The organism is Pelagibius marinus (genome assembly GCF_014925385.1).
GTDB classification, from domain to species: Bacteria; Pseudomonadota; Alphaproteobacteria; order Kiloniellales; family Kiloniellaceae; genus Pelagibius; species Pelagibius marinus.
In genome coordinates, this window is record NZ_JACSDK010000019.1 from 1 (window position 1) to 114765 (window position 114765).

At 64.8% G+C, this 114765-nt stretch carries 99 protein-coding genes, 2 tRNA genes and 1 pseudogene; 70 read left to right on the plus strand and 32 right to left on the minus strand.

Annotation, left to right across the window (positions count from 1 at the left end; genetic code table 11):
• Positions 1-1137: 1137 nt before the first annotated feature.
• The 3 genes and pseudogenes from H7X47_RS23205 to H7X47_RS26630 all read left to right on the plus strand — a co-directional run.
• Positions 1138-1674: a toxin-activating lysine-acyltransferase gene (locus tag H7X47_RS23205; RefSeq protein ID WP_193371163.1), complete on the plus strand. Its 537-nt coding sequence runs from the start codon at positions 1138-1140 to the stop codon at positions 1672-1674.
• 104 nt (positions 1675-1778) lie between these two features.
• The gene (locus H7X47_RS23210; RefSeq protein WP_193371164.1) at positions 1779-2921 is read left to right on the plus strand and encodes a hypothetical protein; all 1143 of its coding nucleotides are present in this window, start codon (positions 1779-1781) and stop codon (positions 2919-2921) included.
• Positions 2922-2947: 26 nt separating this feature from the next.
• A pseudogene (locus tag H7X47_RS26630) lies at positions 2948-4597 on the plus strand (Tle-like phospholipase domain-containing protein); the annotation flags it as partial.
• A gap of 186 nt (positions 4598-4783) precedes the next feature.
• Here H7X47_RS26630 and H7X47_RS25955 read toward each other — a convergent pair.
• Positions 4784-5428, minus strand: coding sequence for a hypothetical protein (locus H7X47_RS25955; RefSeq protein WP_227010770.1), 645 nt, complete (start codon positions 5426-5428; stop codon positions 4784-4786).
• 48 nt (positions 5429-5476) lie between these two features.
• On the opposite strand from H7X47_RS25955, the gene H7X47_RS26225 reads away from it, so the two are divergent.
• Positions 5477-16285 (plus strand): calcium-binding protein, encoded by a 10809-nt coding sequence (locus H7X47_RS26225; protein WP_264373117.1) that lies wholly within the window; start codon positions 5477-5479, stop codon positions 16283-16285.
• A gap of 253 nt (positions 16286-16538) precedes the next feature.
• On the opposite strand, the gene H7X47_RS23225 is transcribed toward H7X47_RS26225, so the two are convergent.
• The gene (locus H7X47_RS23225; RefSeq protein WP_193371167.1) at positions 16539-17174 is read right to left on the minus strand and encodes a TetR/AcrR family transcriptional regulator; all 636 of its coding nucleotides are present in this window, start codon (positions 17172-17174) and stop codon (positions 16539-16541) included.
• 310 nt (positions 17175-17484) lie between these two features.
• On the opposite strand from H7X47_RS23225, the gene H7X47_RS23230 reads away from it, so the two are divergent.
• From H7X47_RS23230 to H7X47_RS23265, 8 genes are all read left to right on the plus strand, one after another.
• Entirely contained in the window at positions 17485-18348 is an 864-nt protein-coding gene (locus H7X47_RS23230; RefSeq protein WP_193371168.1) for an FAD binding domain-containing protein, read from the plus strand.
• A gap of 3 nt (positions 18349-18351) precedes the next feature.
• Positions 18352-18849 carry a (2Fe-2S)-binding protein gene (locus H7X47_RS23235; RefSeq protein ID WP_193371169.1) on the plus strand — a complete coding sequence of 166 codons (498 nt, stop codon included), beginning with the start codon at positions 18352-18354 and terminating at the stop codon, positions 18847-18849.
• The gene (locus H7X47_RS23240) at positions 18846-21227 is read left to right on the plus strand and encodes a xanthine dehydrogenase family protein molybdopterin-binding subunit (protein WP_227010737.1); all 2382 of its coding nucleotides are present in this window, start codon (positions 18846-18848) and stop codon (positions 21225-21227) included. The genes H7X47_RS23235 and H7X47_RS23240 overlap by 4 nt, the downstream gene beginning before the upstream one ends.
• A 102-nt stretch (positions 21228-21329) precedes the next feature.
• Entirely contained in the window at positions 21330-22604 is a 1275-nt protein-coding gene (locus H7X47_RS23245; RefSeq protein ID WP_193371170.1) for an ABC transporter substrate-binding protein, read from the plus strand.
• 94 nt (positions 22605-22698) lie between these two features.
• Positions 22699-23586: a branched-chain amino acid ABC transporter permease gene (locus tag H7X47_RS23250; protein ID WP_319633669.1), complete on the plus strand. Its 888-nt coding sequence runs from the start codon at positions 22699-22701 to the stop codon at positions 23584-23586.
• Positions 23583-24575: a branched-chain amino acid ABC transporter permease gene (locus tag H7X47_RS23255; RefSeq protein WP_193371171.1), complete on the plus strand. Its 993-nt coding sequence runs from the start codon at positions 23583-23585 to the stop codon at positions 24573-24575. Before H7X47_RS23250 ends, H7X47_RS23255 begins: the two co-directional genes overlap by 4 nt.
• A gap of 9 nt (positions 24576-24584) precedes the next feature.
• Positions 24585-25352, plus strand: coding sequence for an ABC transporter ATP-binding protein (locus H7X47_RS23260; protein ID WP_193371172.1), 768 nt, complete (start codon positions 24585-24587; stop codon positions 25350-25352).
• Entirely contained in the window at positions 25352-26071 is a 720-nt protein-coding gene (locus H7X47_RS23265; RefSeq protein ID WP_322096532.1) for an ABC transporter ATP-binding protein, read from the plus strand. The genes H7X47_RS23260 and H7X47_RS23265 overlap by 1 nt, the downstream gene beginning before the upstream one ends.
• Before the next feature lie 800 nt (positions 26072-26871).
• Here H7X47_RS23265 and H7X47_RS23270 read toward each other — a convergent pair.
• The 4 genes from H7X47_RS23270 to H7X47_RS23285 form a co-directional block, all read right to left on the minus strand.
• Positions 26872-27126 (minus strand): hypothetical protein, encoded by a 255-nt coding sequence (locus H7X47_RS23270; protein ID WP_193371173.1) that lies wholly within the window; start codon positions 27124-27126, stop codon positions 26872-26874.
• 97 nt (positions 27127-27223) lie between these two features.
• Entirely contained in the window at positions 27224-27595 is a 372-nt protein-coding gene (locus tag H7X47_RS23275; protein WP_193371174.1) for a single-stranded DNA-binding protein, read from the minus strand.
• Between the two features lie 218 nt (positions 27596-27813).
• Positions 27814-28353, minus strand: coding sequence for a transglycosylase SLT domain-containing protein (locus tag H7X47_RS23280; protein WP_193371175.1), 540 nt, complete (start codon positions 28351-28353; stop codon positions 27814-27816).
• A 723-nt stretch (positions 28354-29076) separates the two neighbouring features.
• Complete coding sequence (locus H7X47_RS23285; RefSeq protein WP_193371176.1) at positions 29077-30048, minus strand: NAD(P)H-dependent flavin oxidoreductase; 972 nt, start codon at positions 30046-30048, stop codon at positions 29077-29079.
• A 74-nt stretch (positions 30049-30122) separates the two neighbouring features.
• Here H7X47_RS23285 and H7X47_RS23290 point away from each other — a divergent pair, with 74 nt between their 5' ends.
• The 4 genes from H7X47_RS23290 (at position 30123) to H7X47_RS23305 (ending at position 34067) form a co-directional block, all read left to right on the plus strand.
• Positions 30123-30968, plus strand: a complete 846-nt coding sequence (locus H7X47_RS23290) for a LysR family transcriptional regulator (protein ID WP_193371177.1) — start codon at positions 30123-30125, stop codon at positions 30966-30968.
• 482 nt (positions 30969-31450) lie between these two features.
• Positions 31451-31543, plus strand: a tRNA-Ser gene (locus H7X47_RS23295).
• 426 nt (positions 31544-31969) lie between these two features.
• On the plus strand, positions 31970-33574 hold the full coding sequence (locus H7X47_RS23300) for a M23 family metallopeptidase (protein ID WP_227010738.1): 1605 nt from the start codon (positions 31970-31972) through the stop codon (positions 33572-33574).
• A 73-nt stretch (positions 33575-33647) separates the two neighbouring features.
• Positions 33648-34067 carry a bactofilin family protein gene (locus tag H7X47_RS23305; protein ID WP_193371178.1) on the plus strand — a complete coding sequence of 140 codons (420 nt, stop codon included), beginning with the start codon at positions 33648-33650 and terminating at the stop codon, positions 34065-34067.
• 9 nt (positions 34068-34076) lie between these two features.
• Here the strand turns inward: H7X47_RS23305 and H7X47_RS23310 are convergent, their stop codons facing one another.
• From H7X47_RS23310 to H7X47_RS23320, 3 genes are all read right to left on the minus strand, one after another.
• Entirely contained in the window at positions 34077-35096 is a 1020-nt protein-coding gene (locus H7X47_RS23310; protein WP_227010740.1) for a threonine/serine dehydratase family protein, read from the minus strand.
• A 24-nt stretch (positions 35097-35120) separates the two neighbouring features.
• Positions 35121-35819, minus strand: coding sequence for a haloacid dehalogenase type II (locus H7X47_RS23315; RefSeq protein ID WP_193371179.1), 699 nt, complete (start codon positions 35817-35819; stop codon positions 35121-35123).
• Positions 35820-35885: 66 nt separating this feature from the next.
• Positions 35886-37877, minus strand: coding sequence for a lytic transglycosylase domain-containing protein (locus tag H7X47_RS23320; protein WP_193371180.1), 1992 nt, complete (start codon positions 37875-37877; stop codon positions 35886-35888).
• A 186-nt stretch (positions 37878-38063) separates the two neighbouring features.
• Here H7X47_RS23320 and dapA point away from each other — a divergent pair, with 186 nt between their 5' ends.
• Both dapA and smpB read left to right on the plus strand, forming a co-directional pair.
• Entirely contained in the window at positions 38064-38939 is an 876-nt protein-coding gene (gene dapA / locus H7X47_RS23325; protein ID WP_193371298.1) for a 4-hydroxy-tetrahydrodipicolinate synthase, read from the plus strand.
• 18 nt (positions 38940-38957) lie between these two features.
• Positions 38958-39422, plus strand: a complete 465-nt coding sequence (gene smpB / locus H7X47_RS23330) for an SsrA-binding protein SmpB (RefSeq protein WP_193371181.1) — start codon at positions 38958-38960, stop codon at positions 39420-39422.
• Here the strand turns inward: smpB and H7X47_RS23335 are convergent.
• Positions 39396-40043 carry a uracil-DNA glycosylase gene (locus H7X47_RS23335; RefSeq protein ID WP_193371182.1) on the minus strand — a complete coding sequence of 216 codons (648 nt, stop codon included), beginning with the start codon at positions 40041-40043 and terminating at the stop codon, positions 39396-39398. The genes smpB and H7X47_RS23335 overlap by 27 nt on opposite strands.
• A 15-nt stretch (positions 40044-40058) precedes the next feature.
• On the minus strand, positions 40059-40685 hold the full coding sequence (locus H7X47_RS23340; RefSeq protein WP_193371183.1) for a LabA-like NYN domain-containing protein: 627 nt from the start codon (positions 40683-40685) through the stop codon (positions 40059-40061).
• A gap of 206 nt (positions 40686-40891) precedes the next feature.
• Between H7X47_RS23340 and folK the strand changes: the two genes are divergently transcribed.
• The 14 genes from folK to H7X47_RS23410 all read left to right on the plus strand — a co-directional run bounded on the left by folK (position 40892) and on the right by H7X47_RS23410 (position 55304).
• On the plus strand, positions 40892-41395 hold the full coding sequence (gene folK / locus H7X47_RS23345; RefSeq protein ID WP_193371184.1) for a 2-amino-4-hydroxy-6-hydroxymethyldihydropteridine diphosphokinase: 504 nt from the start codon (positions 40892-40894) through the stop codon (positions 41393-41395).
• A 115-nt stretch (positions 41396-41510) separates the two neighbouring features.
• Entirely contained in the window at positions 41511-41876 is a 366-nt protein-coding gene (rpoZ, locus tag H7X47_RS23350; protein ID WP_193371185.1) for a DNA-directed RNA polymerase subunit omega, read from the plus strand.
• Between the two features lie 154 nt (positions 41877-42030).
• On the plus strand, positions 42031-44175 hold the full coding sequence (locus tag H7X47_RS23355) for a RelA/SpoT family protein (RefSeq protein WP_193371186.1): 2145 nt from the start codon (positions 42031-42033) through the stop codon (positions 44173-44175).
• 34 nt (positions 44176-44209) lie between these two features.
• Positions 44210-44836, plus strand: a complete 627-nt coding sequence (locus H7X47_RS23360; protein ID WP_193371187.1) for a DUF2062 domain-containing protein — start codon at positions 44210-44212, stop codon at positions 44834-44836.
• Complete coding sequence (locus tag H7X47_RS23365; protein ID WP_193371188.1) at positions 44833-45603, plus strand: pyridoxine 5'-phosphate synthase; 771 nt, start codon at positions 44833-44835, stop codon at positions 45601-45603. Before H7X47_RS23360 ends, H7X47_RS23365 begins: the two co-directional genes overlap by 4 nt.
• A gap of 29 nt (positions 45604-45632) precedes the next feature.
• Positions 45633-46040, plus strand: a complete 408-nt coding sequence (gene acpS / locus H7X47_RS23370) for a holo-ACP synthase (RefSeq protein ID WP_193371189.1) — start codon at positions 45633-45635, stop codon at positions 46038-46040.
• Positions 46041-46099: 59 nt separating this feature from the next.
• Positions 46100-46909 (plus strand): signal peptidase I, encoded by an 810-nt coding sequence (gene lepB / locus H7X47_RS23375; RefSeq protein WP_227010741.1) that lies wholly within the window; start codon positions 46100-46102, stop codon positions 46907-46909.
• 52 nt (positions 46910-46961) lie between these two features.
• A complete protein-coding gene (rnc, locus tag H7X47_RS23380) occupies positions 46962-47633 on the plus strand; it encodes a ribonuclease III (protein ID WP_227010742.1) in 672 nt (223 codons plus the stop codon).
• Positions 47630-48541: a GTPase Era gene (era, locus tag H7X47_RS23385; RefSeq protein ID WP_193371191.1), complete on the plus strand. Its 912-nt coding sequence runs from the start codon at positions 47630-47632 to the stop codon at positions 48539-48541. The genes rnc and era overlap by 4 nt, the downstream gene beginning before the upstream one ends.
• 27 nt (positions 48542-48568) lie before the next feature.
• On the plus strand, positions 48569-49312 hold the full coding sequence (recO, locus tag H7X47_RS23390) for a DNA repair protein RecO (protein WP_193371192.1): 744 nt from the start codon (positions 48569-48571) through the stop codon (positions 49310-49312).
• Positions 49313-49354: 42 nt separating this feature from the next.
• The gene (locus tag H7X47_RS23395) at positions 49355-50605 is read left to right on the plus strand and encodes an NAD(P)/FAD-dependent oxidoreductase (protein WP_193371193.1); all 1251 of its coding nucleotides are present in this window, start codon (positions 49355-49357) and stop codon (positions 50603-50605) included.
• Between the two features lie 90 nt (positions 50606-50695).
• Complete coding sequence (parC, locus tag H7X47_RS23400) at positions 50696-52918, plus strand: DNA topoisomerase IV subunit A (protein ID WP_193371194.1); 2223 nt, start codon at positions 50696-50698, stop codon at positions 52916-52918.
• A 253-nt stretch (positions 52919-53171) separates the two neighbouring features.
• Complete coding sequence (locus tag H7X47_RS23405) at positions 53172-53717, plus strand: TRAP transporter small permease subunit (RefSeq protein WP_319633670.1); 546 nt, start codon at positions 53172-53174, stop codon at positions 53715-53717.
• A 3-nt stretch (positions 53718-53720) separates the two neighbouring features.
• A complete protein-coding gene (locus H7X47_RS23410) occupies positions 53721-55304 on the plus strand; it encodes a TRAP transporter large permease (protein WP_193371195.1) in 1584 nt (527 codons plus the stop codon).
• Positions 55305-55451: 147 nt separating this feature from the next.
• On the opposite strand, the gene H7X47_RS23415 is transcribed toward H7X47_RS23410, so the two are convergent.
• The 7 genes from H7X47_RS23415 to motA form a co-directional block, all read right to left on the minus strand.
• A complete protein-coding gene (locus tag H7X47_RS23415) occupies positions 55452-56444 on the minus strand; it encodes a TRAP transporter substrate-binding protein (protein WP_227010743.1) in 993 nt (330 codons plus the stop codon).
• Between the two features lie 305 nt (positions 56445-56749).
• Positions 56750-57472, minus strand: coding sequence for an arginyltransferase (locus H7X47_RS23420; RefSeq protein ID WP_437126589.1), 723 nt, complete (start codon positions 57470-57472; stop codon positions 56750-56752).
• Between the two features lie 121 nt (positions 57473-57593).
• Complete coding sequence (locus tag H7X47_RS23425; RefSeq protein WP_193371197.1) at positions 57594-58574, minus strand: alpha-E domain-containing protein; 981 nt, start codon at positions 58572-58574, stop codon at positions 57594-57596.
• 8 nt (positions 58575-58582) lie between these two features.
• A complete protein-coding gene (locus H7X47_RS23430; protein WP_193371198.1) occupies positions 58583-59971 on the minus strand; it encodes a circularly permuted type 2 ATP-grasp protein in 1389 nt (462 codons plus the stop codon).
• 241 nt (positions 59972-60212) lie between these two features.
• Positions 60213-60704: an RDD family protein gene (locus tag H7X47_RS23435; protein WP_193371199.1), complete on the minus strand. Its 492-nt coding sequence runs from the start codon at positions 60702-60704 to the stop codon at positions 60213-60215.
• 56 nt (positions 60705-60760) lie between these two features.
• Positions 60761-61756 (minus strand): flagellar motor protein MotB, encoded by a 996-nt coding sequence (locus H7X47_RS26395; protein WP_319633671.1) that lies wholly within the window; start codon positions 61754-61756, stop codon positions 60761-60763.
• Positions 61757-61771: 15 nt separating this feature from the next.
• The gene (motA, locus tag H7X47_RS23445) at positions 61772-62635 is read right to left on the minus strand and encodes a flagellar motor stator protein MotA (protein WP_193371200.1); all 864 of its coding nucleotides are present in this window, start codon (positions 62633-62635) and stop codon (positions 61772-61774) included.
• A gap of 200 nt (positions 62636-62835) precedes the next feature.
• Between motA and H7X47_RS23450 the strand changes: the two genes are divergently transcribed.
• Positions 62836-63321: a flavin reductase family protein gene (locus H7X47_RS23450; RefSeq protein WP_193371201.1), complete on the plus strand. Its 486-nt coding sequence runs from the start codon at positions 62836-62838 to the stop codon at positions 63319-63321.
• Between the two features lie 18 nt (positions 63322-63339).
• On the opposite strand, the gene H7X47_RS23455 is transcribed toward H7X47_RS23450, so the two are convergent.
• From H7X47_RS23455 to H7X47_RS23470, 4 genes are all read right to left on the minus strand, one after another.
• Positions 63340-64512, minus strand: a complete 1173-nt coding sequence (locus tag H7X47_RS23455) for a trans-sulfuration enzyme family protein (protein ID WP_193371202.1) — start codon at positions 64510-64512, stop codon at positions 63340-63342.
• Between the two features lie 5 nt (positions 64513-64517).
• A complete protein-coding gene (locus tag H7X47_RS23460; RefSeq protein ID WP_193371203.1) occupies positions 64518-65900 on the minus strand; it encodes a pyridoxal-phosphate dependent enzyme in 1383 nt (460 codons plus the stop codon).
• Between the two features lie 101 nt (positions 65901-66001).
• A complete protein-coding gene (locus H7X47_RS23465; protein WP_193371204.1) occupies positions 66002-67228 on the minus strand; it encodes a threonine ammonia-lyase in 1227 nt (408 codons plus the stop codon).
• A gap of 55 nt (positions 67229-67283) precedes the next feature.
• The gene (locus H7X47_RS23470; protein WP_193371205.1) at positions 67284-69662 is read right to left on the minus strand and encodes a penicillin acylase family protein; all 2379 of its coding nucleotides are present in this window, start codon (positions 69660-69662) and stop codon (positions 67284-67286) included.
• 192 nt (positions 69663-69854) lie between these two features.
• On the opposite strand from H7X47_RS23470, the gene H7X47_RS23475 reads away from it, so the two are divergent.
• Positions 69855-70796: a cation diffusion facilitator family transporter gene (locus H7X47_RS23475; RefSeq protein WP_193371206.1), complete on the plus strand. Its 942-nt coding sequence runs from the start codon at positions 69855-69857 to the stop codon at positions 70794-70796.
• Positions 70797-70923: 127 nt separating this feature from the next.
• Entirely contained in the window at positions 70924-72780 is a 1857-nt protein-coding gene (ftsH, locus tag H7X47_RS23480; RefSeq protein WP_227010745.1) for an ATP-dependent zinc metalloprotease FtsH, read from the plus strand.
• Positions 72781-72787: 7 nt separating this feature from the next.
• Here ftsH and H7X47_RS23485 read toward each other — a convergent pair whose 3' ends face one another.
• Positions 72788-74311 (minus strand): malonate--CoA ligase, encoded by a 1524-nt coding sequence (locus H7X47_RS23485; protein WP_193371207.1) that lies wholly within the window; start codon positions 74309-74311, stop codon positions 72788-72790.
• A gap of 27 nt (positions 74312-74338) precedes the next feature.
• Positions 74339-75019, minus strand: a complete 681-nt coding sequence (locus tag H7X47_RS23490; protein ID WP_193371208.1) for a GntR family transcriptional regulator — start codon at positions 75017-75019, stop codon at positions 74339-74341.
• A gap of 173 nt (positions 75020-75192) precedes the next feature.
• Here H7X47_RS23490 and H7X47_RS23495 point away from each other — a divergent pair, with 173 nt between their 5' ends.
• The 7 genes from H7X47_RS23495 to H7X47_RS23525 all read left to right on the plus strand — a co-directional run bounded on the left by H7X47_RS23495 (position 75193) and on the right by H7X47_RS23525 (position 82773).
• Positions 75193-76200 (plus strand): TRAP transporter substrate-binding protein, encoded by a 1008-nt coding sequence (locus H7X47_RS23495; RefSeq protein ID WP_193371209.1) that lies wholly within the window; start codon positions 75193-75195, stop codon positions 76198-76200.
• A gap of 101 nt (positions 76201-76301) precedes the next feature.
• On the plus strand, positions 76302-76820 hold the full coding sequence (locus H7X47_RS23500; RefSeq protein WP_193371210.1) for a TRAP transporter small permease: 519 nt from the start codon (positions 76302-76304) through the stop codon (positions 76818-76820).
• On the plus strand, positions 76817-78145 hold the full coding sequence (locus H7X47_RS23505) for a TRAP transporter large permease (RefSeq protein WP_193371211.1): 1329 nt from the start codon (positions 76817-76819) through the stop codon (positions 78143-78145). Before H7X47_RS23500 ends, H7X47_RS23505 begins: the two co-directional genes overlap by 4 nt.
• A 25-nt stretch (positions 78146-78170) precedes the next feature.
• Positions 78171-79589, plus strand: coding sequence for a malonyl-CoA decarboxylase (locus H7X47_RS23510; protein WP_193371212.1), 1419 nt, complete (start codon positions 78171-78173; stop codon positions 79587-79589).
• A 161-nt stretch (positions 79590-79750) separates the two neighbouring features.
• The gene (locus H7X47_RS23515; protein WP_227010746.1) at positions 79751-80911 is read left to right on the plus strand and encodes a type III PLP-dependent enzyme domain-containing protein; all 1161 of its coding nucleotides are present in this window, start codon (positions 79751-79753) and stop codon (positions 80909-80911) included.
• Between the two features lie 6 nt (positions 80912-80917).
• A complete protein-coding gene (locus H7X47_RS23520) occupies positions 80918-81769 on the plus strand; it encodes an alpha/beta fold hydrolase (RefSeq protein ID WP_193371213.1) in 852 nt (283 codons plus the stop codon).
• Complete coding sequence (locus tag H7X47_RS23525; protein ID WP_227010747.1) at positions 81766-82773, plus strand: YheT family hydrolase; 1008 nt, start codon at positions 81766-81768, stop codon at positions 82771-82773. Before H7X47_RS23520 ends, H7X47_RS23525 begins: the two co-directional genes overlap by 4 nt.
• 73 nt (positions 82774-82846) lie before the next feature.
• Here H7X47_RS23525 and H7X47_RS23530 read toward each other — a convergent pair whose 3' ends face one another.
• The 4 genes from H7X47_RS23530 to H7X47_RS23545 form a co-directional block, all read right to left on the minus strand.
• On the minus strand, positions 82847-83509 hold the full coding sequence (locus H7X47_RS23530) for a peroxiredoxin (RefSeq protein ID WP_193371214.1): 663 nt from the start codon (positions 83507-83509) through the stop codon (positions 82847-82849).
• Positions 83510-83622: 113 nt separating this feature from the next.
• Positions 83623-84585, minus strand: coding sequence for a porphobilinogen synthase (gene hemB / locus H7X47_RS23535; protein ID WP_322096533.1), 963 nt, complete (start codon positions 84583-84585; stop codon positions 83623-83625).
• A 181-nt stretch (positions 84586-84766) separates the two neighbouring features.
• Positions 84767-85348: a cysteine hydrolase family protein gene (locus tag H7X47_RS23540; RefSeq protein WP_193371216.1), complete on the minus strand. Its 582-nt coding sequence runs from the start codon at positions 85346-85348 to the stop codon at positions 84767-84769.
• A gap of 66 nt (positions 85349-85414) precedes the next feature.
• Complete coding sequence (locus tag H7X47_RS23545) at positions 85415-86737, minus strand: O-acetylhomoserine aminocarboxypropyltransferase/cysteine synthase family protein (RefSeq protein ID WP_193371217.1); 1323 nt, start codon at positions 86735-86737, stop codon at positions 85415-85417.
• Positions 86738-87179: 442 nt separating this feature from the next.
• Between H7X47_RS23545 and H7X47_RS23550 the strand changes: the two genes are divergently transcribed.
• The 5 genes from H7X47_RS23550 to H7X47_RS23570 all read left to right on the plus strand — a co-directional run bounded on the left by H7X47_RS23550 (position 87180) and on the right by H7X47_RS23570 (position 91781).
• Positions 87180-87713: a PAS domain-containing protein gene (locus tag H7X47_RS23550; protein WP_193371218.1), complete on the plus strand. Its 534-nt coding sequence runs from the start codon at positions 87180-87182 to the stop codon at positions 87711-87713.
• Positions 87714-87834: 121 nt separating this feature from the next.
• The gene (locus H7X47_RS23555) at positions 87835-88974 is read left to right on the plus strand and encodes an isobutyryl-CoA dehydrogenase (protein WP_193371219.1); all 1140 of its coding nucleotides are present in this window, start codon (positions 87835-87837) and stop codon (positions 88972-88974) included.
• Between the two features lie 46 nt (positions 88975-89020).
• Positions 89021-90085: an enoyl-CoA hydratase/isomerase family protein gene (locus tag H7X47_RS23560; protein WP_193371220.1), complete on the plus strand. Its 1065-nt coding sequence runs from the start codon at positions 89021-89023 to the stop codon at positions 90083-90085.
• 103 nt (positions 90086-90188) lie between these two features.
• On the plus strand, positions 90189-91082 hold the full coding sequence (mmsB, locus tag H7X47_RS23565) for a 3-hydroxyisobutyrate dehydrogenase (RefSeq protein ID WP_193371221.1): 894 nt from the start codon (positions 90189-90191) through the stop codon (positions 91080-91082).
• Between the two features lie 228 nt (positions 91083-91310).
• On the plus strand, positions 91311-91781 hold the full coding sequence (locus H7X47_RS23570) for a MarR family winged helix-turn-helix transcriptional regulator (RefSeq protein WP_193371222.1): 471 nt from the start codon (positions 91311-91313) through the stop codon (positions 91779-91781).
• Between the two features lie 140 nt (positions 91782-91921).
• Here H7X47_RS23570 and H7X47_RS23575 read toward each other — a convergent pair whose 3' ends face one another.
• Positions 91922-93151, minus strand: a complete 1230-nt coding sequence (locus H7X47_RS23575; RefSeq protein WP_193371223.1) for an acyl-CoA dehydrogenase — start codon at positions 93149-93151, stop codon at positions 91922-91924.
• 218 nt (positions 93152-93369) lie between these two features.
• Between H7X47_RS23575 and H7X47_RS23580 the strand changes: the two genes are divergently transcribed.
• The 13 genes from H7X47_RS23580 (at position 93370) to H7X47_RS23640 (ending at position 105116) form a co-directional block, all read left to right on the plus strand.
• The gene (locus H7X47_RS23580) at positions 93370-93579 is read left to right on the plus strand and encodes a DUF6898 family protein (protein WP_193371224.1); all 210 of its coding nucleotides are present in this window, start codon (positions 93370-93372) and stop codon (positions 93577-93579) included.
• 153 nt (positions 93580-93732) lie between these two features.
• Positions 93733-94170, plus strand: a complete 438-nt coding sequence (gene rpiB / locus H7X47_RS23585; RefSeq protein WP_193371225.1) for a ribose 5-phosphate isomerase B — start codon at positions 93733-93735, stop codon at positions 94168-94170.
• A gap of 74 nt (positions 94171-94244) precedes the next feature.
• Positions 94245-95528 (plus strand): serine hydroxymethyltransferase, encoded by a 1284-nt coding sequence (gene glyA / locus H7X47_RS23590; RefSeq protein ID WP_227010763.1) that lies wholly within the window; start codon positions 94245-94247, stop codon positions 95526-95528.
• A gap of 80 nt (positions 95529-95608) precedes the next feature.
• On the plus strand, positions 95609-96067 hold the full coding sequence (gene nrdR / locus H7X47_RS23595; RefSeq protein WP_193371227.1) for a transcriptional regulator NrdR: 459 nt from the start codon (positions 95609-95611) through the stop codon (positions 96065-96067).
• Between the two features lie 10 nt (positions 96068-96077).
• On the plus strand, positions 96078-97157 hold the full coding sequence (ribD, locus tag H7X47_RS23600; RefSeq protein ID WP_193371306.1) for a bifunctional diaminohydroxyphosphoribosylaminopyrimidine deaminase/5-amino-6-(5-phosphoribosylamino)uracil reductase RibD: 1080 nt from the start codon (positions 96078-96080) through the stop codon (positions 97155-97157).
• A gap of 9 nt (positions 97158-97166) precedes the next feature.
• The gene (locus tag H7X47_RS23605; RefSeq protein WP_193371228.1) at positions 97167-97778 is read left to right on the plus strand and encodes a riboflavin synthase; all 612 of its coding nucleotides are present in this window, start codon (positions 97167-97169) and stop codon (positions 97776-97778) included.
• Positions 97779-97807: 29 nt separating this feature from the next.
• Positions 97808-98956: a 3,4-dihydroxy-2-butanone-4-phosphate synthase gene (gene ribB, locus H7X47_RS23610; protein ID WP_193371229.1), complete on the plus strand. Its 1149-nt coding sequence runs from the start codon at positions 97808-97810 to the stop codon at positions 98954-98956.
• A gap of 10 nt (positions 98957-98966) precedes the next feature.
• Positions 98967-99443 carry a 6,7-dimethyl-8-ribityllumazine synthase gene (gene ribH / locus H7X47_RS23615; protein ID WP_193371230.1) on the plus strand — a complete coding sequence of 159 codons (477 nt, stop codon included), beginning with the start codon at positions 98967-98969 and terminating at the stop codon, positions 99441-99443.
• Between the two features lie 31 nt (positions 99444-99474).
• On the plus strand, positions 99475-99999 hold the full coding sequence (nusB, locus tag H7X47_RS23620; protein ID WP_193371231.1) for a transcription antitermination factor NusB: 525 nt from the start codon (positions 99475-99477) through the stop codon (positions 99997-99999).
• Positions 100000-100009: 10 nt separating this feature from the next.
• Positions 100010-101008: a thiamine-phosphate kinase gene (gene thiL, locus H7X47_RS23625; protein WP_193371232.1), complete on the plus strand. Its 999-nt coding sequence runs from the start codon at positions 100010-100012 to the stop codon at positions 101006-101008.
• A gap of 95 nt (positions 101009-101103) precedes the next feature.
• Complete coding sequence (locus tag H7X47_RS23630; RefSeq protein ID WP_193371233.1) at positions 101104-101562, plus strand: flagellar basal body-associated FliL family protein; 459 nt, start codon at positions 101104-101106, stop codon at positions 101560-101562.
• Between the two features lie 100 nt (positions 101563-101662).
• Positions 101663-102850 carry an MFS transporter gene (locus H7X47_RS23635; RefSeq protein ID WP_227010749.1) on the plus strand — a complete coding sequence of 396 codons (1188 nt, stop codon included), beginning with the start codon at positions 101663-101665 and terminating at the stop codon, positions 102848-102850.
• A 163-nt stretch (positions 102851-103013) separates the two neighbouring features.
• Complete coding sequence (locus tag H7X47_RS23640; RefSeq protein ID WP_193371234.1) at positions 103014-105116, plus strand: sodium-translocating pyrophosphatase; 2103 nt, start codon at positions 103014-103016, stop codon at positions 105114-105116.
• A gap of 126 nt (positions 105117-105242) precedes the next feature.
• On the opposite strand, the gene H7X47_RS23645 is transcribed toward H7X47_RS23640, so the two are convergent.
• Positions 105243-105716: an outer membrane protein assembly factor BamE gene (locus H7X47_RS23645; protein WP_193371235.1), complete on the minus strand. Its 474-nt coding sequence runs from the start codon at positions 105714-105716 to the stop codon at positions 105243-105245.
• Positions 105717-105852: 136 nt separating this feature from the next.
• Here H7X47_RS23645 and H7X47_RS23650 point away from each other — a divergent pair, with 136 nt between their 5' ends.
• The 9 genes from H7X47_RS23650 (at position 105853) to H7X47_RS23690 (ending at position 111489) form a co-directional block, all read left to right on the plus strand.
• The gene (locus tag H7X47_RS23650; RefSeq protein WP_193371236.1) at positions 105853-106428 is read left to right on the plus strand and encodes a ubiquinol-cytochrome C chaperone family protein; all 576 of its coding nucleotides are present in this window, start codon (positions 105853-105855) and stop codon (positions 106426-106428) included.
• A gap of 117 nt (positions 106429-106545) precedes the next feature.
• Positions 106546-107094, plus strand: a complete 549-nt coding sequence (locus tag H7X47_RS23655) for a YceD family protein (protein ID WP_193371237.1) — start codon at positions 106546-106548, stop codon at positions 107092-107094.
• Positions 107095-107204: 110 nt separating this feature from the next.
• A complete protein-coding gene (gene rpmF / locus H7X47_RS23660; RefSeq protein WP_193371238.1) occupies positions 107205-107387 on the plus strand; it encodes a 50S ribosomal protein L32 in 183 nt (60 codons plus the stop codon).
• A gap of 62 nt (positions 107388-107449) precedes the next feature.
• The gene (gene plsX / locus H7X47_RS23665) at positions 107450-108496 is read left to right on the plus strand and encodes a phosphate acyltransferase PlsX (protein WP_193371239.1); all 1047 of its coding nucleotides are present in this window, start codon (positions 107450-107452) and stop codon (positions 108494-108496) included.
• A 2-nt stretch (positions 108497-108498) separates the two neighbouring features.
• On the plus strand, positions 108499-109470 hold the full coding sequence (locus H7X47_RS23670) for a beta-ketoacyl-ACP synthase III (protein ID WP_193371240.1): 972 nt from the start codon (positions 108499-108501) through the stop codon (positions 109468-109470).
• A gap of 147 nt (positions 109471-109617) precedes the next feature.
• Positions 109618-109950: an integration host factor subunit alpha gene (locus H7X47_RS23675; protein ID WP_193371241.1), complete on the plus strand. Its 333-nt coding sequence runs from the start codon at positions 109618-109620 to the stop codon at positions 109948-109950.
• Between the two features lie 34 nt (positions 109951-109984).
• Positions 109985-110383, plus strand: coding sequence for a MerR family transcriptional regulator (locus H7X47_RS26480; RefSeq protein WP_193371242.1), 399 nt, complete (start codon positions 109985-109987; stop codon positions 110381-110383).
• Between the two features lie 137 nt (positions 110384-110520).
• Positions 110521-110597, plus strand: a tRNA-Pro gene (locus H7X47_RS23685).
• 79 nt (positions 110598-110676) lie between these two features.
• Complete coding sequence (locus tag H7X47_RS23690) at positions 110677-111489, plus strand: YdcF family protein (RefSeq protein WP_193371243.1); 813 nt, start codon at positions 110677-110679, stop codon at positions 111487-111489.
• A 32-nt stretch (positions 111490-111521) separates the two neighbouring features.
• Here H7X47_RS23690 and H7X47_RS23695 read toward each other — a convergent pair whose 3' ends face one another.
• On the minus strand, positions 111522-112457 hold the full coding sequence (locus tag H7X47_RS23695) for an SPOR domain-containing protein (RefSeq protein ID WP_193371244.1): 936 nt from the start codon (positions 112455-112457) through the stop codon (positions 111522-111524).
• Between the two features lie 201 nt (positions 112458-112658).
• Between H7X47_RS23695 and H7X47_RS23700 the strand changes: the two genes are divergently transcribed.
• Positions 112659-114311 (plus strand): ATP-binding protein, encoded by a 1653-nt coding sequence (locus tag H7X47_RS23700; RefSeq protein WP_193371245.1) that lies wholly within the window; start codon positions 112659-112661, stop codon positions 114309-114311.
• 13 nt (positions 114312-114324) lie between these two features.
• Here H7X47_RS23700 and H7X47_RS25980 read toward each other — a convergent pair whose 3' ends face one another.
• On the minus strand, positions 114325-114705 hold the full coding sequence (locus H7X47_RS25980; RefSeq protein ID WP_227010750.1) for a hypothetical protein: 381 nt from the start codon (positions 114703-114705) through the stop codon (positions 114325-114327).
• Between the last annotated feature and the right edge of the window lie 60 nt (positions 114706-114765).

A 114765-nucleotide genomic window follows, 5' to 3' on the forward strand; every position in this document is an offset into this window, starting at 1 on the left:
GCGGAGGATGGCAGGCGGGAGAGCTTTCTTGCTGCGCGAGGAATGCCGGCACCCTCGGGGTCCCCAAGCGATCTGTCGCGTGGGGTGGGGGCGGCAGGGGAAGAAAGGCAACCGGCGCCATTGCGGCAGAGGCGATCGAGGCGCAGCCGTCGTTCGGCCAGATCAGGCCAAAGAGAGGCCGTTTGGTCCGGTCAACCAGCAGAGAAGCCAGGAACGGTACCGAGCATCTGGTTCCTGAGGAGGGTGGCATCGCCACCCGGCGCACCATTTCCTTCCCGGCCCTGAAGGGCCCGCTGCTCGCGGCCCGGCAGCCTTGCGACGGCGTTCAGCCCTCCCGCCTCTTATCGGCCGCGAGGCTCCAGTGCCCACCTTCAGAGATTGGATTTGGTTCCTCGGGGTGAGAAGGGGCCAGACTACAGCAAATGTCGCCTCTGGCGCTCCTGACCGACTTCGATAGGTGCCATGTAAAGGCCAGTTTTTCACCCCTAGCCGCCATTTGGCAGGGGTACTTGGTTGGATGAATCCGAACTGGGCCGCCTCGATCATATAGGCGCGACATGACGGTCGCGCTCCCGGCCTGGCAGAGTGGTCGTTGGGGTCGGCCGGATGCCGATGCCCGTGTAGCACCGGCCCCTTGTGTCGCTGACCGGCGTCACCAAGTCGCGTCGCGCCTGCAATCGCGACAGCACCCTGCTCTCTGCAACCGAAACGATATTTCGGCTAGCGCTGCATTCCGGACACTGCTACCTTAGATTGATGCTGCGAGGCGCCTCCGGTTCCGGAATGGGGAGGGGTAGTTGCCGGTGATGGGGAGATACCTTTCCGACTTCCTCTCCGAGGACATTATCGGAATGCCGTCATGGCTGAGGTGGATTCTGCCGTGCCCCAAAGAAGCCGCAATATATGAGCTAGTTGTGCCGGTTGCCGGCCGATTGTCTGCAGGTCTCCCGGCAACGCTAAGCATTTCTGAAGCCCTGGGCCGCTACGTTGAAGCGCAGGAACTGGATGGGCGGAAGGCGGCAACTGCAGGTTTGTGGCATTTTTCTCAAAGGCTGCCGGGATCGCAGCGGCAGGTTGTGAGATGCCGCCGCGGCACTGTGCGCTGCCAGACCCGCCGGCAGGGGGAGAGGCGTTGACATGACAGGCAGTCAAGGCGCGGCCGCGCCGAATGATCGCGTGACGGCTAAGAGCAGGAACACCCCGGCCGGCGCCGCGCCCGACGGCGGCAAGCGGTCGCCCGACCAGTTGCTGCGCGCGGCCTTCGCGCGGGCTTCCCAGGTCTTTGGCCAGGCAGTCTCGATCTTCATGCAGTCGCCGCAGCACCGCCACCTGCTGATCAGCGACCTGGAATGGCGGCTGATCCCGCCCATCGCCCTGCAGCAGTACCGCCTGGTGCAGCACAAGGGCACCCCCGCCGGCTTCGTCTCCTGGGCCCTGGTCGATGAGGAAACCGAGGAGCGCCTGCAGCAGCCCGACTTCCGCCTGCGCCCGCAGGACTGGAAGTGCGGCGAGCGCGTCTGGATCATCGACGTCGTCGCCCCCGCGGCCCAGGCGCAGACGCTGGTCGAGAAGGTCAAGGCGGAGGTGTTCGAGGGGCGCGAGGTACAGGTGAGGAAGGGTGTGGTGATAGAGGGCGAAGACCGATCGAAGTCGAGCTCCTGTGATGATTCTTAGTCGGCATATGCGTGTTTTCGTGGGTCATCACAATTTCTATAGCGGAATGGGTGCTGGTCACTTGCGACAAGGTGCCTTTCGGCCGATGAGGTCCTGAAAAAGCAATGAAAAAAGCCGTCAAGTGGGCGCTGATCGCCGTGTTTGGGAGCATCGGTATTATTGCCGGCGGTGTGTTGGTGTTCATGGGACTTGTCTGGTGGTCGAGCGCAGGCACAGGGATTGATGGAGGCAAGGGATCCTGGGCGTTGCGCTCGCTGTTTCACGATGGCCCTCGCTACTTCAGGTTCACGGTCAACCTGGAGGTGGCGGGGGAACCAGTTGCGATTGCGCGAGTGATCGAATGCAAGCCCTATTTTGCGCATCGCATAGAACAATATTTCCAAAAGCGATGGTACATGGCCAACGAGGCTATGACCCATCGCTTGCCCGACGGCTCTGGCGTGATTGTCGTCGTTCCCAAGCTATGTGAAGACTTCGCTGTTCGAGAACCGGCTGACGGGTGGGAGTGGCGCGCGTTTCCTGATCTGCCGGACGATTTCGTACCCATGATTCTTTGGACCGGTGATGCGGACAATCCACAGGAGTTGGATGCCTATCATTCGTTCGATTCCTTGGAGCGCCCGGGTGCGCGTGTACATTTCCGCAGCGCCGAGTTGGAGAACAACCCCAATCTTGCGCCGACTGTTGCAGCTGAGGAATTTGGGTCATGGACCAACGCGTTCTTCGGTGGCCTGCGCTCGGCCAACCGCAGGCCCTCGGACAACAACTATGTTGGGCAATACTTGGTTGTCGTTCCGGAGGCTGATTGGCGAAGTTTCCCCGAATTGAATGTGGCCCTAGGCGAGGTCACCCGCTCCGGCTTCCTGGAGCCTGACCTGCAGGGACTTATCCTGCGTCACTTCCAGATGCAGACAATATTCGTGAAGTACGCCTTGGAAGGAAATCTAGATCCACGTCGGAAACACCTCACTGATCGGAACCAGATATCGGCCCAGACAACCGTGAACCGCATTCATCCGCTCGAGCAGCGCGGCGACACCCTAGTCGAGCGACCCGATCAGTCTGGGATCATTATTTACTATGAGCGGTTTTCCCAGCCAGATCAGGACGACGGTCAGAGGATACTGATCGGCGACAGTCTGATCATTTGGCCCGACGCCAAGAATTACCAGCTCTTCTATAGCGCAGAGACGAAGGCCGTTTACAGCTTAGACAGATCGTATCTCGCATTTCATACGATTGAATAAATCCTGACCGAAGGGGGGTAGCCAGTATGACCGCCAGCATAAGCACAGATGAACTGTTGCAATATGCGAACCTGGCCGCTCACGTTTACGAGCGAGATAGCGAAATAAGCATCGATACGTCCATCTGGACAGATGCAACTGACATATGGACGGATGCAGAGGCAGGCGTTATTCCACAATATGCGGACTACTTCGCCACGAATCCTGGCATAGCTGTTTATACGAAGAGCGGTGAAAGTGGGACTCTGGAGGTTGTAATCGCATTCGATGGATGGGAAACAGGCGATCTTTCTGAAAAAATCGACAGCATACCACTAGCACTCGGCACTGTTCAGGCAGGTTATGCGAAGGCGTATTTCTATACAGAGGCGGCAATCGAGAAATTCGGCGGTTACGATCCGGATGGCGATGGCGTACCGAATGTAAAGTTCACGTTTGTAGGCCACTCTCAAGGAGGCGCGTACGCTGGCTTGATGGCCGCTCGCTACGGCTACGATGCCTATACCTTCAACGCACAATCCGCAGCGGGCGCGGTAGGAGATACAGCGGAAGATCAGACTTACTACGTTCTCAATGGTCAGGTGTACTCGCAAGCCGGCTGGAATTTTCTCATCAGTCAGGCGCCATTGCTGCAGCCGGACGAGACTTTTGTAATTCCAGCCGGGGTCGGCGACCCTAGCAACGTCAATGCCTACCGTATCGAACATGATATAGCAGGGTGGTTCGGATCACAGATCGGTACGCTGGAGGAGATTGATCTAGGTCAGGGTTACTTGGACTTAGAGTTCACCCCCATTTCCTTCCACGGCATGTTGTTTATGCGATTCATTGTTGCCGCAGGTCGTGAGTCGGAAGGGGGCACATTTCTAATCCAAGACCTTCAATCGAAGACAGGTGAGGACCTTGTCCGATTACTGATCGACGATGATCTTCATAGCAGCGTAACGCTTCCGAACGCCAACGACTACTTCCGCGAAATTGTAAATGAATACATCGGACAAGAGCATGTCCTGGAAGGAAGCTTGCTGGGATTCTTGCTCGCAGACCTCACGCTGATAGCCGACTCTTATCAGTACCAACCGGTTGAGGGAATTGGTGAGGCGCTGATCAAGCTGACAGTTCAAGTTTCTTCGCAGTTTGCAGCGCAGTATGCTGATGACGCCTTGTCCGGAGCGCATGGACTGTATGACCCGACGGCAAACGCCTTTATTCTAGATACAAGTGAGGCAGTTCTTCAGCCTTTCGATTCACTTGATGAAATGGTCGGCGGTGACTTCTTTGAAGGCTATCGCGACCTCCTTTGGGATATCGCGAGCAATCAGGAGATTTCCTCCGAACAACTCGCCACATTCCTAAGCTACTGGAACCCTCCGCTTGAGTACGAAATCCTGGCCACCGCTGCCTTCGGTGAGAATTCGCAAGAAAGCGTCGTAGATTTGTCTGGACTGCAGGGTGACGCCTTGCTCTTCGGGACCGACGCCAACGATGCTTTCGTGGCTTCTGAAGGAGACGACTTCATAAATGGCGCCGGGGGTGATGACACCCTGGATGCTGGGTTGGGAAACAGCACAATTTTTGGCGGCTTGGGCAACGACATTCTGATCGGGCATGCGGAAGTCGGTCAGCATGATGTTCTTTTGGGCGGCGCGGGGGATGACACCCTGGTATCGGGGGGTGGTGATGATTTTCTGCATGGTGGAGACGGAGTCGATGTAGTCGACTATTCCGAACATACAGAGGGAATTGCGATAACATTCGACGGCACGTCACCTGTTCCTTCGCTAGCGGTGCAGGATGGAATGGGTGGTACCGATCAGGTTTATGAAGTCGAGCGCGTTGTCGGAACTGCTGCGAAAGATACGTTAGTTATAACCGGTGTAATCGCAGATGACGTGAATCTCATAATCGATGCAGGTGGTGGCCAAAACATCTTCCCACATGACACGATTGATGTATCCAGCGCCACCAAGGCGATGGAAGTCAACATAAGTGCAATTGGACTTGGATCGATCAAGGCAAAGGATGGTACGGGCGGTACAATTGAGCTTGAGAATTTTGATACTGAAATCGTCGGTTCTGCCTACGGCGATCTCTTTTTCGATCTCACGGCAGGCGAGAAGCACATAAGTGGCGGTGGCGGTGATGATCTGATTGGCCAAGGAGGCTACGGACGTGCCGATGGCGGTGACGGCGATGACATTCTGTTTGCTTATGCGCCGGTCTACATAGACGAAGATACGCGTCTGGAGATCGACGGTGGCGCAGGTAACGATACGATCTGGTCGCTCGGTGGCGACGGTGCCATCGTTCATGGCGGCGCCGGCGACGACTGGATATTTGTCTGGACCTTTGCGGCGGAAGTATATGGCGATGAGGGCGCAGATACTTTCGTCTGGGCCCCGGATGTCTTGATCGCCGATGCGGAGGCGCAGGATCGCCTTAGCTTTTTCGGCTTCACGCTGACGGGCGGCATCGCTTACGGCGGTGAGGAATCTGTCTGGGCCCATCAGAGTTTCCTTCCTTTCGTCCGCTACGGCCTCAATACTGCAGGCGAGTTGGTCATCGACGCTTTTGGCAAGCAGATGTACGTCGCCGACTACACCGGCGGGCCGGGGGCGGCGGAGAACACGCTCGGCATCTATCTCGCGCGCATCGAGTTTGCCTTTTATCAGATCCTCGACGAACGGCCGGCGCTGAAGTCGTCGCCTCTCGGTGAAATCATCGATGCGCAGCTTAAGGCGGCGGGGATCATTGATGCGAACGATCCCCTGGCGCTGGATCTGGACGGCGACGGGCTGGAATTCACCGGGCTCAAGACCTCCGACACCTTTTTTGACCTGGACGGCGACGAGTTCGCCGAGCACACCGCCTGGCTGCGCTCCGACGACGGCTTCCTGGCGATGGACAGGGACGGCAACGGTAGCATTGACGATATCTCAGAGCTGTTCGGGGCGCCGGGCGTTTCCGGCTTCTCCGAGCTCTCCGACCTGGACAGCAATGGCGACGGCGTCATCGACGCCCTGGATACGGCCTTCGGCGACCTGCTGGTTTGGCGCGACCTGAACCAGGACGGCCTCAGCAGCGCCGACGAGCTCTTCACCCTGGCCGACCTCGACATCGTCTCCATCGATCTCAATTCGACGGTCACCAATACCGATACGCCGAGCGGGAACATCCTGCATGCGGAGTCCACCTTTACCTTCGGCGACGGGACGCAGGGCAACGTCTATGACGTGCTGCTGGACGCCAGCCAATTCGACACCCAGTACCAGGGCGATAGCGGCGTGGCGGACTGGGCCGCCGCGGTGCCGGACCTGAAGGGCTACGGTCTCTTGACCGACCTGCAGGTGGCGGTCTCCAACGACCTCTCCCTGGCCCAGACCCTGAACCAGGTGAGCGCCAATCTGAACGTGGTCGACCTCGATGCCCTGGTCGCGGCGGCCGAGCCGCTGCTGCTGGCCTGGAATGCCGCCAACGAGAACTCCCAGGAGCTGGCGCCGGTGCTGGTGCAGACCGATGCCGGCGGCGCCCAGTGGGTCGACTATGGCGTCTACGTGGAAGACGCCCAGGGCGGTTACTGGACGCTGGCCAGCGGCAATCCGGTGCTGGACGGCCTGGGCGACCCCATCGCCCGGCCGAGCCTGGAGGACCTGCTGGCGCAGACTCCGGGAACGGATCAGGCCTGGCGGCTGGAGCAGATGTGGTCGCCGGCGCGCGACGGCGCCCTCACCGACCGGCCGGAGGCACCTTACAAGGTGGCGGTCGACGGCGACGGCAAGGCCACGGTGCTGGACTACGGCATCTATGTGGAAGACGCCCAGGGCAGCTACTGGACGCTGGCCAGCGGCACCGCGGTGCTGGACGGCCTTGGCGATCCCATCGCCCGGCCGACCCTGGATGACATCCTGGCCCAGACGCTTGCCGCGGACGAAGCATGGCGCGTCGAATCCTTCGCGACGCCGGAGGCGGCGGCCGTGGTGGACTCCTTCGCGGTCTTCTACACCAACGGCATCGCCGTCGACTACGCGGTCTACGTCGACGACCCGAACGGCGGCTACTGGGCCTCGGCCCTGGCGGTGGCGGAGGCGATCAGCCTCGGCCAGTCGACGCCGGCCGGTCCCACCGACGCCGTTCTGCAGGATTTCGTCGACCTCTATCTGGCGGCCAACGCCGGCAGCATCACCGGCAGCGACGTGGTCGATACGGAAAAGGCCGGCTACGCCATCAAAACCGGCGGCGCGGAGCTCAGCGACCTCAACAACCTGGTCGTCACCGTCGACGGCCTGGGCGATCTGGTCTACGTGCAGAACGTCGCGCAGCAGGCCGAGTTCCTGCAGGAAGTGGTGGCGCGCTACGACTTCTGGGGCGAGGCGGTAGCCGTGCGCCTGGCCGCGCAGACCGGGCTGTCTTCCTTCTTCCAGGGCGTTCCCTATAACGCCGAGACGGACGTCTTCGAAGCGGCGACGGTGCGCGAGCTGATCCCGCTTTACGAGGCGATCTTCGCCGCCGCGCCGGGCGACGCCCAGGGCGCCCTCGACTACCTGTCGGACTGGCGCGAGATCCTCAACGTCGTCTATGCCGACTTCAAGCAGCACGGCAACGGCGCCATGAGCGAGAGCTTCGTCTTCGCCAACGTGGTCGCGGCCTACGAGAGCACCGGGCTGGCCGCCGGCATCCTGGAGGCGGCGGAAATCCTCGGCGTGCCGACGGATTCCATCATCCACGACACCACCGCCGACGCCGTGGTCAACGGCACCGCCGGGCGCGACATCTTCTATCTCTCCACCGGAGACCAAACCCTGCGCGGCGGCCAGGACAGCGACGTCTACGTGGTCGGGAAGAATTTCGGCAACGACGTCATCGACGATGTCGAGGGGCCCGTCGCCAACCGTGGGCCGGACCTGCTGCGCTTCGCCGACATCGGCTCGACCGAGATCGAGGCGCACCGGGATGGACTGGACCTCATCCTGACGGTGACCGCCACCGGCGACACCCTGCGCATCGTGCGGCAGTTCGAGGGGCGTGAGCCGGGCCTCTTCGGCGGCGACGCCTCCGACGACACCGGCGTCACCGAAATCGCCTTTGCCGACGGGGTGGTCTGGGACATCGTCGACATGGCCTGGGCCGTCGCCGACCCGCAGGCGACCAGCGATCTGCTGCTGGGAACGCCGGAGATCGACGTGCTGGACGGCGGCGCCGGCGACGACACCCTGATCGGCGGCGTGGAAAGCGACCTCTACGTCTTCAAGCTGGGCTACGGCCACGACCGCATCGAGGACAACAACGACAACGTTCTGATCGAGCACACCGACGTCGTGATGTTCGGCGAGGGGATCGAGAAGGAGGATCTCGTTTTCTCGCGCGATGGCGGCTCCAGCACGCTGGAGATTGCCGTCGGCGACGCCGGCGACGCCCTGACCCTGGTCGGCCAGTTCTCCGCCGCCTACACCGGGCCGCTGGGCAAGCAGTGGCTGGACCGCATCGAGCTTCTGACCTTCGAAGACGGCAGCTACTACAGCTGGCAGGACATCATGGTGAAGATGGTGGCCGACGCCAAGACGGCGGGCGACGACACCATCTGGGGCTTTGCCTACGAGGATACCCTGGACGGCGGGGCCGGCGACGACTACCTGATCGGCGCCGAGGAGAGCGACACCTACATCTTTGGTGCCGGCTACGGCCATGACCGGGTCTTCGAGAACGGCCCGAACATTCTCTCCGGAAATGAAGACAAGGTCGTTTTCAAGGACGGCATCACCGAGGCCGGCGTCACCTTCTCGCGCGATGGAAACTCCAGCAACCTGGACATCCTGGTGAACGGCACCGACGACATCCTGACCATCCAGGGGCAGTTCGCGGCGACCTATACCGGGCCTTTCGGCAAGCAGTGGCTGGACCGCATCGAAGAAGTCGTCTTCGACAACGGCTTCACCTACCAGTGGTACGAGATCATGGAAAAGATGGTGGCCGATGCCAAGACGGCGGGCGACGACACCATCTGGGGCTTCTCCTACGAGGACACGCTGGACGGTGGCGCCGGCAACGACTTCCTCTCCGGCGGCAACGAGAGCGACATCTACATCTTCGGCCTCGGCTACGGTCAGGACGTGATCTGGGAGAAGATGACCAATATTCTGAGCGGCGACGACGACCAGGTCATCTTCCAGGACGGCCTCACTTTGGCCGACCTGACCTTCTCGCGCGACGGCAGCGACCTCATTGTCACGATTGACGCCACGGGTGACAGCCTGACCCTCCAGGGCCAGTTCGGTGCCGATAACCTGGGCAACCGCTTCGACGAGGTGGAGTCCCTGGTCTTCGGCGACGGCACCGTCTGGGGCCGTAGCGACATCCAAGAACACCTGCTGGAGAGTACGGACGGCAATGACACGCTCGAGGGCTTCTTCAGCAACGACGTCCTGGACGGTGGCCTTGGAGACGACCTGTTGAAGGGCGCCGACGGCGCAGATACCTATGTCTTCGATGTCGGCTACGGCAACGACACCATTCAGGACCAGGTGGTCAGTATCTTTGCCAGCGATACCGATGTCATCCAGCTCGGCGCCGGCATCACCACGGCGGACGTGGCCCTGGCGCGCAGCGGCAATGACCTCGTCCTGACGCTGACCGCGACTGGCGACACCTTGACGGTCCTTGGCCAGTTCGGCGCCGACAACCTGGGCAACCGGCCCAACGAGGTGGAAGAGATCCACTTTGACGACGGCACCGTCTGGGCGCGCGCGGAGATCCAACAGCTCCTGTTGCAGGGTACGGCCGGCAATGACACCCTGACCGGCTTTTTCGGCAACGACGTTCTGGACGGCGGGGCCGGCGACGACCTGCTGAAGGGGAGCGACGGCGGCGACACCTACGTCTTCGCCGCCGGTTACGGCAACGACACCATTCAGGATCAACAGACCAGTATCTTCGCCAATGACGTCGATGTCATTCAACTGGGTGCCGGCATCGCGCCGGCCGACATCTCTCTCGCCAGGGCCGGCGGTAGCCTCAATGACCTGGTCATCACCCTGACCGCGACGGGAGAGACCCTGACCGTTCTCGGCCAGTTCGCCACCAGCAACCTCGGCAGCCGCTACAATGAGGTGGAGGAGATCCACTTCAATGACGGCACGGTCTGGACCCGCTCGGACATCCAGAACCAGCTGCTGAACAGTGGCGCGACCAGCGGCGACGACACCCTGGTCGGCTTCTCCGGCACCGACATCATGGATGGCGGGGCCGGCAACGACTATCTCGAGGGTGGCAACGGCGGCGATATCTACATCTTCGGCACGGGTTCCGGCAGCGATATCATCTATGACAACGCCACCTCGATCTTTTCCGACCAAGGCGACCAGGTCGTCTTCAGCGATGATATCGCGCCGGAAGACGTCATTCTCTCACGGGCCGGCAGCAGCCTGATCATCGATCTCGCGGGCTCCGGCGACCAGCTCACCATCCAGGGTCAGTTCAGCTGGAACAATCTCGGCAGCCGCATGCAGGAGATCGAGTCCCTGGCCTTTGCCGACGGCACGGTCTGGAACGCCTGGGATATCCAACTCATCCTGCTGCAGGGAACCGACGGCGATGACAACCTGCAGGGGTTCTACTCCAACGACACCCTGGACGGCGGCGCCGGCAATGACACCCTGGCCGGGGGCGACGGCAGCGATACCTATGTCTTCGACGTCGGCTACGGCCAGGACGTGGTCAATGATGCGGAGGTCAGCATCTTCGCCGGCTCCGAGGACCGCGTGCTCTTCGGGCCGAACATCGCGCCGGAGGACCTGACGCTGTCGAGCGACGGTGTGGCCCTGACCTTCACGGTTACGGCAACCGGCGACAGCCTGCGCATCAACAACGAGTTCAACGACGGCTACAAGCGGGTGGAGAGCTTCCAATTCGACGACGGGACCATCTGGTCCGTCTCGGATGCTACCGCGCTGCTGACCCAGGGGACGGCCGGCGACGACCTGATCCAGGGTTTCAATACGACGAATGTGATCGACGGTTTCGCCGGCAACGATACCTTGAACGGCGGCAGTGGCAACGACAGTATTACAGGTGGTCTCGGCAACGACAGCCTGATCGGCGGGTATCACAACGACAGCTACTACTACACGCGTGGCGATGGCGACGATGTTATCGTGGAGGAGGAAAACCGCTGGTCGTCGGCACCTGGCGGCACGGCCGACAAGCTCTATCTCCAGGGCGTCGATCCGGTGGATGTCTCCCTGGTCCGAAGCGGCAACCACGTCACCCTGGTCATCGCGGAGTCTACGCCGGGCGCCGGTGACGGCGGCTCTGTCGAGCTGAGAAACAATCTCGACGAGTACTACAACCGCGGCATCGACGAGATTCTTTTCGATGACGGCACGGTCTGGACCCGCGCGGACCTGCGCCTGCCACTGCTGCAGGCGGTTTCAACGGAAGGCGACGATGCCATCGCCGGCTACAACACCAGCGATGTCATCGATGCCGGTGGCGGCAACGACACGGTTAACGGCGCCAACGGCCACGACACCATCACCGGCGGGCTTGGCAACGACAGCCTGGTCGGCGGCTACCATAACGATATCTATATCTACGCCCGCGGCGACGGCAACGACATCATCGTGGAGGAGGAGGACCGCTTCTCCTCTGCCCCCGGCGGTACGGCGGATACGCTGGTGCTGCAGGGCATCGGCCCGGCGGATGTTTCCTTTGCGCGCAGCGGCAACCACATAACCCTGTTGATCGCGGAATCGACGCCGGGGGCCGGCGACGGCGGATCGATCGAGCTGCGGAACAATCTCAATGAGTACTACAGCCGCGGTATCGACGAGATCCAGTTCGACGACGGTACGGTCTGGACCCGGGCGGATCTGCGCGCGGGCTGGCTGGCCCAGGCTTCCACGGAGAACGATGACCTGCTTGAGGGCTTCACCTCGTCCGATGTGATCAGCGGCGGCGCCGGCAATGACACGATCCTGGCTGGCAATGGCAACGACACCATCGATGCGGGGGATGGGAACGACACGGTCGCCGCGGGCAGCGGCAACGACTCCGTCTTCGGCGGTGCCGGCGATGACACGATCCTGGGCGACGACGGTAACGACACCATCGATGCAGGGGCCGGAAACGACACGGTCAACGCGGGCAGCGGCAACGACTCTGTCGTCGGCGGAGCCGGCAATGACTACCTGACAGGCAGTCACGACAACGACACCGTGGAAGGTGGCGAGGGCAATGATGCGCTCTTCGGCGGCAACGGCGATGACCAGCTCTTCGGGGGTGACGGAGACGACACCCTGCGCGGCGACAACGGCGTCGACACCTTCGATGGCGGTGACGGAATCGATACTATCGACTATCACACCAGCACCTCCGCCCTGCTGATCGACATGGTGGCGGGCGACGTCAACGGGACCGAGACCTTCGTCGGTATCGAGAACGTGATCGCCGGCGCTGGCAACGACACGGTGCTGGGTGACGCCGGGGCGAACTTCCTGTCGGGGCTCGACGGCGATGACTCACTGGTCGGTGGCGCCGGCGACGATACCTTCAGCGGCGGCGGCGGCGTCGACACTTTCATCGGCGGTGCCGGTATCGATACCGCCGATTACCGCGAGTCGAGCAGCGACTTTGTCGCCGACCTGGTGAGCGACAGCCTGACGACCACAGGCGGTACCGTCGAGCAGTTGGTCGAGATCGAGAACCTTATTGGATCGCTGGGCAACAACGCGCTCTATGGAGACGCCACGGGCAATCGCCTGGACGGTTATCTCGGCGATGACACCCTGGCCGGCCGCGGGGGCGACGATACCCTGCTGGGCGGCGGCGGCAGTGATGATTTCCTCTACGACCTTGGCGACGGCGCCGACGTGGTGGTGGAGGTCGCGGGCGAGTCTGGCGACGACCGCCTGGTCTTCGGCGCCGGGATCACGCAGGGCGATGTTACCTACCAGTTCGGCGTCGACCAGAGTGAACTCCTGGTCTCGTTGGCCGGTGGCGGTACGGTCACGCTGCAGCAGCAGTTCGCCGGTGACGAAACCGGCATCGACAGCATCCACTTCGCTGACGGGTCCAGCATCGACACGCTGGATATCTTCGATGAGCTGACCAACGTCGCACCGGTGATTGACCAGGGGATAGCCGATCTCGTGGTCGACGAAGACACCACCCTGGATTTTGCCGTCCCGGCCGATGCCTTCGCCGATGCCAACGTCAGAAACCAGCTGACCTACACGGCGCAACTCGCCTCAGGCCTGCCTCTGCCGGCCTGGCTTCTGTTCGACGGCTTGAACTTCACCGGCACGCCCCTCAACGACGACGTCGGCGTGCTCGACATCGAGGTTACGGCGACCGACGACTTCGGCCAGTCGGTTACCACCCAGTTCAGCCTGACCGTCGCCAACGTCAACGACAGCCCCACGGTCGGCGAGGCTCTGCCGGAGACGCAGGAGGTGTCCACGGGCGACCCCTTCGGCCTGGTGGTCCCCGCGGCGGCTTTCGAGGACGTAGACGCGGGGGACGTGCTGACTGTGACGGCGACACTGGCGGACGGCTCGCCGCTGCCGGCCTGGCTGCAGTTCGATGGCAGCCAGTTTATCGGCACGCCCGGCGCCTCCGACGTCGGTATCCTGAACCTGGTCGTGGAGGCGACCGACCTCGCCGGCGAGTCCGTCAGCCAGAACTTGCAGATCAACGTGATCCCGGGCGGCGGCCTGACACCGATCTTCGGCAGCGCAAACGATGACAGCCTGGCGGGCGGCGCGGATGCCGAGTTCGTGGTAGGCGGCGCCGGCAACGACACGCTTGCCGCGGGCGGCAGCAGCGACATCTACTCCTACGACCTCGGTGACGGCAATGATGTTATCCGCAATGCCGAGGGACGCGGGATCGAGGACCTCGATCTGTTGGACTTCGGCTCGGGCATCGCCGTCGGCGATGTCACCTTCGGCCAGAGTGGAGATGACCTGCTGGTGACCATCACCGCAGGGGGGCAGATTCTGGTCGAAGACTTCTACCACGCCGGGCAGCTGGCTCAGGTGCAATGGTCCGATGGTACGACGCTGACCTACAACGACATCGTTGCGCAGACGCTTTCCGCGCTCGCCGGCGACGACAGCATCATCGGCAGCGACAACGCAGAGCTGTTCGCAGGCGCCGAGGGCGACGATACGATCAAGTCGGTCTACGGCGCCGATACGCTTATCGGTGGCGCCGGGAACGATTATTTGTCGGGCAGCCGAGGCGGCGACACCTACGTTTACAACCTGGGTGACGGCAATGATATCGTCCACGACTACAGCAGCTCGACCAGCTACTCGCGTCACCTCGGCGACAAGCTGGTGCTGGGGCCGGGGATCGATCCGGCGGACATCATTGTCACCCGCGACAACGGTGACTGGGACGATGTGACGATCTCCTTCCAGGGCTATGCGGGCTCGATCTTCCTGGACGAGCAGTTCGCCGGCACGAACTACGGCCTCGAGACCATCGAGTTTGCCGACGGCACGGTCTGGACGTCCTCCGACCTGGCGCACCTGGGCTATGCCCAGGCGATGACCTCCGGCGACGACCGCATCTTCGGCATCCGCTTGAATGACACCATCGACGGCGGCGACGGCAATGACACGCTCTACGGCTGGCAGGGGGCGGATGTTCTCACCGGCGGTGCCGGGGATGACTACCTGGACGGCAATTGGCACGCCGACACCTACGTCTACAACCTGGGTGACGGCAACGACACGATCTACGAATACAGCAGCTCGACCGGCTACTCGCGTCACCTCGGCGACAAGCTGGTGCTGGGGCCGGGGATCGATCCGGCGGACATCATCGTCACCCGCGACAACGGTGACTGGGACGATGTGACGATCTCCTTCCAGGGCTATGCGGGCTCGATCTTCCTCGACGAGCAGTTCGCCGGCACGAACTACGGCCTCGAGACCATCGAGTTTGCCGACGGCACGGTCTGGACGCCCTCCGACCTGGCGCACCTGGGCTATGCCCAGGCGATGACTTCGGGCGACGACCGCATCTTCGGCGTCCGCTTGAATGACACCATCGACGGCGGCGACGGCAATGACACGCTCTACGGCTGGCAGGGGGCGGATGTTCTTACCGGCGGTGCCGGGGATGACTACCTGGACGGCAATTGGCACGCCGACACCTACGTCTACAACCTGGGTGACGGCAACGACACGATCTACGAATACAGCAGCTCGACCGGCTACTCGCGTCACCTCGGCGACAAGCTGGTGCTGGGGCCGGGGATCGATCCGGCGGACATCATCGTCACCCGCGACAACGGTGACTGGGACGACGTGACGATCTCCTTCCAGGGCTATGCGGGCTCGATCTTCCTGGACGAGCAGTTCGCGGGCACGAACTACGGCCTCGAGACCATCGAGTTTGCCGACGGCACGGTCTGGACGCCCTCCGACCTGGCGCACCTGGGCTATGCCCAGGCAATGACCTCCGGCGACGACCGCATCTTCGGCGTCCGCTTGAATGACACCATCGACGGCGGCGACGGCAACGACACGCTCTACGGCTGGCAGGGGGCGGATGTTCTCAACGGCGGTGCTGGGGACGACTATCTGGACGGCAATTGGCACGCCGACACCTACGTTTACAACCTGGGTGACGGCAACGACACGATCTACGAATACAGCAGCTCGACCGGCTATTCGCGTCACCTCGGCGATAAGCTGCTGTTCGGCGCCGATATCGCTACGACCGACGTCGTGTTGGCCAAGGGGGAGGTCAACGTGCAGGACCTCCAAGTTTCCTTTGCCGGCCAGAGCGGATCCGTCCTGCTCACCAACCAGTTCGCCGGCACGAAGTACGGCGTCGAGACCATCGAGTTCGCCGACGGCACGGTCTGGACGGGTGCGGAATTCGCCGCCATGTCCGCGAGCAGCGGTGATGATTCTCTGGTGGGAACCCTCGGCGACAATCGTCTGGACGGCCTGGCGGGCAACGACTTCATCAGCGGCGGCGAAGGTGACGATATCCTGGTCGGCGGCAGTGGCAGTGACACGCTTGTCGGCGGGCTCGGTGCCGACACGCTGGAAGGCGGGGCGGACGCAGATGTCTTCGTCTACACCGATATTCTGGAGGCCGGAGATATCATCGACGGCTTCATTGCCGGCGGCAGCGACAGCATCGATCTGGACAGCCTGCTCGACGGCCTGGGCATCGCCGACGCCGAGCGTGCCGGGCGGGTCGAGGTGCAGCAGGCCGGGACCGACCTGGACGCCGTGATTGCCATCGATACCACCGGCGATGCGGTCTTCGACACGGTGCTGGTGACGGTGACCAATGTCACCGGTGACCTGGGGCAGGGGGACCTCACCCTGGGATCGCTCGTATAGACGGAAAAGTTGGATCGGAGGCACTGCCGTCGGTGGCACCTTCTGGCGCCAAGCTGCCGTTTCTTGGGGCGACCGGTAGGTCTGTTCGCAATGGTACAGCCGACATTGAGTTGTTGTCGCGCCGCTCTTCACCCTGAGCGGGCCTGAAGTGGCGGCCGGCGAATACACCGGGCGTAACGGGAGAAAGACACTTCCGAGGTTCAGTGCAGCCCTGCAAACCGGCCATATGTTCCGCGAATGCCGAGGCGCAACATTATTGGGCTTGTTCGGCCTGCTTCTCTACCAGCTGCCGATGCACCGGGCCGACGCCGGCGAGAAATACTTTGACCTCGTTATCGATGGCCATGTCGCTGTCGGCGGTCGATGTCAGATTATAGATGTAGCGGCGTATCGCGCGATAGAAGAAGCTGCCGTGCAGGCTCCAGGCAAGTTCCAACTCCTGCTCGCCGATGGGGATCTCCTCGGGGGAGGGCAGCCCCTGGTCGTGGCGCAGTTCTGCGCAGACCGGGCGCAGCACCTTGTCCTTGATACCGCGCAGATAGCGGTCGTTGATGTCCACGCCCTTAAGGCCGGAATAGACGAACATCCGTACCCAGACGTAATCGTACACGGCGCGTGAGTATTCCCGATAGAAGCGGCAGAGGCGGTCGGTAAGCGGTATTTCCCGGTCGGTGATCAGGCTCTCCCACGCGGGGTTCCAGCGGCGGACGTAGACCTCCTCGTAGACGCGCTCGATCAGGCTCTCCTTGCTGGGAAAGTAGCGGTAGAGCAGGGGCTGTGTGATGCCGATGCGCTTGGCGAGGTCGCGGGTCTTGCCCTCAAAGCCGTGCTCGGCAAAGAAGCGCACCGCCTCGGCGACGATGTGCGCCTCGCGTGCATCGGGGTCCATCCGCTTCTTTTTCGCTGCCTTGGGCGCGGATGCCGTCCCGGTTTTAGCGGCCTTGGTCTTCGGGCCGTCAAGCAATTCGCTCACCTTGCCTTGTGCCTTTCACCTCTTGGCCCCGATGCCGGCTCGTGGTCGCCGGGGCCAGCCTAGAGCGTCGCCGCCGTGATGCAACACACCGCGCGGGCCGCGCTGCGCCGACGCGAAGGGTAATAAGAGTTGACAGCGTAATTATCAACCGATAGATAACAAATGATCAAACGATAAATAAAGAGGCATCCCATCGAGGATGCCCAGTCGACAGGGGAGGATGCGCTTGAAACCCCGCGCATTCGAATACGTCAGGGCGGCATCCCTGCAGGATGTCTTCGCTGTTCTCGACAGCCACGGCGACGAGGCCAAGGTCCTCGCCGGTGGCCAAAGTCTGGTGCCGGCCCTCAACCTGCGCCTGGCGGCCCCCGAAGTCGTGGTCGACGTGAACGCCGTGGAAGACCTGCACGGTATCGCTCTTGCCGGAGACAGCCTGCGTATCGGCGCCATGAGCCGCTACAGCGAAGTCGCGGCCTCGGAGCTGGTGGCGCGCCACGCCCCGCTCATCGCCCGTGCTATTCCCTTCATTGCCCATCCGGCGATCCGCAACCGCGGCACCTTTGGCGGTTCGCTGTGCAATGCCGATCCGGCCTCCGAGCTGCCGGCCTGCGCGCTGGCGCTGCAGGCGGTCTTCAACCTGAGCAGTTCGGCTGGCGCGCGCGCGGTCGCCGCCGAGGACTTCTTCGTGGGCACCTACGCCACGGCGCTGGAGCCCAACGAAGTGCTGGTCTCGGTGGACATCCCCCTGGCCGGCGACGGTGCCGTGACCTTCTTCGATGAAGTGGTCCGCCGCCGCGGCGATTATGCCATGGCGGGACTGGCGGCCTGCGCCGGATGGTCCGGCGGCATCCTCTCCAATCTGCGGCTCGCGTTCTTCGCGGTCTCGGACATGCCTTATCTGGCCAAGGGCGTGATGGCGCAGGCGGAGGGCAAGGCGGCGGACAGCCTGGATCCAGAGACGGTCTGCGCGGCCCTGGACACGGACTTCGCACCCCAGGAAGACCTCACCACCTCGGGCGCGGCCAAGCTGCATCTCATGAAGGTGCTGACGCGGCGCGCGCTCGCGGCCTTCGCCGGCGCGGAAGGCTGAGCCATGACAAAGCCGGTCCTCCTCACCCTGACCGTCAACGGCGAGCCCGTCAGCCGGGCGGTGGAGCCGCGCCTGACCCTGGCCGACTTCCTGCGCGACGAGCTCGGCCTGAAGGGCACCCATGTCGGCTGCGAGCACGGCGTCTGCGGCGCCTGCACCCTGCGTCTTAATGGCGTCATGGCGCGCGGCTGCCTGACCCTCGCGGTGCAATGCGAAGGTGCCTCGGTCGAGACCATCGAAGGGGTAACCGACAGCGGCACTTTGAAGGACCTGCAGGACGAGTTCGTCGCCCGTAACGCCCTGCAGTGCGGCTTCTGCACACCCGGTATGCTGATGAGCGCGGCCGAACTGCTGGAGCGCGACCCCGCGCCGAGCCGCGAGGAGATTCGCGATCATCTCTCCGGAAACTACTGCCGCTGCACCGGCTACCAGTCCATCGTCGACGCTGTGGAGGCCACCGCCCTGGATCGGGTGCGCAAGCGGGGAGGGCAGGGACAATGAACGACCGTCCCTCCATGTCGGTGCTGGACCGGCCGAACTCCTACATCGGCCGCAGTGTGCCGCGGCCCAACGCCGCGCGCCTCGCCCAGGGGCGCGGCACTTACGTCGACGACATCGTGCTGCCGCGCATGGTTCACCTGGCATTCTGCCGCAGTCCCTATGCCCATGCCGAAATCGTCTCCATAGAGACCTCCGCCGCCGCGGCGCTGCCGGGCGTCCTGCGCGTGGCCACCATGGATGACCTGAAGGACTACTGCTCGCCCTGGGTCGGCGTGCTGGACCATCTGAAGGGCATCAAGTCGGCGCCCCAGTGGCCTCTGGCCAATGGCAAGGCCTTCTTCCAGGGCGAGCCGGTGGTGGCGGTGGTCGCCACCAGCCGGGCTATCGCCGAAGATGCCGTCGATCTGGTGGAGATCGACTACAGGGAACTGCCCGCGGTCGCCGACATGGAGACGGCGCTGGACCCCGAAACGCCGGTAATCCATCCGGAACTGGGCGACAATCTCTGCTTCGAGCGCCGCATCGACGCCGGCGACGTGGACGGCGCCTTCGCCGAGGCCGCAGTGGTGGTCGAGGAGACCTTCCACTTCAATCGCCATACCGGCGTGACGCTGGAGCCGCGCTCGATCATCTGCGACTACAACCCGGCGGAAGAGACGCTGACGCTCTACATGTCGGTGCAGTGCCCGCACATGTCGAAAAACCTCTACGCCAAGCACCTCGACCTGGACGAGGACCGGGTGCGGGTGATCTGCAAGGACGTGGGCGGCTCCTTCGGCATCAAGATCCACACCTATTCCGACGAGATGACCGCCGGCGCGCTCTCCGTCATGCTCGGCCGCCCGGTAAAGTTCGTTGCCGACCGGATCGAATCCTTCGTGACCGACATCCATGCCCGCGATCACCGGGTGACCGCCCGGATGGCGTTCAACGCCGAGGGCGAGGTGACCGCCATCGACATGGACGACGTGACCGGCATCGGTCCCTACTCGGTCTACCCGCGCAGCAGCGGCATCGAGCTGAACCAGGTCGCCAACCTGACCGGCGGCCCCTACAAGCACCGCAACTACCGGGTCCGCGCCCGCGCCGTCTTCCAGAACAAGGGCGTCATGTGCCAATACCGCGGCGTTGGCCATCCGATCGCCATCGCGGTGGGTGAGGCGCTGATCGACAAGGGCGCGGCGGCCCTCGGAATGGACCCCGCAGAGGTGCGGCGGCGCAGTTTCATTGCCGACGATGCCTATCCCTACACCTCGCCGTCGGGCGCGATCTACGAGCGCCAGTCCCACCGCCAGAGCCTGGACAAACTGTTGCAGGTCATGGACTACGACGGCCTGCGCCACGCGCAGCAGGAGGCCCGCGGGCGCGGTGTCCATCGCGGCATCGGCTTCGCCAGTCTGATCGAGGTAACCAACCCCAGCCCGGCCTTCTACGGCGTCGGCGGCGCGCGCATCGCCTCGCAGGACGGCTGCACCATCCGCCTCGACCCAACCGGCGGCATCACCTGCGCCACCGGTGTCACCGAGCAGGGCCAGGGCACCGAGGCGATCATCGCGCAGATCGCGGCCACTGCCGTCGGCGTCGATCCGCGCCACGTGCGGGTCATCACCGGCGATACCGACGTGGTGCCCTATGGCGGCGGCACCTGGGCCTCGCGCGGCGCCGGCATCGGCGGCGAAGCGGCCCTGCAGGCGGGTAAGGAGTTGCGGCGCAATATCCTGGCGGTGGCCGGCGCCATCCTGCAGAGCACGCCCGACAGCCTGGACATCCGCGACGGCATCATCGTCGACTCCGACAGCGGCGCGGAGCGCCTGCCGCTGGCCGAGCTGGGCCGGCTGGTCTACTTCCGCGGTGACACCCTGCCCGAAGGCCTGCAGCCGGAATTGGTCGCCACCAAGCACTACACCTCGCGCAGCTATCCTTTCGCCTTCACCAACGCGGCCCATGCCTGTCATGTCGAGGTCGACGTGGAGACCGGCCTGCTGAAGCTATTGAACTACTGGGTGGTGGAGGACTGCGGCACGGTGATCAATCCCCTTCTGGTGGCCGAGCAGACGCGTGGCGGCGTGGTCCAGGGGCTCGGCGCGGCGCTCTACGAGGAATGCCTCTATTCGCCGGACGGCCAGCTCATCAACGGCTCGCTGGCCGACTACCTGCTGCCGATGGCGGGTGAGATGCCGGACATCGTGGTCGAGCATGTGACCACGCCGACCGAGACCAGCGAGCTCGGCGCCAAGGGCGTGGGCGAGGCCGGCACCGCCGGCGCGCCGGGCGCCGTGATGAACGCCCTGAACGACGCCCTGCAGCCCTTCGGGGCGCGCTTGGCGCATATGCCGTTCACGCCCGACAAGATTTTGCGGGCACTCGGCAAGATTTGAAGGAAGAAAAGACCTGAACAAAGAAAGGCTGGGCAAGACGCAAGAAGCGACCCCTGAAGCAAGTCCGGCCCCGGGAGCGAAATCAGTCCAAGGAGACGAGAAATGGGTGACGACGTGAAGAGCAAGTTGGGCAAGACGGCGCAAAGGTTCAGCCGGCGTTCGGTCCTCAAGACGACGGCCGCCGGCGCGGCAGCGGTCGCGGCCGGCCCGGCTCTGTTCAATATCGCCAGGGCGGCCGACCACAACATCCGCATCGGCTTTCCGGTGCCGCTGACCGGGCCCTATGGTTCCGAGGCGCAGGAGCAGGCACGCTGCGCCCAGATCGCGGTGGACCAGTTCAACGCCGCCGGCGGCCTCAACGGACGCATGGCCGAACTGTTGGTGCGCGACGACAAGCTGAAGCCCGGCGAGGCGGCAACCCGCACGCTGGAGTTGATCGAGAAGGACAAGGTTCACTACGTCTGCGGCTCACTGTCCGCCTCCGTGCAGCTGTCGGTGAACGCGGTAACCAAAGCGCGCGGTATCATCTACGTGTCCATCTCCCAGTCGGACGCCATCAACGAGGCGAAGGACTTCTCCAAGTATACCTTCCACGAGGCAATGAACCCGCATATGACGGCGGGTGCCGTGGGCCGCTACGCCTTCCCCCAGTTCGGCAAGCGTGTCGCCTTTTTGATCGCCGACTACGCCTACGGCCACGAGATGGTGCGCGGCTTCAAGCGGGCCGGCGAAGCGCACGGCATCGAGGTGGTCGCCGAGGTGACCCATCCGCTGGCGAGCAAGGACTTCTCGACTTTCCTGCCGCAGATCATGGCGGCGCGGCCGGACGTGCTCTGCCTCTGCAACTTCGGCTACGACCAGATGAACTCGCTGAAGCAGGCGACCGGCTTCGGCATGAAGCAACAGATGCAGATCCTGGCCCCGGCCTTGCTGTATAATCAGCGCCGCGCCGGCGGGGCCGCCGCCTACGAGGGCGTGATCGGCGGTGCGAACTATCACTGGACCCTGGAAAGCTCGGTGCCCAGCGCCAAGGCCTTTAACGACGCCTACCGTGCGGAGAACGACGGCGCACCGCCGTCCGACTACGGCGCCTACGGCTATGCCGGTGTCGGCGCCCTGCTGGACGGCGTGAAGAAGGCCGGTACCACCGATACCGACGCGGTGATCACCGCGCTGGAGGCGCTGAAGTATGACAAGTACAAGGGTACCCAGTACTATCGGAAGTGTGACCACCAGTCGGTGCAGTCGGTCTTCATCGTGAAGTCGAAGTCGGAATCGGAGATGGCGAACGAGTACGACGTCTTCGACATTGTCCACACCGACCCCGCCTCGGAGGACATACTGCGCTCCTGCGCGGAATTGGGTCACGAGGCCTGACCACCGTAGGCAGCACCCCCGCCGTGAGGTGCGCGGCGGGGGCCTGCGTCCACTGGACATCTGACATGCGATCGGCTGACAAGAGAAGCGAACGGTGATAGGCGGCTATCCGATTGAGTTGCTGGCCCTGCAGCTGTTCACGGGGCTCGCCTTGGGCTCCGTGTTCGTGCTGCTCGCGGTCGGCCTGTCGCTGATTTTCGGCCTGCTGACCGTGGTGAACTTCGCCCACGGCGCCTTCTACATGCTGGGCGCCTACGCGGGTGTCTTCTTCATCGGCTACTTGGGCAATTTCTGGCTGACGCTGGCCGTGGTTCCGCTGGCCGTCGGAGCGGTGGGGCTGGTGGTGGAACGCTGGCTGGTGCGGCCGCTCTACGGCCGCGGCATCGACTATCCCCTCATGCTGACCTTTGGTCTCGCCTACGTGCTTGTCGAGGTGGTGCGCATCCTCTTCGGCGCCGAGGGAATGCCCTTCGACGCGCCCGACTCGCTGATGGGCGCGGTCGACATCGGTGTCGGCTACTTCCCGGCCTACCGCCTCTTCGTCATCGCTGCCACCGCCGTTCTGGTGCTGGCTCTCTGGCTGTTCCTGGAAAAGACCTCCTACGGCCTGGTCATTCGCGCCGGCGCGCGCGACGGCGAGATCGTGCGGGTCCTCGGCATCGACATCTCGCGCGTCTGGCTGGTGGTCTTCGCCCTCGGCACCGGCGTGGCGGGTTTGGCCGGGGTGCTCTCTGCCCCCATGCGCAGCGTTTTTCCCGACATGGGCACGACGGTGCTGGTGGAGGCCTTCGTGGTCACCGTAGTCGGCGGCATGGGCTCCCTGGCCGGTGCCGTGGTGGCCGGCCTGCTGGTTGGCGTGGTGGTCAGCATGACCTCGCTCTTCGCGCCCGCGATGGCCGAGGTGTCGATGTTTGCGCTGATGGCGCTGGTGCTGCTGGTGCGTCCACAGGGCCTTTTCGGCAAGAAAGGGCTAATGGGATGAGCCTCGCCAATCCGCAAGAGCGGCTTACCGTCTCCGGCCGGCGCCTGGCTGGGCTGGTCTCGCTCATGGCACGCCACCGGGTGGCGGCGGTGCTTGGCTTCCTGCTGATCTTCCCCTTCCTGCTGCCTTACGAGGCCTTGGCGGTGAACATCCTGATCTACGGCCTCTACGCCCTCGGCTTCAACATGGTTTTCGGCTACATGGGCGTGTTGTCCTTCGGTCACGCCGCCTTCTTCGGCCTGGGCAGCTATGCCACCGGCATCGCCATCGTCCACTACGGCGTGCCCTGGCTGCCGGCCATCGGCATCGGCATCGTCGCCGCTGGTCTCGGCGCGGCTGTTATCGGCGGGCTGGCGATCCGGACCCGTGGCATCTATTTCGCCATGGTCACCCTCGCGCTGTCACAGTGCGTTTATTACCTGGTGTACCAGATGGAGGATCTCTCGGGCGGCGAGAATGGCCTGCGAGGCGTCGACGTCTACGACCTCAATATTCCCGGCCTTGAGCTCACGCTGATCGACCCACTGACTAAGTATTACTTCGTCTTCGCCTTCGTCGCGCTCGCGGTTTGGCTGTTCTCGCGCCTCCTCGCCTCGCCCTTCGGCGCGGTGCTGGAGGCGCTGCGCGAGAACGAGAGCCGGGCACGCGCCTGCGGCACCGACGTGGCGATGTCCAAGTGGCTCGCTTTCGTCATTTCCGGACTATTCTGCGGGCTGGCCGGAGCGCTGAACGCTATTCACCTGACTATCGTGCCAATCGAGTCGCTGCACTACCACACCTCCGGCCTGGCAGTGATGATGGCGCTGCTCGGCGGCATGGGCACCTTCTTCGGGCCCTTCGTCGGTGCGCTGACCTTCCTCATGCTGGAGGACGTGATCACCCTGGTCACGGTGCACTGGCAGCTCTTCGTCGGCGCGCTCTTCGTGTTCTTCATCCTGTTCTTCCCGCGCGGAATATGGGGAACCCTGCTGCACTGGCTGTCGCGCTAGGGAATGGGCATGAATGACGTGACGACCAGCGCAGAGCCGATCATGAGAGCTGAGAGCCTCGGCATGCGCTTCGGCGGCTTTACGGCGTTGAAGGACGTCTCCGTCGCTTTTCCCGCGGGCGAGCTCACCGCCATCATTGGCCCCAACGGCGCCGGCAAGAGCACTTTCTTCAATCTCATCTCCGGCGCATTTCCGCCGAGCGAGGGCCGTATCTATTTCCGCGGCCGTGACATCACCCGAACTCCGCAGCACCGCTTCGCGCGGCTCGGCATCGCCAAATCGTTCCAGATTACCAACGTCTTTCCGCAGCTGACGGCGCTGGAGAACGTGCGCTTCGCCATCCAGTGCATGAGCCAGCGCTTCAACGTCTGGACGCCGCGCGGCCGCTTCGCCGAGATGACCGAGCGGGCCGCCAGCCTGCTGCAGATGGTCGGGCTCGACCAGCACCATCACCGCCTCGCCATGAACTTGGCGCACGGCGAGCAGCGCGCGCTGGAAATCGCCCTGGCCTTGGCCTGCGATCCGGCGCTGCTGCTGCTCGATGAGCCGACCGCGGGCATGAGCCCGGAGGAGACCACGGCGATGATGGACCTCATCACCAGCCTCGCCGCGGAGCGCACGGTAGTCCTGGTGGAGCACAAGATGAAGCTGGTGATGGGTATCTCCAACCGCCTCATCGTGCTGCATCACGGTGAACTGCTGGCCGAAGGCACGCCGGAGGAGGTGCGCGCCAACGACGAGGTGCGCCGGGTCTACCTGGGCCAGGGGGACCGCTGATGCCGGCGCAGATGCTTAAGGTCGACGACCTCCATGCCTGGTACGACCATAGTCACGTTCTGCAGGGTGTCAGCCTGGGGGCGCAGGCCGGCGAGATCGTCTCCATCATCGGCCGCAACGGCGCGGGCAAAACCACCACCCTGCGCAGTATCATGGGCCTGGTGAAGAAGTGCCGCGGCGAGGTCGCCTTCGACGGCCAGACGGGGCTGCTTGCCCGCCAGGCGCACGCTCGCTACAGCCTGGGACTCGGCTACGTACCGGAGGACCGCCGGATCGTGCCGGGCCTGACGGTGCGCGAGAACCTGCGTCTCGGCCTTGTATCCTCACCGCTGAAGCGGAAGGAGGCGGAGGTCATCGACCGCATTGCGGAGACCTTTCCTCGTCTCAAGGAACGCCTCGACCAGGTCGCGGAGACGCTCTCGGGCGGCGAGCAGCAGATGCTGGCTATTGCCCGTGCCACGGCATCCAGCCCGCGTATGGTGATGCTGGACGAGCCCTCGGAAGGCATCATGCCGGTGCTGGTCGACGAAATGTTCGAGCTTTTCGCCCGCATGAAGCAGGAAGGCACGACGATCTTGCTGGTTGAACAGAACGTTGAGCGAGCGCTGTCAATCTCTGATCGAGCCTACGTCATGGATCACGGCGTTATCGTGCACGAGGCACCGGCGGCCGCACTTCTCGCGGATAAGGCGATCCAAGAACGCTATTGTTCCGTTTAGCCAGATCGCCGTTTCAGCAACTTGTTGCTGAGCGACAGAGCTGGGCGGGCTTCCGGTGTGTACCCCTCTGAACGACAGCTCCTGGCGCTTCGCAGAAGTGAGCGTGCCGGCCGCGTTTGTCCGGTCTGCCCCGATTATCAGGCCTGTTTGATTGCAATCGCAGTCAAGCGAGCACCGTGAGTGAGTGTCGGGATCGGTGGTTTGGGGGCATGCAGCCAACAGCAGTGAAGTCGATGCCGCGCATCAACCCCTGCCTCGTGGCGAACTGCGCAGGGGAAGGGGGCAAAGGCAATCTGCCGGGGTGGTGCGGCCCGCAGCCGCAGGCGAAGACACGGGGCTCGGTCAATTGAGGGACGGGGGGTCGGAATCTCCCTTCGCCCTTGGCCCTGAAAGACCGGCGTGGCTGCCTCCAGCTACCGCGCTCCATCGATAGAGTTTAGCCAACCAGAGAAGGGAGCCGGCCAGGAGCCGCGCCCTCACGCGGCGGGAAGCGGCGACGAGGCGGAGCGGGGGTTCCGGCGGGCCCGCAGGAGTGAAGCGAGGTACGAGCGTAGGCGGGACCGGGGCGCCCCAGCGTGAGCCGGCATCACCAGGCCGCAGTCCCTCCGCGCGAGGGGTCGTGGCGGATGAGCGGCATTTTTCCTTTCAGACTCCCTGGCGGCACGCCCAGCATTTCTGCGCATCTTCCCGCACCGCAGTGTTCTGAAATGTCGCAGAAAACCGCCGTTTACATGGGCCCTCTAAGCATGGGGTCGCAGGTTCAGTCCCTGCGCTGGTTTGTGTTCCCGGCGAATGAGAGGTCACACACCACGCCGCTTTCCTTTAGGTGTGAGATTGAGCTCCTCGCCGGTCACATTCTGGGAAGCCGCGGCGGCTTCGCGAAAGATCGAGAAGGGGTCCTCGCCGGGAAAACCGGCACGGGCCCAGGCCCGGAAGCCTTCCCGGCAGGCGGCAAAGGCCTGCGCGCGTTCGAGTTTCCGGGTCAGCTCCGACCATGAAGCTGCTTCCTCGTGATCAGGGCGCAGCTGGCGAAGGGAGGTGCGATGCTTGGACATGGGACTCTAACAGACGCTCTCATGAATGCCGGCGTCATGCCGGCCAAATAGATCCAAAGGAAAAGGGGGCACCGCCTCAGCGGTGCCCCAATCAGGCCTAGGCGGCTTCCTCTTCGCTGCCTTGTTCGATCATCTTCCGTTCGGGGAAGCGAACCACGGCGTCGCGGCCAAGGATGACCTCGGTGGAGTAGTGCTTCTGACCGTCCTTTTCGTATGAGCGGGTGCGAAGCTGGCCCTGCAGGAAGATCAGATTGCCCTTCGTGCCGTGCTTTTCCACGAGAGCCACAAGGCCCTTACCGAAGGCGGCAATCTGGTGCCACTCGACCCGTTCTTTCCACTCGCCGGACTCCTTGTCCAGCCAGACCTCTGAGGTAGCGACACGGAAGTTGGCAACGGGCTCGCCACCCTTGGTCTCACGGATTTCCGCATCAGCACCAAGACGGCCAAGAAGGGTAACGTTGTTGATCATCGTAATTCTCCTAGTTTGGTAGTTAATCAGAGCTGGGGTGAAGCTGCTGCTGTAACCCTGCCTCGCGGCGAGCAGCGGGTGTGCAAGGGGCAAGGAGGCTCCGCGTAAGGGGTAGTGCGGGCGCGAAAGCGAAGCGGAGCAACACGGCCCGGCGTGGATGCCTTGCCCCGCGCGGAGGGCAGGGCCCTAAGCTTTTGGTTCATTGGAAAGCTCCTTAGCTACTGGCAGTTCACTATCGAGAGCTCCGGCCGCAACACCTTCGCGACGCGGCAACGGTAGCCCTCGGCGCGATCGGGGCTGCGTGAGTGGTAGGCGCCGACGGCTGCCGACCAGGATCCAAGGGCGTCGTAGAGAGAGCGCAGATAGGAGGCCGCGTAGAGGGCGTTTGAGACGGGATCCAGTGCAGCCTCGGGACTGCCGAGCTGGTCGCCGTGCCAGCGCCAGTTGACCTGCAGACACCCGATGTCGAGGTTGCGCCGGCCTTGCTCGATGCGCTCTTGCAAAAAGGCGAAGGCCTCGGCGCGGCTGTTGAAGACGTAACTGCGGCCGGCGTCATTGACGGCCCAGGGATGGCCGGAAGATTCGACGGTACCGATAGCCTGGAGGATGCTGTGGGGTGTGCCGGCTTTGGCCGCGGCCCGTTCGATCGCGGCCGCACAGGTCGCCGCTTCGGCAACTCCGAACAGTTTCAATGTCGCCAGGGCGCAAACCGTCGCGACAATTCCCGCTGTCAGGTAGCGGGCCCCTGAATTCTGCATTAAAGGACAACTGCCCCCGGGTCGGTTTTCGTGGCGGCGAATTCTGTCTCCAGGGCTGACCCGACCCGTTCACAATCAGCTTCGGTGGTGATTCCCACCTCACTGCCGGCCGGGGGTGGCGCGACCCAGGAAGAGCATGATCAGCGATCCGTCTCACTAAAACCTATGGTAGAAAGAAGCTCTTAATAAATAGTTTATGGAACCCCAGGTATAGTGCCCACGCGCAAAAATCAGCGCGAAACCTGGTATTTGCACACGTAAAGATGGTGCTTCTCTTGCTGATAACTCAACTGCCTAGCGGGGGCAAAGCAAGCGTCGGTAGTGTAATCAGACAACTTGCTGGAGGCCGAGCGGCCTGGATCCTGTCGAAGAGCGCTGGGCGTCCGTGTGAAGGACGCTCGGCCGACGGATAATTGAAAAGGAGCCTGCCAGGAGCACCGTCGCAGACGGAGCGGAAAGCGGCGGCCGGCCGGACAAGGTTCCCGGCGCACCCGCAGGAGCGCCCCGCCGGGCGCGGGACCGAGTGCGCCCTTGGGAGGCCGTCAACATCCCATCTTTCAATCCAGGGAGCCCGTTGGTCGGTTAGGGACCCTCGCTCGGCCGGGCGTGCCTATCTTCAGGCGGCAGGCGGCGAGGGCGTTCTTCGCTGCGGCGTTCTTGCCATTGCCAGGTGCAATGCACCCTCACCGAAATACTGCCTTTGAGAAAGGAGAGGAGCAGCCTTCAACTGGCCAGGTAGCGGCTGCTCTCGCAGAGCAGCGCATGGGCCTCCGAGACGGTCGTCTCGACGATATCGCGCGCTGTCTCGATGCTCGCGATCAGGTCTAGCGCTTCTCCGGCGATGAGCACGCGGGTGGAGAAATCGTCGGGGTCGGAGGCTTCGTAGATTGCCTGCTGCGCCGCCGATTCCTGCTTTAGCGCATCGATGTTCCCATGCCAGCGCTTGAGGAAATCGTTGGCGACGATGCGGCCGGTGAAGTGCCAGGGCCAGTCAACGCCGCGGGCGACGTCGAAGACCTTGGAGCGCACCGTTTCGTCGCCGCCGCTGGCGACGAGGGCGGCTTTCGCGGCGGCCGAGCCCTCCGCCTCCGTGCTGGCCCAGAAGCGGGTGCCCATCAGGACGCCGTCGGCGCCAAGCATAAGTGAGGCGGCGAGGCCGCGCCCGTCGGCGATGCCGCCGGCGGCGAGGATGATCTGTTCCGGGCCCGCCCGGTCCCGGACCGCCGGGAGGAGGGCGGTGAGGCCGCGGTCCATTCCGTGCCCCCCGGCCTCCTGACCCTGGACCACCAGGACGTCGACGCCGGCCTTGAGGGCCTGTTCGGCCTGATTCAGCCGTTGGACCTGCCACAGGGTCGGCACGTCGGCGGCCTTGGCCGCTGAGATCATCTCCTCGGCATCACCGAAGGAGACCATCAAGCCGGCCGGCGCGCGCGCCAGAGCCGCTTCGATCAGTTCGGGCTGCCGGGCCACGCTCCAGGTGATGAAGCCGACGCCGACGCGCTGGTTGCCGGCTTGGGAGATCGCCCGGTCGAGCCAGGCAGCTTCGCCATAGCCACCGCCGATAAGGCCGAGGCCGCCGGCGGCCGAGACGGCCGCGGCCAGACGCCCGCCCGCCACCTTGTCCATGGGGGCGAGGGCGATGGGATGGTCGAGCCCGAAGCGCTCGGTGAAGCGGGTCGTCAGTTTCTGTTTCATGGACCGAGGATCGCATCAGGAAGTAGACAAGAGAAATGATTGTTTCAGGAAATTAATATCGATATTTTAGATGTATGGATGTCTTGCTCCTCCGTACCATGGTATGCGTGGCCGACCACGGCAGCTTCTCGGCCGCTGCCGAGGTCATGAACTGTGTCCAGTCCAACATCACGACCCGGATCCGCCGGCTGGAGAGCCACTTCGGGCAAGCCCTGTTCGAGCGCGGCAGGGGCGGGGCGCGGCTGACCGCCTTCGGTCAGAGCGCCTATGAGCGGGCGGTGACGCTGCTTGCCCAGTTCGAGGCCGTCGAGCGCGACCTGCTGGACGCCGCCGGCGGTGCCGCGCCGCTGCGGCTGGGGGCGATGGAGACCACCGCGGCCGCGCGCCTGCCCGCCGTGCTGAAGGCACTGAAGGCGCGGTGCCCGAAGGCGCCGATATCCCTGCAGACCGGCCCGACGGCCCGCCTGCTGGGGCTCCTGTGGGAGCGCAAGGTCGACGCGGCCTTCGTTGCCGGGCCAGTCGATGCCGACCGCTTCACCAGCGTCCCGGCGTTTCGCGAGCGCCTGGTCGTGGTCTCATCCGCCCCCGGCCGGCTTGAAGGGCCGCTCTTTGCCTTCACACAGGGCTGCAGCTACCGCGCGACCGCCGAGACCTGGCTGAGGCAGGCGGGGCGCAGCGACACCGAAGTGGTGGAGATGGGCTCATTCGACGGCATTCTGGGCTGTGTCGAGGCCGGGATGGGTTTTGCCGTCGCCCCGGAGCGTGCGGTCTGCCAGCATCGGACAGGGACCAGTCTGCAGATCGAGGTGTTGCCCGATCCCTTCGCTGAGATCGAGACCTGTCTGGCGATGCGGCTTGACTACCAACCTGTCACTGCGGCCAAGGTCCTCTTGGAGATTTTGGCAGAGGCACCAGGTTAGCCGTAACGAGACCGTTTGACGCCATCTTCGGCTACCTCGAAGAAGCGTCGAGGCCTCGGCTGTGTGGCATCGGCAGCGGCGGTTCCGATGCCATTTCGCAACTGAGCTCGAAGGAACCACAAACTCCTGAAGCAGTCTGGCTGCCCTCATTAACGCGGCTTCTGCCGCCTGGAGGCTGATAGAGCCCTGAGGGCTCACAGGCTGTTGGCTGTCGATGTGTGTCCCCATCCAAGACAACTGCGTGGTTGGCGACGGCAAATTCTTGAGCGGCGTCTTGATCTCTGACGGGCAGATCAGGCGACCGGACGACAAGCGCGGCAACTGGTGTGGATGACGGAGAAAAGAGAATAAAAAGGGAACAAAACTGTGTCAGCTTTGTGCCACAGTTGTCGCGCTGTTCCGCTTTTTTGGTCGGACGACTTCACTTTGGGCTTGCGCGACCCCGAGTCAAAACGTTACGAAACCTGCGCTTTTCCCGGCGAGGACAGGTGGCCGAGTGGCTGAAGGCGCTCCCCTGCTAAGGGAGTATGTGGTTAAAAGCCGCATCGAGGGTTCGAATCCCTCCCTGTCCGCCATCTTCTCCGTGACGCCTGCGTCGCGGTTGGGCGAATCATCCAAATATTTCCGATACTAGGGCCGATGCCGCCGTTCGGCGCTGCCGCGTTAACGGGAGGTTAATGCTGTTACCTCTTGATGACACAGCAGTTTCGTTGCCGGTTCATGATGTCTTAGGAATCGGCCTTCATACTTGCTTCAGGAATGCGGTGCGGATACGTTAGCGGCGTCTTAACCAAGCGGTCTCAATCAAGGGTTCTGCCCTTTTCAAGGGCAGGGCTGGGGGAAACTCACAAAGGCACCGACCGGCGCAATTCGCTATCGCCCTGAAGTTGTTTGGGAAATGAAGTGGCGAATGCGCCGAATGCGTGGAAGACGCGCACTCGCCATGGCCAGCCTCGGCGAATTGCCGCTTCATTTGCGCGACAGGGAGGACGTGCCACGACATGTGGATGGGCGTGAAGGCCAGGGTCGCTGACCTTCTGGATCGGGTCTTTGTACCGCGCGAGATGATACTGCGCGCGAATGACCGTGTGACGGTCATTCGGCTGCCTGTCCGCACTCAGAAGCTGGTTGCCCTCGCCGTCGTGACCCTGCTGAGCTGGTCGGTCATCGCCAGCGGGGCCCTCGTGGTTCAGAACCTGGTGATCGCCGGCAAGAACCAGAAGATCGAAGAGCACAAGCTCGCCTACTTCGAGCTCCTGCAGGAAGTCTCGGAGTATCACGAGCAGTTCGCGCAGATCACCCAGAACCTGGAGAGCAATCAGGCCTTTCTGCTTTCCATGCTGGAGAACGGCGCCGAAGCGGAAGCCGATATCGCCGCCATCGAACGGCGCCTCAAGGACAGCAGGACCGAGGAAAACCGGGTCACGGTCGCCAGCGGCGGCCTGCGTGAGAAGCTTCAGCGCTTCGAGAACGACCTGCATGAGATCGTCGACCGCAACCTTGAGCTCCGCACCCAGGTGTCAACGATGCGCGAGGTCCTGACGGACACCGAGGCCGAGAAGGACCAGGTGGCGGAAGCCAGGGAGATGCTGGGGCAGCGCCTCGAGGAGGTCCAGGACGCCTTGGCCAAGGTGAGCGAAGAAAAGCGCCAGCTCACCCTCACGGTAGCCGATCTGCGCGCCGACATCGCCGAGTCCCGCGAGCAGCTGGCCGCCGCGCAATCGGTCCAGGATAATCTGAAGGGCGAAATCACCCTTTTGGGGAGCCAGCTGGTCGAGGCGGGCAAGCGGCGTGACGGGCTGGAGCGGCAGGTCGCGGGCCTGCAGGATTCCCTCGGCAATGCCGTTCACCGCGGGGATAGCCTACAAGACGACCGCGAGGACCTGCGCACCGTGGTCGCCGAGCTGCGCCAAAGAATGGTGGATATGCGTCAGGCGCAGCACGACATTGTGCAGAGGCTGCGCGAGCGCACCGAATTCAGCGTCGATACGATGGAACGCACTGTCGCCATGACCGGCTTGAAGCTGGATGAGCTTCTGGCGTCTATCGGCGACGTCAGCAGCTCCCAGGGTGGCCCTTTCGTCGCCGGCGATTATACCGGTGACTTCGATGGCGATGCGGAGCTGGAAATTGCCCTGTCCCTGCTGGACCTGAGGCTCAGCCGCTGGTCGGCACTGCAGCGTGTCATGCGCACCTTGCCGCTCAGCGTGCCGCTGGAGCAGTACCAGCTGAGCAGCGGTTTCGGCTCCCGGACCGACCCAATCAACGGTCGCGATGCAGCGCACCACGGCCTCGATTTCAAGGCGCCCATGAAGTCGCCGGTCTACGTGACGGCCCCCGGAAAAGTGGTCTTTGCCGGCTGGAGAGGCCCTTATGGCCGCATGATCGAGATCGATCATGGGCACGGGGTGCGCACCCGCTATGCGCACCTAAAAAAGATTCTTGTCAAAAAGGGGCAGCAGGTTGCTAATCGTGAGAAGATCGGGCTGGTTGGCTCTTCCGGCCGCAGCACCGGTCCACATTTGCATTATGAAGTGCGCTACAAGGGCGTTCCATTAAACCCCAAGAAGTTCCTCACGGCAGGTAAGCATGTTTTCAAAGACTAAAGACAGCACGAGCACTCCCGAGCCGACGACTTCGACCTCTTCGGAGCCTAAGCGAAGCACCGCTCAGAGCGGGGTGCCCTCGATCATCAGCGCCGACCTCAAGATTACCGGCAACCTGAAGAGCGATGGTGACATCCAGGTCGACGGCAACGTCGAGGGCGATATCGACAGCGCGACCCTGACGGTGGGTGAAGGCGCCCACGTGAAGGGGCACATCAGCTGCGAGACGGTCCGAATTCATGGCACCATCGATGGCGCGGTGAAGGCGAAGTCGGTGGTCATGGCGAAGACCGCCCGGGTGATCGGCGACATCATCCACGACAGCCTGGCGATCGAAGCCGGTGCCTTCATCGAGGGCAACATCAAGCGCCTGGAAGGCGCGGGTCGGACCTCCACCCCGGCGAGCGCCAGCACCGCCCCGACATCGAGTGGCTCCGGTGCCTCCGGCGGTTCCACCGGATCAGCCGCCGCCGCAAAGCCGGTAGCTGGCTAGGAATTTGCTCTAGCCTTCCTCGGCGAGGACGGCGCGGTAGAGTTCGGCATCGACGTTGCCGCCGGAGAGGGTGATCCCCGTCACCCGGTCGGCGACGTCGATTTTGCCTGCCAGCACGGCGGCCAGGCACACGGCGCCACCAGGTTCGACCACCAGCTTCAGTGTACGGAAAGCATATCGCATCGCGGCTTTGACCTCGGCATCGGTGACGGCCAAGCCACCGCTGACTCTGGACTGGTTGACCGCGAAGGTGATGTTCCCCGGCATCGGCGACAGCAAAGCATCGCAGATGGACGGAGCGGCTTTGCCGTGAGGAACCGGATGTCCCGCCTCGAAGGAAAGCCGCGTATCGTCGTAGCCCTCCGGTTCCACGGCAAAGAGGCGGGTGTCCGGTGACAGCGCCTCAAGGGCCAGCGCGCAGCCGGCGGTGAGCCCGCCGCCGCCGCAACAGACAAGCAGGCTGTCCAGCGTCACCCGCCGGGCGCTGGCGTCTTCGAATATTTCCAAGCCGCAGGTGCCTTGCCCGGCAATGACGCCGGGATCGTCATAGGGTCTTACCAGCGTCGCTTTGCGTTCTGCGGCGATCGCCGATCCAATCTCTTCCCGGGACTCTTTGTAGCGGTCGTAGAACACCACTTCGGCGCCATAGCCTCGGGTGTTGTCGACCTTGATCGCCGGGGCGTCGGACGGCATCACGATGACTGCCGGCAGCCCCAGCAGTGCCGCCGCCGCCGCCACGCCCTGGGCATGGTTGCCGGAGGAATAGGCGACAACGCCGCCGGCCCTGTCCTGCTCGGTGATCTGGCTGATCCGGTTAAATGCGCCGCGGAACTTGAAGGACCCTGTGCGCTGCAGGGTCTCCGCCTTCATCAGGACACGGCCGCCGACAACGTCGTTCAGCGCCGGAGATTCGATGAGCGGGGTTCGAACGGCCAGCCCTTGCAGCCGCGCGGCGGCGGCCTTCACGTCGTCGAAGCAGGGAAGGGGGCCAAGCGCGGCGGTATCGGACGGCTGGATCATCTGTGTCATGGCAGGGGCCAGGTTCTTTCGTTATCAGGCAATTCCAAGCAGGGGCGGCAGTTCGTCGAGACGGTGAATGACCGTCGCCAAGTCACCGGGCAGGCGCTCCTCCTCACGGTTGAAGCGGTTGATCCAGGCGACGTTGAAGCCGAAATGGGCAGCTCCCTTCGCATCCCATCCATTGCTGGAGAGAAAGCATACTTCCTGCTTCTTCACGCCCAAACGATCAAGCGTCAACTGGTAGACCCGGGTATCGGGCTTGTAGATCCCCACGTCCTCAACGGAGAGGTTGGCATCCAGCAATTGGTCCAGGCCCGCGGATTGCACCGCGGCCTCGAGCATCCTGGGGCTGCCGTTGGAGAGGATCGCCGTTTGCAGTCCGTTTGCCTTCAGGGCCTCAAGCGTGGGCTTCACCTCTTCGTAGGCGTCCAGCGAGAGGTAGAGGTTCATGAGCTTATCGTGCAGATCGGGGTCCTTCACACCCGAGGCCGAAAGCGCGAAGTCCAGGCCGTCGGATGTCACTTGCCAGAAATCCACGTGTGCAGCCATCAGGCTGCGCAGCCAAGTGTATTCCAGCTGCTTTTGGCGCCACATGTCGGAGACGGCGTCGGCTTTTTCACCCAATGCCTGGCCCCCGTTTCGGACAGCGGAATGAACGTCGAAGAGGGTGCCATAGGCGTCGAAAACGCAAGCTTTGACGGAGGCGAACTGCGGTAGCCGATCGGCGGGCATGGAGAGGGTTCCCTGAATTGTTGATTGTTTCGACCGCCGGGGCCGAGTTGGTTGGTTTGTTCTTCCTTATGACCCGGCCGGAGGAATCTGGAGGGCCCAGCGCTGCAGGTGCTTGGGCTGGCCTTCCCGGTAAACGACCAGGCTCTCGAGAATACGCTGGACGTAGTTGCGTGTCTCGCTGAAGGGAATGCGCTCGATCCAGTTGACCGCATCGACTTTCGGGTCGCGCGGATCGCCATACTCCTTGATCCAGCGCTCGGCGCGCGACGGGCCGGCGTTGTAGGCAGCCAGGGCCAGGATATAGGAGCCGTCGAACTGCTCCAGAAGTTCCTTGAGGTACGCCTGACCGAGGCGAAGGTTGTAGTCCGGATCGCTGGTCAGGCGGTCTCGGTTGAAAGGGATGCCAAGCCCGCGCGCCGTGTGACGGGCAGTCGCCGGCATCAACTGCATCAGGCCGAGTGCGCCGACCGGGCTGCGTGCCTTGGGATAGAACTCACTTTCCTGGCGCATGACCGCGAGCACCAGGGCCGCCTCCGGCGCCGGTCCTACGGGCAAGGCGCGCCTGGGGTAGAGCATCAGATGCAGGTCATGGCCGTTCCGCCGCGCAGTTTTCGCCGTGCGGATCGCGAGATCCTGGCGCTCAACACTGTTGGCCAGTTCGATGATGAGGCGGTGATCGAAATCGTCCTCGGCGTCCTGGCGCAGCCGGGCAAAGAAGAGGTTCTGCAGGCGCGGTTGGTCCAACTCGCCGAGAAGGCGGATTGCGGCGACGAGTTCATTGGTCTCGAAAAGTGCGCGCCGTGGCGCCGGCATGGCCGGCATGGCCTGCAGCACAGGCTGCCGTTCCACGCCCATGCGCTGACTGGCAAGCTGGCCATAGAACGTTGCCGAGTAAGCGGCGGCCTTTTCGTACCACTGTCGAGCATCCTGCGTTCGACGCAGTTCGCTGGCAGCCTCTCCGGCCCAGAAAGCGCCCCGAGATTTGCTGATGTCCGATGAGACGCCGTCGTGCAGACGCACGAAATGGTCATAGGCAACAGTTGGCTTTTTGAGGTATCGCAGCGCCAGCCAGCCGCCGAGCCATTCTCCCTCGGCGAAGGCGACGCCTTCATCGTGGCCGTGCCGGGCGCTGATGCGGTAGGCAAGATCGAAGTCGTTGCGGTCCAGGGCGCGCCATACGACCCAATTCCTGAGCCGCCACCAGGCTGGGCCCTCGGGCATGCCGGCCGGCAAGCTATCCAGCAGTTCCACCACCCCTTCCAGGCGCCCCCGGCGCTGGCGCCAGACGGCGCGCTCGTAGGTGAGGCCGGGATCGTTGCTCAGATGTGAGGGGACACGGCCGATGAGGGCGTCGACGCCGGGCCGATTGCCGATCAGGGCGAGGCGGGCACGGGCCAGGGCCGCGGGGCCGGGCGGTACGCGTTGGACCTGCCGGCGGGCGGCCGTCGTGCGGTGGTCCCAGAGGAGGCGGTCCAGCCGGTCGATCTCGTCCTCTTTGGTCAGGACGGCTCTGAACCTTTTGCGGAAGGCGTCTTCTTCCTGGGAGTCGAAGTCAATGGTGACCCAATAATGACGCGCCGCGGTCCGCGCCCGGTCCCGCTGGCCGTTGTCCCAAAGAGCCCCGGCGTGGCGCAGGGCGCCATGCCCGGTAATCGGCAGTCGCTCTCCGAACCAGGCCAAGACCTGCGCCGCGGAGAGAGTGTCAGGCAGCACCTCTTCTGCATTGCGGTAAAGACCATAGAGCCCGGGCCAGCCCGGATTGGCCTCAAGGAAGGCCGAAATCTCCGCGAAGCTGCGGCCGGAATCGCGCCGCCCGAGATCCCGCCAGGTGACGATCTTGGCGGCGAGGGAGTGCTTCCCCTGCCTGGCCAGAGCGAGGGCCCGGTCGTACTGCCCGTTCTCGAAGAGGGTCAGGGCGGAGGCATAGAGTTGACGGTCGGACGCGGTCAGCTTTTCCCCCGCCGCCGCCGAGGCCGGCAAGGGCGCAGCAGCAGCCGCCAGAAGGCTGACAAAGGCGAGAGAAACAGCCAGGACGCTCTTGCCGATGTGCAGGATCACTGAGGACTCCGCCCGCTTTCCGAAGGTCGGCTGAGGGTAATGTGATGGGCAGGGCGCTCGCAAGGGCCGCCGCGCCCCAGCACCGCTTGCTCCCAAACGATGCAAGGGCTATGTTCCCCGGTCACTGGGCCCGCCGTGGGCCGCGGAAAACTTGCCGATTTAGGGAATTTGATCATGTCCGGCCCTATGTTTTCGGGCTCCATCACCGCGCTTATCACACCATTTCGTGATGGGCAGCTGGATGAAGATGCCTTTCAGCGCTTCGTAGAGTGGCAGATCGAGGAAGGGACGAGTGCATTGGTCTCCTGCGGGACGACGGGGGAATCCCCGACGTTGACCCACGAGGAAGACATGCGCGTAACAGCCCTTTGCATCGAGGCCGCGAAAGGCAAAGCACCGGTGATTGCCGGGACGGGCTCAAACTCCACCGACGAGGCCATCATGCTGACGCGGCACGCCAAGGAGGCCGGCGCCGATGCCGCTCTGGTGGTGACGCCGTACTACAACAAGCCGACCCAGGAAGGGCTCTACCAGCACTACAAGGCGATTCACGATGCGGTCGAAATCCCGATCCTGATCTACAACATTCCGGGGCGCTGCATCGTCGACATGTCGGTCGAGACCATGGCACGGCTGGCCGAGTTGCCGAACATCGTGGGCGTGAAGGACGCGACGGCGGATCTGACCCGCCCTGCGCGAACCAAGGCAGCGATCGGAGACGATTTCGCCCAGCTTTCGGGTGAGGACGCGACGGTGGTTCCGTTTCTGGCGCAGGGCGGCCATGGCTGCATCTCCGTGACCTCGAACGTCGCGCCGCGGCTCTGCGCTGAGCTGCATGCGGCCTGGAAGAGCCGCGATCTTGACCGCGTGACCGAGCTGAACGACCGGCTGATGCCGCTGCACCAAGCGCTCTTCATCGAGTCCAATCCGGCGCCGGTGAAGTATGCCGCCAAGCTGCTCGATCATTGCGATGATGAGGTGCGACTGCCGATGGTGCGGATTCAGCCTGAAACCCAGGCCAAAGTCCGCTCGGCCATGGTCCACGCCGGGCTCCTCAACTAAGCCAGCGAGACCGAAACCATGAACGCGGGCGCGAAGCAGATCGCGGCCCAGAACCGCCGGGCGCGCCACGACTATCAGATCGAGGAACGCTTCGAAGCGGGACTGGTTCTGATGGGCAGCGAGGTGAAGTCGCTGCGCGGCGGTCGGGCATCCATCGGGGAAGCCTATGTCACCGAGCGTGGCGGGGAGCTCTACCTGCAAGGCGCCCATATCCCCGAATACGATGCGGCGACCCACAACAACCACGAACCACGCCGGCTGCGGAAGCTGCTCGTGCACCGCCGCGAGTTGGCCAAATTGGTGGGGCAGGTGCGGCGCGAGGGCTACACCCTGGTTCCGCTCGCCATCTACTTCAACGAGCGCGGCATCGCCAAGCTGGAAGTCGGCCTGGCGCGCGGCAAGCGCAAGGCCGACAAGCGGCAGGACATCAAGGCCCGCGAGTGGGATCGCCGCAAATCACGCCTCTTGAGGGAACGCAGCTAAGCGCTCTTTGACCTCGGCGAAAACCTCCTCGAACATGGCCTCGGTGAGGCGCCCGGTGTTGGTGTTGTAGCGGGAGCAGTGGTAGCTGTCCGCGACCGTCAGGCCGTCGATCTCATGAATTGCGCAGTGGCGGAAAGGATAGTGGCTCTTGCGGACGCCAAGGGTGGTCAGGACGGCGCCGTGGGAGAGGCTCCCGAGGCAAAGGATTACCTTCAGCCGCTTCATGGCGTCGATTTCCCGCACCAGAAAAGGGCGGCAGTTCTTGGCTTCGGGCCCCGTGGGCTTGTTCTCCGGCGGCACGCAGCGCACGGCATTGGTGACCCGGCAGTCGACCAGACGCAGTCCGTCGTCGGCGCGGCGCCCGTAGCTGCCCTGGGCAAAGCCGAACCTTCCGAGTGTCTGATAGAGGAGGTCGCCGGCGTAGTCGCCGGTGAAGGGTCTGCCGGTCTGGTTGGCCCCCTTGAGGCCGGGGGCGAGACCGACGATCAACAGGCGCGCATCGAGGGGGCCAAAGGCCTGTACCGGAGCATTGTGGAACGCCGGGTAGGCGGCCTGGTTGGCTTCCCGAAAGGAGACAAGGCGAGGGCAGAGCGCGCAATCGCGCGGCGGCTCGATTTGCATGACCGGACCGGGCGCCTAGACGGCTTCGTCCTCGTAATAGTCGTCGTCGAGGTAGTGGTCCTCGTCGTAGCCGCCCTGGCGCAGGCGCTCGCCGCTGCGGGAGCGGTCACCCGGAAGCTGGCGGGCAATCTGCGACTGCAGTTCGGCGAGGTCGATAAAGATATCGGCCTGGCGCCGCAGTTCGTCGGCGATCATCGGCGGCTGGGAGCGCAGCGTCGAAACGACAGTGACCCGTCGGCCGCGCCGCTGGATGGTCTCAACCAGGCGCCGAAAATCGCCGTCTCCCGAGAACAACACGATGTGATCCAGGTGATCGAGCATCTCCATGGCATCGACCGCCAGTTCGATGTCCATGTTGCCCTTGACCTTGCGCCGGCCGGCCGCGTCGGTGAATTCCTTGGTCGGCTTCGTCACCATCGTGTAGCCGTTGTAGTCCAGCCAGTCGACCAGAGGACGAATAGGGGAATATTCTTGGTCTTCGACGAGTGCTGTATAGTAAAGGGCGCGGACAAGATTGCATTGACTGGAGAAAATATCCAACAAGCGCTTGTAATCAATATCAAATCCTAAGGCCCGGGCTGTCGCGTAAAGGTTCGCGCCATCGATGAAAAGAGCAACCCGTTCCTGACTATAGAACTTCATTTCTACCCCTTTGAAAGACCGGCGCTTAGGCAGCCTGGCCGGTCTCACAGAAATCCCGATTCAGAACTAAACCCGCTACTGGAGAAGGCTGAACTTCTGGCTCCCACTCTGCAACGGAACAGCCATTTCCATGCTAGAGATTTAAGTCTTCTTGTCTTGCTCGCAAGAGCAGCAGCATTATCGGTGCAGGACCGGGTCCGGGAAACATGATTCTTATCGCCCTAGGGTCGAACCTCGTCACGGCAGAATTCGACACCTCTCAGAAGTTGTTAGAGTGCTCGCTTAAGTCTCTGGAACAAAATGATGTTCAGGTCCTGAGGCGATCGTCCTGGTACCGTAGCGCGCCGATCCCTGCTTCGGACCAGCCCTGGTTCGTCAATGGCGTCGCAGAGATCGCATCACCACTGAGTCCCAAGGCCTTGCTGGGCGCTCTACATGCCGTCGAAGATGAATACGGGCGTATGCGTTCGCAGCGGAATGAAAGCCGGACGCTCGATCTCGACCTTCTGGTTTATGACGACCAAGTCATCAACGAAATGGACGGTCTGGTGCTGCCGCACCCACGGCTGCAGGAGCGGGCCTTCGTCCTGCTGCCGCTGGCCGAGGTCGCGCCGCGGTGGCGCCATCCGGTGAGCGGGCTAACGGCAGCTGAAATGCTGGACTCCCTGCCGCCGGGACAGCAGGTGGAGCGGATCGCCGCAGAGGAATGAAGGGCTGCGCCCAGAGGCCACCTTCGGGCTTGCGAAGCCGGCTGAGGGCCCATATATTCCGCGCCGCTGGGTTCCGACCGGGGCCCGGCACACTGATCTGTGGAGAATCGATACCATGGCGCGCGTTACAGTTGAAGATTGCGTTCTGAAGGTCCCCAACCGCTTTGAGCTGGTGATGAAGGCCGCTCAGCGCGCCCGGGACATCTCCTCCGGCGCGTCCCTGACCGTCGACCGCGACAACGACAAGAACCCGGTCGTGGCGTTGCGCGAGATCGCCGACGAGACGGTGAGCCTGGATATGCTGGGCAATGCCCTGATCCAGGGCCTGCAGAAGCAGAGCGAGCAGGACGAGCCCGAGGACGATATCGTCGAATTCGACACGCCTGTCATGCCTGCCGCTGGCGAGGAGCCGCTCCTGCAGGAGGGGGCGCCAGCGACGCCCGAGGCGGACGAAGCCGAGGCCGCCGACGAGGTCGAGTAGTCGGCTGACGCTTCGGGGCCGGTTAGACCCTTAACAAAGGGGGAACAGGCCCGATTCCATACCGGAAAACATGTACTTGGCGGCCTGAGCCCGGGCGCGTATGCTGGAATTGTTTTAATTTTGGTAGTGGCGGAAGCCGTAGTTCGGGCGCAGCATGATCCGGCAGTTTGAACTCGTCGAACGGGTCAAATCCTATGATCCGGGCGCGGATGAGGATGCTCTCAACCGCGCCTATGTCTTTGCCATGAAAGCCCACGGGTCGCAGAAGCGCGCCTCGGGGGACCCCTATTTCTCCCATCCGATTGAAGTTGCCGGCATCCTCACGGATCTGAAGCTGGACGATTCTTCTATCATCACTGCGCTGCTCCACGACGTCGTCGAGGACACTGACTATTCCCTGGGAGACGTCGAGACGACGTTCGGCAAGGATATTGCCCGCCTGGTGGACGGTGTCACCAAGCTGGGCCGCCTGGAGCTGCAGTCCGAGGAAACCAAGCACGCGGAGAACTTCCGCAAGCTGTTGGTGGCGATGTCCGAAGACATCCGGGTGCTGTTGGTGAAGCTTGCCGACCGGTTGCACAACATGCAGACGCTTCATTTCATCTCGTCGCCCGACAAGCGCCGCCGCATCGCGCGGGAGACCATGGATATCTATGCGCCCTTGGCTGAGCGCATCGGTATGCATGGATTCAAAGACCAGCTGGAAGACTTGGCCTTCGCCGAGCTGAACCGGGAAGGCCGTGAATCCGTGCTGGCGCGCCTGGAGTTTCTGCGCGGCCAGGGCCAGGACCTGTCCGACCGTATCGTCGGCGAACTGCGTCAGCGTCTGGCGGAGGAGGGAGTTGAGGCCACCGTTTCCGGCCGCATGAAGACACCCTATTCGGTGTGGCGCAAAATGCAGCGCAAGAACATCACGTTCGAACAGCTGTCGGACATCATGGCCTTTCGTGTCGTGGTCGACAGCCTGGGCGACTGCTACCACGCTCTGGGCCAGCTGCACAGCCGCTATCCCGTTGTCCCCGGGCGCTTCAAGGACTATATCTCCACGCCGAAACCGAACGGCTACCGCTCGCTGCACACCACGATCATCGGGCCCGAGCGACAGAGGATCGAGGTGCAGATCCGCACCCGCGAAATGCACGAGGTTGCCGAGCTCGGCGTCGCGGCCCACTGGAAATACAAGCAGGACAGCCCGCAGGTCGAAGGCCGGCAGTATCGCTGGATGCGGGAATTGCTGGATATCTTGGAGCATGCCGACAACCCCGAGGAGTTCCTGGAGCACACCAAGCTGGAGATGTTCCAGGACCAGGTTTTCTGCTTCACGCCGAAGGGGGCGGTGATCGCCCTGCCGAGCGGCGCGACGCCGGTCGACTTCGCTTATGCTGTCCATTCCGAGGTGGGCGACACATGCGTCGGCGCCAAGGTCAACGGGCGTATGGTCCAGTTGCGCGCGCCACTCCAGAACGGCGATCAGGTGGAGATCATCACCTCCAAAGCCCAGACGCCGTCGCCGGACTGGGAGCAGTTCGTCGTTTCCGGAAAGGCCAAGGCCCGTGTGCGGCGCTTTGTACGGCTGAAGCAGCGCGAACAGTACATGGAACTGGGCCGCCAGATCCTGCAGAAGTCCTTCCGCCAGGAAGGCTACGAGATGACCGAAAAGGGACTGGAGTCAGTCCTCAAGCGCTTCAAGGCCGAAACCGTCGGCGACCTTTGCGCAGCGGTCGGCCAGGGGCACCACACCGGCCGCGAGATCGTCACGGCGGTCTATCCGGGCACCAAGGACGACGCCAAGGTCCAGAAGATCGTTCCCATCGCGCGGGCAAGGGCGCGCCAGGGCAGAGGGCAGGAGACCTCGGTCCCGATCAAGGGACTGATCCCGGGAATGGCTGTCCACTACGCCCACTGCTGCCACCCGCTGCCGGGTGACCGGATCGTCGGTATCGTCACGACGGGCAAGGGGGTCACCGTCCATACCATCGACTGTGACACCCTGGAGAGCTTCCAGGCGACGCCGGAGCGCTGGGTCGATCTGTCCTGGGACGTGGACGACGGCTTGGAGCAGCGCATCGGGCGCCTGCACGTCATTGTCGCCAACGAGCCGGGTAGCCTGGGCAGCCTGTCGACCATCATCGGCAAGAATCACGGAAATATCAGCAACCTCAAGATTACAAATCGTTCAATTGATTTTTTTGAGATGCTGATCGATGTTGAGGTGACGAGTGTCAAGCATTTGTCGAATATTATCGCTGCCTTGCGCGCGATGCCGGTTATTACGTCGGTGGAGCGGGCAAGGGGTTAAGGCTGCGGCCATTTTTGGCTGATAGACTGCAGAGATGTTCAAGCGGCGCAATCCCCTGCCATTTCACAAGCGAGCCGGCGCGGTGCTGTGGCCGCGCAGCGGCTGGCGACGATCCGGGGCCTATGTGGCACACCGCCTACGCCGCCTGCCGGGGACGCCCTACCGCATTGCGGCTGGCTTTGCCAGCGGCGCCGCAGTGTCCTTCACCCCCTTCATCGGCCTTCATTTCGTATTGGCGGCGCTGCTGGCCTTGGCGGTGCGAGGCAATATCATCGCCGCAGCGATCGGGACGGCGGTTGGGAATCCCTGGACCTTTCCCGTCATATGGCTTTGGATCTACTCACTGGGCCGGTGGGTTCTGGGCGGCGACAGCTTGACAGCACTGCCCGATGACCTTTCATTGCACAGAATAATTTTCGAGGACCCTCTGGAAGTACTGCTGCCTATGGTGGTGGGAGGGATTCCGACGGCAGTGGTGGCGTGGTTCGTGTTCTTTTGGCCGGTGCAGCGGACCGTGGCCGGATATCAGAGGGCGCGGCGCCGCCGTCTCCGCAAGCGCCTGCGCCATCGCCGAGGGCCCATTGCCGGAGAGAGCGGGGCCTCTGAGCCGAAGGAAGGTGCTCGGCTCGCAGAAACGAGGAAATACGAGAGGCAGCTATGACCGACTACCTGCGCCTCGGCGTGAACATCGACCATGTGGCCACCATTCGAAACGCCCGTGGCGGCGGCCACCCGGACCCGGTCCGGGCAGCACGGATGGCCGCCTCGGCCGGCGCCGACGGGATCACCGCTCACCTGCGCGAGGACCGGCGGCACATTTCCGATGAAGACATCGCCAGGCTGACGGCCGAGATCGACCTGCCGCTGAACCTGGAAATGGCGGCCACCGACGAGATGCTTGAGATAGCCCTGCGCCACAGCCCTCACGCTGCCTGCATCGTGCCGGAGCGGCGCGAGGAGCGTACCACCGAGGGCGGCCTGGACGCGGCCGGCGGGCAACATCACCTGCAGCGCTTCGTCTCCAGCCTGAGGGACGCGGGTTCGCGGGTTTCGCTGTTCGTAGAGCCGGACCCCAAGCAACTCGAGGCAGCGGTGCGGCTGGGCGCGCCTGTCGTGGAACTGCACACCGGGGCCTACTGCGATGCCTTTGTCGAGGATCCCGAGGGCGCGCAGACCAGAGCCCAACTCGAACGCATCCGTACGGCGGCGGCCTTGGCAGATGAATTGGGGCTGGAGTGCCACGCCGGGCATGGGCTGACTTTCGACACTGTGGGCTCCGTAGCCGTAATTCCGACCATCGCCGAGTTGAACATCGGGCATTTCCTGGTGGGTGAGGCGATCTTCAGCGGCCTGGACAGTGCCATCAGGCGGATGCGAGCGCTTATGAACAAGGCCCGCGCCGAGGCCGGCGGCGCCCGCAGCGCCTAGCCGATCAGCGAATTTGCGGAGCGGCGACGGTGATTCTGGGACTGGGCAGTGACCTCATTGACATCAGGCGTATCGAGAAAACCCTGGAGCGCTTTGGCGACCGTTTCACCGAACGGGTCTTTACCGATGTCGAGCGGGCGAAATCCGACCGGCGCGCCCAGCGGGCGGCCAGCTATGCGAAGCGATTTGCCGCAAAGGAAGCTTGCGCCAAGGCGTTGGGAACGGGGGTGCCGCGGCGCGGTGTCCATTGGCGCGATCTCGGGGTGGTCAATCTGCCGAGCGGCAAGCCGACCATGGCTTTGACGCGAGGGGCAGCTGAGCGCTTGGCGGAAATGACGCCAGCGGGTATGAAGGCCCAGATTGACGTAACAATCACAGATGATTATCCCCTCGCTCAGGTTATTGTCATCATCTCGGCACTTCCTGAAGCTGGCTAGGCCCCCTGGAGTATTCTCGGGGAGGCTTCCTTGGCGGCAGCCGCCAGGAAAGAAGGAAAATGGAAAAGTTCATGCTTAACGAAGGGCCGGGCAGCGATCCGGAAGGCAAGGCGCCGAAAGACGGTGCGAAGGAAGAGGAGCAGCCGGGCAGCGCTTGGATGGAAACGCTGAGGACGGTGGTGATCGCTGTCGTGGTTGCTGTCGGCGTCAGGACCTTCGCTTACGAGCCCTTCAATATTCCGTCAGGCTCCATGGAGCCGACATTGCTCGTCGGGGACTACCTCTTTGTCTCCAAGCTGTCCTACGGCTACAGCCGCCATTCCTTGCCCTTCGGATTGCCGTTGTTCAAGGGGCGCATCTTCTCCTCCGATCCGGAGGTCGGCGACGTCGCGGTTTTCGCCTACCCGAAGGACTTGAAGACCGATTATATCAAACGGATTGTCGGGCTGCCGGGTGACAAGGTCGAGGTGCGCGAAGGCATCCTCTACATCAACGACGTCGCGGCCAAGCGCGAGCTCCTCTCTGCTTCGGAGATTGCGGATCTTCGGTACTACAATCCCCAGGGACGGCTCTACTACGAGACTCTGCCGAACGGGCGCCGGCACCTCATTCAGGAATACAGCGACCGACAGGCCCTGGACGACTTCAAGCCTGTGATCGTGAAGGAGGGGCACTTCTTCGCCATGGGCGACAACCGGGATAACAGTCAGGACAGCCGGGTGTCTGGGGTCGGGCAGGTTCCCCTCGAGAACCTCGTTGGGCGCGCGGACATCCTGTTCTTTTCCCACGACGGCGCCAGCGCCTGGTGGAAGTTCTGGACCTGGCCGAGTACCATTCGCTTCGGCCGGATCGGCGATGGTATCGAGTAGGCGGAGGACTGGGCCCCAGGCTGCTGCCAAGGGGGACAGTGCGCTGTCGCAATTGCAGGAGCAGCTTGGGCACCGCTTTGCCGATCCGGCATTGCTGGTGCGGGCTCTTACCCATCCTTCCGTTTCCGCCGACCCCAGCCATCGTGGTGGCGACTACGAGCGCCTCGAGTTCCTGGGCGATCGTGTGCTGGGCCTGGTCGTCGCTGAAATGCTGTTCAATCGGTTTCCGGAAGAGGCGGAGGGTCTCTTGGCCCGCCGCCTTGCGAAGCTCGTGGGGAAGGACACTTTGGCGTCGGTGGCCGAAGATCTCGATCTCGGCAATGTCATGCGGTTCGCCATGGGCGAAGACGAGAAACAGGGGCGCAGCAACCCCGGCCTGCTCTCCGACGCCTGCGAAGCGGTGATTGCGGCGCTTTATCTGGACGGCGGCTTGCCGGTGGCACAGGCCTTCATCGTCCAAGCTTGGCGGAAACGGATCGAAGAGGATCGGGAGCCGCCTTCGGACGCCAAGACCGAGCTGCAGGAATGGGCTCAGGGACGGGGCCTGCCGCTGCCGCGTTACAGCGAGGTTGACCGCCAGGGGCCGCCGCATGATCCCTTGTTCACCATCCGCGTCGAAGTGGAGGAAATGCCACCGCAGACTGGGACGGGCCGTTCCAAGCGCGCAGCTGAACAGGACGCGGCGGCGCAACTCCTGTCCCTGGTGAAGGAAAAGCGACGATGAACACGGCAGAAGCACTGCAGCGCTGCGGTTTCGTAGCCGTGGTCGGCGCGCCGAATGCGGGGAAATCGACCCTGGTAAATCAGCTGGTCGGTGCCAAGGTCTCCATCGTTACCCACAAGGTACAGACGACTCGAACCCGAGTCCGCGGGATCGCCATTCACGGCGACAGCCAGATCGTCTTCATAGATACCCCGGGAATATTCACGGCCAAGCGCCGCCTGGAACGCGCCATGGTGCAGGCCGCCTGGGCCGGGGTCGAGGATGCCGATGTCGTTCTGGTGATCCATGACGCCGGGCGCAAGAAGATCTCCGACGATACTCGACGGGTGATCGAGGGGCTGGCCGACAGTCGCTGCGAGTTGGTGCTGGTGCTGAACAAAGTTGACCTGGTCAAGCGCGAGAAGCTGCTGGAACTGGCCGCGGAGCTCGCGGCCATGGCCAACTTCTCGAAGGTCTTCATGATTTCGGCCCTTACCGGCGATGGCCTGGAAGACCTGCTGGACTATCTGGCCGGCCGCATGCCTGAGGGGCCGTGGCACTTTCCGGAAGACCAGCTCTCCGATATTTCTTTGCGCCTGCTGGCGGCGGAGATCACCAGGGAGAAGCTGTTCTTGAACCTGCATCAGGAACTGCCCTACGCGCTGACGGTGGAAAGCGAAGGCTGGGAAGAATTCAAGGACGGCTCGGTCCGCATCGAGCAGACCATCTATGTCGGCCGGGAACAGCACAAGGCCATGTGCTTGGGCAAGGGCGGCAAGACCATCCGAGTGGTTCGCGAAGCGGCGCAAAAGGAAATGGAGGAAGCCTTTGGGCAACCTGTTCACCTTTTCCTCTTCGTAAAGGTACGCGAAAACTGGATTGATGACCCTGAGCGCTACCGGAACCTCGGTCTGGAATTCGATGCCTAGAGCCCCGATCAACGCGGTGGAGCCGCGATGAAGTGGGAGGATGAGGCGATCGTTCTGGCGGCTCGCCCCCACGGCGAAACCGCGGCGGTGGTCCAATTGCTGACGCGCGCCCACGGCCGCCACGCAGGACTCGTACGGGGAGGGCAGAGCGCCCGCCTGCGCGGCATCTACCAGTCTGGCAACCGGGTTTCGGCAACTTGGAGCGGGCGCCTGCCGGAGCACCTGGGCAGTCTGGAGTGCGAGATGGAATGCTCCTACATGGCCCGGGTGCTGGATGATTCTGATCGCCTGGCCGCCCTCAGTGCGGCCACCGCGGTCTGCGAGGGGGCGATGCCCGAGCGGGAGCCCCATCCGGCTTGCTTCGAGGGGCTGCTGGCACTGTTGGAGGCCCTCGAGGGCGACCACTGGGCCGAGGTCTACGTGCGTTGGGAGCTGGCCTTCCTGGCCGAACTGGGCTTCGGACTAGATCTCAGCAGCTGTGCGGCCGGCGTGGAGAATGATCAACTCGCCTATGTGAGCCCTCGCTCCGGTCGAGCCGTATCGCTGTCAGCCGGCGCGCCCTACCGCGACAAGCTGCTGCCCTTGCCTGGTTTCCTGGTTGGCCGCGGGGAAGGCGGCAACGCCGCCGTGGCGGAGGGGCTTGCACTTACCGGCTTTTTCCTTGAGCGCCACCTTTTCCACCCCCATGATAAGGCGCTGCCGGCCGCCAGGCTGCGCCTGGAGCAACGCTTTACCCCGGACGGCGGGACTTCCCGGGGGGGGTCGCAGTAGCCCGCATTCCAGATCAGAACCGGTTTATCGATCCCTTCAGCGATGACGTCTCAAGATAAAGATCCTGTTGTTGTTATTGGCGCGGGCATCGTCGGCGTTTGCTGCGCGCTCTACCTGCTGCGCGACGGCCACCGCGTGGTCCTGGTCGATCGGGGCGCGCCGGGGGAGGGCACTTCCTTCGGCAACGGCTCGATCATCACGGAAGAAGCCGTGGTGCCGGTCCAGACACCGGGCGTGGCGCGCAAGGTGCCGGGTATGCTGGCCGACCCCCTGGGGCCTCTGGCGATCCGCTGGTCCTATCTGCCGAAGATCGCGCCCTGGCTGGTCCACTTCATCCGTTCCAGCAGTCCGCAGCGGGTGGAGGAAGTCTCCGTCGCCCTGGCGCAGCTGCTCGAGGGGTCGTTGAAAGCCTATGAGCCGCTGGTCGAGGCTGCAGGTATCAGCGATATGATCCGGCGCTCCGGCTGGGTATCGGTCTACGAGACCGAGGCCGGCTTCAAGAGCTACGAACCGATGCTGGACCTGCAGCGGCGCAGGGGCGTCAACTTCGAGGTCCTGCCGGCGGAAGAGCTGCGGCAACTGGAGCCCAGCCTCGCGCCGATCTTCTGCCGGGGGGTCTTCTATCCGGACGTGGCGCACACGGTGAACAACTTCCGCTTCGTCCAGGAGCTGGCGGCGGCATTTGTTCGCCTCGGTGGAGAGATCCGTCAGCAGTCGGTGATCGGTTTCCAGCAGGGCGACGCCGGGGTCACCGCCGTCGTCACGGAGGCCGACACGATTGCCTGCAGTGGCGTCGTCATTGCCGCCGGGGCCTGGTCGAAGACCCTGGCCGTCATGCTGGGATCCCGGCTGCCGCTGGATACCGAGCGTGGCTACCACCTGACGTTGCCGCATGCGGGCGCGGACCTGCGGCTGCCGGTTTACTCGACCGAGCGCGGGTTCGTCTGCACCCCGCTGGAACACGGCTTGCGGATCGCCGGGACGGTCGAACTCGGCGGGCTGGAGGCGGAACCGAACTGGCAGCGCGCCGAGGTCCTCTACCGCAACGCCAGCCGCTGGTTTCCGGGTCTCGATCGGCGCGAGGAAAGCCGCTGGATGGGCTACCGACCCTCCATGCCCGACTCGGTTCCGGTCATAGGCCCGTCTCCGCGGCACCGCAACGCGATTTTCGCCTTCGGCCACGGGCACTGCGGCTTGAGCCTGGCCGCGCGTACCGGTGGACTGGTAGCGGCCTTGCTGGCGGGGCGGGACCCGGGCATCGACTTGCGGCCCTATCGTCCCGATCGCTTCTAAAAATCCGCAGTTTTCTTGGGCAATCTGTTGCTATCGCCGGGCTGATCACTACTATATTTGGTAGTCTTTCTCGGAGTCGTGAACCCCTCTATGGCCTCCTCGCCAGCTGGTGAAATCCGTGACGTGAAGCTCTCCGACGCCCTGTCGGAGCGCTATCTCTCCTACGCCCTCTCGACCATCATGGCGCGCTCGCTGCCTGACGTGCGCGACGGTCTGAAGCCGGTCCACCGGCGCCTGCTGTTCGCCATGCGGCAGCTGCGACTCGACCCCAACACAGGGTTCAAGAAGTCCGCGCGCGTCGTCGGTGACGTGATCGGCAAATTCCACCCGCACGGCGATCAGGCGATCTATGACGCCCTGGTGCGCTTGGCCCAGGATTTCTCTCTGCGGTTCCCGCTGATCGACGGGCAGGGCAACTTCGGCAATATCGACGGCGACAACGCCGCGGCCATGCGCTACACCGAGGCGCGCCTGACCGAGGTAGCGGCGGCGATGCTGGAGGGCATCGACGAGGACGCCGTTGACTTCCGCTCGACCTATGACGGCGAGGCGGAAGAGCCCGTGGTCCTGCCGGGGGCCTTTCCGAACCTGCTGGCCAACGGTGCGCAGGGGATCGCTGTCGGGATGGCGACCTCGATTCCCCCGCACAACGTGGGTGAGATCTGCGACGCGCTGCTGCATGTGATCAAGGCGCCCAACGCCACCATCGACAAGCTGGTGGACCTGATGCCGGGCCCGGATTTCCCGACCGGCGGCATCCTGATGGAAGCCCGGGAAAGCATCGTCGAGGCCTACAAGACGGGCAGGGGCTCTTTCCGGCTGCGTGCCCGCTGGGAGACCGAGAAGATCAAGGGCGGTGGCTACCAGATCATCGTCACCGAGATTCCCTTCCAGGTCCAGAAATCGCGCCTGATCGAGAAGATCGCCGAACTCCTTATGGCCAAGAAGCTGGCCATGTTGGCCGACGTGCGGGACGAGTCGACCGACGAGATCCGCCTGGTCCTGGAGCCGAAGAGCCGCAACGTCGACCCGGAAGTGCTGATGGAATCGCTTTTCCGTCAAACCGAGTTGGAGACCCGTGTCGGGCTCAACATGAACGTGCTGGACGCCGACAACACGCCGCGGGTGATGGACCTGCGCGAGGTGCTGCGCGCTTTTCTGGATCACCGCCATGAAGTCCTGAAGCGGCGCACTCAGCACCGCCTGGACAAGATCGCCCATCGCCTCGAAGTTCTCGACGGCTACCTCATCGCCTACCTGAACATCGATGAAGTGATCCGGATCATCCGCGAGGAGGACGATCCCAAGGCGAAGATGATGAAGCGCTGGAAGCTGACCGACATCCAGGCCGAAGCGATCCTCAATATGCGCCTGCGGGCTCTGCGCAAGCTGGAAGAGATCTCCATCCGTGAAGAGCACTCTGCCCTGTCGAAGGAGCAGAAGGAGCTCAAGCAGCTGATGAAGAACGAGCAGAAGCGCTGGGCGGTGATCGGCGAGCAGGTGAAGGAGATCAAGGCGAAGTTCGGTGGCAAGACGCCGCTGGGCGCCCGCCGCAGTGAGATCGGCGCGCCCCCCGCCGAGGTGGTCATCCCCCTGGAGGCCGTCGTCGAGCGCGAGCCTGTAACCATCCTCTGCTCCGACAAGGGGTGGGTCCGGGCCCTGAAGGGGCACCAGGAGGACGTTTCCGACGCCAAGTACAAGGAGGGCGACCGGGAGCGCTTCGTGGTTCTTGCCCAGACGACGGACAAGCTGCTGGTCTTCGCCACCAATGGCCGCTTCTACACGCTGGGCGTCGACAAGCTGCCGGGGGGGCGTGGCTTCGGCGAACCGCTGCGCCTGATGATGGGGCTTCCCAACGACCAGGACATTGTCGCCCTGCTGGTCCACCAGCCGGGTCGGAAGCTGTTGGTGGCGTCCTCCGACGGGCGTGGCTTCCTGGTGCCCGAGGACGAGGTCGTGGCCCAGACCAAGAACGGCAAGCAGGTCATCAACCCGGCCCAAGGGGTGGAAGCCGCGGTCTGCCGTCCGGTCGAGGGCGACCATGTGGCGGTGATCGGCGAGAACCGCAAGTTGTTGATTTTCCCGCTAGACGAGCTACCTGAGATGACGAGGGGCAGGGGGGTCATCCTGCAGAAGTATAAGGACGGCGGCCTTTCCGATGCTAAGACTTTTGTCCTGAAGGAGGGCCTGAGCTGGGCCGCTGGGGCGGGGCGGCTGCGCACGGAAACCGACCTCAGGGCCTGGCTGGGTAAGCGTTCCCAGGCAGGTCGTTTGCCCCCCAACGGATTCGCCAGGTCCAATAAATTTGGGTGATTTTCGGCGATTCGCCATTGTCGTTGCCGCTTGCGCAGCCTATAAGCGCGGTCAACAAAGCGAACCAATAATCTTCGAACAGGAACCGATGGAGACCGGCGAGGGGCCGGAACATTCCACGAGCAGGTAGGAAAATCAGCGCGTTCCCGGCATTTCTCTACTGGGCCGGCTTTCCGCGATATCGCGGTTTGGCCGGAGAGAGGCCCCGGGTCGCTGGTTTGATGGATGTCCAGAGTGGGGCTGTGACAGGAAAGTGAACGGGCTCATCGCCTTCGTCAATCTGGTGGACCGGCTGAACGAGAGGGTCGGTCGCGGTGTTGCTTGGCTGACGCTGCTGATGGTCATGATCACCTTCGTTGTGGTGATCCTGAGGTACGTCTACGCCATCGGCTGGGTCTGGCTGCAGGAATCTTACGTGTGGCTGCACGGCGTGGTCTTCATGATCGGCGCCGGTTACACGCTTCTGCACAACGCCCACGTCAGGGTCGACATCTTCTATCGGCCGAGCAGCGCGCGCTACAAGGCGGTCATCGATCTCTTCGGTTCTTTCCTCCTGTTGCTGCCGGTCGTCGCCGTCGTCACCTATGCCAGCTATGACTTCGTTGCGGATTCATGGGTCCGGCTGGAAGAGTCGCGCGAAGCGGGCGGCCTGCCGGGCCTCTTCCTTCTGAAGTCGGTCATCCTTCTGTTCTGCATCTTGATCGGACTGCAGGGGCTGTCCCTCGCGGCCAGAAGCTACCTGGTGTTGATCGGGCACCCCGAGTTCCAGCCCGAAGAAGAAGAAACAGAGCCGATTTAAGCAATGGATCCCGCACAGCTTGGGGAGATCGTCTCCCTCGTCATGTTTGCCGTCGCCTGCGTGGTCCTGCTGCTGGGGTATCCCGTGGCATTCACCCTGGGCGGCGTTGCCTTGCTTTTCGCCTTCGCCGGTCTGGCGTTCGGCATCTTCGACCTGCGGCTCCTGGGGGCCCTGGCCTCGCGCTACTTCGGTGTCATGTCAAATGAGCTGTTGGTGGCCGTGCCCCTTTTCGTATTTATGGGCGTGATGCTCGAGCGATCGAAGATCGCCGAGGAGCTGCTGGAAAGCATGGGGCTAATGTTCGGCAAGCTTCGCGGCGGTCTCGGCCTCTCGGTTATCTTTGTCGGTATGTTGCTGGCGGCCTCCACCGGCATCGTCGGCGCCACCGTGGTCACCATGGGCCTCCTATCACTCCCGGCCATGCTGAAGGCCGGCTATGATCCCAAGATCGCCTGCGGGACGATCTGCGCCTCTGGCACCCTTGGCCAGATCATTCCCCCCTCAATTGTTCTCGTTCTTCTTGGCGACATTCTGCAGGGGGCGAATACCGAAGCGCAGCTGGCCCTTGGAAACTTCGCACCGGACCCCGTCTCGGTCATCGATCTATTCGCCGGCGCTTTCCTGCCGGGCATGATGCTGGTCGGCCTCTACATGCTGTGGATCCTGTTTTCCGCCTGGCTGCGGCCCAAATCCTGCCCACCGATCCAGCGCAGGGAAGGCGATACGGAACGCTTGGGCGCGCGCGCCCTGCGGGTGCTACTGCCGCCGGGAGCGCTGATCGTGCTGGTGCTGGGGTCAATTCTGCTGGGGGTCGCGACGCCCACGGAGGCCGCCGCCATCGGCTGCATCGGTGCGCTGTTGCTGGCGGGCAGGGCGGTCGCTGAGGGCGAGGGGCAGGCTTGGCCGGTATACCTGGGCGGCGGCTGCATGGTTGCCCTGGTGCCCTTGGTGACCCTGTTCGACCTGCGCATGCAGCGTGACGTGGTGCCCTTTGCCGATGGCGCGGCGGCGGTGGTGGCCGGCGTGTGCATTCTGGCGATGTTCTTCGGGGTGGCCGTCTCTCTGAAGCGCGTCTATCGCAGCGGCATTCTGGTCGAGGTGATGCGGTCCACCACGAAGATCTCGGCGATGGTTTTCGTGATCCTTCTGGGCGCCTCGGTTTTCTCGCTGGTCTTCCGCGGCCTGGGCGGCGATAAGATCGTCGCCGACGTTCTGGCATCCATGCCGGGCGGCGCCTTCGGCGCCATGTTCGTCGTGATGGCCCTGATGTTCGTCATGGGCTTCTTCCTGGACTTCATTGAGATCGTCTTCGTGGTGGTTCCCATCGTCGGGCCGGTGCTGCTGGCCATGGGCCTGGATCCGATCTGGCTGGGCGTAATGATCGCGGTGAACCTGCAGACTTCCTTCCTTACGCCGCCCTTCGGCTTCGCCCTGTTCTACCTGCGCGGAGTGGCGCCACCGGAGGTCACCACGATGGATATTTATCGCGGCATCATGCCCTTCGTCCTGATCCAGATCCTGGGCTTGGCGTTGATTGCGACCTTTCCGGCGCTGGCGACCTACCTGCCGGCAGTTCTGTTCGGCTAATCGAAGGCCGAGATCAACCGCGAAGCAGCATGTCGGCGCTCGTCAAGAGGGCGTTTTCTCAGATAGGAAAAAGGCCGGCGGGGATGTCCCCGCCGGCCTCTTTTTTTGTGCCCGCCTCTAGAATACAGCGCGGGCGCCATTCGGTTCCTATTCGACCCACTTAAACGGCAGGCCGCGGGCGTTGTAGAACGCCTGCTCGGAGACCTTCGCATAGGCGATGGCTTGTTTGCGGAAGGTGGTGATGGAATCCATCACTTCACGGCTCAGCGGGTCGGCGGCCGCGAGGTCACCGATCACCTTGCCGGAAAGGCCGCCCAACGCATTGAGCACCTCGTCCGGGAACTTCTTCAGGATGACACCGTGCTCGCTCACCAGGGTGTTGAGCGCGCCGTTGTTCTTGGCGACGAACTCGTTGAGCACAAAGGTGTTGGCAAAGGCATTGGCGGCGGCGACGACCGCTTTCAGGTCATCGGGCAGCTTCTCCCACGCCTGGAGGTTGATGAAGTTGTCCAGCAGCGTCGCCGGCTCGTGCCAGCCCGGGTAGTAGTAGAACTTGGCGCTCTTATAGAGGCCGAAGGCAAGATCGTTGTAAGGCCCGACCCATTCGGTGGCGTCGATGGCACCGGACTGGAGGGCCGGCGGGATCTCGCCGCCGGGCAGGTTCACGACGTTGCCGCCCGCGGCCTTGACGACTTCACCGCCCAGGCCCGGGATACGCATCTTCAGGCCCTTGTAGTCCTCGAGGGAGTTGATCTCCTTGTTGAACCAACCGCCGGCCTGGACGCCGGTGTTACCTGAGGCGAAGAACTTACAGCCCAGTTCTCGGTAGATCTTGTCAGCCAGATCCTGGCCGCCGCCGAACTGGATCCAGGCGTTCTGCTCCTGGGCGTTGAGGCCGAAGGGGATGGACGCGATGAACTGGCTGGCTGGCACCTTGCCCTTCCAGTAGTAGGGCGCGCCGTGACCCATTTCGATGGTGCCGCTGGAGACGGCGTCCATGGTTTCGAAGGCTGGAACGATCTCGCCGCCGCCGAAGACTTCCACCGTCAGTTTGCCGCCGGAGGCCGCGCCGATGAATTCCGCCAGCTTGTTGGCGCCGGTGCCCAGGCCAGGAAAGTTCTTGGGCCAAGTCGTTTGCATACGCCATTTCATGAGGCCCTGCGAGATCGCAGGCGCCGGGAAGCTGGACGCGGCGACCGCGCCCGTTGCGGCAGCAGTGGTAGCCGCCCGCTTGATAAATTGACGACGTTTCATTCCAATCCTCCCCGAAGTGGAAAATCAAACAACAGACTTCTCGCAAGGGGCCATTCGTTGCAGCCCGAATCGGAGTTCGTTTTTTAGACCGATCAAGTGAGGAGCGAGCATAGGCGGCGCTGAGCGGCTGTGCAACTGAGGCGATCAATGATAGGGCGGATGGGTTCCCGGCACCTGCTCTGGGGGGAAGATTAGGCGGGCAGCCTGCGCCACCCCTTGTCGCCAAGGCCTTCCAGGGGCTGGAAGCGGGTCTTATAGGCCATCTTGCGGCTGTGGTCGATCCAGTAGCCGAGGTAGACATGGGCCGCGCCGTGGCGCCGGGCCGCGTCTATCAGCCACAGGACGACGTAGGTGCCAAGGGAACGGCGCGCGGAATTCGGCTCGAAGAAGCTGTAGACGGCGGAGGGGCCATCGGCCAGCCAATCCAGCAGGCAGACCGCGATCAGGGCGCCGTCGGGCGTGCGGAACTCGGCCAAGCGCGTGTCGATATCGCTCGATTCAACCATCGAGCGATATTCCTCTTCCGTCATTCCGGCCATTTCGCCATCGCCGTGGCGGGAAGAAATATAGCGGCGGAAGAGAGCGAACTGCTCGTCCGTCGCCTTGGCCGGCACCATGCGGACAGAAAGGTCCGTATTGGCCCGATGGATGCGGCGCAGGGACTTGCCCGCTTCGAACTCGCTCACGACGACCCGGACCGGCACACAGGCGTTGCAGTGGCTGCAGGCGGGCCGGTAGGCGAAGCGGTGGCTGCGGCGGAACCCCGCAAGACTGAGCACGTCGTAGGTGGCCTGGGCCTGGGGGCCGCTGATCTCCGTCAGCAGCTTGTTTTCCAGACGGCCCGGCAGGTATGGGCAGACGTTCGGCTCCAGAACGTAGTAGCTCTGGAGCGGCCCAAAAGCGGCGGGATCCAAGGCCTTCAGCCGTTCAGTGGTGCGCTCTGCCTTCATCGGATTAGTGTGCGCGGCCAAGGCCGCCCCGTCCAGCCCCTCTGAGTTGCCCTTGGTGCCGCTTGACCGGACGGACGGGGCGGGGCTAGTCGGCAGCCTGGCCCTGTTCGCTCAGGGCCGGATAGCCGAAATAGGCGGCACCCAGTTCGCTGTGGATGCGGATGAGCTTCAACTGGACCCAGTCGATGAACTCATGCAGTCCCTTGTCGATGACCTGGTCGATGGTGATGTCGTCCAGCACGGAGCGAAGTTCGTCCAATTCCTCCAGTGCCTCGGCGCCGCCGATGAGGCGGTAGGTGGAGCGCAGGTGACTGAGGCGGTTGGAGATGTCATGTACGCAGGCCTTGACCGAGCGGGGAAAGCGGCTGTGGAACAGCAGGAAGCCGGCGACATCGGCCTGCGTCATGCCGCTGGGCTGAACCCGGCGGAAGGCATGGTAGCCGGCCGCTGAGCGCAGGACGGCGTTCCACTGGCTGACATCGAGCGGCGAGCCGACGGTCTCTTCGTTCGGCAGCAGCAGGTGATATTTTACATCCAGCAGGCGGGTGGTCTGGTCCGCGCGCTCGATGGCCCGGCCGATCTGGTAGAAGAACCAGCTCTCGTCGCGATAGAAGGTGCCTTCGGTGATGCCGGTATGAGTCTGGCAGGCTTCCTTCACCTGGTTACAGAAGCGTGCCAAGCGTGGCTCGCTCAGAGCCTCCCGCGGCATGGTCTTCAAGGTGTTGGAGAACATGTTGAGCTGGATCCACATCTCCGTCGAAATCAGCGGGCGCAGCGTCCTGGCGTTGCCGCGGGCCAGGTTGACGGCGGAGATGATCGAGGAGACGTTTCGCTGGTCCAGGGTGTAGAAGTGGATGACGGAGTCTGCATCGGCATCGTCGTGATGTTCGAAGAAGCGCTCTTCGTCCCGGTTGATCTGCAGGATGGAGCGCCAATTCTGCCAGCCGCGGCTGTCCCGGCTGAAGGTCTCATTCACATCGAGGATACGCGCAAGGTTCTCCGCGCGCTCGACATAGCGCGCCAGCCAGTAGATCGACTCGGCGTAGCGTGACAGCAGTCTATGCAAAGATCCCCCTATTCAAGGACCCAGGTATCCTTTGAGCCTCCGCCTTGGGAGGAGTTGACGACAATCGATCCCTTGGTCAGGGCGACGCGCGACAGTCCGCCCGGCAGAACCCAGGTCGACCTGCCGGTCACAGCAAAGGGCCGCAGGTCGACGTGGCGGGCCTTGATCCCATCGTCGGTCAGGGTGGGGCAGACTGAAAGATTTATCATGGGCTGCGCGATGTAGTTTGCCGGGTCGGCGCTCACGTCTTCGCGGCACTTCTCCAGCTCTCGTTTGCTGGCGCGCGGGCCGATGGTGATGCCGTAGCCGCCGGACTCACCTACCGGCTTCACAACCAGTTTGTCGAGATTGGCGAGGGTATAGGCCAGGCCTTCCGGCTCGCGACAAATGTGCGTATCGACGTTGGCCAGGATCGGCTCTTCATCCATGTAGTACTTGATGATTCTCGGGATGTAGGCATAGACCGCCTTGTCGTCGGCGACGCCGGTGCCGATGGCGTTGGCCAGGGACACATTGCCTTTCGCGTAGGCGCGCATGAGCCCTGAGGCCCCCAAGACGCTGTCCGGATTGAAAACCTCAGGGTCCAGGAAATCGTCGCTGACGCGGCGGTAGATCACGTGGACCGGGTCCAGCCCGTTGATGGTCTTCATGTACACCTTGTCGTTCTCCACGACGAGGTCGCTGCCCTCCACGAGCGGCACACCCATCTCGCGGGCCAGGAAGATGTGCTCGAAGTAAGCGGAGTTGTAGGTGCCCGGCGAGAGCAGAACGACCTGTGGGTCGCTGACACCGGCGGGTGCCGTATCTACCAGGGCTTCGTGCAGCTTCTGGCCATAATTGGACACCGGCCGGATGCCGATGTTGCTCATCAGGTCGGGGAAGCTGCGCAGCATGAGGTGGCGGTTCTCCACCACATAGGACACGCCAGAGGGGCAGCGCCCGTTGTCTTCCAGCACCACGAACTCGCCGTCGTCCCCCCGCACCAAGTCGGTCCCGTTGATGTGGACGTAGGTGCCGAAGGGGACATCGATGCCCTCCATCTGGGGGCAGTAGTTCTTGTTGCCGAGGACCAGATCCTTGGGGACCACGCCGTCCTTCAGTATCTTCTGGTCGTGATAGATGTCGTGCAGGAAGAGGTTCAGCGCGGTCACCCGCTGGGTCACGCCTGTCTCTATCGTCTCCCAGGCCTTCGCCGAGATCACGCGGGGAATGACATCGAACGGCAGGATGCGGTCGATGACGTCTTTTTGGGTATAGACCGTGAAGGTGATGCCGAAGCTGTAGAGCTCCAGCTCCGCGTCGCGGGCCCGCCCGCGCAGATCTTCCAAGTCCAGGCGGTTCAGGCGCTCTCGTATGGACAGCGTATGGTCGGCAGGCTCTTCAGCACCGCCCAGCATCTCGCAAAAGAAGCCATCTGGATCGTAGGCACTTAGGGGTCCCGACGCCGTAAGGGGCGTACTAGCCAAGTATGATGCTCCCTGTTTTCACAGTGTCCTGCTGGCCTTTTCTGCGCGGGCCTATATTCAGGATCTCTAACAACGCTTGGATTATTGCAGCGAATTGCGGTGGCTGGCCAGCCTTCAATGCGAAGGATAGGTCCGGCTCGGGGGGTCGCCCGCTCACAAACGACCCTGCGGTTCAGGGCTGACGGCGCACTACCAGGGTGCCCGCCAGGATGTCGTGCAGGGCCCTGTTGCGGTCGGTGAACAGAATGACCAGGAGGATCAGCCAAGCCGTCAGGGCGATGGAGACATAGAAGAGGATCACCACCAGCACAGCCTGCAGGGGCTCTACGGGCTTCCCGCTCCAGTCTCTCAGCTCCAGGTCGAATAGCCCCATACCCGGTGTGGCACCGCGGGTTGCCAGGAAGTAGCTGTGATACAAAAGCGGCCAAAGTGCCATGACGATGACCGCCAGCGGGCTCAGCAGGCCGAAGGTCAGTGCGCCGGCAATCGACAGAGCGAAGCCGAGGCAGAGGCCCAGGACGGCGATGATGAAGACATCGACCAGGTAGCCAAGGCTCCGCCGCAGGACCACGCCGGCATAGAGTTGCGGAGCGGCAGAAGGCAGGGGAGGCCGTCCGGACCAGGCCGGCGGCCGCGGGTCACCGCTGGCGTCGTCAGCAGACATGCCGTCAGCCTAGGCCGGTTCTCCCAGGCGACGCAAGGCCTGCAGGAGCGCCGGCGTCAGTTGTCGGACTGGTAAACCGGGGCTTCGCTCTCGGGCGCCTGACGCAGCAGGACGATCGAAATGCGCCGGTTGCGCGGTGAGAAGGGCTCGTCGGGCACCAGGTGCTCCTGGTCGGCCCGGCCCACCACGGAGGCGATGCGCGAAGCCGGCAGGCCGGCGGCCAGCAGGGCGCGGCGGCTGGAGTTGGCGCGGTCGGTCGACAGCTCCCAGTTGGAGTAGCCGTTGTCCTTCGAGTAGGGCGTCGAGTCCGTGTGCCCCTTGATGGCCACGGGATTGTCGAGCTTCTTGATGGCATCGGCGACCAGCGCCAGCAGGCGCTGCGTGTGCGGATACATCTCGGCCTTGCCGGAGGCGAACATAGAGCGGCCTTCCTGATCGATGATCTGGATCCGCATGCCCTCCGGGGTCTGGTCGACGATCAGGTTTTTGGAGAAGTCGCTGAGGTCCGGAATCGATTCCAGCGCCTGACGCAGCTCAGCCTCGGCGGCGGCGAAGCGCTCCTGCTCCAGCTCCCGGGCCAGGCGGTCGACCTCTTCGCGGTTGACGTCCTGGTTCGGGTTGTCCGCCGTCTTGCTGAGGCGCTGGCCCGACTGGGTGTCGTCGGCGGGGTTCTCCACCTGGGTGGGACTCTGCTCTTTGGTGTCGTCCTTGGCGCCGGGCAGGGCGACGGTGATGCCGATTGGCGAGGTATCGTTCACCAGGGCGCCGTCGGTGGTCATGCTGCGCCCGCCCATGACGCCGCCGGAGCCGCTGTCGCTCTGCGAGACGCTGTCCGGATCGAGAGAGGTGATCGGCGAGAAGTACTCGGCGATACCCTTACGTTGTTCTTCAGTCGTGGCGTTCAGCAGCCAGAGCAGCAGGAAGAAGGCCATCATGGCGGTGACGAAGTCGGCATAGGCGACTTTCCAGGCGCCACCGTGGTGTGCGCCACCGCCACCTTTCTTCACCTTCTTGATGATGATGATTTGAGCTTCGTCGTTTCCTGCTGCCACGTTCCTGGCTCCCCTTTAGCCGGGGGGCGGGAGGGCGGAGACCGCGTCTTCGACCTCGTAGAAGGTCGGGCGGTCGTGCGAGAGCAGCGCCTTGCGGGCGAATTCGACGGCGACCGCCGGTGGCGAGCCGTGCATGTGCGCCAGCAGAGCCGCCTTGATACAGTGGAGATACTTGATCTCCGCGTTGTAGACCGACTGCGCCTTGGTGGCGGTCGGCCCGAGAAAGCCGTAGGAGATCCAGACGCCGAGGAAGGTGCCCACCAAGGCGCCGCCGATCAGCTTGCCCAGGACCTCGGGCGGCTCGGTGATCGAGCCCATGGTCTTGATGACGCCCAGCACCGCGGCGACGATGCCCAGCGCCGGCATGCCGTCTGCCATGGTCTGCAGCGCGTGGGCGACTTCCAGGTGCTCGTGATGGACGACCTCGATCTCCTCGTCCATGAGGGTTTCCATCTCATGGGGATCCTCGGAACCGAGGGTGAGCATGCGCAGGTAGTCGCAGAGGAAGACCACGGCGGTTTCGTTCGCCATGACGCCGGGAAACTGGGCGAAGAGTGCTGAATCTTGCGGATTTTCGATGTGCTGTTCCAGGCCCAGATTGCCCTTGGTCTTGGCGACCTTGAGAATCTGGTAGAGCAGGCTGATGAGCTCTATGTAGTTCTCTTTTTTGTACTGGGAGCCCTTGAAGACCTTGCCGACAGCGGTGCCGGTGTGCTTCACAACGGAGGCGGGGTTGCCGATGACATAGGAGCCGATGGCGGCGCCGATGATGATCACCCCCTCAAAAGGCTGCCACAGTACCCCCAGCTTGCCGCCCATCGCGGCGTAACCGCCGAGGGTACAGCCGATAACGATCAATATGCCTACAATAAGCCCCATGGAGCCCCAATCCGCGCACAATCCGCCGTCAAGCCAACCGCCTTCCGGAGGCGGCCTTCGAAGGTGGCCGATTTAAGTTAAGAAGTGGTTTAGTTTGGCGCCTAATGGGCCGGAAATGATTGGTTTGTGGTGGCTTTTGGGCTTTCCCTGGCATTAAGATCCGGCCGGCCAGCGATGCGAGCAGACGACCCGATGGTACGATGACTTTTGATTCTTCCGCCTTCCGCCGGGCTCTGGGCAGCTTCGCGACCGGTGTGGCTGTGATCACGGCGCGCGATCCCGCCGGGCAGAACCGCGGGATCACCGTGAATTCCTTCTCCTCGGTCTCCCTGGATCCGCCCCTGATCCTCTTCTGCCTGGACAAGGCGGCGCTGAGCTTCGACACCTTCCGGCTGGCCGACAGCTTCGCGGTGAATGTCCTGGGCGAGCACCAGCACGAGCTGTCGGTGCGCTTCGCGACGGCGGCGATCGACAAGTGGGACGGCGTCGGCTACGACCTCTGGCCCGGAAACCTGCCGGTTCTGCACGACTGTCTGGCCAACCTGGCCTGCCGGCGCGAAACCCTCTACGAGGGCGGCGACCACGTCATTATTCTCGGCCGGGTCGAGCGGCTGCAGACTGCCGGGGGCGGTGATCCCCTGGTCTACTACCAGAGCGGCTACCGCTCCATCGGGCCGAACGTCTAGGCGGCGGCCCGGGTGGCCTCAAGCGAGGGCGTTCTGCAGGTCGGCGATGAGGTCGTCGGCGCTTTCGATTCCGACCGAGAGCCGTACCAATCCGTCACTGATGCCCAGGGCGGCCCGGTTCTCCGGGGGGATGGAGGCGTGGGTCATGATCGCCGGGTGCTCGATCAGGCTCTCGACACCGCCCAGGCTCTCAGCCAGGGCGAAAAGCTGGACCCGCTCGAGGAAGCGCCGGGCGTCGTCCAGGCCGCCTTTCAGGATCGCCGTGACCATGCCGCCGGGGCCGTCCATCTGCTGCTCGGCCAGTGCGTGCTGCGGGTGGCTGGGCAGGCCGGGATAATAGACCTTCTCCACCTTGGGATGGCTTTCCATGAACTCGGCCACGGCCTGGCCGTTGGTGCAGTGCCGTTCCATGCGCAGCGCCAGTGTCTTCAGCCCGCGCAGAGCGAGGAAACTGTCGAAGGGGCCCTGGACCGCACCCACTGCGTTCTGCAGGAAGGTGAGTTGCTCGGCCAGTTCTGCGTTGTCGCCGACGACCAGCACGCCGCCGACCATGTCAGAGTGGCCGTTCAGGTACTTGGTGGCCGAGTGCATGACCACGTCGAAGCCGAGTTCCAGCGGCCGCTGAATCCAGGGTGTCGCGAAGGTGTTGTCGCAGGCCGCCAGGATGCCGTGCTTCTTGGCCAGTCGGGCGACCGCTTCCAGATCGACCAGCTTCAGCAGCGGGTTGGTCGGAGTCTCGACCCAGATCAGTTTGGTCTGCGGCCGGATCGCCGCCTCCAGCGCACCGATGTCGGTCATGTCGGCATAGGTGAAGTCGAGGCCGGCCGAGCGGCGGCGTACGCGCTCGAAGAGGCGATAGCTGCCGCCATAGAGGTCGTCCATGGCGACCACATGGGCGCCGCTGTCCAGGCAGTCGAGCAGGGTGGCGATGGCCGAGAGGCCTGAGGCGAAGGCGAAGCCCTGCTCGCCGCTTTCCAGGTCCGCAATGCAGCGCTCGTAGGCCATGCGCGTGGGGTTCTGCGAGCGGCTGTACTCGTAGCCCTTGTGGACCCCCGGGCTCTCCTGGGCGTAAGTCGAAGTGGCGTAGATCGGCTGCATCACCGCGCCGGTCGTCGGGTCGGGAGACTGGCCGGCGTGGATCACACGGGTGGCGAAGGCAGGCCGGTTGCGGCTGCGGTGCGAGTCGGGCATGGGGTCTATTTCATCCGTCGGCGGAGGTGATTGAGCAGATCGATCCGGGTAATGAGGCCTAGGAAAGTACCGTTTTCGATGACGATGGCCACATGGTCCTTGGCGAAGATCGGCAGCAGGGTATCGATCGGCTGGTCGGGGGAGATGGTTTCCAGCTTCGACGTCATGGCGCTGGATACCGGATCCTTGAAGCGCTCGTCGTCCTTGAAGACCTTCAGCAGGATGTCGCTTTCGTCGAGAATCCCGACGACTTTGCCGGCCTTGTCGAGCACCGGCAGCTGCGAGATGTCGTAGAGCTTCATGCGGCCATAGGCGATCAGCAGATTGTCGTCGGCGCCCGCCGTCACAGTGCCGTGCTCGTCGTGGCGCCGGCTGATCAGGTCGCGCAGGTCGCCCTTCTGCTCGCGTTCTATGAAGCCCTGGTCGATCATCCAGTAGTCGTTGAACATCTTCGAGAGATACTTATTGCCGCTGTCACAGACCAGAGTGACGACGCGCTTCGGTTCGCTCTGTTCACGGCAGTAGCGCAGGGCGGCGGAGATCAGCGTGCCCGAGGAAGAGCCGGCGAGGACGCCTTCGCGCAGCAGCAGCTCGCGGGCCGTCAGCAGGGCTTCCTTGTCCGAAATGACATAGGCCTTGCGCACCCGCGACAAGTCGGCAACGTCGGGCAGGAAGTCCTCACCGATGCCCTCGACGATCCAGCTGCCGACGTCCTCGCTGATGTTTCCGGTTTCGACGTATTCGGCCAGGATCGAGCCCTGCGGGTCGGCCAGCACCATCTCGGTCTTGTCGGAGACTGAGGCGAAGAAGCGGGATAGCCCGGTGATGGTGCCGCCGGAACCGACGCCGCAGACCATGGCGTCGACGTCGTGCCCCATCTGCTCCCAGATCTCCGGCCCGGTGGTCGTCTCGTGAGCGAGGGGGTTGGCCGGGTTGGCGAACTGGTTGATGAAGATGGCGCCGGTTTCATCTGCGATACGCTGGGCCATGTCCTGGTAGTATTCGGGGTGGCCCTTACCGACGTCGGAGCGGGTGAGGATCACCTCCACCCCCAGGGCGCGCAGGTGGAAGATCTTCTCCTGCGCCATCTTGTCGGGCACCACCAGTGTCAGATGATACCCTTTTTGCGCGGCGACCAGTGCCAGGCCGAGACCGGTGTTGCCGGCCGTCGCCTCGATCAGGCGGCCGCCGGGCTTCAGGCTGCCGTCCCTTTCGGCGGCCTCGATCATCGACTTGCCGATTCTGTCCTTGATCGAGCCGCCGGGATTTTCGCTCTCGAGTTTCAGGAACAGGCGGCAAGGACCGGTATCCAGGTGGGATACCTCCAGCATCGGCGTGTTGCCGATGCGCTCCATAACGCTGTGAAAGACGGCGCCGGACGGGGGCATTCACGGTTCCTCCAGAATTGGGCGGCGACCCAGCCTGCTATCCCCTACGGGATCACGCAGGCCGGCGCAACATCTGGATGATCCCGATCTGGTGAGGGCCGCTAGACGCCGTCCCCCGAATGGGCCGAGAGCACCCGGGTGGGAAAGCCGTTCTTCTCCAGGCTGGCGATGATCTCGTTCACGTGCTCGGAGTTGCGGGTTTCCAGGACCACGTCGATGTCGGCGCGCTTGGCCGGTACATCGTGGAACAGGCGCTGGTGATAGACCTCGATGATGTTGGCGCTGGCGCGGCCGATGATGTCGGCGATCCTTGCTAGGGTGCCGGGCTGGTCGACGATGCCGATGCGCAGGCGCACCATGCGGCCGTCGCGCACCAGGCCGCGGGTCAGGACGCCGGAGAGCAGGCGCACGTCGATGTTGCCGCCGCAGATGACGGTGACGACCTTGCGACCGGCGAAGCGCTCAGGATCGTTCAGGATCGCCGCCACGCCCGCGGCACCGGCGCCCTCGGCGACGATCTTCTGTTCCTCCACCAGGCGGTGGATGGCGATCTCGATCATGGTCTCCGGCACGATGGCGATGTCCTCGACCAGTCGGGAAATGATCTCCTGGGTCATCTTGCCGGGGTTCTTGACCGCGATGCCGTCGGCCAGACTACTGCCGCCGGGCAGCTCGCCGCGCCCCTTGAGAGCGTTGGCCATGGAGGGGAAAAGCTCGGTTTCGACGCCGATCATCCGGACGTCCGGCTTGGCGTCCTTCACCGCGATGGAAATGCCTGAAATGATCCCGCCGCCGCCAATCGGGACGACGATGGTGTCCACCTCCGGCAGGTCTTCCATGATCTCCAGGCCGATCGTACCCTGGCCGGCAATGACGTCCGGGTCATCGTAGGGATGGACGAAGGTGAGGCCTTCCTCCTCGGCGATCTGACGCGCTGCCTGGGCCGAGGCGTCAAGGGTATCGCCGGTCAGCACCACGCGGGCGCCGAAGGCCCGGGTGCGCTCGACCTTGGAGAAGGGGGCGAACTCGGGCATGACGATGGTAGCCGGTATTCCCAGCCGCTGGGCGTGGTAGGCGACGCCCTGGGCGTGGTTGCCCGCCGACATGGCGATGACGCCGCGCTTGGCCTCCTCGGGGCTCAGGCTCGAGAGCCGGATGCAGGCGCCGCGATCCTTGAAGGAGCCCGTGCGCTGCAGGTTCTCCAGCTTCAGGTAGAGCTCGCAGCCCAGAACCTCGGATAGGCGGGCCGCGGGCGCCAGCGGGGTCCGGATTACCTGCCCTTTGAGGGCTTCTGCCGCCCTGCGGATGTCGTCGATGGTCGTGGTCAAGGCCGTCTCCCCCGGGCCGCTGCGTCTGTGCGGCACCTCGTAAATCAATGGTTGGCTATTTTTGGGCCGGCAGCAAGGTAAGCTGTCTTGCCAGCGCCCAGGTTTCCGGAGCCAGCGACACGGTCAACCCGTCGCGCCAGCGCGGCGCCAGGTTGCCGTAGAGGTCGGAGAGCGGGTTGCCGGACTGGCCGGTGGCGATCATGAAGCGCGAGCGATCGAGGTCGCTGAGGTCATAGACCGCGCGGAAGCCGGCGCCGTGGACATCCTCGAACAGGTGCTCGGCGCTGCCGCCCAGGCGGGGCGAGGCCCGGTTGACCGTGTCATTGCCACCGTCGGTTTCGACGCTGTAGGTAAAATAGGGGCCGATTACGGGAATGCGGCTGAGAATGGGATGGGCGAAGCGCGCCAGGTGGGCATCGCCCCAGCGCCAGGCCGACATGTCGCTGCCGAAGCGCTCTTCCAGGAGATCGAGCGCGTCTTCCAGGGCCTTCTGGATCTGGGCGTCGCAGCTCTCGGCCCCGTCGCTGCCGACGGTATCGCACCACTGGCTGTCCGCGGCGAGCATGCGTTCCAGGGCATAGGTGCCGCCGTCGAGGTACTCCAGGTAGTCGGGGCCGAGTTCGTCCTCCAGGATCGCTTTGCCCAGGGCCCAGACCCAGGCCTGCAGGATCAGCGGTTCGGGGGCGTTGCGGTGCATCTGCCGGTCCCAGGAGCGCAGCAGGGCGGTCGCCTGGCGGCCCCGCACGCTAACCGGCGTCACGCCCAGCAGGTGGGGCAGGATGCTGCCGGCGGAATTGGCGACGATGTCCTGCTGCAGCACCACGGAGTCGGTGACGCTGTGGTTGCCCGCGGCGCCGGACAGCACCGCGCCGATACGCTCGGCGCGATAGGGCGGCGGCCAGTCGACGGCAATGAGGTGCGGGAAGCTGTCAGGCACAATCTTGTTGTTGGCGTTGACGATCACGCCGCTGCGCGGGTTGTCCCGGGACGGCAGTTCTTCGAAGGGGACGAAGCCGATCCAGTCGAATTCACCGCTCCATCCGGGCACTGGATACTGGCCGTTGCCGGCGCGGCGCACCGGCACGCGGGCCGGCGCCAGGAAGCCGATGTTGCCGGCGGTGTCGGCGTAGATGACGTTCTGCTGCGGCGCGTGGAACTGCCTGAGGGACTCGCGAAACTCGGCCCAGTCCTGGGCGTGGTTCATGCCGTAGAGCGCGTCCGGGGTGCGGTCGTCGGCGCGCAGCGCCGGCCAGGCGAGGGAGAGCACGGCGCCGGTCTCGCTCGGACCTTCCGGGATCACGTCGCTCATGACCGGACCGTGACGGGTCTCACGCACCACCAGTGTGATGGACTCGCCGCCGGTGAGACGGATGAACTCGTCGCGGACCTTGAAGTCCTCGACACCCTCCGGGGTCAGGTACTGGTCGGGGTTGTCCGGCGAGATGCGCTCGATGAAGAAGTCCTGGGTATCGCTGTGGGTGGTGGTGAGGCCCCAGGCGACGTGCTCGTTGTGCCCCAGCAGCACGAAGGGCACACCCGGCGCCGTGGCGCCGGCAAGGGTGATCCCCGGCGCCTCCAGGCGGGCCAGAAACCAGACTCCCGGTGCCTCCAGGGGCAGGTGCGGGTCGTTGGCCAGGATCGGGCTGCCGCTGCCACTGCGCGCGCCGCTCAGGGCCCAGGCGTTCGAAGCGCCGGTCGGTGCCAGGGAGGGGGGGAGCAGGTTGGCCAGCTGGCGGGCGACGGAGACGTCGATCAGGTCGGAAAGTTGGGCGATGGTGACCGGGGCGTCGCTGGGGTAGGCCGGCCACAGCTGGGCGATCTGCTCCGGGCTGAAGCGGCCCGCCAGGCGGGCGCGGCTCAGTTCGTCGCGCCAGTTCTCCGACAGGCGCAGAGCCATGATGCGGCCCCACAGCAGGGAGTCGACCGGGCTCCAAGGTTCGGGCTCGTAGCCCAGCACCTGGAACTCCGGGGCCAGCGGGCCGGAGCGGGTCTGAAGGTAGCCGTTCACGCCATCGGCGTAGGCTTCCAGGGCCGCCAGGGTTTCGGGTGCGAGGTGCGACAGGTTGGCTTCGGCAAGCTGGCGGAAGCCGAGGGTGCGGAAGAAGCGGTCGTGCACCAGGGTCGCCCGACCCATGACCTCTGAGAGGCGGCCCGAGCCGACGCGGCGCATGAAATCCATCTGCCACAGGCGCTCCTGGGCATGCACGAACCCCAAGGCGCGGTAGAGGTCGAACTCGGTTTCAGCCTGGATGCGGACCAGGCCGTCGTCGTTGCGCGAAACCTTCACCGGTCCGTCGAGGATTGCCAGGGGTATATCGCCCTCGGTCTGCGGCAGGGAGCCGCGCAGCCACAGGAACCCGCCCCCAGCCGTGAGGAGGGCGAGGACCACCAGACCGCCCAGCCCGTACAGGAGGATTCGCCGAATTGCTTTCATGCCCTCTTATACCGCCTTTGCCCCGGCTGAGCTGTGACTCCTTTATCAGGGTCGAACTGCGGAGAATGCCAGTTAAAATCTTGATAGATCATTTCCCTGCTTCCATCTGCCTCGGGTATGGTCGCCGGGCGCGCCGGGACTCCCAGTTTTGGGAGATAGCTGCGCAGGGCGGAATTGTTAGGGGACGAAGGAATGGCGGCTCAGGGTTCCAAGAAGGTGATCGTCGCGGCCTTGGCGGGCAATAGCCTAATTGCCGTGACCAAGTTCTCGGCCGCCGCCTTCACCGGCAGCTCGGCGATGTTCTCCGAGGGCATTCACTCGGCCGTCGATACGGGCAACCAGGCCTTGCTGCTGTACGGGCTGAAGCGCGCCGCGCGCCCGGCCGATGCGCGCCATCCTTTCGGCTATGGGCCGGAGATCTACTTCTGGGCCTTCGTGGTCGCCATCCTCATCTTTGCGGTCGGCGCCGGCGTTTCCTTCTACGAGGGGGTTCAAAAGCTGCTGGATCCCCATCCGATCACCGACGCTTACGTGAACTACATCGTCCTCGCCCTGGCGATGGTCTTCGAGGGGGCGGCCTGGTGGGTTGCCTACCGGGCGTTCAAGCGAGGTAAGGGGAAGCTCGGTTACCTGAAAGCGATCCAGGTCAGCAAGGATCCCTCCATCTTCACCGTGCTGCTGGAGGATACGGCGGCCATGGCGGGCCTGGTGGTGGCCTTCGCCGGGATCCTGCTGGGCCAGCTCCTGGACATCCCGGAGCTGGACGGCCTCGCGTCCATGGTCATCGGCCTCATTCTGGCTCTGGCGGCAGTTCTGCTGGCTTACGAGACCAAGGGGCTGCTGATCGGTGAGGCGGCCGACCCGGCGCTGGTCCAGCAGCTGCGCGGCATCGTGCAGGGCCACAAGGCGGTGTTCCGCATCAACGAACTGCTCACCCTGCACCAGGGCCCCCAGGACCTGCTGGTGACGGTCAGCGTCGACTTTCACCCCAACCTGACCGCCGACGAGGTGGAGGCGGCGATCACCGAGCTGGAACAACGCATGAAGCAGACGGACGGGGCGGTTCAGAGGGTTTTTATCGAGGCCCAGTCCTGGCGGGCCCACCAGGCCGGGTTGCGAGGCGCCGGAACCTAGGTTTAGCAAGGTGTTGCGCCCGGTTGTGCCGTCATGAGATGAATCATTCCCCTGCCGCACGCAGCCTGATATGAGCTAAGATAAACTGCTGGTTCGACTTTTTCTGCCTGATGCGCTGGAGAACCTGTTGAAAGACATCGCGAAGTGGTGGCCCATTCTTCTCATCGGGGCGGTGCTTTTCGCCCTGATGTTCAGCATGCGCGATGTGGCGCCGCCGCAACCTCATCGCACGGTGCTGGCCTACAGCGAGTTCAAGCAGCTGCTGCGCAACCACCGGATCAGCGATATCCGGCTGTCGGAGGATAAGGCGGAGGCGACGGTACGGCCCGCCGGCGGCGATCTGGGGGCCGACCAGGACGAGTACATCCAGGTGAATCTACCGAGCATCGACGATCCGGAGCTGATGCCGCTGATCGAAACCTCCGGCGCGGTGGTGACCGTGGCGCCGAAGAAAGAGGAGGGGGGAAGCTGGCTTTTCAGCCTGCTTCCCTGGCTGATCTTCCTCGGCATCTATTTCTGGTTCTGGCACCGCATGCAGAGCAATCTCGCCGGCCGTTTCGGCGGACGCGATCCTGCTGAGTTCCTGGCCGGCTCGGCCAGCAAGGAGGTGAAGCGCAAGAAGCGTGTGACCTTCGACGACGTGGCCGGGCAGGAGGGGGCCAAGCGCGAGGTGGCGGAGCTGGTGGACTTCCTGCGCGACCCGGAACGCTATCAGCGCCTGGGCGCCGAGCCGCCGCGCGGTGTGCTGCTGATGGGGCCGCCGGGCACCGGCAAGACGCTGCTGGCGCGCGCTCTGGCCGGGGAGGCCGACGTCAATTTCTATCACACTTCCGCTTCCGAGTTCATCGAGATGTTTGTCGGCGTCGGCGCCTCGCGCGTCCGCAAGATGTTCGAGGAGGCGAAGAAGCGCGCGCCCAGCATCATCTTCATCGACGAGCTGGATGCCGTCGGGCGGGTGCGCGGCACGGGCCTGGGCGGCGGCAATGACGAGCGCGAGCAGACCCTGAACCAGATACTGGCTGAGATGGACGGCTTCAGCGGCCACGAAGCCGTCATCATTCTGGCGGCGACCAACCGGCCGGACGTGCTGGACCCGGCGCTGCTGCGGCCGGGGCGCTTTGACCGCCATGTTACGTTGGAGCTGCCCGACCGCGAGGCGCGCGAGGCAATTCTCAAGGTCCACACCAAGGACATGCCCCTGGCACCCGACGTCGACCTGGAGATCATCGCCAGCGCTACGCCCGGCTTCTCCGGCGCCGATCTGAAGAATCTCGTCAACGAAGCGGCCATGGCGGCGGCGCGCGCCAGCCAGCGCTCCATCGAGATGCACGACTTTGAAGAGATGCGCGACAAGGTGATGATGGGAACGGTGCGCAGCCTGGCGATCCGTCCGGAGGAGAAGCACCGCCTGGCGGTGCACGAGGCGGGCCATACGGTGGTGGCCCACTTCCTGCCGAAGGCGGACCCGATCTACAAGGTGACCATCATTCCGCGCGGGCGCGCGCTGGGCGGCACTCATATGCTGCCGGAGGAGGAGCGCCACACCCTGCCGGAGGATTACCTGAAGGACCGTCTGTCGGTGATGCTGGGCGGCCGCACGGCCGAAAAGGTGCTGCTGGGCAGCGTCAGCTCAGGTGCCGACGACGATATCAAGAACGCCACCCAGACGGCGCGCGCCATGGTGTCGCGTTGGGGCATGTCGGAGGAGATCGGGCCGGTCGACCTGCGCCAGAGCGAGGATCACCCCTTCCTCGGCCGCGAAATCGCCCAGCCGCGCCGCTTCAGCGAGACCACCGCGCACGATGTGGACGCCGCCGTGTCCCATCTGCTGCGGGAGGCCGAAGCGCGGGCGGAGGAGATCATCACCGAAAACGCGGCGGGCATGAAAAGCCTGGTTCAGCGCCTGGAAGAGCGCGAGACGCTCAGTGCCGAGGAGGTCGATGCCTGCCTCGGGGGCGCGAAGGCGCGGGGTTCTGCGGCTTGAGCGCCGTCTAGGCGGCCGAGCTGAAGCTGTCCTTGAAGCGGTCGCGCAGAGTGTTTTTCTGCACCTTGCCCATGGTGTTGCGCGGCAGTTCATCGACGAAGAAGACCTTCTTGGGCACCTTGAAGTTGGCCAGTTCCGCCTTGGCGGTCTCCTGGATCGCCTCGGCGGAAACTTCCGGTCCGCCGTTCTGGCGCTTGACGACGGCGACCACCGCCTCGCCGAAGTCCGGGTGCGGCAGGCCGATCACCGCTGACTCGTCGACCCCTTCGATACCGTCGATGCACAGCTCGATTTCCTTGGGATAGACGTTGAAGCCGCCGGAGATGATCAGGTCCTTGGAGCGTCCGACGATCTGTACATAGCCGCGCGCGTCGATCGTCGCCAGGTCGCCGGTGATAAAGAAGCCATCGGGGCGGAACTCCTCGGCGGTCTTTTCCGGGTTGCGCCAATAGCCCTTGAAGACGTTGGGGCCCTTGACCTCCAGGATGCCGACCTCGCCCTGGGGCAGGGGATTGCCCGCCTCGTCGGCGATGCGGGCCTCGACGCCCGGCAGGGGATGCCCGACGGTGCCGGCGATGCGCTCCCCATCCAGCGGATTGGAGGTGCTCATCGTCGTTTCGGTCATGCCATAGCGCTCGAGGATTCGGTGGCCGGTGCGGGCTTCGAACTCCTGGAAAGTATCGGCCAGCAGCGGCGCCGAGCCGGAGACGAAGAGGCGAATGCCGGCGCAGACCTCTTTTGTAAGGCGCGGGTTCGCCAGCAGCCGCGTGTAGAAGGTCGGCACGCCCATCATCGCGGTCGCGCGGGGCAGCAGGTCGATCACCGTGTCCGCGTCGAAGCGGTTGAGGAACAACATGCGCGCGCCGCTCAACAGCACGCAGTGGGTGGCGACGAAAAGGCCGTGGGTATGGAAAATCGGCAGGGCGTGAATCAGCACGTCGTCCGCCGTGAAGCCCCAGTAGTCACGCAGGGTCAGGGTGTTGCTGCCCAGGTTGTCGTGGCTCAGCATCGCCCCCTTGGAGCGGCCGGTGGTGCCGCTGGTGTAGAGTATTGCGGCCAGGTCGTCCGGCTCCCGCGCCACGACGCCGACCTCCGGGTCCAGGTCGCGGCTGCGCTCGATCAGGCTGCCCGCGCCGTCGCCGCCAAGGGTCAGCACCACCTCGGTGCCGGCCTGCTTCGCCGTCTCGGTCAGGCTGTCTTCGGCCTGCGGGTCGCAGACCAGAACGCGCGGCTCCGCGTCGCCGAGGAAGTAGGCGACTTCGCCGCCCTTGTAGGCCGTGTTGAGCGGCAGGTAGACGCCGCCACAGCGCAAAACGGCAAGGTAGAGCAGAAGCGCTTCCGGTGACTTGTCGATCTGCGCCGCCACGCGATCGCCGGGTTGCACGCCGCAATCCACCAGCAGCCGCGCGATGCGCCCGGAGCCCACTTCGAAGTCGGCGTAGCTCATGGTGCGCCCCTCGGGCGTCTCCAGCACGGTTTTGCCGCGGTCGGCGGGGAAATTCTCGGTCAGTTTTGTATAGAGATTGGTCATGGTCGTCTTCTGCCGCCCGGCCGTGGCCTAGGCGGTCATCGCATGGACGTAGGACTCCGGCAAGGCGGAGATGAGGTCGGTGAAGACGTCACCCTGGATGGTGACGTGATGGGACATCGCTTTTGCCGCGGCTTCGGCGTTGCCGTCGAGAATGGCGTCGACCACCGCACGGTGCTCCTTCCAGGACTTCATGGTCCGCCCTGGGTGGTGCAGCTGGAAGCGCCGGTAAGGCTGCAAGCGATTGCGCATGTTGCGCGTGGTCTCTTCCAGGTAGGTGTTGTGGGTGCCCGCGTAGATCACTTCGTGGAAGCAGCGGTTGGCGTCGTAGTAGGCATGGGCCTCGCCCTTCTCGGCCAGTTCCCGGCAGTCCTCGTGGACCTGGAGCAGCTGGTCGCGCTCTTCCGCGGACATGCGCCGCGCCGCCAGCTTGGCGCAGAAGGATTCCAGCTCGGCCATTACCTCGAACATGTGCAGAAGCTGGGTGACGGTAACGGTGGCGACCACCGCGCCCTGGCGCGGCCGGAGTACCACAAGGTCGGCAGCCGCCAGCTCCCTCAGCGCCTCGCGCACCGGCGTCCGCGAGACCCCGAAGTGCTGAGCCAGCTTGCTCTCGTCCAGGCGCGAACCCGGCGGGCGCTGACCGGAGAGGATTTCGCCCTCCAGGCGGTCCCGCAGTTCTCGCGCAAGCGGTGCGGCTTTGGGTTTCATGGGGGAAGTATATCCGCATGCAAAAGACTCGAGCAAGCATGCACTTTGTAAAATCTTGTATACAAGGCTGGACAGCCCGGGTGGCGGGCGTTAGAGTTTTGATCAGAATAAGCGGCAAGTGCGGCGCAAAGCCGCCGTCTGCCGAGTAATAAGCAACCGGGAGGAACCGAGTGATGTCCAAGACACTGCGTAGATTCATGTGCGCGGCCGCGGTGGTCGCGTCTTTTGCCGTAGCCGGCTCGGCCATGGCAGCGAACGTGACGCTGAAAGCTTCGCACCAGTGGCCAGGCGGCAAGGGTGACGCGCGCGACGAGATGGTGCAGATCATCGCCAAGGAAATCGCCGCGGCCGACGTCGGCCTGGAAGTGCAGGTCTATCCGGGCGCTTCGCTGTTCAAGCCCAAGGAACAGTGGAACGCCATGGTCAAGGGCCAGCTGGATATCTCGGCTTTCCCGCTGGACTATGCCAGCGGCCGGCACCCGCAGTTCAGCGCCACGCTGATGCCGGGCCTGGTGAAGAACCACGACCATGCGCTGCGGCTCAACAAGTCGCCCTTCATGGCCGACATCAAGAAGATCATCAATGATGCCGGCGTCATCGTGCTGTCCGACGCCTGGCTCGCCGGCGGCTTCGCCTCGACGAAGAACTGCATCCTGGGCCCCGATACCATGAAGGGGCAGGTAACCCGCGCGGCCGGTCCGGCTTTCGAGCAGATGCTGGCGGGTGCCGGCGCCTCGATCGCATCCATGCCGTCGTCGGAAATCTACACCGCGATGCAGACCGGCGTTCTGGACGCAGCCAACACCAGCTCGGGCAGCTTCGTCTCCTATCGCATCTACGAGCAGGTGAAGTGCTTGACCGAGCCGGGCGACCACGCCCTGTGGTTCATGTACGAGCCGATCCTCATGTCCAAGCGCAGCTGGGACAAGCTGGACGATGCGCAGCAGAAGGCCCTCATGGCGGCCGGCAAGAAAGCCGAGGAGTACATGACGGAGCAGGCCAAGGGCCTGGATCAGAAGCTGGTCGACGTCTACAAGAAGAACGGTGTCGAGGTCGTCAAGATGTCCGCCGAGGATGCGGCAGCTTGGCGCGAAATCGCCAAGATGACCTCCTACAAGAGCTTCTCCGAGAACGTTCCCGGCGGTGACAAGCTGATCGAAGAGGCCCTGGCCGTCGAGTAAGCTCAGTTCGTTTCGAAGCAGGGCGCCGGGGGTCGAGGGCTGCCGGCGCCCTTGCTTTGTGAGAGACTTGTACCGCTGATTCTCAACCTGCCGAGGTTGCCTTGGATCTCTTCGTCACAACCGTTCGCCGACTCTCGCAGCTCTGCGGAATCGTCGCGGCCCTGACCCTGGCCGCCGCGGTTCTCGTGGTCTGCCAGATGGTGGTCCTGCGCTATTTCCTCAACGAGTCGACGGTCTGGCAGACCGAGTTCACGACCTACAGCATTGTCGGCGCCACGCTGATCGGCAGCCCCTATGTGCTGCTGCGCCGCGGCCACGTGAACGTCGACCTGCTGCCGATATACCTGCCGCATCGGGCACGCCTGATCCTGGCTTTCGTCGCTTCCGGCCTGGCGCTGGCTTTCTGTGTTGCTCTGGTCTATTCCGGGGCCGAGCTCTGGCTCGATGCCTGGCAGGGCGGCTGGACGACGGATTCGATCTGGCGGCTGCCGCTGTGGATTGCCTATGCACCGATCCCCATTGGCATCGGTCTTTTGTGCCTGCAGTACGTCGCCGACATTCTCTGCCTGATCACGGGGCGTGAGATGCCCTTCGGACTGGAACAGGGAGATCAGCCATGAGCCCGCTGGAGATCGGCGGCGTCATCGGTGTGGTCACCATCCTGGTGCTGGCGACCGGGGTTCCCATCGCTTTCGGCCTCGGCATTGTGTCGATCGGGTTCCTCATCATTTTCGACGGCTGGGGCAGTCTCGGCATCGTCGCTGACACTTTCTTCGCCGGCATCGGGGAGTTCGCCCTGGTGTCGATTCCCATGTTCGTGCTGATGGGGGCCGCCGTGGCCTCCTCGCCGGCGGGTAAGGACCTTTACGAGGCGCTCGAGCGCTGGCTGTACAAGGTGCCCGGCGGCCTGATCATCTCCAATCTCGGGGCCTGCTCGATCTTCGCGGCGCTCTCCGGCTCCTCGCCGGCCACCTGTGCGGCCATCGGCAAGATGGGCATCCCGGAGATGCGCCAGCGCGGCTACCCCGACGGCCTGGCCACCGGCGCCATCGCCGCCGGCGGGACCCTGGGGATCCTGATCCCGCCGTCGGTCACCATGATCGTTTACGGCATCTCCACCGAAACCTCCATCGGGCGGCTGTTCATCGCCGGCCTGCTGCCGGGCTTGATGCTGACCTGCCTCTTCATGGCCTGGTCGCTTTATGCCGCCTGGCGCGGGGGTTACCGTTTCGCCCTGACCGACGTGGGCTACAGCCTGCGGCAGAAGCTCGAGGTCCTGCCGCGCGTGCTGCCTTTCCTGCTGATCATCGCCGGGGTGCTCTACGTGCTCTACGGCGGCATTGCCACGCCCTCCGAAGCGGCGGGCGTCGGGGCGCTGTTCTGCGTGCTGCTGGTGGTCGTGATCTACGGCCTCTTCCTGCGCTCCTGGTCGCCGCTGCGCATCTGGGATATCCTCGGCGATTCCATGCGCGAATCGGTGATGATCCTGATGATCATCGGCGCCTCCGCCCTGTTCAGCTATACGCTCTCCAGCCTCTTCGTTACGCAGTCGATTGCCGAGTGGATCGCCGACCTGGATGTCAATCGCTGGGTCCTGATGGCGATGATCAACGTGTTTCTGCTGGTTTGCGGCTTTTTTCTGCCGCCGGTCGCCGTCATCCTGATGACGGCGCCGATCCTGCTGCCCATCGTGACCCTGGCGGGCTTCGACCCCTACTGGTTCGCGGTGATTTTCACGATCAACATGGAAATTGGATTGATCACGCCGCCGGTGGGCCTAAATCTTTACGTAATCAATGGTATAGCACCGGACGTGTCCTTGCCGACGATTCTCAAAGGGGCCTTGCCCTTCATGTTGGCGATGGCCCTGGGGATTGTCCTTTTGTGTGTCTTCCCGGAGATCGCCACCTGGCTGCCGGATGCGATCATGGGGCCTGGGATCTAGAGCCGGTACTTGGAAAGGAAACCTGATGTCCGAGGTGCAACAGGAGACCTTGGTCGAGCGGACCCTGACGAATCTGGCGACGGCCTGGCGCGATATCGCCCAGTCCGCCGCGCGTACCGTCGGGCTGTCGAGGGCGCCGGCCTCGACCAAGCCGGAGTCCCTGAAACGCCTGATGCAGGATTGCCTGGAGGCGCGGGGCGGGGAGGTATCGGCGCGCATGCGCGCGGCGGCTCTTGGCCGGGTGTACCTGGAGCAGGACGCCGAGGGCCGTAAAGGCTTTCTCACCGTCCTGGCCCATGAGTTCGCGGTGCCCGGCGAAGCGGTGGAGGAGGCCATGGCCGCCTACCAGGCGGCGATGACCGATGCCGAGCGCCTGAAGGCGGAGCGCGTGCTGCGCCAGGCGCTGCAGCCGCCGCGCCTGCGCCTGCTGACCCAGTTCAACGCCCTGCCCGAAGGGGTCAAATTCCTGGTCGACCTGCGCGCCGACCTGCTGGCCCTGCGTAGTGACGACCCCTATCTGCAGGGCCTCGACGACGATCTGCGCGAACTGTTGTTGTCTTGGTTCGACACCGGTTTCCTCGACCTGCGCGCCATCGACTGGGACTCGCCGGCATCGCTCTTGGAGAAGCTCGTCGCCTACGAGGCGGTGCACGAGATCACCTCCTGGCAGGATCTGCGCAACCGGCTTGATTCCGACCGCCGCTGCTATGCCCTGTTTCATCCGCGCATGCCCGACGAGCCGCTGGCCTTCGTCGAGGTCGCGCTGGTCCGCGGCATGTCCGCCTCCATCCAGGCGCTGCTCGACGAGAAGGCGCCGCGAATGGACCCGACCCAGGCCGACGCCGCGATCTTCTATTCGATTTCCAATACGCAGAAGGGGCTGAAGCAGATTTCTTTCGGGGACTACCTCATCAAGCGGGTCGTGCAGACGCTCTCCCGCGAATTCCCGAAGATTAGGATCTTTTCGACCCTGTCGCCCATTCCCGGTTTCCGGCGCTGGCTGGACAACCTCTCGGAGGGCGACCTGGCGGCGGGCTTCACGCCCGAGGACCTGGCCGTGCTGCCGGCGATCGGCAAGGAACGCGGCCTGAAGCAGATCATCGAGGAGATGCTGGGCACGCGGAACTGGCACCAGGACCCGGCGATCTCCGCGGCCCTGCAGAAGCCGCTGACGGTGCTGGCGGCGCGCTATCTGACCTCTAAGCGCAAGGACGGTCAGCCGCTCGACTCGGTCGCCCGTTTCCATCTGCGCAACGGGGCGCGCCTGGAGCGGCTCAACTGGCTGGGCGACACCTCCGCCAACGGCATGGCCTGGTCGGCCGGCCTCATGGTCAACTACCGCTACGTGGTCGACGACGTGGAGTCCAACCACGAAGCCTACATGAAAGACGGCCACATCGCCGTGGGCCAGGAGATGCGCAGCCTGCTCAAATCCAGCCGCTAAGCGTCGGGCTTGCCCCTGCGCCTCCTGGGGTTAAGCTGACGGCCTGGTTTCCAGGGCACTCTTCTCCGGGGCTTTCTTCTTGTGGCCGCGGCGCTTGCTTCCTATAGAGGAAGCCTTCAGGGTTTCGTTTCGACATTCCTCGCGGGCATAGGTTCTTCGCTTTGGCGATCGACAAAGGCCAGTTCACCGACGTTACGGCAGTCGCAAAGGCGCTGCAGCCCAGCTATCCGGTCTATTGTGTGCGCCCGGAGGTGCTCGCCGGCTCGGCCAAGCGCTTCATCAGCCAGTTTCCGGGCACGGTGCTCTACGCGGTGAAGTGCAATCCTCACCCGCTGGTGCTGAACGCCCTCTACCAGGGCGGCCTGCGGCACTTCGATACCGCCTCGCTGGCGGAAATTGCGCAGATCTCCGACGCTTACAGCGACGCCCACACCTATTTCATGCACCCGGTAAAGGGCCGCGCCGTCATCAAGTCGGCTTTCAAGGTCTATGGCGTCCGCCATTTCGTGGTCGATCACATTGACGAGCTGAACAAGGTGGTCGAGGAAGTCGGCGCCTCGGGCAACACCATCATCGTGCGGGTCAATACGCCGCCGGCCGATGACGCGCTCTATCACCTGGCGGCCAAGTTCGGCGCCGGTCCGGGGGAGGCGGCTGAACTGATGAAGGCGGCCGCCGGGCGGGGCGCTTCCGTCGGCCTGGCCTTCCACGTAGGCTCCCAGTGCCGCAGTCCCGAGGCTTACGGGACAGCCCTGGACATTCTGGGCGATGTCATCCGCAAGGCCGGCGTCGAACCGGCCTGCATCGACGTCGGTGGCGGCTTTCCGGCGGCCTACGGCGACCGGCCGGTGCCAGCCCTCGACACCTTCATGGCGGCCATCCGCGACGGTCTGAAGCGGCTGAAGCTCAGCCCCACGGTGGAGATCTTCTCCGAGCCGGGGCGGGCCCTGGTCGCCCACGGCTGCTCCCTGCTGACCCAGGTACAGCTGCGCAAGGACGATCGCCTCTACATCAATGACGGCATCTACGGCAGCCTGTCGGAAATGTCCCAGGTGGCGATCCGCCTGCCGGCGCGCCTCATCCGCCTCGCCGGTCCGGTGTCCGACAAGCTCGGCGAGTTCGTTCTCAACGGCCCGACCTGCGATTCCCTCGATGTGCTGCCCGGCACCTTCGCCCTGCCGGAAGACGTGCGCGAGGGCGACTGGATCGAAATCGACCAGGTCGGCGCCTATTCCAACGCCCTGGCGACGCGCTTCAACGGCTTCTATCCCGAGACTTTCGTGCAGGTCTTCGACGCGCCGCCGGCCCTGGCGGTGGCCTGATCCGGCATGGGCGCGGTGCGCGAAGACAGCCTGCGGTGTCTCTCCAGGAGCGGCTTTCACGAACTGGCCTACCGGGAATCGGGGCCGGACCATCCGGTGCCCGTCCTCTGCCTGCACGGGCTGGCGCGCAACGCCCGCGACTTCGACACCCTGGCGGCGGACCTGGCGGCGGCGGGCCGGCGGGTCGTCTGCGCCGATGTGGTCGGGCGCGGCGACAGCGGCTGGCTGCGCGATCCCCTGGACTACGGCTACCCGCAGTACCTGGCCGACACGGCGGCGCTCATCGCCCGCCTGGGCAGCCGCCAGGTCGACATCGTCGGAACTTCCATGGGCGGTCTGATCGGCATGATGCTGGCCGCCCAGCCGGACAACCCGATTCGGCGCCTGGTCGTCAACGACGTTGGCCCCTTCATTCCAAAGGCGGCGCTGGCGCGTATTCTCGACTACTTCGGCGAGGATCCGCGGTTTGCCGGTCTGGCCGAGGCGGAGGCCTATCATCGGCGGATCTACCGCAGCTTCGGCGACCTCAGTGATGCCCAATGGCGCCACCTGACGGAGACCTCGCTGCGCCGCGACGGCGATCAGTGGCGTCTCCACTACGACCCCCGGATCGCCGAACCGATGCGCGCGGTGGAGATGGCCGATGTCGATCTCTGGCCGCTGTGGGATGCGGTGAGTTGTCCGGTGTTGGTGCTGCGCGGAGCCGAGTCAGACCTGCTGCTGCCGCAAACGGCGGCGGAGATGAAAGAACGCGGCCCGCGCGCGGAGCTCATCGAATTTCCCGGCTGCGGTCACGCGCCGGCCCTGCTCGATCCCGCGCAGATCGCGCCGCTGCGGGACTGGCTCGCGGGCGAATGACCTCCGCATCGACGGAGGAGCCGCTGGACGCCGGCGCCTTCCGGCCGCGCTTTCCCTGGTTCGGCGGCGACCTCCAGACCCTGCGCAACTTCCTGCTGCGCCCCCGGCACGACCTCGACCCCTGGCCGGCGGAGCGCCTGGAGCTGCCCATGCGCGACGGCAGCGGCGACCGCCTGGTGGCCAGCCTGCACCGCGCGGGCGCGGCCGGCGCCCCGCTGGTGGTGCTGATCCATGGCCTGACCGGCTGCGAGGACAGCCTCTACCTGCGCGCCTCGGCGGCTTTCTGGCTGGCGCGGGGCCGCGACGTGATCCGCCTCAACCTGCGCGGCGCCGGGCCGTCGCGCCCGCTCTGCGGCGAACAGTACCATGCCGGGCGCAGCGGCGACCTGCGCGACGCCCTGCTGGCCCTTGCGGCGCAGCCGGGCCTGGACCTTGAGGTCGGCCTCCACCTGGTCGGCTATTCCCTGGGCGCCAACATGCTGCTGCGCTTCCTGGCGGAGGAGGCCGAGGCCTTCCCGGTCGTGGGCGCGGTCAGCGTCTCGGCGCCCATCGATCTGAAGGCCACCCAGCTTCGCCTCATGCGGCCGCGCAACTGGGCCTATCACCGCTACCTGCTGAACAACATGCGCCAGGAGGCCCTTTCGGCGCCGCGCGGGCTCTCGGCGGAGCAGGAGGCGGCGATCCGCAGCGCCGACAGCGTCTTTGCCTACGACGAACTGGTGATCGCCCCGCGCAACGGCTTCGCCGGCGCCGACGACTACTACCGGCAATGCTCGGGCCTGCGCTTCCTGCCGGCGATCAAGACGCCGACGCTGCTGGTCCAGGCCAAGGACGATCCCTGGATTCCCTCGGCGGCCTACGAGACCTTCGACTGGGAGTCGCATCCGGCCCTCTGGCCGCTGCTGAGCCCGGCCGGGGGGCATGTCGGTTTCCACGGCCGCGGTGCGCGCGAGGCCTGGCACGACCTGGCGGCGGAAGCCTTCTTCGCCCGCCTGCAGGATTGAGCGAGGGAACTTAACGGCAAAGGCCGGCACCCATCTGGCTCCCGGCCTCTTTTTTTGTGCCTTGCGACCGCGGTCAGGCGGCGGGCTGCTTCACCACCCGAAGGTAAGGCTTCTGCTCGTCCCAGCCGTCCGGGAACATCTTCTTGGCATCGTCGTTGTTCACGGCGGGCACGATGATGCAGTCCTCGCCCTGCTTCCAGTTCACCGGCGTGGCGACCTTGTGCTTGGCGGTCAGCTGCAGGGAGTCGATGACCCGCAGCACCTCGTCGAAGTTGCGCCCGGTGCTCATGGGGTAGGTGATCATCAGCTTGATCTGCTTGTCGGGGCCGATGACATAAACGTTGCGCACCGTCGCGTTGTCGGCGGCCGTGCGCCCCTTGGCGGCGTCGCCGGCGTCGGCCGGCAGCATGCCGTAGAGCTTGGCGACCTTCAGTTCGGAGTCGCCGATCATCGGATAGTTGGGGGCGACGCCCTGCGTGTCTTCGATGTCCTTGGCCCAGCGATTGTGGTCCTCGACCGAGTCGACGCTGAGGCCGATCACCTTCACGTTTCGCTTATCGAACTCGGGCTTCATCTTGGCGACGTAGCCGAGTTCTGTGGTGCAGACAGGCGTGAAGTCCTTGGGATGGGAGAACAGCACGGCCCAGCTGTCACCGATCCAGTCGTGGAACTTGATCTGGCCTTCGGTGGTGTCCGCGGTGAAATCGGGAGCGGTGCTGCCTATCTGTAACGCCATTGTCGTATCCTCCTCGATTGCTTGTTTATTGTCTTAAGACATGGAGTTTCCGACGGCCGCTGCAAGGGTGGCCGAAGGAGACTACGGAAAAGCGCCGTCGGGTCGGGCGCGCCTCAGCCGGCCTTGAGCAGCTTGGCGGTTTCGACGGCGGTATAGGTCAGTACGGCGTCGGCGCCGGCCCGCTTGAAGGCCATGAGGCTTTCCATCACCGCCCGGTCGTTGTCGAGCCAGCCGTTGCGCGCGGCGGCCTTCAGCATGGCGTACTCGCCGCTCACCTGGTAGGCGAGGGTGGGGACGGCGAAGGCGTCCTTCACCCGCCGAACGATGTCGAGATAGGGCAGGCCCGGCTTGACCATCACCATGTCGGCGCCTTCCTGAAGGTCGAGCGCGACCTCGCGCAGCGCCTCGTCGCTGTTGGCCGGATCCATCTGGTAGGTCTTCTTGTCGCCGATCAGGGCGCCGCCCGAGCCCACCGCTTCGCGGAAGGGGCCGTAGAAGCAGCTCGCGTACTTGGCGGCATAGGCGATGATCTGCACCTCCTGCAGGCCGCTGCCGTCCAGGGCCTCTCGAATGGCGCCGATGCGGCCGTCCATCATGTCGGAGGGCGCGACCACGTCGCAGCCCGCCTGGGCCTGGACCAGGGCCTGCTGGCACAGCACCTCGACAGTCTCGTCGTTGAGGATCTTCCCGTCGCGCACCAGGCCGTCGTGGCCGTCGCTGTTGTAGGGATCCAGGGCGACGTCGCAGATGATGCCGACCTCGGGAAAGGCCCGCTTCACTTCACGCACCGCACGGCACACCAGGTTGTCCGGGTTCAGCGCCTCGCGCGCGTCCGGGGTCTTCAGCGCCTCGTCGGTGTAGGGGAAGAGGGCGAGGGCCGAAATGCCCAACTCGGCGGCGGCCCCGACGGACTCGACCAGGCAGTCCAGCCCCAGGCGGTCGACGCCCGGCATGGCCTCGATCGGCTGCTTTCCGCTGCCGCCGTGCACGAAGATCGGCCAGATCAGGTCCTCGGTGCCCAGGCGATTCTCGGCCACCATGCGGCGCACCCAGGCGGCGCTGCGGTTGCGGCGCATGCGGATCTGCGGATAGGCGCCCAGGGCCTCCGGGCGCTCGGCGGCGCTCTCGCCGGCTTCCTGCGGCACCGGCCGCAGGCTCGCCCCGCCTTTTCGAATAAACTCGGTCATGCTTTCATCCGATTCCCGGGCCAGCCGGCCCGTTGTCCGCTGCGATGAGCAGAGTTTAGTCACCCTGTGATCAGGGCACAACCAGCGCCCCCACCGCCGCCAGCACCCCCTCGGTCGAGGCGACCACCGCGTATTCGCCGCTGAGATGCGCCAGACTGAGCGCATGAACCTCCTCGGCCGCCCAGTGCCGGCCCTCCAAATCCACCACGTCGACGCTGGCCGAGGCGTCGGCGACGACCCAGGTATCGAAGCCCAGGTTGCTCGCCATGCGCACCGTGGCGTCGACGGAGTTGTGCAGCAGCACGCCGGCGACCACCACCGCCTCGACGCCACGGTCCCTCAGCGAGGCCTCCAGGCCGGTGTCGATGAAGGCGTTGTGGGTGCGCTTCTGCACCAGGATCTCTCCGGCGTCGGGCCCCAGCGCGTCCTTGAAGTCGCAGCCCGGCTGTCCCGGGCGGTAGGGCGAGTCGGCCTCGCGCGAGAGGTGCTGCACATGCACCACGGGCCGTCCCCGTTCACGCCAGGCGGCCAGCAGTCGCGCTGTGCAGGCTTCGGCGCCGGGGTTGTTGCGGCGGCCCCACTTGGGATCGTCGATAGCCTTCTGGAAATCGACGATCACCAGGGCCGCGTTGTTCGCGAGCCTCTTGGTCATGATCTGGTATCGCCGCGGAAGAGGGGGGCGCCTGCAAGCGTCCCCCTCACGCCGTGGCCGCTTGCCTTATTCGGCGGCGACGGCGCTGCGCACCGTCGTCAGGGCCTGGTCCAGGTCGGCCAGGATGTCGTCGATGTGCTCCAGGCCGATCGACAGGCGCACGTAGCCGTCGGTCACGCCGGTCGCCAACTGGTCCTCGGCCGAGAGCTGCGAGTGCGTGGTCGAGGCCGGATGAATCGCCAGGCTGCGCGCGTCGCCGATGTTGGCGACGTGGTAGAACAGCTTCAGCGCGTCGATGAACTTCCGCCCGGCCTCCAGGCCGCCGGCCAGCTCGAAGCCCACCAGGCCGCCGTAGCCGCCGGTCAGGTAGGCGTCGGCGCGCCGCCGGTTCTCGCCGTCCTGCAGCGAGGGATGGATGACCTTGACCACTTCCGGGTGCCCATTCAGGAACTCGGCCACCGCGGCGCCGTTGCGGCTGTGCTCGCGGATGCGCAGCGGTAGCGTTTCCAGGCCCTGCAGGAAGAGGAAGGCGTTGAAGGGGCTGAGGGCGTAGCCGAGGTCGCGCTGCAGCGTCACCCGCGCCTTCAGGATGTAGGCGATGGGGCCCAGCGGCTTCACCGCCTCGGTCCAGACCGCGCCGTGATAGCTCGGGTCCGGCTGATTCAGCGAGGGGAAGCGCGCCGCGTGCTTCTCCCAGTCGAAGGTGCCGCCGTCGACCAGCAGGCCACCGATCGAGGTGCCATGCCCGCCAATGTACTTCGTGGTCGAATAGACGACGATGTGGGCGCCGTGCTTCAGCGGCTGGCAGATCACCGGCGCGGCGGTGTTGTCGACGATGAGCGGCACGCCCAGCTCCTCGCCGATGGCCGCGACCTCGCTGATCGGGAAGACCTGCAGCTTCGGGTTCGGCAGGGTCTCGGCGTAGTAGGCGCGGGTCCGATCGTCGGTGGCCCGGCGGAAATTCTCCGGATCGCTGGGGTCGACGAAGCGCACTTCGATGCCGAAGGTCTTGAAGGTGTTGGCGAAGAGGTTCCAGGTGCCGCCGTAGAGGTCGGTCGAGCTGACGATGTTGTCGCCCGTGCCGGCGATGTTCTGGATCGCCATGGCCGAGGCCGCCTGGCCGGAGGAAACCGCCAGGGCCGCCGCGCCGCCTTCAATGGCGGTGACGCGCTGCTCCAGCACATCGCAGGTCGGATTCATGATCCGCGTGTAGATGTTGCCCAGTTCCTTCAGGGCGAAGAGGTTCGCCGCGTGGCCGGTGTCCTGAAACTCGTAGGAAGTGGTCTGGTAAATCGGCACGGCGACCGATCCGGTGTGCGGATCGCTGCGGTAGCCCGCGTGCAGGGCGAGAGTTTCCGGATTGGTCGTGGTCTTGGTCGAGTCTGCCATGGGATGGGCCCTTTCAATCAGACAAGTTGACGTTTCTGTTTCCCCGAGGGGCCCCACCAGGGACTGGTTTTTAGCTTTTGTTGACGCGGAGCAAGCTACCCCTCAAATCACCGCGGACCCGTTCGACGGTGGGTCAGGCCTAAGCAACAAAAAAACCGCCACGGCGCGCCGGGCGGTTTCCACCACTCGTTTAGCCGCATTTTTAAAGCGCCCGCAAGCTGAGAACAAATCGGCGCAAGGCCGCGATCAAAGCGCCGAACGGCCGCTGTTGTCAAGATTGTTCTGACAGCTGATTAAGTCCGCGGCTCTGCAATCTAAAGGCGGATTCCGATATTGACCTGGAGAGCGTTTTGGCGGACAACTAAGGCGATTTTGGTCCTAAAAGTATTTCTAGTATTACGGGATTCTTCACAGAGCGTTTTGTACCGGGGATTGGTATTCAATGTCCCAGACGGGCAATTTTGCCGAGCTTTGCCTCTATAGGTTTGGTGACGGTGTGTTCCGCAATGAGGCCGGCCGGGCGCTTCAGGACTGCCCGGAAGTGCTCGCCGATCTGCACGGTTACTGGCGGTCGCGCTGCCGGGGGCAGCCCTTTCCGGCGCGTGCCGATATCGACCCCGTCGACATTCCCGCTCTGCTCGAGCACCTGGTCCTCCTGGACGTTCTGCGCGACCCGCTGGATTTCCGTTACCGCCTCGTCGGCGGGCACGTCGTCGCGCATTCCCGCCGCAATGTGCAGGGCCAGACGGTGCGCAGCCTGATGGCGGACGGCGGACCGCGCGCGCAGGCGCTTCAGGAAAAAGCGCTGATCGTCGGCGAGGCGCTGGCGACCTCCCAGGCGCCGCTTTTCATCGACCTTAGTTATGGTGCGCCCGACGGGAGGTCCCGCAAGCGGCTGCAGGGCCTCTTGCTGCCTCTGGGCGAGCCGGGCAAGGCCATCAACATGGTGCTCGGCGGGCTGCACTACCTGGCCTAACCGTGTCGCGGCCGGCACTGTCCGGGTCCGGCGGCGGCGCTCATTGACAGTCGCAAGGGGCGGACTATCATCGCGGCTCGCCGATGCACCCGCAACCATGAGTCCGCCCGGACGTTTCCTGATGAACTTTGAACTGAACGATGAACAGCGCGCCTTCCAGGACATGGCGCGGCAGTTTGCCGGCGAGGAAATGGCCCCCTACGCCGCGCAGTGGGACGAAGAGACCGAGTTCCCTGTGGAAACGCTGCGCCGGGCGGCCTCCCTGGGCCTGGCCGGCATCTACGTGCGCGAGGGCTCGGGCGGCAGCGGCCTGACGCGCCTGGACGCGGCGGTGATCTTCGAGGAACTGGCCGCCGCCTGCACCTCGACCGCCGCCTACATCTCGATCCACAACATGGTCGCCTGGATGATCGACAGCTTCGGCAGCGACGCCCAGCGCGAGGCCTTTCTGCCCCGGCTGCTGACCATGCAGCATTTCGCCAGCTACTGCCTGACGGAGCCCGGCGCGGGCTCCGACGCGGCCTCGCTGCAGACCAAGGCGCTGCGCGACGGCGATGACTACGTGCTGAACGGCTCCAAGGCCTTCATCTCCGGCGGTGGCGCCAGCGACGTCTACCTGGTCATGTGCCGCACCGGCGGCCCGGGCGCGGAGGGCGTCTCGGCGCTGATCGTGCCCAAGGACACGCCGGGCCTCTCCTTCGGCAAGAAGGAGAAGAAACTGGGCTGGAACAGCCAGCCGACCGCGGCGGTGATCTTCGAGGACGCGCGCGTGCCTGTCGCCAACCGCCTGGGTGAAGAGGGCGAAGGCTTCAAGTTCGCCATGATGGGGCTCGACGGCGGCCGCGTGAATATCGCCGCCTGTTCGCTGGGCGGCGCCCGCGCCTGCCTGGAGGCGGCCAAGACGCACCTGCAGGAGCGCAAGCAGTTCGGCAAGCCGCTGGCCAGCTTCCAGGCCCTCCAGTTCAAGCTGGCCGATATGGCGACCGAGCTGGAGGCGGCGCGCCTCATGACCTGGCGCGGAGCGATGGCCATCGACGGCAACGCGCCCGACAAGACGCAACGCTGTGCCATGGCCAAGCGCTTCGCCACCGATGTCGGCTTCAAGGTCTGCAACGAGGCGCTGCAGCTCCACGGCGGCTACGGCTATATCCGTGAATACCCCGTCGAACGCTACTTCCGTGACGTGCGCGTGCACCAGATCCTGGAAGGCACCAACGAGATCATGCGCGTGATCATCGCCCGCAAGCTGCTGGCCGAGTGAACGCTGCTTCTTTTTCCATCCCATGATGTCCTGCGAGTGAGAGCCCATGAGTGAGGAACAGGAAATCCTGTTTGATGTGAAACACGGCGCCGGCTTCATCACCCTGAACCGGCCCAAGGCGCTCAATGCCCTCACGCTGGCGATGATCCACGAGATGAACCTGCAGCTCGCCGCCTGGCAGGAGGACGCCAGCGTCAAGGCGGTGGTGATCCAAGGGGCGGGGGAGCGCGCCTTCTGCGCCGGCGGCGACGTTCGCGCCGTGTGGGAGGCGGGCCGCCAGGGCGACCCGCTGACCGAGGAGTTCTTCCGCGAGGAGTACCGGCTCAACCGCAAGATCCACGTCTTCGCCAAGCCCTACGTCGCCCTGATCGACGGCATCACCATGGGCGGCGGCGTCGGCCTCTCGGTGCACGGCAGCCACCGGGTCGCCGGTGACAGGACCATGGTGGCCATGCCGGAGGTCGGGATCGGGCTGTTCCCCGACGTCGGCGGCACCTATTTCCTGCCGCGCCTGCCGGGGCGGATCGGTCTCTTCCTGGCGCTTACCGGCTGGCGGCTCAGCGCCGCCGATGCCGTCTACTGCGGCGTCGCGACCGACTACGTGCCCAGCGAGCGCCGGGACGAGCTGGTGGCGGCCTTTGCCGGGCTGGACTGGACCGCGGCGCAGCCGGACACGCTGGTCGACGGCCTCATCGAACGCTTCAAGGCCGATCCCGGTGCTTCGGTCCTGGCCGAACATCAGCAGCTCATCGACCACTGCTTCTCGGCCCGCTCGGTGGAATCGATCCTGGCGGAACTGGACAAGGCCGGAGACGACTGGGCGGCGAAGATTGCCGCCATCATCCGCAAGCAGTCGCCGACCAGTCTGAAGGTAACCTTTGCCCAGCTGGAAAAGGGGGCAGAGCTGGAATTCGACCAGGCGATGATCCAGGAGTACCGGATGAGCCAGGCCTTCATGGCCGGCAGGGATTTCTACGAAGGCATCCGCGCGCTGCTGGTGGACAAGGACCAGCAGCCCAAGTGGGCGCCGGACGACCTGTCGGAGGTCTCGGCGGAGCTGGTCGAGGCGCACTTCCGATCCCTTGGGGAGCGTGATCTCACTTTCCCCTGAGTGCCCTCTGGCACCCGGGGCGCCGCTGGCGCAAGATTGACGAGTTCCCGAGGGAGCGGACAAGGCCCGCAGAGGGCGGATCATTTGATACGGGGAGGAAAGAATGGCGCGCATCGGATTTCTGGGCTTGGGCAACATGGGTCTGCCCATGGCCAAGAATCTGGCAAAGGATGGCCACGAGGTCGTCGGCTTCGACCTTTCGAAGGCCGCCTGCAAGGCGGCGGGCGAGGCCGGCATCACCGTTGCCGGGGCAGCCGCGGGCGTCGTCGAGGGCGCCGAGGCAGTGGTGACCATGCTGCCGGCCGGCCAGCACGTGCGCGCTGTCTACCTGGGCGACGAGGGCCTGCTGGCCAAGGCCGCCACGGGAACTCTCTTCATCGACTGCTCCACCATCGACGTGGCGACCTCTCGCGATGTGCATGCGGCGGCGGCCGGGGCCGGGCACCCCATGCTCGACGCGCCGGTCTCCGGCGGCGTGGCCGGCGCCGAGTCCGGCATGCTGACCTTCATGGTCGGCGGCTCGGAGGAGGCCTTCGCCAAGGGCAAGCCGCTGTTCGAGATCATGGGGCGCAACATCGTCCACGCCGGCGGGGCCGGAAACGGCCAGGCGGCAAAGATCTGCAACAACATGATTCTCGGCATCTCGATGATCGCCGTCTCGGAGGCCTTCAGCCTGGGCGAGAAGCTGGGCCTCGACCCCAAGACCCTGTTCAAGATCAGCTCTAACGCTTCCGGCTCCTGCTGGGCCATGATCAACCACAATCCCGTGCCGGGCATCGTCGAGACCTCGGCGGCCAACCGCGACTACCAGCCCGGTTTCGCGGCGGCGATGATGCACAAGGACCTGAAGCTGTCGCAGGCGGCGGCAGACCATGTGGGCGCTGCCACCCCGCTGGGTGCCGAGGCGGCGGCGCTCTACACGCTCTTCGTCAATGCGGGCAACGGCGGCCTCGACTATTCGGCCATCATCAAGCTGATCGGCGGCGCCAAGGACTGACCGGCGGGCCTCCGGGGCAGGGGCGCGGCCCTCCGGAGGTTGATTCCAGGGGCCGCTGACGTGTTGCGATAGCTGAGAGTTGCCTGTGACATTCGCCGGTTTTCCGAAAAAATATCAATGGAATCAATTGGATAATTCGAGAACCTGTTAAGTAAAGTTTAACGGGCTTCCCGGTAATCTTTGCAATAAAGCCATCGGTTTTATGAACTGAGAATATGCGAGGGTTCCGTGAAGGCTAAGTATCTCGAACTGATCGGGCTGATCGAGCGACTGCACCGCCAGTGCCTTGAAGTCATCAAGGCCGATCTCGATCGCCAGGGCATCCGCGACCTGAACAACGTTCAGGCGCTCATCCTGTTCAACATTGGCGAGGAAGAGCTCTCCATCGGCGAGCTGACCCAGCGCGGTTACTACCTCGGCTCCAACGTCTCCTACAACGTGAAGAAGATGGTCGAGAACGGCTATCTGATCCAGGAGCGTTCGCCGCACGACCGCCGCTCGTTCCACGTGCGCGCAGCCGACAAGGGCGTCGAAGTCTTCCGCAGCCTCTCCGCGCTGTTCGACCAGCATTCGACCCAGCTGGACGACATTCAGATTTCCGAAGAGGCCCTGGACTCGGCCAACCACGCGCTGCGCCGTGTCCAGCAGTTCTGGTCGACCCCGGCCAGCATGGCCCGGAACCTGAGCCCGGCTGCGTAACAGAGTTTCCCCCCACGCGCCCACCGGGTTGCTCGGGCGCGTGTTCTGCACGCATCCCTCGCACCTTAGCGATTGCCCCGGCCATCCGGCCGGGGCTTTCCGCATTCTTGGGCGGCGGGACGCTCTCCCGATAGGACGACTTAGAAGAAGGCCTGGATGCCGGTCTGGGCGCGGCCCAGGATCAGGGCGTGGACGTCGTGGGTGCCCTCGTAGGTGTTCACCGCCTCCAGGTTCATGACGTGGCGGATGACGTGGTACTCGTCGGACACGCCGTTGCCGCCGTGCATGTCACGGGCGGTGCGGGCGATGTCCAGCGCCTTGCCGCAGGAATTGCGCTTGGCCAGCGAGATGGCCTCCGGCGCGCCCTTGCCGGCATCCAGCAGGCGGCCGAGCTGCAGACAGGCCTGGAGTCCGATGGTGACTTCGGTCTGCATGTCGGCGAGCTTTTTCTGGATCAGCTGGTTGGCGGCCAAGGGGCGGCCGAACTGCTTGCGCTCCAGGGTATAGCTGCGCGCGGCGTGCCAGCAGAACTCGGCGGCGCCCAGCGCGCCCCAGGAGATCCCGTAGCGCGCCTTGTTGAGGCAGCCGAAGGGCCCCTTCAGGCCCTCGACGTTCGGCAGCAGGTTCTCTTCCGGCACGAAGACGTCGTCCATGACGATCTCGCCGGTGATCGAGGCGCGCAGCGAGAACTTGCCCTCGATCTTGGGGGTGGAGAGCCCCTCCATGCCCCTTTCCAGGATGAAGCCGCGGATGGTGTCACTGTCGTCCTTGGCCCAGACGATGAAGACATCGGCGATGGGGGAGTTGGTGATCCACATCTTGGCGCCCTTCAGGCGGTAGCCGCCCTCGACCTTTCTGGCGCGGGTCTTCATGCCGCCGGGGTCGGAGCCGTGGTCCGGCTCGGTCAGGCCGAAGCAGCCGACCAGTTCGCCGGTCGCCAGACGCGGCAGGTACTTCTGGCGCTGGTCCTCGGTGCCGTAGCTGTAGATCGGGTGCATGACCAGGCTGGACTGCACCGACATGGCCGAGCGGTAGCCGCTGTCGACCCGCTCCACCTCGCGGGCGATGAGGCCATAGCAGACGTGGTTGACCCCGGCGCAGCCGTAGTCCTCGGGGATGGTCGAGCCGAGGAAGCCCAGGGCGCCCATTTCGGTGAAGATGGCCCGATCGAAGATCTCATGGCGGTTGGCCTCCAGTATCCGCGGCATGAGCTGGTCCTGGCAATAGGCCCGGGCCGCGTCGCGCACCATGCGCTCCTCCTCGCTGAGCTGCTCTTCCAGCAGCAGCGGGTCCTCCCAGACGAACTTGGCCTTGCCCGGGGCGGGGCTGGCGGGGGTGCTGGAGCCGGTGGCGGCGGTGGCCTGCGACATGGATTTCATTCCTTGTAAGGGGTGTCTGCCCAAATGAGCGTGTTTTAGGTCGGCGCTCTTGGCCCAGATATAGCGCAATTTCCGCGGCGCCTAAAGCCGTGTGCGGTGGGGCCAGGGACGCAAAAGCGGCCCCGCGCGAGGCTGTCATCCAGCTGCCTTAATTCCGCAACATCAGGCTGTTAAGGATTTGTTTGCCATAGATGATTGAAAATGAAGCCATGCCTCAAGCACGTGAAATAATCTTCGAATTCCAGCGGGTCGGCGGATACGTCAAGGTTTCCGCCGTGGACACCCTGACCTCCGCCGAGGTCAGCATCGTCGGGCCGCCCTCGGCCGGGCAGGTGCAACTGGAGCGCCTCGCCGCCCAGAAGCTGGAATACGTCCTGGCCAAGCGCGCCGCCGGACAGCGCGGCGGGATGCTCGTCTAACCCCGGAGCACGGCTTCGGAGGCGGATTGCCGCCTCTGCGACAAATGATGCCGCTCCTGAGGTGCCGCGAGACCTTGTGGCGCCTTTTCATGAGATTGCGACATATGGTAGGGTCCGCCGGTTTTTCCGAGACAGGCAGGCGTTCCCCCGACCATGGCATTCAAGTCGATCGCAATCGGCTCCGATCACGCTGGCTACGACCTCAAGGCGAAGCTGGTCGAGGAGTTGCGTTCCTCCGGATATGAGGTGCTGGACTGCGGCACCGGCGACGCGACCAACTCGGTCGACTACCCCGATTTCGGCAAAGCGGTGGCCGAGGCCGTGACGTCGGGCAAGGTCGACGGCGGGGTCGTCGTCTGCGGCACCGGCATCGGCATCTCCATAGCCGCCAACCGCCATCCCGGCATCCGCGCCGCGCTGTGCCACGACATCACCACGGCGCGCCTTTGCCGCGAACACAACGACGCCAACGTGCTGGCCCTGGGGGCCCGCCTGGTCGGCGAGGTGGTCGCCAAGGACTGTCTGGACGCCTTCCTGACCACTGAGTTTGCGGGCGATCGCCACGTCCGCCGTGTCGAGAAACTGGGTTGAAACCGGGGCCGGCCGGCCCCTTCGAGGAGTAGCAAGCGACGATGACCGCAGCGAATGCCGCCAAGACCCTGCCAATGCAGAACGGCTTCTTTTCCGCGCACCTGAGCGAAACCGACCCGGAACTGGCCGAGGCCATCCGTGGTGAACTGCGCCGCCAGCAGGACCAGATCGAGCTGATCGCCTCGGAGAATATCGTCTCCCTGGCGGTGCTGGAGGCCCAGGGCTCGGTCCTGACCAACAAGTACGCCGAGGGCTATCCGCACCGTCGCTACTACGGCGGCTGCGAATACGTCGACGTGGCCGAGGAACTGGCCATCAAGCGCGCCAAGCAGCTCTTCGGCTGCGAGTTCGTCAACGTCCAGCCGCACTCCGGCGCCCAGGCCAACCAGTGCGTCGCTCTGGCCCTGCTGCAGCCGGGTGACACCATCATGGGCCTGGCGCTCTCGGCCGGCGGCCACCTGACCCACGGCGCCAAGCCGAACCTCTCGGGCAAGTGGTTCAACGCGGTGCAGTACGGCGTGCGCAAGGAAGACGGCCTGATCGACTTTGACGAGGTCGAGAAGCTGGCCCAGGAGCACAAGCCGAAGCTGATCATCGCCGGCGGCTCGGCCTATCCGCGCTTCATCGACTTCCCGCGCTTCCGCGAGATCGCCGACAAGATCGGCGCCTACTTCATGGTCGATATGGCCCACTTCGCCGGCCTGGTGGCGGCCGGGGTGCACCCCAGCCCGCTGCCGCACGCCCATGTGGTGACCACCACGACCCATAAGACCCTGCGCGCCGGGCGCGGCGGCATGGTGCTGTCGAACGACGTGGAACTGGGCAAGAAGATCAACTCCGCGGCCTTTCCGGGCCTGCAGGGCGGCCCGCTGATGCACGCCATCGCCTCCAAGGCGGCGGCCTTCGGCGAGGCCCTGAAGCCGGAGTTCAAGGTCTACGCCCAGAACGTCGTGGACAACGCCAAGACCCTGGCCCAGGCCATGATCGACGAGGGCTTCGATATCGTCTCCGGCGGCACCGACACCCACCTGATGCTGGTCGACCTGCGGCCCAAGAAGCTGACCGGCAACATCGCCGAGGAGGCCCTGGACCGCGCCGGCATCACCTGCAACAAGAACGGCGTGCCCTTCGATCCGGAAAAGCCGACGGTAACCTCGGGCATCCGCCTCGGCACCCCGGCGGCGACGACCCGCGGTTTCGGCACCGCCGAGTTCAAGCAGGTCGGCGCCTTCATCGGGCAGGTGCTGGACGGCCTGGCGCAGAACCCGGAAGGCAACGCCAAGCTGGAGGAAGAAGTGCGCGCCGAGGTGAAGGCGCTGTGCCACCGCTTTCCGATCTATCCGGACCTGGATATCTGAGCACGAGTGAGGGGCCGGAAGGCCCTGCGGGCGCCGTGCAGGGCGGCGCCGAACGACTGGGAGCAAGAAGAGGGGGATAAATGCGCTGTCCGTTTTGCGGTAACGAGGACACGCAGGTCAAAGACTCGCGGCCGACCGAAGACAATTCGGCCATCCGGCGGCGCCGCCAGTGCCCGAACTGCGGCGCGCGTTTCACGACCTTCGAGCGAGTGCAGCTGCGCGAGCTGACGGTGGTGAAATCCACCGGCAAGCGCGAGCCTTTCGACCGGGACAAGCTGCTGCGCTCCATGACCACGGCGTTGCAGAAGCGTCAGGTCGACCCGGAGCGTATCGAGCGGGTGGTGAACGGCATCGTGCGCCGCCTGGAATCCTCCGGAGAGTCGGAGATCCCGACCAAGCTGATCGGGGAGCTGGTCATGGACGCTTTGGCGACCCTGGATCAGGTGGCCTATGTGCGCTTCGCATCGGTCTACCGCAACTTCCGCGAGGCCCGCGATTTCGAAGAGTTCATCGGCAAGCTCGGTGACGGAGACGACTGACCTCCAACTCATGCGCGCCGCCCTGACGCTGGCGGCGCGCGGGCTGGGCCGGGTGGCGCCCAACCCGGCCGTGGGCTGCATCATCGTCAAGGACGGCCGTGTCGTCGGCCGCGGCTGGACCCAGCCGGGCGGCCGCCCCCATGCGGAAACCGAGGCCCTGCGCCAGGCCGGGTCGGCGGCTGCTGGCGCCACCGTCTATGTGACGCTGGAGCCCTGTGCCCACCACGGCGAGACGCCGCCCTGTGCCGAGGCCCTGGTGTCCGCCGGCGTGGCCCGCGTCGTCGCCGCCCTGGAAGACCCGGACAGCCGTGTGGCCGGGCAGGGTCTGAAGAAGCTGCGCGAGGCCGGCATCGCCGTGGAGGTCGGGGTCTGCCGCGCCCAGGCCGAGCGCCTCAACGCCGGCTTCCTGAAGCGCGTCATCAAGGGCCGTCCCCTGGTGGTGCTGAAGCTGGCCACCTCCCTGGACGGACGCATCGCCACCCACAGCGGCCACAGCCAGTGGATCACCGGCCCGCTGGCCCGGCGCCGCGCCCATCTGCTGCGCGCCCGCGCCGACGCCGTGCTGGTGGGCAGCGGCACCGCGGTTTCCGACAACCCGCGCCTCGACGTGCGCCTGGAGGGCATGGAAGGCCGCCATCCCCTGCGGGTGGTGGTCGACGGCCGCCTGCGCCTGCCGCTGACCCACGACCTGGTGGCGCGGGCGGGCGAGGTGCCGACCCTGCTGGTGACCCACGACGGCAACCCGCACGAGCGCCTGCGGGCCTACGAGGACGCGGGGGTCGAGGTGATCCAGGTCGAAACCGACGCCGACGGCCACGTCTCCCCGGCCGCGACGCTCGACCACCTGGGCGGGCGCGGGGTCACACGCCTGTTGGTGGAGGGTGGCGGCCATTTGGCGGCCTCGCTGCTGCGCGGCGGGCTGGTCGACCGCCTGGCCTGGTTCCAGGCGCCGCTGGTCATCGGCGGCGACGGGCTGGCCGCAGTCTCCGGTTTCGGGGTTGATCGTCTGGAGCAGGCGCCTAAGTTCCTCCAGGCCGCGATGACCCAGCTCGGCCACGACCGCATCGACATCTACAGCGCGGAAACCTGAAGGTTCCCTATGTTCACCGGCATCATTACAGACCTCGGCGCGGTCAAGGCGATCGAGAGCCCCGGGACAGCCGCCGGCGGGGCCGGCGGCGACAGCCGCTTCGTCTTCGTGACCGGCTACGACACCGCCGGGATCACCGAGGGCGCCTCCATCGCCTGTTCCGGGGTCTGCCTGACGCTGGTCGACAAGGGGCCGGGCTGGTTCGCCGCCGACGTCTCGGGCGAGACCCTGTCGCGCAGCACCCTGGGCGACTGGGCGCCGGGCACGCCGGTGAACTTCGAGCGCGCCATGAAACTGGGCGACGAGCTGGGCGGCCACATCGTCTCCGGCCACGTCGACGGCATCGCCGTGGTCACCGGGCGGCGGGCCGAGCAGGGTTCGATCCGCTTCACCTTCGAGGCGCCGGCGGAGCTGGCGAAGTTTATTGCCTCCAAGGGGTCGGTGGCGCTAGACGGTGTCTCGCTGACGGTCAACGAGGTCGACGGCCGCCGTTTCGGCGTCAACATCATCCCCCACACGGCGGAGGCCACCACCTTGGGCGGCAAGCAGCCGGGCGACCGGGTTAACCTGGAAATCGACATGCTCGCGCGCTACGTTCAGCGTCTCCTGGCGGCCTCCTGAGGGCCGACGAAAATGGATTGAGTTTCTAGATGAACAAGTCCGAGGAACCCTGGCGGCTCACCTTCAGCGAGATGGTCTCCCCCATCGAGGAGGTCATCGAGGAGGCGCGCAACGGCCGCATGTTCATTCTGGTCGATGACGAGTCGCGCGAAAACGAGGGCGACCTGGTCATCCCGGCCCAGATGGCGACGCCGGACGCGATCAACTTCATGGCGCGCTACGGCCGCGGCCTGATCTGCCTGGCCCTGACCCGCGAGCGCATCGAGGAGCTGGGCCTGCCGCTGATGGCGAGCAAGAACGAGTCCCGCCATCAGACCGCCTTCACGGTTTCCATCGAGGCGCGCGAGGGCATCACCACCGGCATCTCCGCGCCGGACCGCGCGCGCACCGTGGCCACGGCCATCGACCCCAGCAAGGACCACGAGGACATCACCACGCCGGGCCACGTCTTCCCGCTGATGGCGCGCGACGGCGGTGTGCTGGTGCGCACCGGCCATACCGAGGCCGCGGTCGACCTGGCCCGCCTGGCGGGGCTCAACCCCTCCGGCGTGATCTGCGAGATCATGAACGACGACGGCACCATGGCGCGGCGCGACGACCTCATCGCCTTCGCCCAGCGCCACGGCCTCAAGGTCGCCACCATCGCCGACCTGATTTCCTACCGACGGCGCCATGACCACTTTGTCGAGCGTCGCCTGAACAGCCGCTTCTCCAGCCGCTACGGCGGCGAGTTCAACCTGGCGCTCTACGTCAACACGCTGAACTACGCCGAGCACGTGGCGCTGTGGAAGGGCGATATCAAAGGCGAGGAGCCGGTGCTGGTGCGCATGCATGCCATGAACGTGTTGGACGATGTACTCGGCGACAGCGCCAGCGGGAAGGCCGGCGATCTGCAGCAGGCCATGCGCATGATCGGGGAGGCCGAGCGCGGTGTCGTGGTGCTGATCCGCGAGCCTTCCGCCGATGCGCTTTCCAGCTCTCTGGAATCGCGCCTGGGGGGCGAGCCCAAGGGCGGCGCGCAGCTGCGCGACTACGGCGTCGGCGCGCAGATCCTGCTCGACCTCGGGGTGCGCGACATGATCCTGCTGTCCAACACCAAGCGCACCATCGTCGGCCTGGAAGGCTATGGCCTGAAAGTTGTCGGGCAGCGCGCCATCGAGCCGCTCGGCAAGGCGTGAGAGGCGGGGCATGAGCGACGGCAATCACGTGAACCCGCACATCCTGGTGGTGGAGGCGCGCTTCTACGAAGACATCGCCGACGCCCTCTACGAGGGCGCCAGCACGACGCTGGACGAAGCCGGCGTGACCCACGAGCGGGTCACCGTGCCGGGGGTCTTCGAGATTCCGGCAGTGATCCGCATGGCGGTGCGCTCCATGGATTTCTTCGCCGGGCGGCGGCGCTTCGACGGCTATGTCACCCTCGGTTGCGTGATCCGCGGCGAGACCACGCATTACGACTATGTCTGCAGCGAAAGCGCCCGCAAGCTGCAAGATCTCGCCTGCGACCACACCTTGGCGCTTGGCTACGGCATCCTCACCTGCGAGAACATGGAGCAGGCCTGGGTGCGCGCTGCCGTCGATCAGAAGAACAAGGGCAGGGACGCCGCCGAGGCCTGCCTTGCGATGCTCGATGTGAAGCGCCGCTTTCATCTTTTCCCCCGCTGACATCAGGTCGGCTCTTTTGGACCCGCGATACGTGACCGATACGCCAAATCCGAAGCCGGCCTCCGGCGGCAAGCGCAAACGCCCCTCGGGCCTCAGCGCCGCGCGCCTGCTGGCGGTGCAGGCTCTCTACCAGGTGGTCGTGGGTGACCAGAGCGCCGGGGAGGTGCTGCGAGAGTTCCTGCAGCACCGCATCGACGAGGATATCGAGGGGCTGAAGCACGCCTCGGTGAACCGTGAACTCCTCACTGAACTGGTGGAAGGCGTCGCCAAGACGGGCGACGAGCTGGACGACATGATTGCCGCCGTGCTGGACGAGGACTGGAGCCTCGATCGGCTGGAGATCCTGCTGCACGCCCTGCTGCGCGCGGCGACCTTCGAACTGGCCGAGCGCCTGGAGGTGCCGGCGCGGGTCGTCATCTCGGAGTACGTCGATCTCGCCAACGCCTTCTTCGACGGCCGCGAGACCGCCTTCGTGAACGGCCTGCTGGACCGCCTGGCCCACGTGTTGCGGGCCGAGGAGTTCGGCGGCGAGGCGGACCTCTCCAAGCTGCGCTGAGGGCGCGGCGATGGCGACCAAGGACCGCAAGCGCGCCGGCGAGTTCGAACTGATCGAGCGCTACTTCGCGCCGCTGGCGGCACAGGCGGAGGGCACCTTCGGCCTGCACAACGACGCCGCCGTGCTGCCGGTCTCCCGCGGTGAGCGGCTGGTCACCACCGTCGATACCATGATCCAGGGGCGGCACTTCCTCGACTGCCCGCCGGACCTGGTCGCCAAGAAGCTGCTGCGGGTCAATCTTTCCGATCTGGCGGCTATGGGCGCGACGCCTTTCGGGTACCTGCTGGCTTCGGCCTGGCCCCTCGACATCCAGGAGACCTGGATCGCCCGCTTCGCCGAGGGCCTGGCGGCGGATCAGAAGATCTTCGGCGTGACGCTCTTCGGCGGCGACACCACGGGCACGCCAGGCCCCATGACTTTGAGCCTCACCGCGTTCGGCAAGGTCGCCGGGGAGACCGTGCTTGACCGGGGCTCGGTCAAGGCTGACGATGACTTTTATGTCACCGGGTCGCTGGGCGAGGGCTATCTGGGCCTCTGTGCGCTGCGCGGCGAGCTCGACGGCCTGGACGCCGCCACACGAGAGGCACTGGTCGCGCGCTACCGTTTGCCGCAGCCTCGCCTCGCGGTCGGCCGCGCGCTGCTCGAGGAAGGGCTGGCCCGCTCGGCCCTCGACGTTTCCGACGGCCTCGCCGCCGACCTCGGCCACCTGCTGGAAGCCTCGGGCGTGGGGGCGGAGATCGACCTGCCGTCGGTACCCTTCAGCGCGGCGGCGCAGGCGGGTCTGGCGGCCCTGGGGGCGCCGGCCCAGCGCCTGCTGGCCGGCGGCGACGACTACGAGCTGCTCTTCGCGGCGGCGCCGGCGCAGAAGGATGCGATTGCCGCGCTGGCCGAGCGCTGCGGCGTGCCGATTACCCGGATCGGCCGGGCGCGGCCGCAACCGGGGCTGGCGGTGCGCGGCGCCGATGGCGCCGAGGTGGCTCTGGAGGCCACCGGCTGGAGCCATTTCTAGAAGTCTTTTCAGAATCTTAACCCTTAACGCCATCTTTACCGCAAAGGCTTATCACGAAGCTTCGGATTTCCGGGTTTTCGGGTGGGTTTCGCGCCTTGCGCAACATTGTTCTCATTGGTGTGGCTTTGATCCTGCTGCTCGGCGGCGGCGGGGCGGCGTGGTGGTTCCTCATGGGACCGGGCGCCGAACGCACCAATGAGCTGATCGCCGAGATCAACAAGCCGGAGCCGGTCTACATTCCGATGGACACGCCTTTGGTGATTTCCCTGATCCAGGAGGCCGAGGTCACCCATCACGTGTCCATGGACATCACCCTGCTGCTGGCCGACAACTACGACGCCGGCATGACCCAGCAAAACAAGGCGCGCCTGCGCCACGCCTTTCTGACCGAGCTGCACAGCCTCTTTGCCCTGCGGGTCGTCCGCAACGCGGGCTTCGAGTCCGACCTTGTGAAGCAGCGGCTCATGGGAGTCTGTGACCGCCTGCTGGGCAAGGGGGTCGTCTCCGAGATTATCCTGCGCGAACTGGAACGTCGTCAGCCGCGCAAGGTCTGACCGCCGCAACGGCTTCCACAGCCGCCAGCCCTACGCATAGCTGCCTTGCGCGCCAAGATTGCAGACTGCCTTTCGCGCCGCGATGGGCTAGCTTGGCGCCATGGAATCGGTAGCACACGAGCGGTCCAACATGCCCAGCGTGGCGATCCTGGCGGTCTGCCAGGCGCTGGGCATGAGTTGCTTGGCGCTTTCCATCACCATCACGGCCCTGGTCGGCAGCTCCCTGGCGCCGACGCCGGCTCTGGCGACCCTGCCGCTGGCCCTGCAGTTCGTGGCCACCGCCGCGATGACCATCCCGGCCTCCCTCCTGATGGGCCGCTATGGACGGCGGGCCGGCTTCACCCTGGGCAGCCTGCTGGGCATTGCCGGCGGCGTGGTGTCCTGCCTGGCGGTCTTCAAAGCCGACTATTGGCTGTTCTGCCTCGGTGCCGCTTTCCTCGGCGGTTTCGCGACCCACGTGGCACTCTACCGCTTCGCCGCGGCCGATGTGGCCGGGGCCGGGCACCGCAGCAAGGCGATCTCCTACGTGATGGTCGGCGGCGTGGTCGCGGCGATCCTGGGCCCCGAGCTGGCCAAGTGGAGCAAGGAGCTCTTCGCCCCTGTGCTCTTCGCCGGCGGCTACGCGGCGGTGTCGGTGCTGGCCTTCGGCACCCTGGTGCTGGTCCAGTTCGTCGCGCTGCCGGCGCCGCTTTCGCTGCACGAGCGCGGCAAGGGCCGGCCGCTGAGGGAGATTATCCGCCAGCCGCCCCTGATCGTCGCGGTGCTCTGCGCCATGGTCGCCTACGGGGCCATGAACCTGGTCATGGTCTCGACCCCGCTGGCCATGGTGGCCTGCGCCCATCCCTTTGAAACCGCGGCCTTTGTCATCCAATGGCACGTGGTCGGCATGTACGCGCCGTCCTTTTTCACCGGGCACATCATCCACCGGGTGGGGGCGGAGCGGGTCATTGCCGTCGGCGGCGCTCTGGTGCTGGGCTGCGCCGCGATCAACCTGACGGGCGTCGAGGTGCTGCAGTTCTGGGGCGCCCTGGTCCTGCTGGGGATCGGCTGGAACTTCATGTTCGTCGGCGGCACCGCGCTCCTCACCGAGACCTACCGCGTCGAGGAGCAGTCCCGGGTGCAGGCCTTCAACGAGTTCATGGTCTTCGGTACCACCGCGGTCACCGCGCTCGCCTCCGGTGCGATTTTCAGCGGTTTCGGCTGGCAGGCGGTCAATATCGGCATCATCGCGCCAGTCCTGGTCGCCACCCTGGCGCCCCTGTGGCTGCACCGCCGCCAGACGGCCTAGTCATAACGTTGAGGTCCCGCCGCCCGGCGGCGCGCAAACGGTTGCTATCGCAGACCGGTTCTGGCATTTTCCGCGCGATTCTGGGGCGCTCCGATGGGGCAGCGAATCTGGCGCCCGGCCTGCGAAATGCAGGTTGGACTAATTTATCTTGAGGGAACTCCATATGGAAATCTTGTACTTGGTGATCGGCTGCGGCGGGCTGGCACTGCTCTACGGTGTCTGGGCGTCGCGGTCGGTGCTCTCGGCGCCGGCGGGGAACGAGCGAATGCAACAGATCGCCGGGGCGATCCAGGAGGGCGCGAAGGCCTACCTGAACCGCCAGTACCGGACGATCGGCATGGTCGGTATCGTCATCTTCATCTTGCTCGGCATCTTCCTGGGCTGGAAGGAAGGTATCGGCTTCCTGATCGGCGCGATCCTTTCGGGCGCGGCCGGCTACATCGGCATGCACGTCTCGGTGCGCGCCAACGTGCGCACCGCCGAGGCTTCCCGCAAGGGCTTGGCGCAGGGACTTTCCATCGCCTTCCGGGCCGGTGCCATTACCGGCATGCTGGTGGCCGGCCTGGCGCTGCTCGCGGTCGCCGGCTACTACGCGATTCTGCTGGGAATGAAGGTTCCCGAGCGTGATATCTCCGTCGCCCTGGTGGCCCTCGGCTTCGGCGCCTCGCTGATTTCCATCTTCGCCCGTCTCGGCGGCGGCATCTTCACCAAGGGCGCCGACGTCGGCGCCGACCTGGTGGGCAAGGTCGAGGCCGGCATCCCCGAGGACGACCCCCGCAACCCGGCGGTGATCGCCGACAACGTCGGCGACAACGTGGGCGACTGCGCGGGCATGGCCGCCGACCTCTTCGAGACCTACGTGGTCACGGTGGTCGCGACCATGGTGCTGGCCACCATCTTCGCGGTGCAGGATCCCAACATCAGTTCCGTGGTGATCTATCCGCTGGCTCTGGGCGGCGCCTGCATCATTGCCTCCATCATCGGCACCTTCTTCGTGAAGCTGGGCGCGAGCCAGAACATCATGGGCGCCCTCTACAAGGGCTTCATCGCTTCGGCGGTGATCTCCGCGGTGCTGCTTTGGCCGGTAACCGACTACGTGATCGGCATGGACACCATGATGACGACCCGCGGCATCACCTTCAGCGGGCTCGACCTCTACCTCTGCGGCATCGTCGGCCTGGTGGTGACCGGTGCGATCATCTGGATCACCGAGTACTATACCGGCACTGAATACCGCCCGGTGCGCTCGGTCGCCAAGGCCTCGGTAACGGGCCACGGCACCAACGTGATCCAGGGGCTCGCCATCTCCATGGAAGCCACGGCGGTTCCGGCATTGATCATCTGCGCCGGCATCATCATCACCTTCCTGCTGGCCGGCCTGCTCGGCATCGCCATTGCGGTGTCCACCATGCTGGCGCTGGCCGGCATGGTCGTCGCGCTGGATGCCTACGGGCCGGTGACCGACAACGCCGGCGGCATTGCCGAGATGGCCGATCTGGAAGCCGAGGTGCGCAAGACCACCGACGCCCTGGACGCCGTCGGCAACACCACCAAGGCGGTGACCAAGGGGTATGCCATCGCCTCCGCCGGTCTCGGCGCTCTGGTGCTCTTCGCGGCTTACACCTCGGACCTCGACCTCTTCATTGCCGAGGGCGCGATTCAGCTTGCGGTGGGTGAGACGGTCAACTTCTCGCTGGCCAGCCCCTACGTGGTGGTCGGCCTGATCATCGGCGGCCTGCTGCCCTATCTCTTCGGGGCCATGGGCATGACCGCGGTCGGCCGTGCGGCCGGCTCGGTGGTGATTGAGGTGCGGCGCCAGTTCAAGGAGATCCCGGGCATCATGGAAGGCACCGGCAAGCCGGAATACGGCACCTGTGTCGATCTGCTGACCAAGGCGGCAATCAAGGAGATGATCATCCCCTCGATGCTGCCGGTGCTCTCGCCGATCGTGCTGTACTTCGTCATCCTGGCGATCGGCGGCAAGGCTGCGGCGCTCAGCTCCGTGGGCGCCATGCTGCTGGGCGTCATCGTCACCGGCATCTTCGTCGCCATCTCCATGACGGCCGGCGGCGGTGCCTGGGACAACGCCAAGAAGTACATCGAGGACGGCAATCACGGCGGCAAGGGCTCCGAGGCCCACAAGGCCGCGGTGACCGGCGACACGGTGGGTGACCCCTACAAGGACACCGCCGGCCCTGCCGTGAACCCGATGATCAAGATCACCAACATCGTGGCTCTGCTGCTGCTGGCGGCACTGGCCCACTAAGGTGCTCTGCTCTTCCCTTTCCCCACGATGGGGGAAGGGAAGGGCGCAATGAGAAAGGCCCTGGAAGCAGCGCGCTTCCAGGGCCTTTTCTTGTGTTCTGTCGCTCCGGGCCTCAGCGGGCCTGCGTTAAAGCGGGCTGGAGAATCTGCCGATGTTGCCGAACAGCTGCTGCAGCAGGGTCAGGTCGCGCCCTTCGGTCGGCGTCTCGCGGTCGACCGGATCGACGTCCTGCGCATCGGCCATGGTGTAGTTCCTGGTGCTCTCCACCAGCCCGGATTCGTCGAAGGTGATGACGAGCACCTTGCGGTCGATCACCGTCGGCTTCATGAAGGCGATCTCCTCGGTCTTCTGCCCGATGTAGTACCACTTGCGGTCCTGGAAGGTGGACACGGTGGAGGGCGAGCCGAGCAGATCGATGATGTCCTGGCGGCTTTGCACGCCCGGCTGGATCGCGGCGACGTCCTCAGGGTCCGGCGTGTTGCCGCGCAGCTGGACAGTGTTGCCGCAGGCCGACAGCCCGACGGTGGCACAGGCCAGCACCAGGCAAACGCCCAGACCCGGCAGGTTCTTGCCGAGGCGGCCTCGCTTCGTCGCTTTCACGTCATACCTCTCATTTGACCCCGAATAGCTTGATTAAACCCGCGGGTGGTGCCATTTCAAGACCTTAATTGGAGTTAGTCCCCGGCCGTCGCGGCCCGGACGCCGCCCTTTACCCAGCCTTCGTGACCCTAGACCGATGATTTGGAAGCGCCTCTTCGACCCTCAGCCGCGCAGCGAGCAGGCTTGGCCCCTGTACGAGATAATCGTGGCGCAGGCCCGCAACCCCGTTCTGTACCGGGATTACGGGGTGCCGGACAGCGTGGACGGCCGATTCGAGGCCATCGTGCTGCATCTGGTCCTGGTGCTGCGCCGCCTGAAGCGGGATTTCCCGGACGGTCTCGACCTGGCCCAGGCCCTGCAGGAGGTCTTCTTCACCGATATGGACCGCTCTCTCAGGGAAATGGGGGCGGGCGACCTGGGGGTCGGCAAGCGGGTGAGAAGGATGGCCGAGGGCTTCATGGGGCGGCTGAGCGCCTACGAGGCGGCCCTGGACGCGATTGCTCCGCGCGGAACCGGGGAACTGGAGACCGTGCTGCGGCGCAATGCTTTCGGCACCCTGCCGGCGGAGGCCGGCGATACCGCCGCCCTGGCCGCCTACATCCTGGCGCAGACGGCGGCCCTGGAGGCCCAGGAAGGTGTTGAACTGCGCCAGGGCCGACTGACCTTCGCGGCGCCCCCCGCGGCGGTCCCGGAGGCCTCGGCGAAGGGTTGAAAAAGCGCAGATTTCCGGCGCTCGGCGGCTTGTGGCGGGGGGCCGGGAAGGGGATTGACCCAGCCCCGCGCAACCCCTATGGTGCGCCGCTTTTCGGGCCGGAAGCGGAGGATCGCCATGTCGGGTTCAGCCGCAGAGGCAACCAACGAGTTTTCGCGGATCGTGGCGCCGGACCGCCTGGGCGGCCCTGCGGTATCAGAGTCGATCGAGGCCACGGCCGACGAGCGTGACGCGGTGGCCCGGCGACTGGGTTTGTTGAGCGTCGAGCGGCTGACGGCACAGGCAACGGTGAAGTCTGTCGGCGGCCGACTGTTCCGGGTCCAGGGGCATTGGGAGGCGGAGGTACAGCAGGGCTGCGTGGTCACGCTGGAGCCTGTTCCTCAGAGCCTCGCCGGTGATCTCGAGGCGGCTTTTGAGCCCGGCGACGGGCGCGCGGCGGCCCCGGACGACGACGTTCTGATCGACCCGGAAGCGGCCGATCCCGCCGAGGTCCTGCCGGAGGAGGGCATCGATCTGGGCGAACTGGTGGTTCAGGAACTGTCGGTTGCATTGGATCCCTACCCCCGGGCGCCGGGGGCGGAGATCCCAGTGCAGTACCGGCCACCGGAGGTGGAAGAGAAAGAGGGACCTTTTGCGGCGCTAAAGGTGCTGAAAGGTGACAAATAGGTTAAGATTTATCTGCGACGTTACCCCGGCTTTGCTTGCTGCACGGGCCTAGATTGGCTAATTAGGCGCTTGAGATGTCGGCTGTCGCTTGACGATGAAAGACGAAAATCATGGCTGTTCCTAAGAGTAAAATTTCCAAATCGCGTCGTAATCAGCGCCGGGCCCACGATGCCCTGGCCGCCGGGAGCTACCACGAGTGCTCCAACTGCGGCGAGCTGAAGCGCCCCCACCATGTCTGCCCGGCCTGCGGTCACTACGACGGCCGGGAAGTCACGGAATCCGAGGGTCTCTAGGTAGTCGCCCGCCGGGTGGCCGATACGGCCGCCGCATCGGCGGGCCTGCCTTATGAGGAAACATGGGCAAGGCGCTCACAATCGCATTGGATGCCATGGGCGGCGACGCTGCCCCTAAGATGGTGGTGCGTGGCGCTTCTATTGCGCTGGAACGCTTTCCCGAGGTCCGCTTCATCATGTTCGGGCGGGAGCGCGAAGTCGCGCCTCTGCTGAAGAGCAAGGGCCGCCTGCAGGAAGTCACCACCCTGCGTCACACCGATGACGTGGTGAGCAGCGACGCCAAGCCCTCGGTGGCTTTGCGCGGCGGCCGCCAGTCCAGCATGCGCCTGGCGATCGATGCGGTGCAGGCGGGTGAGGCCGATTGCGTCGTCTCCGCCGGCAACACCGGCGCGCTCATGGCCATGGCCAAGTTCGTGCTGAAGACCCTGCCGGGCATCAACCGGCCGGCCATCGCTTCCTTCTTTCCCACCCTGCGCGGCGAATCGGTCATGCTCGACCTGGGCGCCAATGTTCAGTGCGACGCTCAGAACCTGGTCGACTTCGCGGTCATGGGGAACGCCTTCGCGCGCTCGGTGCTGGGCCTGCAGGCGCCGAGCTACGCCCTGCTGAACGTCGGCTCCGAAGAGATCAAGGGGCACGAGTCGCTGCAGGAAGCCAGCGCCATCCTGCGCGCCAGCGGCCTGCCCGGGAAGTTCCTGGGCTTCGTCGAGGGCGACGACATCGCCAAGGGCACGGCCGACGTGATCGTCACCGACGGTTTCACCGGCAACGTGGCGTTGAAGACGGCCGAGGGCACGGCAAAGCTGATCAACGAATACATGCGCCATACCTTCCGCTCGTCGGTGCTGGCCGGCCTCGGCTACCTGCTGGCACGCCCGGCCATGCGCAAGCTGCGCAAGCGCGTCGATCCGCGCGGCTACAACGGCGCAATGTTCCTCGGTCTGAACGGCATTGCCGTGAAGAGCCACGGCGGCACCGACGCTCTGGGCTTCGCCAACGCCATCGGCGTTGCGGTGGACATGCATCGCCATGATATCATCGAGAAGATTCGCTCCGACCTCACCCTTCTGGACCGTAGTCCCGGTAACGCTCAGGCGGCAGTCGTATAAATATGCATCGTTCCATCGTCACGGGCTGCGGAGCCTATCTGCCCGCCCAGATCGTCACCAACGAAGACCTCGCGAAAAAGGTTGATACCACCGACGAGTGGATCCGCCAGCGCACCGGCATCCGCCAGCGCCATATCGCTGCCGAAGGGGAGATGACCTCCGACCTCGGCACCGCCGCGGCCAAGGAAGCCATGGCCCAGGCCGGCATCTCACCGGCCGACGTCGATCTGATCATCTGCGCGACGTCGACGCCGGACGAGACCTTTCCGGCGACCGCGACGCGCATTCAGGAGCACCTGGGCGTCACCCAGGGCGCGGCCTTCGACGTGCAGGCGGTGTGCAGCGGATTCGTCTATGGCCTCTCGGTGGCCGACAACTTCCTGCGCGTCGGCCAGGCCAAGACGGCCCTGGTGATCGGCGCTGAGACCTTCTCGCGCATCCTCGACTGGGAGGATCGCACCACCTGCGTGCTGTTTGGCGACGGCGCCGGCGCGGTGGTGCTGCAGGCCACCAACGGGGCGGGGGCGGCCAGCGCCCGGGGCGTGCTGTCGACCCACCTTTATTCCGACGGCCGCCACCATGACGCTCTCTACGTCGACGGCGGGCCGTCCTCCACCGGCAAGGTCGGCCACCTGCGCATGGAGGGCAAGGAGGTCTACCGCCACGCCGTGGTGCGCATGGCCGAGGCCATCGACGCGGCCCTGGACGCCAACGGCCTGACGCCCGGCGATATCGACTGGCTGGTGCCGCACCAGGCCAACATCCGCATCATCGAATCCATGGGCCGGCGCCTCAACCTGCCCAGCGACCGGGTGGTGGTGACCGTGGACCGCCACGCCAACACCTCGGCCGCCTCCATCCCCCTGGCGCTGACCGAGGCCGTAAACGACGGCCGCATCCAGGGTGGCGACCTGATCTGCATGGAGGCCATGGGCGGCGGATTCACTTGGGGTTCGGCCCTGGTCCGCTGGTAGCGCGGCCCCTCTGATCGGGGGGGTAAAGGGCAGCCTTCCGAATTTGCGTCAAAAATTAGCCGCATCCCACGGTATTCCCTAGATAATTGACCCCCAAATTCGGGTGCGTTAAGCTTCGCTGTTGGTCGAACGCAATAGGAGGGGGGAATGGCCGGTGGGACGATAACCCGGGCGGACCTGAGCGAGGCCGTTTATCAGGAGGTTGGACTGTCGCGGAACGAGTCCGCGGAACTGGTCGAATCGGTCCTGAATGAGATATCTGACGCCCTGGTGCGTGGCGAGATGGTGAAGCTGTCGTCCTTTGGCAGCTTCTCGGTGCGCGAGAAGGGCGAGCGTATTGGCCGTAATCCGAAGACCGGCGAAGAGGTGCCGATTTTGCCGCGTCGGGTGTTGGTCTTCCGGGCCTCGCACGTGCTGAAGAACCGCATCAACAATGCGCTCAGCAGCCCGGCCCCGGCCCAGAATGAAGTTGAAGCTTAGCGTCTTCGGATAGCTGGACAAAACAAAGGTCAGCATGCCAGCAAGTCGACCCGCCGGAAAATCAGCAGCAGCTTTTCGGACGATCAGCGAGGTCAGCGACGAACTCGACGTCCCGCAGCACGTTCTCCGGTTTTGGGAAGGCAAGTTCAGCCAGGTGCGGCCGCTGAAGCGGGGCGGGGGGCGCCGCTATTATCGGCCGGAAGACATCAGCCTGCTGCGGCGTATCCGGGATCTGCTCTACAGCGAGGGCTACACCATCAAGGGTGTCCAGCGCCTGCTGCGCGAGGGCCGCGGCAAGGACGGCGGCGAGGAGCCGGCGGCCGCGCCGGTGGCCACGGGGAGCGGCGATCGGACCAAGGAGATCCAGGCCGCCATCGACGAGCTGAGCGAGCTGAGAGACATGCTGAAGGCGGCCGGCAAGGGGGCTTCCTGAGGGGGAGCCCGGCCTGCCGGCGGCTGGCGCCGGGGGCCGAGAGGAATCGTTGCCTTCCCCCAAGAGCCCGGCTATACAGGGCCGCGAAGGGCGCCGTGCCGTTTTTGCGGCCCTGGTTCCGGCGGTCCCGGTTTTTGCGGAGCGTAGCGCAGCCTGGTAGCGCACCACACTGGGGGTGTGGGGGTCGTGGGTTCAAATCCCGCCGCTCCGACCATTCTTCAAGAAAGCCGTTCCGGTCCTCGCCGGAGCGGCTTTTTTGTATGCACGTGCCGCTGAAAGGCTGAGGAAAGTCAATGGCTACCGCCTTCTTCTTCCTATCAAAGGTCGGCTGGTTTCTGGTGAAGCCGCTAAACAGCCTGCTGTTTTGTCTCCTGGCCTGGCTGGGCTGCCGACGCTTTGGCTGGCACCGCGGCGCGCGTTTCTTCGGCGCCGTGCTACTGCTCTACGGCGGCGCCATCGTGCTGACCCCGCTGCCGGAGCTTGCCCTGCGCAGCCTGGAGAACCGCTTTCCCGCTCCCCAGGTAGACTCCGGCGCCCTTGCCGGCATCATCGTCCTGGGCGGCGCGACGGACAGCGGCGCTGTCGCGGCAACCCGCGGCCAGGTGGCGCTGAATGACAGCGCCGAGCGCCTGACCACCGTGGTGGCCCTGCACCGGGCCATGCCGGCGCTGCCGATCGTCGTCTCGGGTTTTTCCGGGCGCCTGCGGCTGCGGGGCTGGAACGAGGCCGAGATCACTCAGCGCCTCTTCGAGCAACTGGGCGTCGACATGTCGAAGGTGCGCTTCGAGGCGGAATCCCGCAACACGGCGGAGAACGCGCGCCTCACGATGGGACTGCTCGGTGATGAGGGGGATACGGCGGGGGGCCCCTGGCTGCTGGTCACCTCGGCCGCGCACATGCCGCGTGCCGTCGCCAGCTTCCGGTCCGCCGGCCTGCCGCTGCTGCCCTATCCGGTCGACTACAAGACCGAGCCGGACAACCTCCTCTGGCCGCGTGATATCGGCGGTTCGTTCGGCCTGGCCGGCGCGGCTCTGCACGAGTGGCTCGGACTGGCGGTCTACTACGTCACCGGACGCAGCGCCGAGCTGTTTCCGGGACCGCGGTGACCACTACCCTATAGGCCTGGGGCGCTGGGGGCTCAGGAAGGGGATTTCTGTGCCGGCGGCGACGGCAGGACGCGGCAATACTGTTTGACGTTGCGGGCCTTGACCTCGGCGCAGACCTCCCGGGCGGCGGTGCGCGAGGGCAGGGGGCCGGCCAGGACCCGGTAGAAGGTGCCCTTGTCGCCCAGCTCGGTGCGGCGGATCTCCGCCTCCATCCCGCTGAGCGCCACCGGGAAATCACGCTTCAGGTTGCTCCACTCCCGCTTGGCCGCTTCCTCGCTGCGCAAGGAAGAGAGGTGCAGCACCATGGCGTGGGCGTTGTCCGTCTTGGCCGTCTGCACGGGCTCCTGGGACGGTGTCTCCGCGGGCTCCTTCGAAGGTTCCTTCGACGATGCCTTGGATTCTTTCTCCGGGGCCACTGCAGCTATCTGGGGCTTCCGCTTTGGCAGGGGCGGCATGGCGGCCTTTGCCGACTTGCCCTGGGCCTTCTGCGGCTTCTTGCCGTCGTTCTTCGCGATGGCGTCTTTGCTGGTTCCGCCGGTCTTCTTGCCGTCCTTTGCGGCCGTTTCGGTTGTCTCGGCCTTGGCCTTGGGTGCCGGGACAAGCAGGCCGCTGGCCGCGTCGGCGACCGCGCCCTCCGGCTCCGCCGACGAGGCCGGCCTGGCCATTTGGCTGGCCACGGCCTGGGGTGGCACGGCGGCTGGCGGCTGCTTCGGGGGCATGGCCGCCCGGGGCGCGCGCGGCGTCTCGACCACCTCCGGCGTATAGTGCTCAGCTTCCTGGGCGTCGGGTTCCTCGTCCAACTCGTGGGCGGTCTCCAGGATGGAAGCCTCCAGGCGGTTGGCCCAGCCCTTGGTATCGTCATAGATCGCGTCGCAGCCGCCGAGCAGCGCCGGCAGCGTCCACAGCAAGAGGGCGGCCCCGGCGCGGCCGGGGGCGGTCTTGGCTGAGGGGCCCTGGATCTTGGACATCTGGCGGCCTTTCGCGGCGGTGCACGGCCGGTTTCCCCGCGAAACCGGCCATCAACCTGCCAGCCTAGGTGCTCTATGGTTTAAAATCCTTAAATGACCGAGACTTAGAGACTTTTCCTAAGCTTTGGTTCTTTCGCTATTGCTTAACGTCTCGCTGCAATGATTCCGGGCGAAATCCAACAGATCGGATGCAGGCAGCAGATGCAGAACGTTCAGCAAATGGACCTGCCGAAGGCGGCGGCTTCGGGCTTCAAGGTCGGCCACATCATTTCCGTGACGGGCGCCAAGGTGACCGCGAGCCTGGTCTCCACCGGGCCGGGCCCCGAGGCGGCGCAGCAGCTCAACGAATCGGTACAGATCGGCGCCCTGGTGAAGATGCCGACCACCGGCTCCACGGCCTTCGGCATCGTCTCCAGCCTTGCCACCGGCAACCCGTCGCCCTCGCCGGAGTTCGGCGAGCAGTGGGTCATGGAAATCGACCTCTTCGGCGAATGCCTGACGCCGGAAGGGGTCGATCCCGGAGAGTTCGACCTGCTGCGCGGCGTCTCGCTCTACCCGGGCCTGGGCGAAGCGGTTTACGCCACGTCCATGGTCGAGCTGCAGCAGATTTACAAGCGCCCCAAGGGATCGAACGTCAAGATCGGCAGCCTGCACCAGAACGACGCTCTGCCGGCCTATCTGGTCACCGATGACCTTTTGGGGAAGCACTTCGCCATCCTTGGCACCACCGGCTCGGGCAAGTCCTGCGCGCTGGCCACGGTGTTGCACGCCATCCTTGGCGCTCATCCCTTCGGCCATGTCGTGCTGCTGGATCCGCACAACGAATATACCCGCGCCTTCGACGGATTGGCCGAGATCGTCACGCCGGAGAACCTGCAGCTGCCCTATTGGTTGCTGAACTTCGAAGAGATGGTCGAGGTGATGTGCAGCCGCGACGAGATCAGCCGCTCTTCCGAGTCCTTCATCCTGAAGGACGCCATCCAGCTGGCGCGTCGCGGGTCGGCGGAAAACGAGGAGGAGGGGCGCTACATCACGGTGGACACGCCGACGCCCTATCCCTTGAGCGCCCTGCTGCACAACATCGAAGCGGCGATGGGCCAGCTGCAGAAGGCGGAGCAGGCCAAGCCTTATCTGCGCCTGCGTTCGCGCATCGAGGCGCTGCGCAGCGACCGCCGTTACGCCTTCATGTTCTCCAGCCTGTCGGTGCGGGACTCGCTGCCCGACGTGCTGGCCCGCCTGATCCGCGTGCCGGTCGAGGGCAAGCCGCTGACCATCTTCGATCTCTCGGGCGTGCCGTCGGAGATTGTCGACGTCGTCGTCTCACTGCTGTGCCGCACGCTCTTCGACTTCGTGGTGTGGAGCGAGCGAGAGTCCGCGGTGCCGGTGCTGCTGGTCTGCGAGGAAGCGCATCGCTACATCCCCAATGACCAGAGCAAGGGCTTCGAGCCGACGCGCCGCATGATCGCCCGTATCGCCAAGGAGGGGCGCAAGTACGGTCTCTCCCTCGGCCTCGTGTCGCAGCGTCCTTCGGAGTTGTCGGAGACCATCCTGTCCCAGTGCAGCACGCTCTTCGCGTTGCGCATGGGTAATCAGAAGGACCAGGACTTCGTACGCCAGGCCCTGCCGGAAAGCGCCGAGGGCATGCTGAATTCGCTGCCGTCCCTGCGCAACCAGCAGGCCGTGGTGGTGGGTGAAGGTGTGGTGCTGCCGATGCGCATCCGCTTCGACCATCTGCCCGAGGAGAAGCGCCCGCACAGCGACACGGCATCCTTTGCCAGCGAGTGGCAGAAGGAAGACGCGCCCGACGGCTTTGTCGCGCGCACCATCGAACGCTGGCGCAAGCAGATTCGCTGAAGGCCGCCGCCGCTCAGGCGAAGAGGTCGTCTACCAGATCCCGGATCTTCGCTTCCCGCGGCTCGTCGTCCGCCGCCTCGGCCAGGGCCTCGCCGGCCTCGGCGATGCGGCGCCCTTCCTCGGTCAGGCGGCAGACCAGCCAGTCCGGCTTGATCGGGTTCTTGAACCAAGGCTCGGCCCAGCCCTGCTCGATGCAGCTGCGGATCGTGCGCTGGTCATAGCGTTGTCCGTAGTGATCGAACAGCGGCAGCTTGGCGCCGGCCTGCTCCAGCCCACGGCTGAGCCATGCCAGCTGCGTGACCGTGGGGCGATGCTTGCGCCCCGGACCGGCCGTCGCGGTGCTGCCGTGCCTCTCTGTGCCGAGCGTCTGGGCCGTGGGGGACAATCGGTCCATGCTCTCTCTCCCTGCTTTCAGGGCCATGCTACGATAGCTTGACGCAGAAAGCGACTCGGG

Coding starts and splice junctions, on each gene's coding strand:
- H7X47_RS23205 (WP_193371163.1), top strand. CDS start 1,138: ATGACAGGCAGTCAAGGCGCGGCCGCGCCGAATGATCGCGTGACGGCT.
- H7X47_RS23210 (WP_193371164.1), top strand. CDS start 1,779: ATGAAAAAAGCCGTCAAGTGGGCGCTGATCGCCGTGTTTGGGAGCATC.
- H7X47_RS25955 (WP_227010770.1), bottom strand. CDS start 5,428: ATGGGCCCAGACAGATTCCTCACCGCCGTAAGCGATGCCGCCCGTCAG.
- H7X47_RS23225 (WP_193371167.1), bottom strand. CDS start 17,174: ATGGACCCCGATGCACGCGAGGCGCACATCGTCGCCGAGGCGGTGCGC.
- H7X47_RS23235 (WP_193371169.1), top strand. CDS start 18,352: ATGACAAAGCCGGTCCTCCTCACCCTGACCGTCAACGGCGAGCCCGTC.
- H7X47_RS23240 (WP_227010737.1), top strand. CDS start 18,846: ATGAACGACCGTCCCTCCATGTCGGTGCTGGACCGGCCGAACTCCTAC.
- H7X47_RS23245 (WP_193371170.1), top strand. CDS start 21,330: ATGGGTGACGACGTGAAGAGCAAGTTGGGCAAGACGGCGCAAAGGTTC.
- H7X47_RS23255 (WP_193371171.1), top strand. CDS start 23,583: ATGAGCCTCGCCAATCCGCAAGAGCGGCTTACCGTCTCCGGCCGGCGC.
- H7X47_RS23260 (WP_193371172.1), top strand. CDS start 24,585: ATGAATGACGTGACGACCAGCGCAGAGCCGATCATGAGAGCTGAGAGC.
- H7X47_RS23265 (WP_322096532.1), top strand. CDS start 25,352: ATGCCGGCGCAGATGCTTAAGGTCGACGACCTCCATGCCTGGTACGAC.
- H7X47_RS23270 (WP_193371173.1), bottom strand. CDS start 27,126: ATGTCCAAGCATCGCACCTCCCTTCGCCAGCTGCGCCCTGATCACGAG.
- H7X47_RS23275 (WP_193371174.1), bottom strand. CDS start 27,595: ATGATCAACAACGTTACCCTTCTTGGCCGTCTTGGTGCTGATGCGGAA.
- H7X47_RS23280 (WP_193371175.1), bottom strand. CDS start 28,353: ATGCAGAATTCAGGGGCCCGCTACCTGACAGCGGGAATTGTCGCGACG.
- H7X47_RS23285 (WP_193371176.1), bottom strand. CDS start 30,048: ATGAAACAGAAACTGACGACCCGCTTCACCGAGCGCTTCGGGCTCGAC.
- H7X47_RS23290 (WP_193371177.1), top strand. CDS start 30,123: ATGGATGTCTTGCTCCTCCGTACCATGGTATGCGTGGCCGACCACGGC.
- H7X47_RS23300 (WP_227010738.1), top strand. CDS start 31,970: ATGTGGATGGGCGTGAAGGCCAGGGTCGCTGACCTTCTGGATCGGGTC.
- H7X47_RS23310 (WP_227010740.1), bottom strand. CDS start 35,096: ATGACACAGATGATCCAGCCGTCCGATACCGCCGCGCTTGGCCCCCTT.
- H7X47_RS23315 (WP_193371179.1), bottom strand. CDS start 35,819: ATGCCCGCCGATCGGCTACCGCAGTTCGCCTCCGTCAAAGCTTGCGTT.
- dapA (WP_193371298.1), top strand. CDS start 38,064: ATGTTTTCGGGCTCCATCACCGCGCTTATCACACCATTTCGTGATGGG.
- smpB (WP_193371181.1), top strand. CDS start 38,958: ATGAACGCGGGCGCGAAGCAGATCGCGGCCCAGAACCGCCGGGCGCGC.
- H7X47_RS23335 (WP_193371182.1), bottom strand. CDS start 40,043: ATGCAAATCGAGCCGCCGCGCGATTGCGCGCTCTGCCCTCGCCTTGTC.
- H7X47_RS23340 (WP_193371183.1), bottom strand. CDS start 40,685: ATGAAGTTCTATAGTCAGGAACGGGTTGCTCTTTTCATCGATGGCGCG.
- folK (WP_193371184.1), top strand. CDS start 40,892: ATGATTCTTATCGCCCTAGGGTCGAACCTCGTCACGGCAGAATTCGAC.
- rpoZ (WP_193371185.1), top strand. CDS start 41,511: ATGGCGCGCGTTACAGTTGAAGATTGCGTTCTGAAGGTCCCCAACCGC.
- H7X47_RS23355 (WP_193371186.1), top strand. CDS start 42,031: ATGATCCGGCAGTTTGAACTCGTCGAACGGGTCAAATCCTATGATCCG.
- H7X47_RS23360 (WP_193371187.1), top strand. CDS start 44,210: ATGTTCAAGCGGCGCAATCCCCTGCCATTTCACAAGCGAGCCGGCGCG.
- H7X47_RS23365 (WP_193371188.1), top strand. CDS start 44,833: ATGACCGACTACCTGCGCCTCGGCGTGAACATCGACCATGTGGCCACC.
- lepB (WP_227010741.1), top strand. CDS start 46,100: ATGGAAAAGTTCATGCTTAACGAAGGGCCGGGCAGCGATCCGGAAGGC.
- era (WP_193371191.1), top strand. CDS start 47,630: ATGAACACGGCAGAAGCACTGCAGCGCTGCGGTTTCGTAGCCGTGGTC.
- recO (WP_193371192.1), top strand. CDS start 48,569: ATGAAGTGGGAGGATGAGGCGATCGTTCTGGCGGCTCGCCCCCACGGC.
- H7X47_RS23395 (WP_193371193.1), top strand. CDS start 49,355: ATGACGTCTCAAGATAAAGATCCTGTTGTTGTTATTGGCGCGGGCATC.
- parC (WP_193371194.1), top strand. CDS start 50,696: ATGGCCTCCTCGCCAGCTGGTGAAATCCGTGACGTGAAGCTCTCCGAC.
- H7X47_RS23410 (WP_193371195.1), top strand. CDS start 53,721: ATGGATCCCGCACAGCTTGGGGAGATCGTCTCCCTCGTCATGTTTGCC.
- H7X47_RS23415 (WP_227010743.1), bottom strand. CDS start 56,444: ATGCAAACGACTTGGCCCAAGAACTTTCCTGGCCTGGGCACCGGCGCC.
- H7X47_RS23430 (WP_193371198.1), bottom strand. CDS start 59,971: ATGCTGGGCGGTGCTGAAGAGCCTGCCGACCATACGCTGTCCATACGA.
- H7X47_RS23435 (WP_193371199.1), bottom strand. CDS start 60,704: ATGTCTGCTGACGACGCCAGCGGTGACCCGCGGCCGCCGGCCTGGTCC.
- motA (WP_193371200.1), bottom strand. CDS start 62,635: ATGGGGCTTATTGTAGGCATATTGATCGTTATCGGCTGTACCCTCGGC.
- H7X47_RS23450 (WP_193371201.1), top strand. CDS start 62,836: ATGACTTTTGATTCTTCCGCCTTCCGCCGGGCTCTGGGCAGCTTCGCG.
- H7X47_RS23455 (WP_193371202.1), bottom strand. CDS start 64,512: ATGCCCGACTCGCACCGCAGCCGCAACCGGCCTGCCTTCGCCACCCGT.
- H7X47_RS23460 (WP_193371203.1), bottom strand. CDS start 65,900: ATGCCCCCGTCCGGCGCCGTCTTTCACAGCGTTATGGAGCGCATCGGC.
- H7X47_RS23470 (WP_193371205.1), bottom strand. CDS start 69,662: ATGAAAGCAATTCGGCGAATCCTCCTGTACGGGCTGGGCGGTCTGGTG.
- H7X47_RS23475 (WP_193371206.1), top strand. CDS start 69,855: ATGGCGGCTCAGGGTTCCAAGAAGGTGATCGTCGCGGCCTTGGCGGGC.
- H7X47_RS23485 (WP_193371207.1), bottom strand. CDS start 74,311: ATGACCAATCTCTATACAAAACTGACCGAGAATTTCCCCGCCGACCGC.
- H7X47_RS23490 (WP_193371208.1), bottom strand. CDS start 75,019: ATGAAACCCAAAGCCGCACCGCTTGCGCGAGAACTGCGGGACCGCCTG.
- H7X47_RS23495 (WP_193371209.1), top strand. CDS start 75,193: ATGTCCAAGACACTGCGTAGATTCATGTGCGCGGCCGCGGTGGTCGCG.
- H7X47_RS23505 (WP_193371211.1), top strand. CDS start 76,817: ATGAGCCCGCTGGAGATCGGCGGCGTCATCGGTGTGGTCACCATCCTG.
- H7X47_RS23510 (WP_193371212.1), top strand. CDS start 78,171: ATGTCCGAGGTGCAACAGGAGACCTTGGTCGAGCGGACCCTGACGAAT.
- H7X47_RS23520 (WP_193371213.1), top strand. CDS start 80,918: ATGGGCGCGGTGCGCGAAGACAGCCTGCGGTGTCTCTCCAGGAGCGGC.
- H7X47_RS23525 (WP_227010747.1), top strand. CDS start 81,766: ATGACCTCCGCATCGACGGAGGAGCCGCTGGACGCCGGCGCCTTCCGG.
- H7X47_RS23530 (WP_193371214.1), bottom strand. CDS start 83,509: ATGGCGTTACAGATAGGCAGCACCGCTCCCGATTTCACCGCGGACACC.
- hemB (WP_322096533.1), bottom strand. CDS start 84,585: ATGCGCCGCAACCGCAGCGCCGCCTGGGTGCGCCGCATGGTGGCCGAG.
- H7X47_RS23540 (WP_193371216.1), bottom strand. CDS start 85,348: ATGACCAAGAGGCTCGCGAACAACGCGGCCCTGGTGATCGTCGATTTC.
- H7X47_RS23545 (WP_193371217.1), bottom strand. CDS start 86,737: ATGGCAGACTCGACCAAGACCACGACCAATCCGGAAACTCTCGCCCTG.
- H7X47_RS23550 (WP_193371218.1), top strand. CDS start 87,180: ATGTCCCAGACGGGCAATTTTGCCGAGCTTTGCCTCTATAGGTTTGGT.
- H7X47_RS23555 (WP_193371219.1), top strand. CDS start 87,835: ATGAACTTTGAACTGAACGATGAACAGCGCGCCTTCCAGGACATGGCG.
- H7X47_RS23560 (WP_193371220.1), top strand. CDS start 89,021: ATGAGTGAGGAACAGGAAATCCTGTTTGATGTGAAACACGGCGCCGGC.
- mmsB (WP_193371221.1), top strand. CDS start 90,189: ATGGCGCGCATCGGATTTCTGGGCTTGGGCAACATGGGTCTGCCCATG.
- H7X47_RS23575 (WP_193371223.1), bottom strand. CDS start 93,151: ATGTCGCAGGCCACCGCCGCCACCGGCTCCAGCACCCCCGCCAGCCCC.
- H7X47_RS23580 (WP_193371224.1), top strand. CDS start 93,370: ATGCCTCAAGCACGTGAAATAATCTTCGAATTCCAGCGGGTCGGCGGA.
- rpiB (WP_193371225.1), top strand. CDS start 93,733: ATGGCATTCAAGTCGATCGCAATCGGCTCCGATCACGCTGGCTACGAC.
- glyA (WP_227010763.1), top strand. CDS start 94,245: ATGCAGAACGGCTTCTTTTCCGCGCACCTGAGCGAAACCGACCCGGAA.
- nrdR (WP_193371227.1), top strand. CDS start 95,609: ATGCGCTGTCCGTTTTGCGGTAACGAGGACACGCAGGTCAAAGACTCG.
- ribD (WP_193371306.1), top strand. CDS start 96,078: ATGCGCGCCGCCCTGACGCTGGCGGCGCGCGGGCTGGGCCGGGTGGCG.
- H7X47_RS23605 (WP_193371228.1), top strand. CDS start 97,167: ATGTTCACCGGCATCATTACAGACCTCGGCGCGGTCAAGGCGATCGAG.
- ribB (WP_193371229.1), top strand. CDS start 97,808: ATGAACAAGTCCGAGGAACCCTGGCGGCTCACCTTCAGCGAGATGGTC.
- ribH (WP_193371230.1), top strand. CDS start 98,967: ATGAGCGACGGCAATCACGTGAACCCGCACATCCTGGTGGTGGAGGCG.
- thiL (WP_193371232.1), top strand. CDS start 100,010: ATGGCGACCAAGGACCGCAAGCGCGCCGGCGAGTTCGAACTGATCGAG.
- H7X47_RS23635 (WP_227010749.1), top strand. CDS start 101,663: ATGGAATCGGTAGCACACGAGCGGTCCAACATGCCCAGCGTGGCGATC.
- H7X47_RS23640 (WP_193371234.1), top strand. CDS start 103,014: ATGGAAATCTTGTACTTGGTGATCGGCTGCGGCGGGCTGGCACTGCTC.
- H7X47_RS23650 (WP_193371236.1), top strand. CDS start 105,853: ATGATTTGGAAGCGCCTCTTCGACCCTCAGCCGCGCAGCGAGCAGGCT.
- H7X47_RS23655 (WP_193371237.1), top strand. CDS start 106,546: ATGTCGGGTTCAGCCGCAGAGGCAACCAACGAGTTTTCGCGGATCGTG.
- rpmF (WP_193371238.1), top strand. CDS start 107,205: ATGGCTGTTCCTAAGAGTAAAATTTCCAAATCGCGTCGTAATCAGCGC.
- plsX (WP_193371239.1), top strand. CDS start 107,450: ATGGGCAAGGCGCTCACAATCGCATTGGATGCCATGGGCGGCGACGCT.
- H7X47_RS23670 (WP_193371240.1), top strand. CDS start 108,499: ATGCATCGTTCCATCGTCACGGGCTGCGGAGCCTATCTGCCCGCCCAG.
- H7X47_RS23675 (WP_193371241.1), top strand. CDS start 109,618: ATGGCCGGTGGGACGATAACCCGGGCGGACCTGAGCGAGGCCGTTTAT.
- H7X47_RS26480 (WP_193371242.1), top strand. CDS start 109,985: ATGCCAGCAAGTCGACCCGCCGGAAAATCAGCAGCAGCTTTTCGGACG.
- H7X47_RS23690 (WP_193371243.1), top strand. CDS start 110,677: ATGGCTACCGCCTTCTTCTTCCTATCAAAGGTCGGCTGGTTTCTGGTG.
- H7X47_RS23695 (WP_193371244.1), bottom strand. CDS start 112,457: ATGTCCAAGATCCAGGGCCCCTCAGCCAAGACCGCCCCCGGCCGCGCC.
- H7X47_RS23700 (WP_193371245.1), top strand. CDS start 112,659: ATGCAGAACGTTCAGCAAATGGACCTGCCGAAGGCGGCGGCTTCGGGC.
- H7X47_RS25980 (WP_227010750.1), bottom strand. CDS start 114,705: ATGGACCGATTGTCCCCCACGGCCCAGACGCTCGGCACAGAGAGGCAC.